The following is an 89,985-nucleotide window of genomic DNA, read 5'->3' on the forward strand; positions in this document are numbered from 1 at the left end:
CCTCACGGATAGACAGGCCTCCGTCGGCCACAGCTCCGCAAGCTTCGCCAGCAGCCAAAACAACGGGGGGAGAGGGGACGCTGGCCGGTCACCACAGGCCGCCCCACCCACCAACCCTTTCGGCAAAAAAGGAGCAACACCATGAACGCAGCACCCACGCTCGAAATGCTCGACCCCGCCACCCTTACAGTCGATATCAACGTCCGTAAGGACGCAGCCCTGACCGCTGACTTCATTGCCAGCATCAAAGAACACGGCGTGATGGAACCGGTCATCGCCCACCGCAAGGACGACGGAACCGTGCACGTCCTGATGGGCCAGCGCCGCACCCGCGCCGCCGTCGAAGCGCAGCAGCCCCTGATCCCGGTAATGATCATCGAGTCCCCCGAGGAAGCAGAACGCATCACCACGCAGGTGGTGGAGAACATCCAGCGCGCCGAACTGACCGAAGCCGACGAAGCCGACGCGTACCACCAGCTGTCCCTGATCGGTGTTTCGGCCGCCGCGATCGCCAAGAAGACCGGACGCACCAAGACCACCGTCGAGTCCGCATTGAAGGCCAAGTCCTCCGGCGCGGGAGCCGCCGCCCTCGGCAAAGGATGGACCATCGAAGAAGCGCTGATCATGGCCGAGTTTGAATCAGATGAAGAGGCCTCGGCCGAGCTCGAGTCGGTCATCATGGACGAACCTGACCAGCTCCTGCACGTCGCTCAGCAGCTGCGGGACCGGCGCGAAAGCGCAGCCGCCCTCGCCGCGCTGATCGCCGAACTCGAAACCCAGGGCAAGCCCATCGTGGAAGACGCCGGACACTACGCCGACGACGACAACCTCTACGTCACCGCCGCGAAGCGCGCGGAGGTGAGCCTGCCACCGAGGACGATGCCAACGCCGTCCTGATCACCACGGACTACCGGGGCCAGCACCGGACCCACTCCGTGATCGCGGGGTGGAAGGAGACAGGTTTTGCGCCGAAGTATGAACGCTACGACGGCGGCCGCCCAGCGCAGAAAGGCCCGATGACCGAGGAGCAAAAGGCCGAGCGCAAAACCCTGATTGAGAACAACAAAGCGATGCTGTCCGCGCAGGTGGTCCGCCGGGAATTCGTGACCGGCCTGCTGGCGAAAAAGCAGGCGCCCAAGGGCTGGCAGTACTTCACCGTCCACGCGATCACCCACCATCCCGAAACGGCCAGCGGCTACGACGGCGAGATGGCCGCCGGGATGGTCGGTGCAAAGGTTGACGAGGACAAGACCTGGGCGTGGAACCCGCTCCGGACCCACGTGGCCAAATCCACGGCCCGGCCCGAGTTTTCCCTGATCGCGCTCATCTGCGCGGGCTACGAAAAGACCATCGCGAAGGACTCGTGGCGTTCCCCCTCACAGACCCACCGGGACTACCTGACCCAACTGGTCCACTGGGGATACAAGCCATCGGTTGTTGAACTGCTGATCATCGACAGCGGAAAGCCAGCAGAGGAAGAACCCGAGACTGCATAAGAACCCCTTGCCGGGCGGAACCCCACCGCCCGGCAAGGCATCCGCCGATCACCACGACAGGGCCGGGAACCTCCCAAAAGTCGGGCGGTCCGCCGCTCAGGGCGAACCACAGCAACTGCTCACCAGCGGCGGACCGCCAATCCGCGCACCCCGCCACATCGTCACCAAAGTGCCGCGCATACCAAGGTGCAAGCTCGCGTGCTGCCGGCACCAGCTCAGCGTCGAAAAAGGATGTCGTTGCTTGGTTACCAGGCATACCTTCATGGGTGGGCTAGAGTGGATTGAAGATTTCCTTTTGCCGAAGGACAAAAAAGGACCGGATTGCTCCGGTCCTTTTTTGTGTCCATCAGCCTTTTTCGGGTGTCAGCTCCGCGGATCTTGTGTCACCCAGGTCATGGGTGTGGGGGTCACTGTTCGGCGAAGGATGCGCCGTTGTCCTGGTCCGACCCTGTGGAGCGCTTTGCCGTCCGCCGGCGCTTTGCAGCCGCCGGTTCGAGGCCAAGTTTTTTGAGTTCCTCGGCGCTCCATCCGTCCCGCGTGGCTTGCACGTAGGCTCGCTTGTCGTCGCGTTCGGCAGCGACGAGCTGATCCCGCAAATCATTGATGCGCTGGCGGCTCTTCACCAGGGCGGTGACGGATTCGATGCGGGAGTCGAGCAGGGCGCGGGCTTGGTTGCGTGTCTGGTCAATGTCGAGGGTAGCCATGGGATCCAGCCTAACGATTACTCTGCGGCTGACCGGCGCCTGACGCGCCCTTCGGAGCACGGCGTTTCACGCGCCGCTTCCGTAACACCGGCCAGAAGGCCGGCGTTACAGGGATCGCTGAACCAGTCCCGCAGATAGTCCTCAGAGTAGCTGACGGTTCGTGCCGTGAACTGGAAGTATTCGGGGCCGATGCCCCGTCGCCGCCACTGTCGCAGTTGCGTCGATGAGACGCCGTATTGCCTGGCCACTTGGTTAGGTGAGATAAGAGCCAAAACTGTACCTTTCGATAACCCTATGCCGCGTTCCTTTCGGCACGCTTGCCGAAACTTGGCCGGTGAAGGAATTGGCCAGTCGGAGCGGCTGGACCGTGGAATACCGGAGCGGAGCGAGGATATGCCGCGAAAGCCAGCTGTGGAGACTTGCCAAGGAAGGACCGGGCAGTAGCCTCACCAGCCGAAACGGAACGACGCAGTCGTTTGAACAAGTCAGACGCGAAGCGTCCTGCAGGGCAGTACCGATCAACCACGCAAAGCGCCGAACCCGGGCGCAGGTGATTTTCCGGAGCAAGCTAGACGGTTATGTGCCATAACACGCGTGTTGATCCACGGACTGCGGTCCTGGATGCGGCACACTCGTGAGTGTGGCCCGGAGACTCCGGGGCGCTGCGCTGGGCATTGGGGGAGGGGCAACGGATGACTGAAGAGCGGAAGTCGCCGCGCCGGTTCTCCCGCCGTCGACGCGCGAACATTGACGGCGAGACCCAGTACGTGCGGGTGTCGATGTCGGAGTTCGAGCGCGCGCAGTTGAAGGTGCTGGAGGAACGGACTGGGCGGAGCCCGTCGGAGATCCTTGTCAGTGCCGCTTTGTACGCGGAAAACTCCGAGTCGCTGGCCGAGCGCCGGGCGATGGCCGTGGAATTCATTGCGGCCCGCCGCTACCTTGCTGCCCTGTCGAACAACGTCAACCAGCTCGCCCGGCACGCAAACGCCACAGACGAATTCCCCGAAGCTGCACGCACTGTCCTGACCCGGGTGCGGGCGGTCGCTGACCGGATCAATACGATGCTGGATTCGATGGTGCGCTGATGATTCCCAACATCACCAAGGGCACCCGCATGCACGGGCTCATCGCCTACCTTGCCGGTCCCGGACGTGCGAACGAACACACCGACCCGCACCTGGTCGCTGGCTCACCGTCGTTCATGGCCTGGCACAACGATGACGAACTGAACGCCGATGCAGCCCAGGCCATTGCCAAGGAACTGGACCGGGCCAGAAGCGTCCTGGGCGTCGAGATTCCCGGCGGTCATGTCTGGCACTGCTCACTGTCATTGCGTGCCGAGGAAGGCGACCTGACCGACGCGCAATGGGCTGACATCGCGCAGGACTTCATGGACGAGATGGGATTCACCGAAGCCAGCGGACACGCCCCGGCACAGTGGGTTGCGATCCGTCACGGTCACAGCAAAGCAGGGAACGACCATATCCACATTGCGGCGTCCATGGTCCGTGAAGACGGGACGAAGTGGAGCAGCTGGCGGGACTTCCCCCGCGCGCAACAAGCCGCCCGTGAGCTCGAGAAAAAGTACGGCCTGGAAGAACTTTCGCCCACGCACTCGACTCGTGGTCTGCGGCCCGGTGAACGCGAAGCATCCGAACGGCGGGGAGCGCCGGAACCGGAACGCCGGTCCCTCGAACGCAAGGTCCGCGCCTGCGCGACTTCGGCCCAGGACGAGGCGGAGTTTGTCCGTCGCCTTCGCCGTACCGGTGCACTGGTCAGGCCGCGGTACGCGTCCGGACGGGATGACGTGGTGGTTGGCTACAGCGTGGCAGAACGGCCCATGAAAGGTGGGCGGCCGGTCTGGTTCGGGGGCGGTCACCTCGCCAAAGATCTCGCCCTGCCAAAGCTCCGTGCCGAGTGGCCGGACAACCCTCAAGGTGCCGCCGATGCGGTCGCCGAGTGGCAGGCAGCTGCACGTGGACGCCGCCCGGTCACGACCGGCCGTGAAGCGAACGAACCGGACCCGAAAATGTGGGAACAGTACAGTGACGAAGTTGCCCGGCTTCGCGAAACCCTGCGCTCCGTCCCGCTGGACGATCATGCGACCTGGGCGCACGTTGCCCGCGAGACAGCCGGTGCCTTCGCAGCCTGGTCAACGGCGACCGAGTCAACGCCCGGCCCGCTCGCAGCAGCAGCAGACGAGCTGTCCAAGACGGCACAATTGCGGCGCTACCCGGTCCGCCCCATCCGCAGCGTGGGCCCGTCCGCCCGCGGAGCCTCCCTCATGCTCACGGCAGCGTCGATGGGCGGCACCGGAACCGCAGCGCAGGCGATCATGCTGCGCCAGCTGCTGAACGTCTCCAAGGCCGTTCACGACATGCACAAGGCATCAAATGATCTGCGCAGAGCACGCCAGATCAGCCACATGGTCAAGCACCAACTAAGCCAAGTTGCTGCCGCGCTGCCCAGCGTCCCGGCAACCACGCCCACGGCGGACACGGAAGCGACCGCCGCGGTACGCGCGAGTGCGGCCGGCCAGGTTTCGGGTCGGTCCGTTGGCTCCGTGCTGCCGCCGCAGTACGTGCAGGCACGCAATCAGGCGGGCACCCAAAGCGGGAGCGCCCGCCCTGACATTGAGAGATAACACCAAGGAGGGAAGCCATGACTGAATCCGACGGAATTGATGAGGCCATTGAGGCCATGTCACGCGTAGGGCTGACCGTCGCAGGACGGCTCGGTGAGCAGCTGGCCAGGGCACGCGAGCAAGAGCTGCGCCGCGCACAGGCGGCCGAGGAACAACAGGCCCGTGAGCTGCAGGCCCGGTTCGACGCGGAGCGGGCAGCAGCCCGTGCCCAGCTCGCACCCGTCATGGACAACCGGTGGTGGGACACGACCACCGGCCGCGACATCGAAAGGGTCCATGAGGCTGCCACCGCGTGGAAAGACCACGACCCGGCAGCACGCGACGCGGCAGAGGTAATTCGCGACCAAGTGCAGCGACGTTACGGCCTGGACGTGGACAACTTGGGCGCCGACGAAACGTCCGTGGCCGCTGCCCTGGCGAAGGCCGAACAGGACCGCGAACAGGCGGAACAGGAACGCCGTGCCGGCCGTGACGAAAACGCCCACGCCGTGCAGCTGCTGGCCGAGGCCGACCGGGAAGATCGAGACCGTGAACAAGACGTCACCGAAGAGAACCAACACCCCGAGGCGCTACGCGAAGAAGCCGGGATTAAGTACGACTCAGCCGAACGTCGCCAGGAATTGGCCGCGAGCTTGGAAGGGGTTGCCGACCGCGAAGCCGTACAGGCACGGCTCAGCGCGGATCAAGACCAAGGCACGCCGCCCAGCGCGGCCGTGACCAAGGGACCAGGGCGCAATCCGAAGGCCCGCAAAACGCGCGCCAACGGCCAAACGAAGCTCCTGCAAAAAGGCATGAGCCGGTAGTTTCCACTGACTATCAGGCGCCGGCCTCGACGGGACCGCCGCGGCCGAGGAACTCGGGTACCAATTCGCCGGCAAAACTAAGGGGGCATCAGCGGCCAACAGGAAGAGGTCCTCGGTTATGAAGCACGGCGGCCGCCGCGCGGTCGGCCCTCCCGCCAGCCGGGCAGAACTCTATCCAGCTGCGACTTCTTCTCCCGTGCGAGCTTGCCGCGCTTGTAATTGATCCGCTGACCGTGCAGCCACACACCGAGTGTGCGCTCCTGTGGGTCGTCGGTTTTTTGGTGCCGGGGCCATTCACCGCCGGCCCTCCGGAGTGCTTTCACTGCCTGCAGACGCTGCTGCCATCGGGCCTCGTCAGCAGCTTCGCCTCTCGAAAGCTTGTCCCAACCGGGAATGGCGCTCAGGCCATCACGGAAAACGGGGGAGAGGGTCCCCTGCGCTGATTCCCGGCGCCGACGGTAAAGCCAGCTGACCAAGGCCTGCTCGTGGGACGACTTCGCATGAGCTGCCGGCAGCCGTCCCTCCGCTTGGTAAAAGGTGACGAGGTCCTGCATTTTTTGCAGGGAAGCGTCGGACGGATCACGCACCGTCAGGGGCAGGGCGGCGGCATGCTCGCCGCGAAGACCAGGATCCCTCTTTGCCGCGATCTGCAGGTGATAGCGGACAGTTGTCACGGCAGCACCGCAGACGTCGGCGATCTTCGACGGCGCGATACCCCGCCGGTACATCTCCACCCACTCCCAGTACGGAGCAGAGCGCCGCGCATGCGGCACCGGTTCCTTCGTCTGAGCCATGGTCACCCCCAATGGTTCTACCTGTCACGGTAGCCTACGGACCAACCGCCCGACGCGGGCTGGAAGCCGGCAAGAGCAGGGGAGAGACCTCTCCAGATGAACCCGCCGGCGAGGGCGGTGGCCCGTGGAGGGAAAGGCCGTTGGACGGTCATTTGCCTTCGGGTCAGTCGGCCGCAGCGGCGGATGTATTTTCCCAGCGCTTCTGGGCCCCTTGCCGGCTGATGCCGAAAGCCCGTCCGATCTTGTCCCATGAGACGCCCGCGGACCTGGCTGCGGCGACGGCGTCGTCGAGTTGGGCTTCGAGGTCCTTGAGGCTGCGGCTCAGGGTGCTGATGGTGTGCAGCGAGATGTCGGGGGCGATATGGCGGTGCCACACATCCAGGAACACTGGCTCCAAATCCTCGCGGTCGTCTATATCAGCGGCGTCGGCGCTGGCGGGCGGTCCGGCGTAGATCCGCCCCGCGGCGGCGTCCTCGTCGGCAGGATCCCAGACCCGTGTCCACAAAGGGTCCAGGATGGCGTGTTTCCCGGATGAATCGCAGCTGCAGGCAACCCGCCAGCCCACAACCTGGGACGGCGGCCGCCACGCCTCCCGGGTCGGGTCTTCCTCATGCCCGACCGGCCGGCCATCCGGCGTCATCAGGCTGATTTCCATCCACCTGCCGCCGGCCCCGTACATGCCGTCGGCGAAGACGCAAATGACGTAGCCTTCGTGGTCGCTGCCTTCGGTAAACCAGCCCATCGCGCTTCCCTTCATCACCCGCCAATTGCTACAGTGACAAGTATGAGTGCTTGCAACTGTAGTTGACAAGCAAAGAAGCTATAGCAACTTTAGTTGACATAATCTCGGTTATCGGCGAACAAGTTTGGGCGGGGGAGCGCCCTCAACAGGCATGTTTTCGTTCCGGAGGCAGGTGGCTTCAGAGCAGATCCAGCTCTTGGGTGAGCCCAAATTCGACCGCAGGGCTAAGCCTGGCCGTGAACCTTCCAAAGCTGTGTCTCGTAACGAGAATGCCACAATCGGTGGCATTGTCTTGGAGCAGCTGGATGGCCTGTTCCAGTTGCTGATCTCGTGCTGCGTGGTCGTGCGTTCGATGATGATTGACATGGCCTTCGGCATAGTTGGTCTCCGGTCACCGGCGTTAGAGGGGCACGCGCGGCGTGTTTAGGGGCAACTGGTGGGTCTTCGTGTGATTCGGGCGGTCCTTCACGCGTTACTGGGCCGCGGCTTTGACCCGGGCGAGGATCTGGCGCTCGAGGTCTGCCTGCAGTGGGAGCCGCTGAAGGGTACCGCCCGCCTCGGACAGCGGGACGACGACGATGCCGTCCTGGTCGCCGATAACGATGTCGCCAGGGTTGCAAACGACGTTGCCGCACGCGACGGGTTTGCCCACAGCGCCGGGCCCGTTTTTAGAAGGTCCGGCGGGTACGACTCCACGCGCGAATACCGCGATCCCCATGGCAGTCATCTCTTCGATGTCGCGGACAGCGCCGTCGATGATGACTCCGCGAATCCCTTTGCTTTGGCAGATTTCGGCGAGGATACCGCCAAAGACGGAGCGGTTGGTAACGCTGTTGGCGGAAACAACGAGCACATCGCCCGGCTTCGCCTCATCCAGGCCGCGGTGAATGCCCAGATTGTCACCTTCCCACACCTGGATAGGCAGCACGGCGCCGGCGAGGCGTATCCCGGGAGTCAGGCAACGTATCTCTGCGGACATCATGTCCATGCGGTTACGAACATCGCCAATCAGGGCAGGCGGGAATTCGGCCAGGGCGCGGACAATCTCATCTGAGGGTCTGGGCCAGTTCGGGAGGACCGTGATGTTTTCGGTGGGGGCATTAATGTACATGGGGAGTCCTTGCAGATATTGGGGCGCGCCTTCGTCGATCGAGGCCTGGGGAGTCTGACGGTGGCAGTACCGGTTCGGCTGAATGAGAATCAAGTCGCGGATAAGTTCCCCGATGACACTGCCACCAACCGTGTGAAGACCCCGATTATATAAGAGGGCACTGTTAGATAAGGGGACCGCGGTTTGGTGTTTTAGCAAGCATGGTCGGTGAAAAGTGGGGCCTATAACCGCAGCAGCTGTATCCCGTCAGCTCTGCCCCGATTTCCGGCAGGACGTTCCGTGAATACGCAGCTGGCCCGTACCCTGCGCTGAGGGGTACGGGCCGGCCGGGGTGGTCTAACCTTCGGCTCGGCTTTTAGTCCGTGCCGCTGTTGCTTGTTCTGGCGGGAGAGTTGGCTCGTTTTTTGGGAACGATGTTCAGATCGACCCAGACTTCGTGCTTCATCGATCTCTCGTACATGGTGCGGTGCTGGGGTCCGTTTGGCGCCAGCCACAGGATGGTGGAGTCAGGTGTCGCGTCATCAATTATCCCGCTGGTCAACGTTTCGCCGAGCCGGCGTATTTCAACAGGTAGCCCGATAAGGCGGCTCCAGTCGAGGTACTTGTCCATCTTGTGCTTTCTCGTTTCAGACCCCGGACGCGGGGGTCAGAGTTGGATGCCGGTGTATTTGGTTTCTTGGTAGGCTTCGAGGCCTTCTGTGCCGCCTTCGCGGCCGAGGCCTGATTGTTTGGTGCCGCCGAAGGGTGCTGCGGGGTTGGAGACGAGGCCGCGGTTGATGCCGGTCATACCTGCGTCGATGGCGTTGGCGACGCGCAGGGCGCGTGCGAGGTCTTGGGTGAAGACGTAGGAGGCCAGACCGTAGGGGGTGCCGTTGGCCTCGCGGATGGCTTCTTCTTCGGTGTCAAAGGTGTAGATGGGTGCGACGGGTCCGAAGATTTCTTCTTCGCGGATGGTGGCGTCTGCGGGGATGTTGGTCAGGACGGTGGGCTGGTAGTAGTAGCCGGGACCGTCGATGATTTGGCCGCCGGTGAGGCAGGTCGCGCCCTTGGCTACGGCGTCGGTGACGAGGTCGTGGACGGTCGCGCGCTGCTTGTCATCGATCATTGGCCCGAGGTCGGTGCCGGGTTCGTGGCCGGGTCCGACGGTGATTGCGGCGAGGCGTTCGGTGAACCGTTTGGTGAACTCGGCCGCGATGCCTGACTGGACGTAGATCCGGTTCGCTGCGACGCAGGACTGTCCGCCGTTGCGGAGTTTGGCGAGGTAGGCGCCTTCGAGGGCGGTGTCGAGGTCGGCGTCGTTGAAAACGATCAGGGGCGCGTTGCCGCCGAGTTCCATGGAGGTGTTCATGACGTTCTGCGCGGCCTGGGCCAGCAGAACCCTGCCGACCGGGGTGGAGCCGGTGAAGGAGATCTTCCGGACGCGTTCGTCGTTCATGATCGCCCCGATCAGGTCCCGGGATTTGCCGGTAACGACGACGTTGACGACGCCGGCGGGGACGCCTGCTTCCTGCAGGACCTGGGCGAGCAGGAGGGAGGTGAGTGGGGTCTGTCCGGCGGGCTTGAGCACGGTGGTGCAGCCGGCGGCTAGGGCGGGGGCGACTTTGCGGGCTCCCATCGCGAGGGGGAAGTTCCACGGGGTGATCAGCAGGGAAGGGCCGACGGGGCGTTTGGAGACGGCGATGTGGTAGTTCGAGCCGGGCTCGATTCCGAACTGGCCTTCGGTGTGGAGGCGTCCGGCGGATTCGGCGAACCAGCGGAAGAACCCGGCACCGTAGTCGACTTCGGTTTGGGCTTCGGCCCAGGGCTTGCCCATTTCGTCCACGATCAGGCGGGCAAACTCGTCGCGGCGGTCGATGATGCCCTGGTAGGTGCGGCCCAGGATGTCGGCGCGTTCCCGCGCGGGGGTTGCTGCCCAGGCGTCCTGGACGGCGCAGGCTGCGTCCAGGGCGGCCAGGCCGTCTTCGACGGTGGCGTCGGAGACGTGGGCGAATGCTTCTCCGGTGGCGGGGTTGATGACCGGCAGTGTTGCGCCGTTTTGTGCTGGTATCCATTCCCCGCCGATGAACAGCTGGGTTTCGTTGAAGTCCAGGGTGGTTCCAGTACTCATGGGTGTTGCTCCTGTTACATACTTTGGGGAATAGCCTGCGGGCCCGGTGCCATTCCGGGCCCGCAGGGGCTTGTGGGGTTAGGCCTGCGGGCCGGTGCCAGTTTTGACGGGCCCGCAGGGGTTGTGGGGGTTAGGCGCTCAGGCGTGGGGTGAGCCAGCGGCGGAACCGGTCGCCGTGGACCACGGGATCGATCAGCAGCAGCTTGGTGCCGGGTTCGTTGCCCGGCTCGGTGCGGGCGTGGATGAACCAGGGCCCGTCCTCGGTCAGGGTCTGCTTCAGTGCCACCGCGAGTTCTTCGGTGTTGTTGGCGCGCAGGACCTTCAGGTCCACCGATTCTGCGAACCGGCCCAGATCAATGGTGACTGCCTGGGTGGGGATCGAGGCGGTGGAGGCGTAGACACCGTTGTCCAGCAGGACGACGACGAGGTTCTCGGGGGCCAGGTAGCCGGCAGTGATCGCAGCGCCGGGGTTCATTAGCAGCGACCCGTCGCCTTCGATGACGACGGCGCGGGAAACGTTCGTGTCCTTGATGGCCTGGGCCAGGCCCGTGCCGACCGAGATGGCCAGACCCATCGCGTCCAGCAGGTACAGGTTGTTTTCCCTGTCCTCGATGGAAGCGAGCTCGCGGCTGGTTGCCGCGCAGGTGGCAACGACCGGCAGGTCAGGGGTTGCGTCAACTATGGCCTGAAGGGCTTCGATGCGTTTCATGCTTTGGCCTTTGCGTCTTTGTGGTCGTAGAACTCCATCAGGACAACGACCGGGCGGAATGTCATTTTTGCGTGGTTGCCGGCTTCTTTCACGGTGGCGCCCCAGTCTTCTGCCGGGTTTCTGCGGTCCACCCGGAACACCGGGATGTTCGATGAGCGCAGCAGTTCCGGGACGGGCTCGGAGATGCTGTGGATCATCGAGTTGTACTCGCCAAGCCCACCGCGGGTGTTCGCCACGATCAGCAGCGGCAGGTGGTACGACACGGCCATCGTGGTCAAAGCGGTCAGGGCGTTGCCGAAACCGTTGTCCTGCATGATGATCACGCCGAACTTGTCCGCGAACGGGTACGCACTTACCAGGCCAACCGCTTCTTCTTCACGGGACACTGCGTAGACCAGGGGAAGATCACCCTTTTCCTGGGCCTCGAGGGCGCCGTTAATGATCGGGGCGATACTGGCGCTGGGAACGTACGCGACACCGTCGGGAGCAAGCCCGACCAGCGCGTCCACCACCTCCCGGTGACGGTCCTGAGTAATAGTCGTGCTCATAAGATGACTCCTTTGTAATCGATACCCCGGACAGGGGGTGGCAGTGTTGCTGCAGAGTGGATGCGGGACGCTTAGGCGTCCGCGGCCTGGGTGATACGGATGTTGTCGGCGTTGACCGGGTACTGCGGCCGTACGCCATCGAGCACTGTGCGGACCTCTGCCCAGGACATGGAGCCCATGGCGCGCAGGGAATCCTCGGTCTGGCCCGCGATGTGCGGGGTGACGACCAGTCCGGCGGTGCTGCCCAGGGGAAGAGTGTTGTGCTGCAGCGGGTTTTTCATGTCCACGGATTCGGCTTCGAGGACATCAAGGGCTGCACCGGCGATGGCACCTGATTCAAGGCCCTCGACCAGGGCTTCTTCGTCGATGAGGCCACCGCGGGAGGTGTTGATGATGAAGGCGTTTTTCTTCATGCGGGCGATCTCGTGCCGGCTGATCATGTGGTGTGTGGATGGCAGCAACGGTGCATGGACGGTGATGACGTCTGATTCCCGCAGGAGGGTTTCCAGTTCAACCAGGGCGGCGCCGGTTTTGGCCACGTCATGGCTGTGTGCAATCGGGTCCGAGACGATAATGTTCATGCCGAATCCCTGCCCGATTGCGGCCACACGGCGGCCGATGGCACCGAATCCTACGATCCCGAGAGTGCGGCCGGACAGTTCGAAGCCAACCAGACCGGCCTTGCCATCGGACCATACCTTGGAGCGGACCAGCTCCACCGCGGGTCCGGTCTTCCGGGCCGCCGACAGCAGCAGGGCGAACACGTACTCTGCCACAGCATTGCTGTTCGCATTCGGGGTGACGGTGACCCATACGCCGTTATCTGAAGCGGCGGCCAGGTCGACGTTGTCCGTTCCGACGCCGTGGCGGGCGATAATTTTCAGCTTCGGGGAGGCTTCGATCATTTCGCGGGTGAAGGTCTCGGTGCGGAGAATGATGCCGTCCACCGAGTCCGCAATGGCCAGGTAATCGACCTTTTCTGGGCCGAAACCCAGGTGGACAACATCCGCTGCGGCCTGGACGTCAGCCAGGACATCCGCGTGGATGGGATCGGAGATGTAGATAGACGTCACTGTGAATCCTTGGGGGTTGAAGTAGTGCGGTGGCCTCACCTGACGGCAGGAACCAGCGGTGTCCACATCATCTGCGACGTGGGACCATTTTCCGTACGAAGTGCCCGACGGCTAAGTGAAGAGGCCTTTCTGACACTGTGTTCTTAGATAACCACAGCTTATCTGACAACGCAATGTTAGAAAAGAGTTGACTTTGTGACATGACTCCGATCACACTGTTGTGAGTCTTATCTCTTACACCAGTCTCATTTAGTCGAAGGCGACAGGAGAAACAACCATGAGTATTGCCGCGGAAACCGTCAGCGCTGCGGATCAGCGCAAGGGGGCGAAGAAGGCCACCGGTGTGGCCGTGTTCGGCACCTTTATCGAGTACTACGACTTCAGCGTCTACGGCTACGTTGCCGCCACGCTGGCCGTCGTGTTCTTCCCCTCGGATAATCCGACGCTGGGGCTTTTGAACACCCTGCTGGTCTTCGGCTCAGCCTTCATCGTCCGCCCGATCGGCGCCTACTTCTTTGGCCGGCTCGGCGACACGCACGGACGCCGCACCAGCCTGATCGCGAGCATCACCACCATGGGCCTGGCAGCGGGCCTGATGGGAATGCTCCCGGGCTACAACGTCATCGGCATCTGGGCCCCCATCCTTCTGGTGCTGCTGCGCATGCTCCAGGGCTTCTCCACCGGTGGTGAGATCGGCGGAGCCACCGCCTATATCCGCGAATGGGCAGCGCCCAACCGCCGGTCGCTGTTCATCTCGTTCGTGCCCAGCTTCGCCCAGGTTGGCAAGGCCCTCGCCGCGGCCATGGCAGCACTTGCTGCCATGATCGCCCCCGCAGAAGCGATGGTCGAGTGGGGCTGGCGCATTCCCTTCCTGCTCGCCATCCCCCTGGCAGCTTTGTGCCTGATCCTTCGCCTCAAGGTTGAGGACAGCCCCGAGTTCAAGGCCCTGGAAAAGCGGGACGCGACCGCCCATGGCCCGTTCAAGGAAGTCATCACCAAATACCCCAAGGCGCTCGGCAAGGTCATCTCCATCTCCCTGGTCCAGAATCTGGGTACCTACATCGGCACCGTGTTCGTTGCCGTCTACTTCAGCGAGGTGCTCGGCTTCAGCAAGAGCGAATCCTCCACCATCGTGCTGATCGCCGTCCTGTTCGCCGCCGTGCTCATCCCGTTCGCCGGCCAGTTCGGCAGCCGCATCGGCAGCAAGAAGCTCCTGCTCATCTCCTACACCGCCTACATCGTGCTGACGATCCCGTCCTTCATCATGATGAACCAGGGCTCATTCATCCTCGCCCTGCTCGGTCTTGGCCTGGGCATCATCCCCTACGCCCTGAACCAGGCCGGAACCTACGGTTCCATGTCCGAGTTCTTCCCCACCCGGGTCCGGCACACCGGCGTCGCCTTCGGCCACAGCACCGGCGCGGTCATCGGCGGCGGCGCAGGCCCCTACCTGTCCACATGGCTGATCGACACCACCGGAAACACGTTCATGCCAGGCTTCATCCTGATTGCCGCCGGCATCTACGGCCTCCTGGTCATCGGCCTGACCGTCAAACCGTCCAACGACCTCAGCAGCCACCTGTACCGGTAACCCCGAACCCCAGGCTTAACCTTGCTTCCCGTGCGGCTGCCCAGGCACCGCACGGGAAGCACAGCCAGTTAAACAGCACGGGAATGAACATCACCGGCTCACTGGCATATCGTCTAAAGAGAGCAACGTCGTCCTGCGGCACCAACCGATGAAGAGGCAAAAGCATGAAAACACTAGCTGCACCCCGACAGCGGGCGGTACGCCAGGACTCCATCCGCAACCAGCAGGAACTCATTGCCGCTGTCGGCGAGCTCCTCCGCGAGGACCCCGAATCCGCCACCATGCCCGCCGTCGCAGAGCGCGCAGGACTCTCCCTCGCCACCGCCTACCGGTACTTCCCCACCCTCGACGAGCTCCACCGAAAATTCATGCTCAGCGTCATCGACGAACTGCACGACTCGACCAAGAACCTGAAAAGCAACGGCATGGAGCTTTTCAAGGACACCATGGCCCAGTGGCTCAAAGTCGTGGACACCTACGGCCCCGCCATGGTCCTGGTCCGCTCCCGCGAAGGCTTCCTCACCCGGCTCCAGGCAGGAGAACCGCACGTCCGCGCCCTGGAGAGAGTCTGGGGACCACCGATCCGGCAGCTGATGGACGAGGCAGGCGTCGACTGGACACAGTTCCCCTACGCCATCGCTCTCTTCAACGCCATGTTCAACTCCCGCGAAATCATTGACCTGAAGACCGTCACCGGACTCTCTGACGAAAAGCTCGTCAACCGTTGCAGCAAGCTGTACTGGGCAGCAATCCAGGGATTGCGCGACAGCGACGACTAACACCGCCGCCTCGGCGGACTGACATTGAGGACAACGATTTGGATGGAGTCTTAAAGGGCTTCTTTGTCGTGGGCGCCGTCATGCTCGTCGGCTACATCCTAGGCAAAACCAACGCCCTGGGCCCGCACGGCACCAAAGTGCTCTCCACGCTGACGTTCCTCGTGGGACTGCCCAGCCTGATGTTCTCCATGATCGCCACCCGGCACATCTCCGACGTCCTCAGCGCCACCGGCCTGATTTCCGTGGTGACAGCGGCAGGGATGATGATCGTCTTCGCCATCATCGGCGCAGCCGCCCGATGGGGGGTACGGAAAACGACCATCGGTGTGCTGGCCACAGGCATCGTGAACTCCACCAACCTCGGCGTTCCGTTGTCCCAGTACGTGCTCGGAAGTGCCACCTACGTCACACCCATCATGCTGTTCCAGCTCGCCATCGTCACCCCAATCGCCCTCACCATCCTGGACCTCAGCAACCCCGACGGCGAGAAACCGTCCGTCGGGCGCATCCTCGCCACCCCCTTCCGCAACCCCGTCACGGTAGCGGCCATCCTGGGGATCGTGGTCAGCGCCGTCGGGTTCCCGGTCCCGGAACTGGTGCTGGACCCCCTGAAGCTCATCGCCCAAGTCACCGTCCCGCTCATGCTCATCATCTTCGGCATGTCCCTGCACGGGCTCTCACCCCGCGGCACCAGCGGAGACGGCGCACCCACCTCGGTGGCTGTCATCCTCAAGTCCGCCATCCAGCCCGCGCTGGCCTGGGTGCTGGCCAAGTACGTCTTCCACCTGGATGACTTCAGCACCTTCGTGGTCACCGCCTGCGCCATCCTCCCCACAGGCCAGAACGTGGTCCTCTACGCCGTCCGCTACCGCGTGGGGCAAAGCATCGCCCAAACAACGGCGGTGATCACCTCGGCGCTGGCCGTGCCCCTGCTGCTCGGGGCGGCCTGGCTGCTCGGCTGAGTAGGTGTAACGCAGGCGGCTCCAAGCTGGAGAGCGACGGGCGACTACGGCAGCTCTCTGTATCAGGTTGAAGCACACCCAAACCTGACGTCAAAACCTCCTGACAAGGAAGGACTTGGCTTGTGAGCGGAGCTCCCACCTGTTCTCCGACGCGCTAACCAGTCACAACCTTCAGACATGGTTGCGAAAGGACGTCCTCGTGTCTTCGACGTCGAGGAAGCCGTTGAGGCGGCGATGAACCTCTTTTGGGAGCGCGGTTACGAGGGGGCTTCGCTCGCTGAGCTCAAAGATGTAGCAGTGGATGCGCAAACGGATCCAAACCGGCCCCGTGGCTGCATGTTGGCGCTTAACGGCTCGATCGGTGGAACAGGCCTACCAGAAGCGGCAAAAGAATTTATCGTCAGCCGACGCGCCGCAGACAGGGCCCGCGTCCGTGGCTGCGTGGAGCGAGCGGTGGCCAGCGCTGTCTTGAAGCCCGACACTGACGTGGAGGCGTTTACCGCAGCCCTGCACGGATTCGTCCTTGGAATCGCACCCCAGGCCCGTGATGGTTTGGACGCAGCCCAACTGCACCGGTCCGCCGAAGTCCTGCTCATGGCATGGGACGCAGCAGCAACACAGAAGTAGACACCACGGCTGACAGCTTTTCGTGGGACTGAGCCCCGTAAACGTGAAGACGACTGATCCGTGGACGCAACTTCAGCCTGCCGATTGGGAAGCCCCTAAATACCGTGTCACGGTTTTCGGGACGGGCCGGACAGAAGCAAAACGGAAAAGTTACTGACAGACCACCGCCCCAGCACTAAATGAACACTGCATGGAACACCCCTTTTTGGTGCCACATACAGTGGGCAACGCCGCCCTGCACGGCTTCTTCGCCCGCGGCGACCTGCAGCTGGTGAGAAGGGAGACGAGCTTCCATTCGGGGAGTGAGAAGAGGAGCAAAACGGTGAAGCCTCTCACCAAAAGGCGTCAGAACGCGGACGAAGACAAGCGCTCCACCTTTCCCAGCCCTCGATCACCGCAGCCTTTCCAGTCCGAAAGCGTTGTGGTTGTCCTTGGCGTGATGTATCCAAGTCTCCTCCCACAGCATGGCGAGGCTAGCGCCCAGCGTGACCCAGTGTCTCTACTTCCTGGCGCGGTCACGGGCAGGCAAAGCGTAGATGTTGTCTTTTATGACCCGCTGTCTTCCGGTGGGTGTGACGAGCTTCCCCAGGGCGCGAAGCGTCGAAGGAGCTCTACAGTTGATGGCCACGTAGATCGTGTGGAGGCCCGGAAGGCTCTTGCCCGTAATTTGGCTTTGCTTTCGTTAGGAAAACGGAGGTAGTCACCACTTCTCGACGTCATCAGTTTCGGATACCAGAACTCGCTGTGAATCACCCGTCCCTGCCGCAGGAATCAAGAAAGACTTCATGATGCCAACGTCTTTCGAAATTTTTGACTGGAAAGGGATTGGACCCGGAGATGAGATTGAGGTGCTCGATGACGGGCTAGTCATTGCACGTGGAGTAATTGAAGACCTGGCCTCGGACCAAAGCATGGTCCTGCTCAAGCTCTCCTACGGGAGAGGTAGACGAACATACCGCCGCGAGGACGGCTGGCAGGTCCGGACTTTCGCCGAGAATCATGAAGGCCAACCGTGACGACCGACAGTTTTTACCTGCAGTTTCAGGGCGAAACGGCCAATCACGGTGAGGCACACCGAAAACCTGGCTTAGAAACCTTCCTGAGAAGTAAGGACTTGGCTTATGAGCGGAGCTCCCACCTGTTCTCCGGCGCCCCTATCAGTCACAACCCATGACTTGGCCAGCCATGCCTCCCGAACGGCAAGAATCTAGCGATTGCGAGTGAGAAGTGTTTGGCGTCTTCCTCAGAGTCGCGGGACCGCCAGGCTGTTATGTAGGGCTGTCAGGCGTTGACGGTCTGACCGGTCCTGTAGTCGGCGGCTGCATACACGCCAAGGATCCGCGCTTCGGTGGTGAAGAAGCCCAGTTCCTCGAGGGCCAGTTTGAGTGGCAGGTCCTCGGGGTGGCCTTCGACGTCGGCCATGAACATGGTGGCGGTGAACTCGTTGCCTACCAAGTAGCTTTCCAGCCGGGTCATGTTGACGCCGTTCGTAGCGAAGCCGCCGAGGGCCTTGTATAGGGCCGAGGAGACGTTGCGCACCCGGAAGACAAAGCTGGTGACTGCAGGTCCGGGAAGTTCGTCCCGGGCCGGCAATTCCGTTTCGCGTGCCAGGACGACGAAACGGGTGGTGTTGGAAGGGTCGTCCTCAACCCGGGAGGCAAGCACTTCCAGGCCATAGATCTGCGCGGCCAGCGGTGGCGCCAGGGACAGCTTGCGGGGATCATTCCACTCCGCCACTTCCCGCGCCGATCCCGCGGTATCGCCGGCGATGACCGGCTTGAGCCCGTGCTCGCGGATCAGCTTGCGGCACTGGCCCAGGGCGTGGATGTGGCTGTGGACCTCGGTGGCACCTTCAATGGTGCTGCCCGGGATGCCCAGCAGGTCGAAGTGGATGGGCAGGAAGAACTCTCCCACGATCTGCAGGTTGGACTGGGGCAGGAGGATATGGATGTCCGCCACCCGGCCGGCAATGGAGTTTTCAATCGGGATCATGGCCAACTCCGCTTCGCCGCTGGACACGAGTTCAAACGCGTCCTCGAAGCTCGCGCAGGGCACGCTTTCCAGGTCCGGGAACATCTGTTTGCACGCGATATTGGAGTTGGCGCCGGGCTCACCCTGGTACGCAATCTTCTGGGCCATGATCCGTATGGTTTCACGCCCGGCGCCCGCCCGCCCAACTGGGTAGCGACAAGTATCGTTATGGGCGGCCAAACCGACACCTAGCGCTACTTAGTTGGGGTGGAACGCAGTGGAACCTGCGGTGCGGGTGGCGCTGCCCCGGCTTCAGCTGGGAATCCATGGCCCAGCCAGCTGTCCCGCGGAAGATTCCTCACGTAACTCAGTTGTCACGTAACTCAGTTGTCTCGTAACCCTTGGGATACGAGGCGTTTCACCTGAGTGACTACAGTTCCCGTGGCGAAGTCCGATTCCGAACCCATGCCCATTTCCCAGCTTGTTGTGAATTGGGGAGCGTCAAGGCAAGGGGCATGTGCAGTTAGTGCACACCCCAACCTGACAACGCCTGTGGGTAAATCTTGACTTCCTTGTAGGAAAAGCCTAGAACTCAACCTCACAGACGGAGGATTGGAGGCAAGGGTGAGCGGACAGCGGATTGGGTACGTTCGGGTTAGCACCCTGGACCAGAACGAGAAACGCCAGCTCGAAGGCCAGATTCTTGACCGGGTCTTTACGGATACGGCCTCCGGTAGGGACACTGCCAGGCCCCAGCTTGCCGAACTGCTGCGCTTCGCCCGCGACGGGGACACCGTGGTGGTGCACAGCATGGACCGGCTTGCCCGGAACCTTGATGACCTGCGTGCTCTGGTCCAGGGCCTCACACGCAGAGGTGTGCGCGTCGAGTTCGTGAAAGAGAGCCTGGTCTTCACCGGCGAGGACTCCCCCATCGCCAACCTCATGCTGTCCGTCATGGGTGCATTCGCCGAATTCGAACGCTCCCTGATCAGAGAGCGGCAGCGGGAAGGCATCGCCCTGGCGCAGCAGCGCGGTGTGTACAAGGGGCGGAAGAAGACTCTCAGCCCGGAACGGGCGGCGGAGCTGGTCCAACGCGCCGGCAGCGGGGTTCCGAAAGCCGCCCTCGCCCGCGATTACGGGATCAGCCGGGAGACGGTCTACCAGTACCTGCGTCACGCCAGGCTGGAGTAATTCCCCCATGCCCCGCAGATTCGGCACCAAAGGGGTCTGCGCCAGCTTTACAGAATATCAATTATCGGCGTTTGATTTTGGCCAGGGGAGACCCTAAAGAAAGGCGCTATTGCAATTCAGTTGCAGGCGGGCGGGGCGTCGCGACGACCTCTTCGATCCATTCCTTGGCCTTGTCATCCAGCGGCGAGGCGGCGTTACCCGACACGGCGGCGCGACCTGCCTTGACCTTCTGGACCACCAGGCCGCCAAGGACCTGCCAAGACGGCGAAGGCGAGCAAGGGTAGCAGCGCGGATTTCGATTTTTTAGCCATTTCCGAATCCTACTCGGGCCTCAGGCCCGCGGCTTCTACCCGGCTGAGGAATCCGCGGACCAACCTCTACGGAACGGCTCCCACTCGACCTCGGAGGCGGCCCGCTCGGACCGTCCTGGCGCGTCCGCAGGAAGCCCCTGGGGCGCGACTTAGCCACGTAATCAGAACTATCGGCCCTTTAAAACGGGCAGGGGGAGTTACCTGAAAAGGGCTGTTTTCTGCTGTCCGCTGCCATCCGACGTGACGCAGAGTCACTAAGATCGGACGCCTTCTCGTCTGCCCCCGGCAGCCTTCGGCTGCCGGGGGCAAAAACCCTCACATTCCGCGGCCACGCCAGCCCGGTACAAGCTTGTCCAGCCTCGTAACGCGGTTAGGATGCAAGGAGCCCGTTTTGAGGGCGTACCGCTGGCGGGAGATCCATCGACCAAGGAAGTACTCCTCCGGGGAACTGGACACTCCCATGACCGGAAGCTTTCCATAAGTCTCCAGGTGCTCCAGGACCTGACCGAGACGATTGCTCCACCGTTCATGGTCCGAAGAAGAGGGTTCGTGGCCGCCGGAAAGGAAGCGACCGTTCCAACCCGGCAAGTTACGGTCCAGCTTTTGTGCTCTATCCGCCAGGAGCAAACCACTTCGCAGGCTTGCCCTCTGATGCTGGAGCCAATGGTGCAAAGCCCGTTCCCTGGGGTCTTCCGCGCGCTGGGAAGGAATCCGCTTCCACTCCCTGATGAACCGCACATACTCTTCAAGCTGTTCATCCCACTGCCGGCGGCGACTACGGGGCCGGCCTCCCCCGGACATCCCTGGGTCTTGAGTTTCGTCCAGCAGTTCACTCATCCCCTCATACTCGCACCTGCAGAAGATCATGGCAGCGAAGCGGTACATCCGCCGGTCCCGTACTGGGATCGTGACCCGGTGCGTGGGACGACCGCGATCCCCCGACCCAGTTCTGCCCAGAGGCAGCCTGCGGGACAGTCAGGACAGCCTCAGGGCCGGGCGTGGGGCGAATGCCTCAACATGAGGTTCGTTACCCCAGTCAGTGCAGCTGGACCACTATCTGGAGGTACTCAAGACCAAACCCGGGGCGCTGCCCGGGTCGACCGCCCTGGCCAGGCGCGTGAAACCGGTGGCCTTCACCAGCGCGCACGAGGCCTTTTGGGCTTCTTCCCGTTGGGTCAACGGAGATTCGGACGCCAGCTAAGGCCGAGGTGTCTGCCATCACGGCATGCATGACCGCGGGTCGCGGACGCTGTGTGGTTGCCATCACATTCGTCCACGGTTTAGCCTGAACCCGGAAGCAGCCGATGCCGCTGAGCATGATGCAAAGGATGCGGTTGTAGCTTCCAGAACCAGGAGCAGTCAATGTCGACCATCTCTCACGCCCGGCGTCCGGGGCGCTCCAGCGAACCTGACGCACAGCCGCTCTGGTGCCTGGAATGCGGCACGGACCGCCACCTCATCATCGACTGCATTGACCAGTTGAGCCCCGCCCGGGCGGACGTGGTCAAAGCCTCCTACACCTGCAATGGCTGCGGCTTCTTTTACACCCACCCAACGACGGTGTCGAAGGTAGCTGCCGTCCTGAACCGGCCCGGTCCCGCCCCCGTGTTAGGGGTTCTGCAGTTCGGTGATACTTACATCCACTGCGGTGAACCCATGCACAACTCGGACTCCAAAGAACGGAGCATTCACGGTTCCGTCAGCACGGAACAACGAGGTGAGCCGATCCTGGACATCTATCTCCGAACGCGCGTTCTGCACTGCGGATGCGGGTTCCAAATGGAAATCCCACACTAAGACCGATCAAAGAAAGCCCGCCCTAATGCTTGTCGGCTGCTGCTGCTTTGCGACTGATAGGACCGTCCGCATATCCTCCCGGCCAACCTTCTGGCCGGATGCACTTGGGACGTGTTGATCCGGCGGGATCGTTTGGAGCATCAGAGGACGCTCGGTGAAGTCCTCAGGGTTCTGGACGCGCTGGGAATGCTGCCCGCGGCACGAGTTTTAGTCTTCAAAATGAGTGCCTATTTTGCCATGCCCTGAGACGTTGGAGATGATCTCCTGGGCGAGGGTGTGAAGTTTCTGGTTCCGGGTACTGGAGACCCGGCGGAGGAGCTGGAAAGCCTCGTTTTGGGGACACCGGTTCTGGGCCATGATCATTCCGCAGGCAAGGTCAATCGCAGTCCTGGATTCCATGGCGGCTTTGAGGTCTTCGGCGAGCAGTTCAGCGGACGCGATCCGGAGCTCAAGCCGCAGGGCTTGGCTGGCGATGCCCGCAAAAACCTTTGCATCTTCTATGACTTCGGCGCTGAAGACATCGGTTATCGGGGCGAAGAAGTTCAGCACCGCCTCGGCCTCGGAACCGAGTTCCAGTGGCACGGCAAGTACGCTGTGGCAACCAAAACCCGCCAGGGCCTCGCAGTAGTGCCGCCAGCAAGGATCAGTGGAAACATCACGGATAAGGACTGGCGCGCCGGTACGCAGGGCGTCCCAGCGGGGCCAATCCCCCTGGCTTTGCCCGATGCCATCGAGCAGGATCGCATCGTCACTGCTGCCGGCGATCGTGGCGCTCCGCTTGTGCCGGTGCAGCGTGACAGCGCACTCGATCCGATTTTTGGTCGCCTTGGTCATTGTTGCTGCCGCGAAGGCTGTCATGCCATCCAGGAAGCCTCTGATGTCTTCTGTGCTCGTCACCAGATTATGCAGCAGCTCAACGGCGTGGGCGTGATCTTCGGCGGTCATGGCCCAAATCTAGAAGCAGCACGATGAATGCACAACATGTGGGACTACCCCATCACTTACCCGTTTAGGCCCCGCCAGCACTTGCGCCTTGGCCAAACATTCCCATAGCTGTGGACAGTTCACCATTACCTCTAACTTCCGTGAGACCGGTGCGGAGCAGGGCCGTGCGACCCCGGGTGGCCCAAAGGTCCTCATGCGGGGGCAGGCTTCTCTCGGGGGTTGTGACGGGGTGTCCTAGCTGTCATCGTGGATAGTGTCTCGAGTAGAGGGGCGCAATAAGGCGATGGGCCACCGACAGTGGTGAGGGCGCCGCATGAGGAATCCACAACAAGTAGCGCAGATGATGCTCCTGCAGGACTGCGGCTGGCTTGATGACTTATGGCTTCGGTACTGGGCCAACGGAGGAAGCGCGGGCATCTTCGAGTTCGACGCTTTCCTGCACGGACTCCGGGAACCCGACGTGTTCGAAGTGCAGATCCTCGCCTGGGCGATCGAAGACCTGTCCTGCCGCCTCCTTAATTCCACCGGCTCCGGCCAGTTGCTGAGCGGAGAATTGGGGTAGCTACAGTGCGAACTGAGGAGGCTACTGTTTGCAGTAGCTGCGTTTTGGGCGGTTGGCCGACGCGGCGTTGTGAACAGGGGGATCTGGAGTGATTCCCATCAGCGTCATGTGGCCCTCACTGTGCTCGCCTGCCCCATAGCAGTTCTTTCCCTAGTGTCTGGGTAAGGAATGGACAGGAACACACGTACCGCTCAGTGCGGCAGGCAGGAGATTCTTGTGGATCGGGAACTAATACACTCCAACACGGAGGTGTTGATAGACGTGCTCCTGGACAGCCCTGACATGACAGTGTTCCTGCAGCGGCTGGTAGAAATTTCAGGTCGTGAGCTCGGCCAGGGTCTTGGGGCGGCACATTGCAGTGTGACCGTATGGAGGGACCGCCGGCCGGTCACGGTCTGCAGCAGCGATCCCGAAACGGCGGCCATGGATGAGGTGCAGTACGCATCGAATCAGGGCCCGTGCCTGCAAACCGCCAGGACAGGACAGATAAGTGAGGTCATTGACCTGCGTACTGAAACACGATGGCCGCGATACACCAGAGCGATGGCCGGGAGCCCGATGCGGTCGATTCTGGCCGTTCCCATCGCCCTGAAGACAGCAGGTGCGGCAGCGCTGAACACGTACAGCCCTCAGCCCGGACCTGTCCCTGAAGATGTGAAGAAGACCCTGCTGGACTTCACGACCGTGGCGGCACGGGCAGTGACGTTGGGCATTAGGCTGCAAACGCAGGCAGAGAAGTCGACGGACCTGGCGGCCGCGCTGGAATCACGGACCGCCATCGATCTCGCGGCCGGCGTCATCATGGCCCAGACCGGCTGCGACCAAAAGCAGGCCGTAAACATCCTGATGAAAGCCTCAAACAACCGCAACGAAAAGCTGCGCGACGTCGCACTCACTGTCCTGGCCCGCTTTAACGGCAGTACTACCCCCTCAACGCACTTTGATGCCCTGTAGCTCCTCGAAGCGGAAGCACCACGTGAATTCAACTTATTCAGCAGCAGCTCAGCTCCTGAGCACGAGAAGGTGAGAAAGCCATGGACAATCCCCTAGCAAGCGAGTTGGCCGCGCTGACCGGACAAATGACGGGTGGTTTCCTCACCGAGGAGAACGCGTCCAAAGCCGTGCAATCCCTGGCATACGTACTCAAAGACTCTGTGCCGGGTTCCGCGGGAGCCGGTGCCTCCGTCATTAACGCCCGGGGACGCAGGGAAAGCGCCGGGGCAACCGACCCTGTGGTGCTTAGGGCGGACAAACTGCAGTACGAACTAGGCCAGGGACCATGCCTGAGCGCGTGGGCAGAACAGTGCACCATCATCATCCAGGACACTGAGCAGGAGACGCGCTGGCCGAAATGGACGGCGGCGGTTGCCGATCTTCCCCTTCGTTCCGTTCTGAGCGCCCCGGTGACCACCGAAGGAAGACGCATCGGAGCGCTCAAGGTCTACTCGCCAGAGCCCATGGCGTTCGACGACCATTCGGTTTTCCTGATTGAGCGGCTCGCCATTCCAGCCGCCGTCATGCTCGGCAACGCCCGGGACAGAGAAGCAACACAACGGCTCAGCTCGAAACTGGTAGAGGCATTGGCAGACCGAGACATGATTTCCAGAGCCGAAGGAATGCTTATCGAACGAATGAACATCACATCGCGCGAAGCCTTCTCCGTCATGCTGTCCGCATCCCGGGGAGAGGGCAAACCGCTCCATCACGTAGCGCGGGAAATCGTTCACGGTATGACCGACCAGTAGGAGACGCTGTGGACGTGTTCGATGAGTCACGCATTCAGGCAGAAGCAACCCGGGAAGCAATGGACCAGGCCGGGCTTCGACTCAGTGAGGTCTGGATGCGCTACTTTAGCTTCACCGGTGTCGCGGGCGAATACGAAGTAGACGCCTACCTCAATGGATCCTTCGAACTCCCGGCCCACGAACGGGACCTTATCGCTCATGCCGTCAATGAGTTGATTAATGAACTCCCTCCTCCACGGGCAGCCCCCTACAGCAACAACGAAACCACCCCTTGGCAACACCTGTACCCATCGGAGAAAGGCAACGCCCCGCAAGACCGAAAGTGAAATCAGCACATCTCGTGGAGCTCACTTCCAGCGACCTGTTGGCCTGGGCCTGGCAATGGCCGAACACGACTCGCTATCGAGTGAGGCAACCACCCGGGACGAGGAATAGACACTGCCCATAAGAACCGGCTCTGGCGTGAACTGATGCTGTCGATCCGGCCACACACAATCAGCATGAACTCGCCCCGGAACTACCGGCAACGTGCCGTGCACGAAACAATGAGGCACAAACCCGCCTGCCCCCCAGCTGCAGAAGCAACACATGAGTTGCACGATGGTCCCCGGATCAGGCTGACGCCTACGCCTGCACCTAGACAGCAACGGAGAACAGGGCGAGGCCAAGAAAGGCCGCCCTGCCGGGGCCAAAAAGGATTGACATAGTCAGCCCTCAACCCGGAACGGGCGGCGGAGCTGGTTCAGCGCGCCGGCAGCGGTGTTCCGAAAGTCGTCCTCGCTTGTGATTACGGGATCGGCAGGGAGACGGTCTATCACTACCTGTGCCACGCCAGGCTGGAGTGAACTCCCCCGAATGCAGCGCGCACGCCAAAGCAACTAGCTTTACAGAATCACAATTATCGGCGTTTGAAGTAGCTATTTGGGGATGGCGGTCAGCAGGTTCAGGTTGGTTACTGCCGGAGGCGGAAGACATCCGCATGGATGCCGTGTTGTTCGGTCTTGCGTTTGTCGTCGGGAGAGTCGTACACCACCAGGGCCGATTCGCCGTCCTCGAGCATGGTGATCCCTTCGGCCCGATCGTTGCCCTGTCCAAACGGCACGTTGAGATCGCATCTCAAGTCGTCCTTGTGCAGGACGGCCTCGGCCTCCGACGTCAGCGCGTTTAGCCAGCGGAACACGGCCGTGCGGCCGTCGAGTTCCATAGTCGGTCCCGCCAGGACGAGCAGGTCATCTCCGTGACGGCACAGATCCCGCACCCCCAAACCACGCAGGTCGAGAAAGTGCTTGCGGTAGCGGCGCCCCTCGGGGCCGATCGGCTGCGGCTCGATGCCTGGCCCGTCGCCGGCTTCGAGTTCGAGAACCACCGCCCATCCGCGCAGTACGGGTCCGCGCAGGCCGATGAACACCCGGTGACCCCTCACGGCGATGCCCTCGCAGTCGAACCCGTTGTCCTTGCCCGGGATCGGATGGGACCGTATGAAGTCTCCAAGGTGAGGGTCATCGGACAGTAGATCCAGCAGACCCCCGCCGTTGCTCCCATCAGGGCCGAACACAGGGCGGTGGTGCTGCTCACCGTTGAGGCCGCCCCCTGGGCTAAGGAGTGTTGTGGTCGAGAGCCGGGCCAATGCGCATCGTCGCTGGCTGATCTTGACTGTTGCCAGGGCTTTGCGGGCCTTGTCAGGGTTGTGCTTGTCCTTGACTCGTTTGCGGGCCGCGCTGTGGGACCCGAGTATCCACAGCGTGTCATCTTCGACGTCGAGGCCTTCGATATCGATTTCCCCTTCGCCCGGCAGGTCGAGGAAACCGGTGAGATCGAAACTGCGATGAGCGCCGGCCTGGTTGCCGTCAATGGTGAGTCGTTCCAGACTGGTCGTTTCGTCGTTGGCGGCCCAGAGGTGATCGCCCTGCCGCACGATGGCGGACAGTCCATCGCGGAGGTCCTCGTCCGGATCGAGGGTGCTGCGCTGATCGAGAACGAGCGTAATCTTGCCCGATGGTTTGTCTGCCTGGGGCCATGCGGTCATCGTGGATCACCCCAGCGTCCGCCCTGCTGCCAGTTCATCCGGAACCGTCCTGCTGGCGTCCTCGTCGGTGGCCGTTGGTTCGACATCTCAGCTCCAATACTTAGCGGGCGTGTTCTGGCTCTGCTCGTGAATGATTTTCTTAAGGTAATCGCTCATCCGGGCTTCGTAGAGGTGCCGGACCTCCGCTCCCCAGCTGCTCCACCGTGTCATATCGTAAATTAAGCACGGAGGTAAAAAGTAGCTGCGAGAACTCCCATTCCATGACGAAGCCAGCGTTTTCTCAGGTCAGACAACCTTTGCGACGGTGGCTGCATTCGGACGCAAGAACCTGAATTTGCCCTTATATAGCTTGCCGCTGTAGCTTTCCTGCATCTAATGCACGTTTCCATGGTTTACGGGTTGCAGTGACTGGTGCCGTTTCGGGTTTCGTCCCGCGGCGCACTTGGCAACAGTGCAGAATAGGTACACCCCAACCTGACACCGGGCCCTTGTTAGGCCCAGAAATAAGGGACTTCCATCCCGAGTCTGCCCGGGTCCCGCCACCGCCCACAGCCGGGGACAATTCTCATGGGTTATCCACCGCTACTGCTGCTCCGGGAGCTAATCCAGGGGCTCCCAATATCCAGCCGTGGATAACCCGAATTGACCCCAACTATGGACGGAACAGCGTCAACCAGCACAGCTTGTCCGAGCCTTGCGAGGCTGACGGAATATCCATTGTCGGCGTTGCCGTATGCGGGATCACCTCAAAGGAACAGCATCAAAAATTTCGGGTCAGCTAACCGCCTCAATGACGCAGCGACAGGCTTCCCGGAGCTCGGGCCAGTAGCTTGTGCTGAGTTGGCTATACGTGGGTGGCGGTGGTGATGCGGGCGGCGATGGCGTCCGCGAATTCGCTGGTGCCGGAGGTGCCGCCCATGTCCTTGGTCGTGGTGCCGTCCAGGACGGTGGCTTCGATGGCTTTTTCGACGAGTTCGGCGGCCTGAAGGACCTTTGCGTCGCCGAATTTGGCGCCGAGCCAGCGCAGGAGCATTGCGGAGGATAGGATCATCGCGGTGGGGTTGGCGATGTTCTTCCCGGCGATGTCCGGGGCGGACCCGTGGGAGGCCTGGGCCATGGCGTGGGTGTTGGAGGAGTTGATCGACGGGGCGATGCCCAGGGATCCGGCGACTTCACCGGCGAGGTCCGAGAGGATGTCCCCGAACATGTTCTCGGTGACGATGACGTCGAATATGTTCGCGCGGCGGACCAGGTGCACGGTCATCGCGTCGATGTGGAAGTCGTTCACGGACACGTCCGGGTACTGGAAGGCTACTTCCTTGCAGACATCGCGGAACAGGCCTGTGGTCATCTTCAGGACGTTGGCTTTGTGCACGATGGTCAGCTGCTTGGTCCGGGACTGGGCGAGCTGGAACGCTGAATGGGCGATGCGTTCGGTCGCGGCGCGGGTGATGATGCCGTGCATGATGGCCACGTCGGGGGTGGGCATGAATTCGCCGGTACCGGCGAAGGTGTTCCGGTCAGCGTAGAAGCCTTCGGTGTTTTCACGCACGATGACCAGATCGGTGCCCTCGACGATGGCGTTCCCGCCCGGGAACGCCTTGGAGGGGCGGATGTTCGCGAACAGGCCGAAGTGCTTGCGGATCGTGCCGGAGGGGTTCAACGCGGACTTGTGCGGTTCCGGGTAGGACGCGGAATCGTGCGGGCCCAGGAGCCAGCCGTCCACGGTGTTCAGCGCTTCGAGGGTTTCTTCCGAGACGGGCATGCCGTGTGTGTCGATCGCGGTCCGGCCCAACGGGAGCTGGGTCCAGGCAATGGCGAGAGCGCCCGCGGCGGCCATCGCGGCATCCAAAATCTGCACCGATGCGGGCACGATCTCCGGGCCAATGCCATCACCGTTCAGGACAGCCAGCTGATACTTCTTGGATTCAGGCAAGGTGCTTCCTTTTCTTCATGTTCGTGTACCGGCGTGAACCTAAGCGGTGACCGGCAGGAGTGATGCTGCAAGGCGGGCATCGACGGTTCCAAGGAACTCTTCTGTTGACAGGAACGGCTGTTCCGGCCCAATCAAGAGCGCCAGGTCTTTGGTCATTGCCCCGGATTCAACAGTCTTGATAACAACAGCTTCCAGGGTTTCGGCGAAGCGGATCACGTCCGGCGTCTGGTCCAGCTTGCCGCGGTGCCGGAGCGCGCCGGTCCACGCAAAGATGCAGGCGATAGGGTTGGTGGAGGTGGGTTTGCCCTGCTGGTGCTGACGGTAGTGCCGCGTGACCGTGCCATGGGCGGCCTCGGCTACTACGGTGCTGCCGTCGGGTGTCATGAGCACTGACGTCATTAGGCCGAGGGAACCGAACCCCTGGGCGACGATGTCTGACTGGACGTCGCCGTCGTAGTTCTTGCAGGCCCAAATGTAGCCACCTTCCCATCTCAGGGCTGAGGCAACCATGTCATCAATCAGACGGTGCTCGTAACCCAGCCCGGCGGCGTCGAACCGGTCCTTGAACTCGGCATCGAAAACCTCCTGGAACAGGTCCTTGAACTGCCCGTCGTAGGCCTTGAGGATGGTGTTCTTCGTGGACAGGTAGACGGGGTAGTTCCGCTGCAGCCCGTAGGAGAAGGACGCGCGGGCGAAGTCGCGGATGGAGTCGTTGAAGTTATACATGCCCATTGCCACGCCGCCTCCCTCCGGATAGGTGACCACTTCCTGCCGGATCTCCTCCCCGCCGTCGGCGGGGGTAAACGTCATTGTGAGCGTCCCCGGTCCGGGGACCTTGAAGTTGGTGGCCCGGTATTGGTCGCCAAAGGCGTGCCGGCCGATGATGATGGGTTTGTTCCAGCCGGCAACCAGCCGGGGGATGTTGGAGATGATGATCGGTTCGCGGAACAGGACGCCGCCCAGGACGTTGCGGACTGTTCCGTTGGGCGATGGCAACATCTTTTTCAGCCCGAATTCCCGCACCCGGCCTTCGTCGGGGGTGATGGTGGCGCACTTGACGCCGACCTTGTGCTCACGGATAGCATGCGCGGCATCCATGGTCACCTGGTCATCGGTCGCGTCCCGGTTCTCCAAGGACAGGTCAAAACTTTCCAGCTTGATGTTCAAGTAAGGGGTGATTAGGCAGTCCTTGATGAACTGCCACAGGATGTGGGTCATTTCGTCGCCGTCGAGCTCCACCACGGAACCCACGACATCAATTTTCTCGAACGTACTCATAATTTCCTTGCTGGTGTGGGGCTTGCGGGAGTCTAAACTTTTGGCCTGTTGCCCGCGCGCTTGTGCCTGAAGACCAGGACGTCGTCGTCCGGCAGGAACATTGCCCGGCCTTTGCCGTCGTCCTGGATCAGCCAGAAGACGCTGCCGTCCAAAGCGAGCATGTCGACTCGGCCCGTGGTCAGGGTCTTGCCGTTCCGGTGCACGAGCTCAAGATCGTCCTGGCGGGCGAGCTTTGTCCAGTTCAGTACCGGTTCCAGCTGGGCATGCCGGGGCGTCCCCGACCGGAAACTGGCCGTGTAATGGTTAGGCCTAGCCATGGCAGGCTCCTTGTTCTCGTGGCGCGCTGGGTGCAGCATCAGCTTTTTGCCTGGTTCAGGGTCCTGCGGAGGATCATGGGGATCACGCCGCCCACGGCGAGGAGCTCGCATTCAAGTCCGGTTTCCACGGCAGCTGCGGCGGTGAACGGCTCTTCCGTTCCGTCCGTACGGAGGATCGCCGCTGTGATCTCGGCGCGGGGGTGGATGCGCTCTTCGGCGGCGTCGAACCTGATCCGGTCTCCGGGTTCAAGGCTGAGGAGTTTGTCCCTCATATCCGCTGGCATCACGAGCGGGAGGATGCCCATGCCGATGAGGTTGGAGCGGTGAATCCGTTCGAAGCTGGCCGCGATAACTGCCCGTACACCGAGGAGCCTCTGGGCTTTGGCAGCCCAGTCACGGGAGGACCCCATGCCGTACCGCTCCCCTGCCACCATGACCACGGATTCGCCCTCTTCGTGGTACCGCTGGGCGGCGTCCCAAATGGGCATTGTTTCACCTGACGGTGAGTGAATGGTCTGCGCGACAGGCGCACCAGGGTGGAGGAGGTTTTTGACCGATTTGGCGTGGAAGGCGCCGCGGACCATGACCTCCCAGTTGCCGCGGCGCGACGCAAAGACGTTCAGGTCAGCCCTGTCCTCTCCCCTGTCCACCAGGAAGTCCGCCACATCGCTGTTCGGCGGGATGGCGCTGGCCGGGGAGATGTGGTCCGTGGTGATGTCATCGCCGAGGACCAGGAGCGGATGGGCTGTGAAGCCGCCCAGGAGGCTGCCCTCTGTCATCGCCGCGAACGGCGGCCTGCGCAGGATGGTCGACGCCGGATCCCAGGGGTACTGCGCACCGTCGGGGGCCTCGACCCGGCGCCACTGCGGATCCCGGCTGGCGATCATGAAGTCGCGACGGAAGTCAGCGGGGTCGTTGGCTTTCAGTACCAGCGCGTCAATCTCTTCGCGGGTGGGCCACAGGTCCTCGAGGTAGACGGGTGTGCCGTCCTCCAGGTGCTGCAGGGGCTCGGTGCTGAGGTCCCGTTTGGCGTCGCCGGCCAGGGCGAAGGCCACGACGAGGGGCGGGGACATGATGAAGCTGAGTTCGACGTCGGGGTGCACCCGGCCGGGGAAGTTCCGGTTGCCGGAGAGGATGGCGACAGGTTCGCTCCCGCCGTCGTTCTGCGCCGTGGCAACCACCGGCGTCAGGGGTCCGGGGTTGCCAATGCAGGTCGTGCAGCCGAAACCGACAATGTCGAAGCCGACGGAGGCGAGGTCGTCCGTCAGGTCGGCGCGCTTGAGGTAGCTGGCAGCGGCGGGTGAACCGGGTGCGAGGGAGGTCTTGACCCAGTCGGGGACTTTCAGGCCGAACTTCTTAGCGTTCCGGGCCAGAAGTCCGGCGGCGATCAGCAGGCGCGGGTCCGACGTGTTGGTGCAGCTGGTGATCGCGGCCAGGGCAACGGGGAACTCCGGCAGCGGCCCGCTTCCGGGGAATCTGGGTCCGGCCTCCTGTTCCAGGGCGTTACGGAGACCGCCGTAGGGCAGAAGGTCCTGGGGACGGCGGGGGCCGGCGGCGTGCATGGCAATGGTGGACAGGTCCACGTCGATCACCCGCGTGTAGACGGGGCTTGCTTCCGGGTCGAACCAGATTCCTGCCTGCCGGGCGTAGGCCTCGACGAGGCGCGTCTGCTCCGCCGTGCGGCCGGTGCCCGCGAGGTAGTCCAGCGCCATCGTGTCGATCGGGAAGTACCCGGTGGTGGCACCGTACTCGGGTGCCATATTTGCGACGACGGCCCGCTCCCCCACCGTCAGCGTTGAGACGCCAGGGCCGAAGAACTCAACAAACTCACCCGTGACGCCCACTTCGCGGAGGCGGTGCGTGATCGTCAGGGCCAGGTCAGTGGCGAGGGTGCCGGTTCGGAGCTCACCGGTGAGCCTGACCCCCACGACGTCCGGGATCCGCAAGGTGGCGGGCATGCCGAACATGACCGTCTGGGCTTCCAGGCCGCCCACTCCCCAGCCGAGAACTCCGAGTCCGTTGATCATGGGCGTGTGGCTGTCGGTGCCCACCATCATGTCCGGCACGGCCCACCGGTTACCGTCCTTGTCGATAGTGGTCACCACGGTGGCGAGCTGTTCGAGGTTGATGGTGTGCATGATGCCCGTGCCGGGCGGGTTGATGTGAACATCGTGCATGGCTTTCGAGGCCCATTTCAGGAACTGGTAGCGTTCCCGGTTCCGGCGGATCTCGTGCTTGATGTTCCGTGCGGGCGCATCCGGGCGCCCGTATTCCTCCACGGCCAGCGAGTGGTCAATCGAGACGTCCACCCGCAGCAGCGGGTTCAGTTCCATCGGGTCCGCGCCGCATTCGGCCAGGGTGTCACGCATCGCGGCGATGTCCACCAGGGCTGGGGTGCTGGTGGTGTCGTGCATGAGCACCCTGGTGGGCAGGAACTCAATTTCGGCGGTGCTGGTCCCGGTGTCCAGCCAGCGGCGCAAGGCGTCCATGGCGAGCTCCCGTTCGTGCCCGGTCATGTTCCGCTGGACGTTCTCGGCCAACAGCCTCAGGACGATGGGCAGGCGCGCATAGTCCGGCCCGAAAGCACCCTCAATGTCAACCGCGCGGAGCACCTCGCCGTTGACTTCGAGGTGGGTTACGGAGGGATTGAAACCTGCGGTGGCAATACTCATGAGGGACACTTTCTGGAACAGGATCTGGCCTGGCTAATTTAGAGGCTGTGACCTCTGCGTTCAGTGCTGATGACGTGGAATTTTTGGGCCGGCGGGGAAGTTGCACAGGGCCAGCTTCCCCGCCGGGAACTGCCTAGTGTGTGACGGCCATCAGTTCGGCGACGTCTTTGGAGACGACGTCCGCGCGGGGGTAGAGGCGCACGGCCTCCGCCGGGACCACGAGCCGGACCGCTCCGGTAAGACCGCCGGTGGTGCTGTCGACCAGGAGGGTTTTGCTGCCGTATTTGAGGTCGTATTCATAGCGTGAGCCCACGTAGGAGGTCGTCATGATGTCGGCATTGAGGACGATGGCATCGGCGGGCACCTCGGCGCCCCGGTTGGTGAGGAAGACCTTCTCCGGCCGGAAGGCCACGGTGACGAGGTCCCCGGTGGCTGCGTCGTCGCTGACGGCGACGTTGATGGTCTCGCCGCTCTCTTCGAGACGGACAGTGGCGGCTCCGCCGAGGGCTGATACCACGGTGCCGTCGATGAAGTTGGAGCGGCCGATGAAGGCGGCGACTTCCGCGGTGGCGGGGCGTTCGTAGATCTCGTGGGGCGGGGCGACCTGGAGCATGTGCCCGTTGGACATGACCGCAATGCGGTCGCTCATGGCCAGCGCTTCTTCCTGGTCGTGGGTGACGTACACGGTGGTGATGCCGAGTTCTGACTGGAGGCGCTTGAGCCAGACGCGGGCCTGTTCGCGGAGTTTGGCGTCAAGGTTGGACAGCGGTTCGTCCAGGAGGAGGACCTTGGGTGAGTACACCAGGGCACGGGCCAGGGCGACGCGCTGTTGCTGGCCGCCGGAGAGTTGGTGCGGGTAGCGGTGGGCAAGGTGGGCCAGGCCCACCTTGTCCAGGGCGTCGTGGATGAGGGTTTTTTGCTCGGCCTTGGACACCTTGCGGATGTTCAGTGGCATGGCCAGGTTCTCCGCCAGGGTCATGTGCGGCCAGAGCGCGTAGGACTGGAACACCATGCCCAGGTTGCGCTCTTCGGGCGGCACGAACTTGTTGGAGGAGTCATCGACCAGAACGGTGTCTCCCACCGCGATGGAGCCTGAGGTGGGTTGTTCCAGGCCGGCGAGGCAGGACAAGGTGGTGGACTTACCGCAACCGGAAGGGCCCAGCAGGGTGAAGAACTCCCCGTCCTTGATGGTGAAACTCACCTCGTGGAGGACGGTGAGTCCTCCGAAGTCTTTACGGAGGTTTTTGACGGCGACATCAGGCATCTTTCTTACCTTTCGTGAGCAGGCCGGCGATGCCGACGAAGACTGCGGTGATAACGATCTGGATGGTGGCCAGGGCGGCCACCGATCCGGTGTTGCCCTGGACCCAGAGCTCGAGCATGGTGGTGCCAATGACTGCCGTGTCGGCGGAGCCGAGGAAGATCGCCGGGGAATATTCCTTCATCATCACCACGAAGGTCAGGACCATGGCCGCCACGAAAGCGGGGGTGAGGAGCTTGACGAGGATCCGGAGGAACATCTTCAACCAGTCCGCTCCGTTGACGCGGGCGGCGTTGTCCAGTTCCTCACCGATCTGCATGACAGCGGGTGAGATGGAGCCGAAGGCGCTGGGCAGGGCGCGGAGTCCGAAGCCGATGATGATGGCCCAGATGGTGCCTTGGAGCAGGGAGCCCATGTTGAACGGGAGGAATGCGAAGGCCCAGAAAAGGCCGATGCCGATGATCAGGCCGGGCATGGCCTGAGGGGCCAGGGCCAGGTATTCGATGACCTTGCGGTACCGAAAGGTGGAGCGCTTGGAGACGACGACGGCGACGACGGCCAGGACGCTGACCAGGACCGCTCCGACGCCGGCGACGATGAGGCTGTTGCGGATCGAGCCGACGTAGGCCGGGAATTCGAAGATGCGCTGGTAGTTGCCCATGGTCAGGGAGAGCAGCGGGTTCTGCAGCGGGGTGAAGATCTTGGTGAAGGACCGCATGACCAGGCCCAGGATCGGGATCAGCGCGCCGATAACGACGTAGATGGTGATGAACGCGACGGCGAGCCATTTGATCCAGCCGAGGTCCAGCAGGCGGGGCCGGGTGGCCTTGCCGCGGACGGATACGAAGCGCCTAGCGTCCTTGAGCAGCTTGGCCTGGACGGCGACGAGCAGGACTGTCACCAGCAGGATAATCACCGATGCCGCGCCGAGGATGCCGTAGTCCGGGTCCACGGACTGGAGTCCGTTCTTGTATAGGAACGTGGCAAAGACGGTGATGTCTACTGGCTGGCCATAGAGCAGTGGAATGGAGAGGGTTTCGATGGACATGCTGAAGACCAGCACGGAGCTGTACACGATGGGTGGGCGGAGCATTGGGATGATCACGGACCACAGAATCCGGAAAGGTCCGGCGCCGACGGTTTGGGCGGCGCCTTCGAGGGAAGCATCGGAATTGCGCAGGGCGTTGGCACAGAAGAGGTAGGCGATCGGGGCAAGTGCTACTGCCTCTGTCAGTGCCATGCCCGGCAGGGTGTAGAGGTCCCAGGGGAGGAACCCCAGGACGCGGCGGACTTCCACGCTGGCGAAGCCGGCCGGGCCGTACATGGTGATCCAGCCAAAGCCCAGGATCAGGGATGAGATGAAGAATGGCCACTGCATGGCTGCTCCGAAGAACTTCCGGCCAGGGATGTTGGTGCGGATGACCACGATGGCCATGGGCACGGCGATCAGGAGGGTCATGACCGTTGTCATGACGGCGAACAGGATGGTGTTCAGGGCTACGGATCCAAAGTTGGCCTCGGTGAAGAGCCGGGTGAAGTTTTCTGTGGTGAACAGACCGCCCTCCTCGTAAAGAGGGCGGTCCAGCACCGACTGGTAGAGCGTGGGGACCACAGGTGCAAGGACCAGGAGCGCCAAGATGATGATGGTTGCCCAGAAAAGCAGCTGGCTGCGGTCGGCGCCGAGGATCCTGCGGTATTTCGGAGCCGGATATTCCGGCCGAGGCACAGTAGCCTGCGCCGCTGGTCTGGTTTCGGGGATTGTTGTCATGGGGTGGGTTCCGGTCCTTGCTGGTCAGTCACGGGTACTTATTTTTTGAGGCTGTTCCAGCGCTCGGTGAAGGCTGCGGTTTCGGCGTCGGAGACCTTCTCGTAGGGGACGGAGATAATGTTTTCCTCGCCCACTTCCTTGATGATGTCGGCGTACGTGTAGGTGAATTCGACAGGCTTCACCCCGTCGCGGAACGAGGAGAGTCCGCCTTCCTGGACGGCCTGCTGGCCTTCAGCCGAAAGGGTGAAGTCCATGAAGAGCTTTGCGGTGGCCGGGTGCGGCGCCTTGGCCGCGATACCAAGGCCGCGGGGCAGAACCACCGTGCCGTCCTTGGGCAAAACAATCTCGAACAGTCCACCGGAATCCTTCACTACCGGGAAGGCAGGAGCGGCGCTGACCAAGGCGCCGGCGACGTATTCGCCAGCCAGGATCTTGTCAGTGGCCGAAGAGCTCTCCGGTCGTGAAAGGGGAAGGATAGTGGCCAGGGAGTCCCATGTCTCCGGCTTGTTCTTTGTCAGGGCGTGAAAGATCGTGAAGCCAAAAGCGCCCTTGATGTCGCGGATGCCGATCTTGTCCTGGAACTGGGCCGGGTTTGCCTTGGCCTGTTCCGCGAGTGAGTCAAGACCGGTGGGCGCCTCGGTCATCAGGGCCGTGTTGTAGGCGACCGTCATCGCGTCTGCGGACATGGCGGTGACGCCGGGCAGCAGGTTCGCGAATTCCGGGACCTCTGCCAGCTCAGGGGATGTGTACTGGGTCAGGACGTCTCCGCGTCCAGCGAAGTCTGCCCAGGCGCCGGCGGCGTTGGTGACCAGGATGTCTGCCGGTGAGTTTCCGGTCGCGTTTTCGCTCAACACACGCTGGAAGACCTCGTCAGAGCCAAGGTTGTTGGCCGAAATGTCCTTGATGAACGGGTACTTCTTTTTGAAGTCGCGGAACACGGGCGCCCAGTTTTCCTGGTCGGTGTTCGAGTAGACGGTCAGCTGGCCGCCTTCCTTCTCTGCCGCAGCCACGAGTTCCTTGTAGTCCGCCGGGTAGTACTCGGGGTACTGGCCGGCTGCAATCGAATTTTCCGGAGCGGGGGTGCCTGCAGGCGCGGAACCTCCGCAGGCACCGAGGGTTAGGGCGAGGGCTGAGGCGACGCCGACGGCGGCGTACCTGGCGAACATCCGGGATTTGGGCTGGGAGCTGGAGCGGGGTGTAGACACCGTCATGGTTGTCTCTCCTTTGAGCAATGCAACGGAATGGTGCGGCATAACCACTGCTGTGATCCGCCTCACCTACTATAGCTTATAACCTATAGGCTGTTGTCAAGCGCGGCGTAGAAGGAGGAGCTGTCCAGGGGCGTTGCAACTCGGCACCTTACGGACGGTGACAGAATTAGGCAGAAGTTATAGGCCGTAACGTGGACGGTGGTTTCGGCACGATAACCGGGGATGACCCCACAGCACGAAGGAGCAACAGGTGGCACAGGCTTCCCCCATACTCACCAAGAACGCTTATGCGTACGAGGAATTGCGCCGGCGCATCCTGACCGGGGACATCGAGCAGGGCTCAGTGCTGAGCCAGGCGAGGCTGGCACAGGAAATTGGCGTCAGCACCACACCGCTGCGCGAGGCACTGCGACGCCTTGCAGCCGAGGGCATGGTGGAACTCAAGTCCCACAGTGACGCTCGGGTAGCTTCCCTCACCCCGGAAGAAGCCAAGAATCTCTACGTCATCCGCGAAAACCTGGACCCATTGGCAGCGGGCCTCGCAGCGGAAAGCCGAACATCGGCAGACGTCGCTGACATCGAGCAGGCGCTCAAGCAATTGACACCCTTGCACGACGCCGCCGACCTCGCGGCAATGACAGCCCACCGCGAATTTCACCGCGCCATCTACACGGCCTCCCACAACCCCCTCCTCATCGGCATCCTCGAAGGCCTCTGGGACAAGGCTGACCGCTACAGGCAGATAGGACTGCAGGGCCAAAAGGACTCAGAAAAAGACCGCCTCCGCGTCCAGGAAGAACACACCCAGATTGCCGACGCAGTCATAAGCGGTGACCCGATTCGAGCCCGGGAAATCATGCACCGGCACGTCGTGGGCAGCCTCGGACGCCGTGCAATTGCGGTGCTAACCAAAGACTAAGGCGCAGCGACGGGACTGGTAGTTCATTTAGACCACACCCAAAGCTGACACACGGCTCCTTGCCTGGTCCTTGAATAACCGGAATTGATCTATCTAAACGGAAAGTCCCGTTCGTCCGCCCACAGCCGGGGACAATTCTCAGAGGTTATCCACCCGCTGCTGCTGCCAGGTAGCACCCCCTAGGCTCCCCGATTCTCAGCCGTGGATAACCCGAATTGGCCCCAGTCGAAGACGGATCAGAGTCGCCGGAGCGAGCTTCTTGGAGCGCAGTCAGGTTGGCGAAATGTCCATTATCGGCTTTTGAACCACGGGGGTAGAAGTGGCTGCGCAAATTCCCGGGTATTGTTGATTGCCACCATAGGTGGCGAATTGCCAGACGATCTGGCGAATTCAGCAAGCTTTTGGCAGGCCGCCTGGCACGTCGGACCTGGCGCCACTTGGCCGCGGGGCGCAGAACACTCCCAACCGCCGCTGGAATCGAACTTTTGCCACTTCCCGTGACAAACGCGAGCCGCTCGCGGTCTGCTCAGACAGGCGCGTTCTCGCGGTCAGCGCTGCTCGTCGGCTCGCAAATGGGGTTGTCAGTCTCACCAACTAGGCTGGCAAGCCACAGGCATGAAGGAATTGTGCGTTTCCACAGGTCAGACCAGCTTCGTGCCGACGTCTACATCTACTCAGGCCCTTGCGGTTGGGCTCCTATTTGGCCACTCCAACTTCTGGGGAGCAGTTCAGTTCGGTACGGAGCCTTTCCTGTTTCCCGTGCTGGCGTTCTCAGTCCCTGCCCTGCAGGACGCCTCGCAGGTTGTGATTTGCCACTTACGTACGCGGGGATCCCAAACACGTCAAACCTGCGTTCGCTCTTCTGGAGTTCATTTTTCGATTCATTTTCAGTATGGATCTATGCTACTTACGACTTGGATCTGTATAGACCTGCATTCTAAGGTGAAGTTGTGAAGTGCCACACTTCCTGAAGCGGGGCCCCTCGTGCGAGTCGTTCAGGAACAACCGGATCCACTGCCGGGCGGTCCCGTGCATGAAATGGATCTGAGGGAGGTCGCAACGCACACTGACTTTTGCAGTACTCCAGCTTGGTAGCAGACGCTGAGCACAAATGGGGGAATGGTCTGCGCAACCAAACTTTGGAGGAACCAATGATGTCTTCTTCTTCTCGGCGTAGATCTTTGATCAGAAAGAGAACCGCTTTGCCTGCGGCAGCAGTGGGCGGAGTACTTTTGCTCAGTGCCTGCACGGTAGCCGGATCGGGGGAAGCGGCTAACGGCAGCGCGGGGACAGAAGGCGCTTTGCATATCGTCCTGGCCGAGGAACCACCCACCTTGGAAGCCTGTGACGCTAACCTCACCGCAGTCGGCGTAGTAGTACGTTCGAACATCACTGAGCCTTTGGTAGAACGCAATCCGACCACGGGTGATCTGGAGCCTCTGCTGGCCACGGGTTGGGAGGCAACAGGAGAGAAGGAATGGACTTTCACTCTGCGCCCTGACGTAACCTTCCACGACGGGGCCTCCTTCGATGCGGAGGCAGCCGCCTTTTCGATTGATCGCGCCGTGAATTCCGATCTGGCGTGCAATGTGGAAGGGTACGTGTTCGGCGATGATGACCTTGGCCTCGAAGTTGTTGACGAGACAACGCTGAAGGTGACTACTGCTCAGCCGGATCCGATTCTGCCGTTACGGCTTTCCTTCCTGGAGATGGTTTCTCCTTCAACCGACGCTGCAGACAAGGTCCGTGAACCAGCTGGCACCGGGCCCTACCGCATCGATAAGTGGGACGTTGGCAGTAAGCTCACGCTCCAAAGCTACGAGGGATACTGGGGCGAACGCCCCGCCTACCAAAAGGCCGAGTACCAGTGGCGGTCCGTGGGTACCGTTCGCGCTGCTATGGTAACCAGCGGAGAGGCCGACCTGGCCATGGGCTTAGGTCCGGAGGATGGCGCAGGCGAACTCGGCGTGGCGTATCCGAATAACGAGACCGTGGCACTGCGCTTCAGCGGCGACATTGCCCCGCTGAACGACATCCGGGTGCGTCGAGCAATTAATTACGCAATCGACAAGGAAGGAATAGTCGCCGGTCTGTACCAAAATTCGGACGTTGCCGCCGCTCAACTTGTCCCGGAAGGAATTGTAGGTCACAACCCGGAGTTGAAGCCCTGGGAGTTCGACCTGGACAAGGCGAAGGAACTCGTGGCTGAGGCGAAAGCCGATGGGGTGCCGGTCGACGAGAAAATTACCATTATCGTCAAAGGCGGCCAGTTCCCGAAGATCGACGAACTGGCCCAGGTCCTTCAGGAGCAGATCAGCCAGGCCGGATTGAATCCGGTCCTCAAAATGGTGGATGACAAACAAAAGGTTCAGTACCAGACCCAGCCGTTCGTAAAAAACGAAGGCGCCATTGCGGTGCTGGTCCAGCACGGGAATCAGGCCGGCGATGCCGCTTTCACCGTGGGTCAGTACATGGGCAGTAAAGGTGCACAGAGCACCTTCGGCACACAGAAGCTGGATGCCTTGATCGAGCGGGCATCACAGGAGTCCGGCGAAGAACGGCAGCGAGCCTACGAAGACGTCTTCAAGTACCAAAATGAGGAAGTCGTTCAGTTTGCGCACATTTCGCACCGATCAGGGGTCCTAGGCAAGTCTTCAAAAGTGGACTACGAACCGAACTCAGCATCCGGTGACGAACTGCGCCTCGCGGAAATCAAACCTGCCGGCTGAGCCGGAATCACGACGATCTGACGGTGTGATTGCTACTGACGTCGTTGGCTGAGGCATTTCGTTGTGGCTGGCTTGGGGTAAAAGTCCGTGGCCGTGGCCCAGCCCGTGGCATCTTGCGTCGGTCGGTGCGATAAGCCCATCAAGGGTATGCAGTTCCCGTTCATGCTTACTCTCCTGCGGTGCGGCTCAGGTTTACGTGAGCCGCACCGGCTCGGGTGCCGGCAGGGGGTCCGGCCCCGTGAGGGGCATGTATCGCCGGACTGCCGGCGTTCGGTCAGAGGTTCAATGTTCAGCCCCCGGGAGACTCCTCTGGAGCACAAGCCAGATTCACCGGGGGTTCTGGCCGCTCGGGCGCCGACACCATCGAAAAGGGTGGCGTCTGCTACAAGAGATAAGTTCAAGTTCCTCAGCGGGGCCGTGCAGGAAGGCCGACGCTACAAGCCTCGCCTCCGGTGCAGATAAACGGCGGAACAAGGCAGCATTCGTCCCAGAGGTGCTTGGTCTTGGTCAGGGTTGGGGCCCGTGTTCAACCAGGCATGCTTTCCTGCCACACAGGCTCGATCAGCTGAAGGAGTTTCAGTACTGCAGGATTGGAAGTCTCCTCGTTCCACGCCAGATCCAGCTCCACGCGGTTCAATTCCCGCATGCCATGCCGCCCGTCAATTTCGTAGAATTCCACTCCTGGAGGCGCGAAAGCCATCGCGGAGGCAGGCACCAAGGCCACGCCGAGGCCCGCCTGGACAAACGCGAGAAGAGCCGGGACCTGGCTGGCATATTGGGTGATATTGGCGTGGGCTCCGGCGCTGGCGAACAGCCGCAGTACGAGGTCGTGGAAGTAGCGCGCTTCCTGGGTGGAATACATCAGCAAGGGCCTCCTGTCCAAGGATCCCAGCGGCAGCGGTTGGCCCGCAGGTACTCCTGTAGTGCCAAGCAGTGAGCTTCCCTCGGGCAGCGCCACCACCATCCGGTCCTTCATAAGTGGTCTGGATACCACGCCCGGCCGGCCCACGATGGGACGCAGCAGGCCAATGTCTACCGTCCCTTTGAGAAGCCCGTCCATTTGATCAGTTGAGACGAGTTCACGAAGGACAAAGGAGACTCCCGGCATCCCCTCCGCTGCCCGCCGCAACATCACAGGCAAGGCACTTTGCCCGGCAATAGCTGTATAACCGACAGTGATCACACCAGCCTGTCCGGAGGAAACCCGGCGCACATCAAGATCAGTCTTGATGCACATATCCAGGATTTGCCGGGCCCGCGGCAGCAACGTCGCCCCGGCGGCAGTAAGTTCCACCTTGCGGCTGGTCCGACTGAACAGTGAAGTATTCAGCTTCTTCTCAAGCATCTGTATCTGTCGGCTCAAAGGAGGCTGCGTCATGTTGAGGCGTTCCGCTGCGGCACCAAAGTGCAGTTCCTCGGCGACGGCCACAAATGCTTCTAGCTGCGGCAACGAAAACATCCATACCCTTACTGAATGGTTGAGTGCCCAAATTAGCTTGGACTTGAATAAATAGTTTCCCATAGGGTCGGTGATCGGGAGCACACTTAGCATCCCCGACCGTGAGGAGTACCTGCAGTGAACGCATACAATCCCTCTAACCACCTCAACCAAGCCAGGATCACGGCCGTCCTGATCACGCCCGTGGCTTTCAAGGATCCACCGCTTCTGAACACTGTGGGCATCCACGAGCCGTTCGCCTTGAGGGCCATTGTGGAGGTACAGACTGACGCGGGAGTTTCCGGTTTCGGTGAGACCTACGGGGATGCGCGCCATATTGGCCGGCTGCAGCTGGCGGCCGCCGCCCTGCCGGGGACGGACATCTTCAATATTAACCAGCTGAGAAAACGGATCGCGCAGTCATTGCAGCAGGATAATAGCCAGGGCGGCCACGGCATGAGCGGGATGGTCACCGGCTCAAGCACAGCAGACCGCGTCCTGTCAGCATTTGACGTTGCTGCCCTTGACGTTCAAGGCAAGCTCGTTGGCCGGCCGGTCAGCGACCTCCTTGGCGGGGCAGTCCGTGAGGCCGTGCAGTTCAGCGGTTATTTGTTCTACAAGTGGGCGGGCCACCCCGGTCAGGAGGACGACGTCTGGGGTGAAGCCCTGGATCCTGCGGGAATTGTTCGGCAGGCCCGGACCATGGTAGACCGCTACGGATGCGCCGCACTCAAGCTGAAAGCCGGCGTCTTTCCCCCGGAAGAGGAAATTGCAGCCATCCAGGCCCTGCGGAACGAGTTCCCCGACATGCCGCTGCGTATTGACCCCAATGCCGCCTGGACCGTGGAGACTTCCATCCGGGTGGGCAAGGAACTGAATGGCGTTCTGGAGTATCTCGAAGACCCGACTCCGGGCATTGAGGGCATGGCTGCTGTGCGTCGCGCGGTGGAGATGCCTCTGGCAACCAACATGTGCGTGGTGAGTTTCGCCGACGTCGCTCCTGCGCTGGCGACAGGAGCGGTGGATGTCATCCTCTCGGATCACCATTTCTGGGGCGGCCTGCGTCGAAGCCAGCTTCTGGCCGGCATCACCGAGACGTTCGGCCTGGGCCTTTCGATGCACTCAAATTCGCATCTGGGCATTAGCCTTGCCGCCATGGTCCACCTCGCGTCGGCCACCCCCAACCTCGACTACGCGTGCGACACCCACTGGCCCTGGAAGGACCCTGCCGAGGACGTCATCAAGGGCGGCGTGCTGGCGTTCAAGGACGGGGCCGTCCAGGTCCCCACCTCGCCCGGCCTCGGTGTCGAGATAGACCGCGATGCCCTGGAACGGCTGCACCGGCAGTACCTCGAGTGCGGCATTCGCAGCCGGGACGACACCGGCTACATGCAGCGCCTCCACCCCGGCTACGAGCTCCAGAGTCCCCGCTGGTGAGCGCGCACGGCCCTGCGGGTCCGGAAGCCCTGCGGATCGTCGTCACTGATCCCATCATCAGTAGGTTTGAGGACAGGTTGAAGTACGACGGCGGCGCGCACCACTGGGACATGGCGGCGGCCTGGTCCCCTGAACGGCGACGCCGCGCATTGGCGGGTGCCGACGTCGTCGTCTGCTCTTCCCTCACGGCCGCGGAAGCGGAGGCTGCCGGCAACCTTCGCCTCGTCCACGTGACCGGCGCCGGCTACGACAAGATCGCCCTCCCGCACCTGCCGCCCGCAGCCGCGGTGGCCAACACGTTCCACCACGCACGGCCCATCGCCGAACACGTCCTGATGCTCACCCTGATGCTGACCCGCAACGTCGCCAGGGCGGACCGGGAGGTACGCAGCGGGCAGTGGCGGACCATTGCCACAGCTCCGGACGTCCCCTTCCACCCCGTCCTCGCCGACCTCACCTTGGGGCTGGTAGGCCTCGGCTCCATCGGCGCGGAGGTGGCCCGGATGGCCGCCCTGATGGGAATGAAAGTCCGGGCCGTCCGGCGCAACCCGGCCGCAGCCCTTCCCGAGGGGTTACAGCTGGACTGGGTGGGCGGGAACCTAGAGCTGCACACGCTCCTGGCCGGTTCCGACGTTGTGGTGGTCACCGTGCCGCTGGACGAGGACACCACGGGAATGATCGGGGAAGCCGAGCTGGCTGCCATGAGAACCTCGGCCGTGCTGATCAATGTGGCACGCGGGCCAGTGGTGGACCAGGCCGCCCTGTATACGGCCTTGAAGGACCGGCAGATCGCGGGGGCGGGCATCGACGTCTGGTGGGGAGTACCTGCCGACGGCGTGATCCCCCCGGCGGAGCTGCCGTTCACCTCGTTGGAGAACACCGTGCTGACGCCCCACCACTCCGGCCACGCCCGGATCACCTTTGAGCGCCGTGCAGGCGACATCGCCGCCAACATCGAGCGCCTGGCCCGCGGCCTGGAGCTCAGCAACGTGGTCCGGCGGCCGGCTGCTTAGGCTGCCAGAAGCAACTGCAGAATCAGCAGGACGCTGCCCAGCGCGGAAGCGCCGAGGGCCAGCACCCTGAGTCGCCGCGGGTTGAGGAAGCGGTTGACGTAGCGCGAGGCAGCGTAGCCGGCAACAACGGCCGGAACCATCCACAGCGCCAGGACCAGCATGTGCGGGGTGACGGCACCGGCCAGCCACAACATTGTCATAGAGATAATTGAGCCCACCATAAAGAAGGCGCTCATGGTGCCCCGTAGGCGTGGCCCCTCATGCCCCTGCCAGACGAGTGCCATGGGCGGGCCGCCGATGGACGTTGCCGTTCCCATGATTCCGGAGGCGGCGCCCGCGGCGATCAAATTCACGCGCCGGGGCCGGGGCGCCCAGCCCCTGCCGGCCAGGACCAGGCCCGTGAGCACCACGGCCACCACCACCCAGGCCAGGCCTTCCTTTGAAGACACCGCCACCAGCCAGGCCCCCAGGACACTGCCGGGGAGCCTGCCTGCCAGCGCCCAGCCCGTCCCGCGCAGGTCCAGGCTCTGCCGCTCCGTCACGGTGACCATCACCGTGACCAGCAGGGCCAGGAGAATCAGCGTGGCAGGCAACAGTGCCGGGTCGATAATTGCGATCACCGGCGCTGCCAGCATTCCCATGCCGAAGCCGCTGGATGCCTGCAGGCAGGCGGCCAGGAAGATGATCCCTGCTATGACGGCATACTCTTCGCCGGTCACAAGGCGCTGGCAGCAGCGCCGGTCAGGCCCTTAAGGGAGTCAAGCGGGAAGTGGCATTCCGCGCTGTGCCGCCGGCCGTCAGGGGCGGTGATGACCTGAGGTTCCGGCGAGACTTTGGCACAGATGTCCTGTGCCTGCCAGCAGCGGGTGCGGAAGCGGCAGCCCGACGGCGGATCCAGCGGTGAGGGCAGCTCGCCCTTGAGGACGATCCGGTCGCGTTTCGCCCCGCTCACGTCCAGCTTGGGGGACGCCGACATCAGGGCGGCGGTGTAAGGGTGGCGGGGATGGTCGAAGACCTCCTCGGTTTGCCCCGTTTCGATGATCCTGCCCAGGTACATCACTGCCACCCGGTCCGCTACGTGCCGGACCACCGTCAGGTCGTGCGAGATGAAGATGTAGGAGACACCGAGTTCACGCTGCAGCTCGTTGAGCAGGTTCAGGACCTGCGCCTGGACCGAGAGATCCAGGGCGGATACGGGTTCGTCGAGGATGATGACGTCCGGGTTCAGGGCCAGGGCGCGGGCAATTCCGATCCTCTGGCGTTGGCCGCCGGAGAATTCCTGCGGCGATTTGCGGGCATCGGACGGGCGCAGGCCCACCATGTGCAGGAGCTCCCGGACCCGGGCGTCGCGTTCGCGGGACGTAGGGTACAGGCTCCGGTGCGTGGCCCAGGGCTCGGCGATGATGTCGCCGGCGCTCATCCGCGCATTCAGGGAGGCGAACGGGTCCTGGAAGACCATCTGCACCCGCCGCCGCCAGCCCAGAAGCTCCTTGCCGCGCAGCCCGAAGGGGTTGGTCCCCTCAAAGCTGACTGTTCCCTCATCCGGGGTTTCCAGCATCATCAGCGTGCGGGCCAGGGTGGACTTGCCGCACCCGGACTCGCCCACCAGCCCCAGGGTTTCGCCCCGGCCCACGGTCAGGCTGATCCCGTCCAGGGCTTTCAGTTTGGTGTTGCCGCTGGCGCTTTTGGCCACGTGGAATGTTTTGGTCAGACCCTCAATGGTCAATAGCGGCTCAGCCATTGCTAATCTCCTCGCTGAAGTGGCAGGCTGCGGCGCGGACTGGCCGTCCCTCCGCGCTAATGGGCGTAATCGCCCGGCTGTCCTGTGCCGGAGTAAGTCCGGCGCCGTCGGCAGCGCCCGCTCCAGAGACGGGCGGCGTCACGGGGCGGAGTGCCGGGCGCTCAGCCCGGCAGATGGCCTGCACCATGGGGCACCGCGACTGGTAAACGCAGCCGGGTGGGATGTCGTGGAGCTCCGGCGGGCTGCCGGGAATGGAGTTCAGCTCCGCGCCGCGTTCCAGGTGGACGGGTACGGATTCGAGCAGCCCCTTTGTATAGGGATGCCGGGGGTCGGCAAACACTTCGGCCACCGGTCCGCTCTCCACCACGTTGCCGGCGTACATCACAGCGACGGAATCAGCTTCCTCCGCCACCACCGCGAGGTCATGGGTGATGAGGATGACCGCCATCTGGCCCTCCTCGCGGAGCGTGCGCAGCAGCTGCATGATCTGTGCCTGGACGGTGACGTCCAGTGCAGTGGTGGGTTCATCAGCGATCAGCAGGCTCGGGTTGAGGGCCACGGCCATGGCGATGAGGATCCGCTGGCGCATGCCGCCGGAGAACTGGTGGGGGTAGGAGTTGACCCGGGACTCGGGCTCCGGAATGCCCACCCGCTTCATCAGGTCGATCGCCTCGAGCCGTGCCTGCTTGGCATTCAGCCCGCGGTGGATGCGGAAGGCCTCGCCGAGTTGCGTTCCGACTGTATATACAGGGTTCAACGCCGTGAGGGCATCCTGGAAGACGATGCCCAGTTCCGGCCCGGCGAACTTGAGCCGTTCCTTGGGGGTCAGTGCCGCAAGGTCGGTGCCGTTGAGGACGATTTGTCCGTCGGCGAGGTCGCAGACCGGGTCCATGATCCCGGCCAGGGCTTTGGCGGTCATGGATTTGCCGCAGCCCGATTCACCGAGCAACGCCAGTGTTTCGCCGGCCCGGGCCTCGAATGCCACGCTGTTAACGGCACGGATGGTGCCGCGGTGGGTGCGGATGTCCACGGCGAGATCTTGTACCTGCAGGACGACGTCGTGGGCTTTGGCCTGGGCGGCCGATGTTCCGGCGTGGGCTGCTGCTGTGGCGGGAGCTTGTTCGGCAGCTGTTTTCACGGCTTTGCCTCCTTGACTGGGATGCGGGCGATCAGCCGCTTACGGGGAAGTGCAAGGCGCCAACGCTGTGCCGGATCGGTGGCAATGCGCAGCCAGGCGGCAAGGACGTTGGCAGCGATAGTAGTGATCACAATGGCGACGCCCGGGAAGATGGACAGCCACCACGCGGTCTGCAGGTACTGGCGGCCCTGCGAAACCATCAGACCCCAGCTGACGTCCGGCGGCTGGATGCCAATGCCCAGGAAGCTCAAGGACGATTCGGCGAGCATCACGGCGCAGAACTCCAGGGTTGCCAGGGTCAGCAGCGTCGGCAGCACCACAGGGATGACATGCCGCACGATGATGGCATTGGGCTTCGCACCGAAGGTGCGGGCCGCGTCGACAAATGTCCTGCTTTGCAGCTCCGCCGATTCGGCCCGTGCGGTTCGCAGATAGATGGGAATACGCGTAAGGGCCAGAATCAGGACGATGTTCGCGGCGCTCGGGCTGAATATGTATAGGACCACGACGGCGAGCAGCAAGGACGGAAAACTCAGGATGACGTCTGCAATGCGCATGGAGACGTTCTCCCGCCATCCACGGTGATACCCGGCCCAGACGCCCCACAGGGAGCCGATCAGCAGGGCAATGGCCACAGCAGGCAGTGCCACAGACAGGGTCGTCCGGCTCGCTACGACCAGCCGGGCGAGCATGCTGCGGCCCAGGGAATCGCTGCCCAGGAAGTACTCCCAGCCATGCGCAAATGTGAACGGAGCCTTGTTGGCGAACAAAAGATTCTGTTTCGTGGCCAGTTCACCCATGAGGGGGGGGCCGATGAGGGCTGTCAGGCCCACGAAGATCAGGACCAAAGCAGACACGGTGGCAAAGGGGTCCTTGAGCAGGAGGCGGAACAAGCCCGGCTTTCCACCCTTGGTGTCCTCAGTGTTTTTGGTGGGCGGCTGCGCGGCGGCCGATGGCTGCGGTGCCGCACCATCTGTTAGTGAGCTCGTCATGGTTACTCCTAGGCCTTGACCGTCACGGGACGGACGCGTGCGTCCAGCAGCGCGTAGCCCATGTCAATGAGGATGTTCAGGGCAAAGATGGCGACGGCGGTGAGCAGCACCGCTGCCTGCAGGACGGCGAAGTCCCGCTGCAGGATGGAGTCGATCATGAGCTTGCCGATGCCCGGCCAACCGAAGATCGTTTCCACCACCACCGCGCCGTTCACCAGGCCCACGGTCAGGTCCCCTGCGACGGTAAGCGCCGGAGCGGCGGCGTTGCGCAGTGCGTGGTGGGTGACCACCCGCAGCTCGCCGGCACCGCGGCTCCGGGCCAGCTTGATGTATGGCTCGGAGAGCGCGGACACCATGGAGCCGCGGACGATCTGCACCAGAACGCCGAACGGCCGCAGGAGCAGGGTGGCGATGGGCAGCACCCAGGCGCTGGCTCCCGACACACCGGATGTCGGCAGCCAGCCCAGGGTGATGGCGAAAATCCAGATGCCCACGATGGCCAGCCAGAAGTCGGGGATGGAAGCGGCAGCCATGGAGATGAAACTTGAGATGCGGTCCGCGATGCCGTTCGGTTTCAATGCCGCCCAGCAGCCCACCACCAGGGCGAGCACCACGGCCAGCACCATGGTGGTGGCCGCAAGCTGCAGCGTTGCGGGGAAGGCCCGCAGTGCCATGGCGGCGGCGTCCTGCCCCGTGCGGAGCGATTGCCCGAAGTCCAGCCGCAGCACGCCGCCGAAGTAGTCCGCCATCTGGACCAGCAGGGGTTGGTCCAGGCCGTTGCGGGCCGTGAAATCATCCCGCATCTGCTGGGTTGCGTTCAGCGGCAGGTACAGGCTGGCCGGGTTTCCGGTCATCCTGGCCAGTGCGAACACCCCCACGATCACCACCACCAGCGGCAACGCGCTGGAAACGATGCGCTTTCTCAAGTAAATCAGCATGACTGTCCTTCTCTCCCCGAGGTCATTGCTAGCTCGCCGGAGTCATTTCCGAAACACGCAGCTCATCACCGCTGGACGAGTTGGGCGTGTAATTCACCGACTTGGCAACGCCGAGGATGCCCGTCTGGTGCGAGATGTGGGCAAACTGGACAATCTTGTCGTTCTGGTACGCAAAGATGTCCTCGAATGCCTTCTTGCGCTCATCGCCCGAAGCTGCGTCCGCCTTCTTGATCATGGCGTCAAACTCAGGGGTACTGAAGTAGCTCTGCGCTCCCGTGGACAGCATGTACTGGTCCACGGTGAACGCCGCGTCGCCGGCCTGGTTGCCGTGCTGAATCATCAGGGCGACATCTCCTTCATCCTCCGGGAACGGCCGGACCTGATAGGTCAACTGCTGGCTGGTTTCGAGCATCTTGAGCTTCACATTCAAACCGGCCTGGGTCAGCTGTTCCTGCAGCACCTGGGCCAGCTCGGTGATCTTCGGGAACTGGGCGTTGCGCACTACCAGGGAGATTTGCTTCGACGTATCTACACCGTCGGCCTTCGCTTCGGCCACCAGGGACTTGGCCTTGTCCAAGTCAAAGGGCCAGCCCTTCAACTCGGAGTTGTGCCCAACAATCCCTTCGGGAACCAGTTGCGCTGCCACCTGGTGCTTTCCCTGGTAGAGCGAGCTGACGATACCTTCCTTGTCGATGGCGAAGTTGACTGCCTGGCGGACCCGGATGTCATTGAAGGGTGCTTCGTTCGCGTCCATCCGCAGGGCCACGGTTTCGTTGTTCGGGTAGTCCACGCCGAGGTCCCCGATGTTGTCGTCCGGGCTCAGTCCCATGGCCACGTCCGCTTCGCCGCTGGTGACCATCGCGGCACGCACGGAGCTTTCGGAGCGCCACTGGTACTCGGCCTTGGCGTACGCCGGCTTGTCACCCCAGTAACCGTCCCAACTGGACAGGGTGATCTTCTGGCCGGCATCCCAGGTATCGATTTTGTACGGGCCGGTGCCGATGGGTTCCCGGACCTTTTCCGTGCTGCTCGTCGACGTCGGGACCACTTCAAGGAAGGAAAGCCGCAGCGGCAGGATGGGGTCCGGTTCGGGCGTGGTGACAGTAAGGGTGGTTGCGTTGACGGCCTTCACGGCGAGGTCAACATCACCGAAGACGTAGCCCTCCACGTTGCAGCCCAGCTTTGAGTTGACGGCCCGTTCGATCGTGAAGGCTGCTGCCTCGGCATTGAAGGGAGTGCCGTCCTGGAAGTTCACGCCTTCGCGCAGCTTGAGCGTCCATTCCGTGTCGCTGGTGGCCTTCCACTCCGTAGCGAGCTTGGGCTCCAGTTCACCGCTTTGCGGGTTGCGTTCGATCAGCGGCTCGGTCACGTTCGAACGGACCACAACACCGGTGGAGGTCAGGTTCGATTCACACGCCTCCAGCGTGGGTGGTTCCTGGCTAAGGACCACGCGGACCGTATCGGTGGCGGCGGCAGCACCGCCATCGTCCGTGTTGGCAACGGTGCACCCACTCAGGCCCAGCACCGCAACGGATGCCAGGGCTGGCCATTTGAGGACAGCGGCTGAGAAGGGCAGTTTTGAAGAATACATCTTTGGGTTCCTCCGAATTCGATGCTTGCGGCATCAGGTGCTCATGCACGGAACAACATTGAGTGCTTTTTGCGCCCCGCTGGACTCAAGCTAGACGACGTGTGAGTCGGGCCACAAGGATGTTGCGGCCCGTCAGCACGACGGGAAGCGGCCCGAAGGCCGCCCGAGCGGGTGTGAAGGCTGGCGCGTATCTCTGAAATCCGCGTATTTCCGCCGGATTTCCTAACCAATACACTTCGGGCATGGATCGATGCCATTTACGTGTTGGACCAGCATGGGTGTGAAACCTAGTGTGCAGATATGAAGAACAACGCTGTCCTCCAGGTAGGGCCTCTTATGCCGATAGTCCAAGACTCGATTCTGAGCGACTACGGGGCAGTAAGGCTGCCTGATTCCGTCCGCGAGCGGGAGAACTTCCTGCGGCTTAACGGGGAGTCCTTTGAAATTGCCGTGACCTCGGGGAAGGTGGGAGTGGGCCCGGAGCTGATGCGCGCTCTTCCCAATCTTCGGGCAGTAATTAACTTCGGGGTTGGTTATGACACTACAGATATGGCCCAGGCAGCCGATCGGGGTATTGCTGTCAGCAACACCCCCGATGTCCTCAATGACTGCGTGGCCGATACCGCTATCGCCTTGTACCTGGACGTGCTGCGTAGGATCAGCGCTTCGGACCGCTTCGTGCGCCGCGGCGACTGGCTCAGCAAGGGCAACTTTCCCCTGGCCACCAAGGCCAGCGGCAAACGGGTTGGAATCCTCGGTCTAGGCAGGATCGGCCGGGTGATCGCCCGAAGGCTGGAAGGATTCGACTGTGACATCAGCTACCACAGCCGTAACCCTGTGGAAGGGGTCAGCTACCGTTACGAGGCATCCCCGCGTGAACTTGCGGCGGACTGCGACGTGCTCATTGTTGCGGCGGCGGGTGGCCCCGACTCGGCCAAGCTCGTAGATGTAGAGGTCCTCAATGCATTAGGCCCGGAAGGCTACCTGATCAATATTGCCCGTGGCTCGGTAGTGGACGAGGAGGCCCTGGTGGCGGCTCTCCTGGCAGGACGGCTGGCAGGCGCCGGTTTAGACGTCTTCGCGGATGAGCCGAAGGTTCCGGAAGACCTTCTGGCCTTGGACAACGTGGTCCTCCTTCCGCACTTGGGCAGCGGAACTCATGAAACACGGACGGCTATGGCCGAATTGACCCTCGCCAACCTGCGGTCCTTCATCACCACCGGCTCAATGCTGACAGCGGTGCAGCTGTGAGCGTCGCAGTGGGATACGTTTCCAGCCAGGAAGGCCGGGCCGCCCTTAGCGCTGCCATCCGGGAAGCAGCGCTGCGAAAGACAGATTTGCAGATAATGGGTCCCCTCGCGAGTGAGGGGGCTGCAGAGGCAGAATCGGATATCCGTGCTGCCATCACCGCGGCGGGAGCTGCAGGAGTACCCGCCTCGCTTCGTCCCAATGATGGCACGGACGCAGCGGACCTGATGATCGATGCCTCCTACGAGGAGGAAGTTGAACTGATCGTCATTGGAGTGCGGCGGCGGTCTCCGGTTGGAAAGCTTTTCCTCGGCAGCACCGCCCAACGTGTCATCCTCGAAGCCGGATGTCCGGTCACCGCAGTAAAGGCCGACCTCCTCCCCCGCCCCTGAACAATGCTTCACCTGTTCCTGGAGTCATAAACACAGGGCAGCCAGGCTTTCGGACAGGAATAACACTGCCCGCCCGATCTAAAGACAACCAACATCACGCCGACAGCGGCATTACCCAGAGGACATAACCGTGGCAAAGTATTCACCCCAGGAACTGGCGGACACTCTGAAGGAAGGCCTGCTGTCCTTCCCTGTGACCTCGTTCGACGCAGAGCTGCAGTTCGATGAGGAGAATTACCGGAAGCACCTGGCTTGGCAGGCGAGCTTCCCGGTGGCGGGCCTGTTTGCTGCCGGCGGCACCGGTGAGGGCTTTTCCCTTTCGGCGGTGGAGTCCGAGCGCGTGGTCCGCACCGCTGTGGAGGAAGTGGGCGGCCAGGTTCCTGTCCTCGCCTCTGCCGGCGGTTCCACGGTCCAGGCCATCGAGAACGCCAAGGCTGCTGAGGCTGCTGGCGCCGAAGGCATCCTCCTGCTGCCCCCGTACCTGACCGAAGCTGACCAGGCCGGCCTGACCGAGCACGTCAGCGCTGTCTGCAACGCAACGTCCCTGGGCGTTATCATCTACAACCGGGCCAACGCCATCTACAAGGACACCACGGTGGCCACCTTGGCGGACCGCCACGAAAACCTCATCGGCTTCAAGGACGGCGTGGGCGACCTCGAGCACGACGCCCGTGTCTACGCCAAGCTCGGGGACCGGCTCTTCTACTTGGGCGGCCTGCCCACCGCGGAGACCTTCGCGTTGCCGCTGCTGCAGCTGGGCATGAGCACCTACTCCAGCGCCATGTATAACTTCGTCCCCCAGTTCGCCCTGGACTTCTACCAGGACGTGTGCAACAACGACCGCGTGGCTGTGAACAAGAAGCTCAACGACTTCGTGATCCCGTACCTGGACATCCGCGACCGGGTAAAGGGCTACGCTGTCTCCATCGTCAAGGGCGGCCTGGACGCCATCGGCCGCTCCGCCGGGCCGGTCCGTCCCCCGCTGCAGAACCTCGCCGGGCAGGACCTTGCCGACCTCAAAGCCCTGATCGCCCGCGTTTCCTGACCGTTTCCTGATCCACCGTTTCCCAGGAGGAACCATCGTGACCCTCACCGGACACTCCCTGATCGCCGGACAAACCGTCGTTGGCGAAGGAAAAACAGCCTTCGGCTTCAACCCCGCCACCAACGAGCAGCTCGACCCCGCCTACTCGCTGATCAGTGACGGGCAGCTCAAACAGGCCACCGCCGCCGCCAAGGAAGCTTATTCCTCCTTCAGCACCCTGGACCCCGAAACCCACGCAGGTTTCCTTGAGGCCATCGCGGACAACATCGAGGCCATCGGTGACGAACTGATCATCCGCGCCAGCCAGGAAACCGGCCTTCCGGCGGCCCGGCTCCAGGGCGAACGGGCCCGGACCACCGGCCAGCTGCGTCTCTTCGCAACGGTTGTCCGTCAGGGCGACTTCCGCGGCGTGCGCATCGACCCCGCCATCCCGGACCGCGCTCCCCTTCCCCGGGCGGACATCCGGCAGCGCCAGATCCCGCTCGGCCCCGTCGCTGTGTTCGGTGCCAGCAACTTCCCGTTTGCCTTCTCGACGGCGGGCGGGGACACCGCGTCAGCCCTCGCCGCCGGCTGCCCGGTGGTCTTCAAAGCACACAATGCCCACCCCGGGACCGGCGAACTTGTCGGCCAGGCAGTGGCCAAGGCCGTCAAGGACTTCGGCCTGCACCCCGGCGTGTTCTCCCTGGTCTACGGGCCCGGTGCCAGCATCGGCCAGGCCCTGGTTGCCGACCCCAGCATCAAGGCGGTCGGTTTCACTGGTTCCCAGGCCGCAGGGATCGCCCTGATGAAGACCGCGGCAGCCAGGCGCGAACCCATCCCGGTCTACGCCGAGATGTCCTCGCTGAACCCGGTCTTCGTGTTCGAAGGCGCCCTCAAGGGCGACATCGACACTCTCGCCCAGCAGTACGTAACCGCTGTCACCGGCAGCTCCGGCCAGCTATGTACCTCGCCCGGCCTGCTCTTCGCCCCCGCAGGCGAACTCGGCGACAAACTCGCCGCCGCCGTCGGCCGCGCTGTTTCCGCAAGCGCCGGGCAGACCATGCTCACCGAAGGCATCGCCAAGTCCTGGACCAGGGGAGCGGAAAACCTGGGCAATGCCGACGGCGTCCAGGTCATCGGCCAAGGCACTCCGGGCTCCACCGAGAACGCCCCCGCCCCCACCATCTTTGGTACCGGCGTTACGGAATTCACCAGCAACCACGTCCTGCACGAGGAAATTTTCGGTGCCGCGTCACTGATGATCCGCTACTCCTCCGTGGAGGACCTGCTCCAGGCCGCCGCCCGGATCGAAGGCCAGCTGACCGCTTCGCTGCAGCTCACCGAAGAGGACTACCCGACGGCGGCACGCCTCCTTCCTGTCCTTGAGCAGAAGGTGGGCCGCATTATCGTGAACGGCTGGCCCACGGGCGTTGAAGTAGGCCACGCCATGGTCCACGGCGGGCCCTTCCCCGCCACTTCCGACTCCCGCACCACTTCTGTCGGAACCCTCGCGATCAACCGTTTCCTGCGCCCCGTCGCCTACCAGAACCTCCCCCAGGAACTGCTTCCGGAGGCGCTGCAGGATGCCAACCCCTGGCACCTCAACCGACGGATCGACGGCGAAGTAGTAGCTGCTGCAGAGAAGGCCGAGGTCAGCGCATGAGCAACCAGCCCATTATTTCCCGCGTAGAAGTAGTTCCGGTTGCCGGTCATGACAGCATGCTGATGAACCTCAGCGGTGCGCACGGGCCCTTCTTCACCCGCAACATCGTCATCATTACCGACTCCGACGGCCGCACCGGCCTGGGCGAAGTTCCCGGCGGCGAGAAGATCCGCACCACCATCGAAGAAGCCGGCGCGCTGATCAACGGCAAGCCCGTGGCCCGCTATCGCTCGCTCCTGCGTGAGGTTGCTGCCGAGTTTGCCGACCGCGACGCCGGCGGCCGTGGCCTGCAGACCTTCGACCTGCGCACCACCGTCCACGCCGTCACCGCCGTCGAATCAGCCCTGCTGGACCTGCACGGCAAGTTCCTCGGTGTCCCCGTGGCCGAACTGCTCGGCGACGGGCAGCAGCGCACCTCCGTGCCCATGCTGGGCTACCTCTTCTTCATCGGCGACCACGCCCGCACCGACCTGCCCTACCTCGTGGAGGACGCGCCGGCTGACCGCTGGGAAAAGCTTCGCCGCCAGGAGGCAATGACGCCGGACGCCGTCGTCGCACTGGCCGAAGCTGCCCAGGAACGCTACGGCTTCAGGGATTTCAAGCTCAAGGGCGGCGTGCTGTCCGGCGACGACGAGGTGGACGTTGTCACGGCGCTGGCCAAGCGCTTCCCCGACGCCAGGGTGACACTGGACCCCAACGGCGGCTGGGTCCTGGACGAGGCCATCCGCCTGGGCAAGCGGATGCAGGGCGTCGTGGCGTACGCCGAGGACCCCTGCGGCGCGGAAGGGCGCTTCTCCGGCCGCGAGGTCATGGCGGAATTCCGCCGCGCCACCGGCCTGAAGACGGCCACCAACATGATCGCCACCGATTGGCGGGAAATGTCGCACGCCATCCGCAGCAACGCCGTGGACATCCCGCTGGCCGATCCGCACTTCTGGACCATGCACGGCTCGGTCCGGGTGGCGCAGATGTGCCACGAGTTCGGACTCACCTGGGGATCGCACTCGAACAACCACTTCGACATCTCGCTAGCCATGTTCACACACACGGGTGCTGCGGCGCCCGGAGAGATCACCGCCCTTGACACGCACTGGATCTGGCAGGACGGCCAAGGCCTCACCAAGGAGCCGCTGCAGATCAAGGACGGCGCCATCGAGGTTCCGGACGCCCCCGGCCTCGGTATCGAACTGGACCCCGAAGCCCTGGACAAGGCCCACCAACTGTACCTGCAGCACGGCCTCGACGCCCGTGACGACAGCATCGGCATGCAGTACTACATCGACGGCTGGTCCTTCGACCCCAAACAACCCTGCCTCGTCCGCTAAACAGACAGGCAATCACTCAACTTCCGCACGGTCGGCCCTCCTCTCGCAACAGGAGACGGCCGTGCGGAATTCCAACATTCAAAGATAGAGCTCGTGCTGCACCACGTGTTTCGGGACCTAGCCGCCATGATCACCCAGACGTATGCGATCAAGAAAAGACCTACGTGGAATTCATGCTCCGCGAAATGGGATACCCCGGGCGTCCCCGTTCCCACCAAAGCCGGAGGACTTGCCCGACTCAACGCAGCGATCAGCAAAGCCGGTGAGGAAGTCGCCTTCGGAAGAACAAGCGCCAGCAACGCCGCACAAAACGTCATAACCGAGGCAGGATCAATCCTGTCCCGAGAAGTCACCTAGGAACACACCACAACAGAGGAAACCATGGCTAACCAATAGCTTGAGCCGACTCTAAGGCAGGAGTCCGAAAACCCACATCGGACTCCGGCCTGGATGGTTTCACCACCCCTTGGGCAGAGCCACCAAATGGGGGCGGACCGAGCAACAATCAAGCCGGGACTTACCGTGGCCGCGGACAGCTGCGATGTAAAAGGAACCCCTTGTCCGCCCGTCTTTGAGAGAGATTCGTAATGCTTCAATTCACAACGCAGACACATCCAACATTCCGCGTTGACGTTGTCGTCAACGATCCCCAAGATCTGAATCGGCTCTTGAACCAAGCAGTACAGCGCACAATCCCAACAGCGTTAGAACGCGGTCAGGGAATTCTCGTTACCCAGATTTTCCCCAACAAATACACGGTTGAAGTTGATGGAGCGGTCCCCTGCGGGGTGACGTACGAAAAACGAGCCTGCCCCTAAGGCCACTTGGTGGTTTGGAGAATCAGAAACTCGGGTTCCCTCCTGATGCGTCCACCAGGACCGCCCCTCAACCATGGCAACATCCTCATGCTCGAAGGCCTCTGCGGGAATCTTGGCGCGGGGCCACTAACAAGACTGGGCGCTTGAAGGATCCCGATCGCACATCTAGTCGAGGTCCTGCTCCAAGCTCGGTTGTCAATTCGGGCACACCCCAACCTGACGTCAGGCAGCAAGGAGAAGAGCGTCAGGTTAGGGTCCTGAAGTAAGTTCCTGCATGGGTCCCCTCCGCAGTCTTAGATCCAAATCTGACAACAGCCACAAATAGAAACTTGTTGAAGTGTCAGTTTCAGAGGTGCTCTTAATGTCACCTGGGAGTCAGCAGGAGTGACTCCAGCGCTCTAAGTGAGAGCTTACGGTTGGCGCCCCTTTTGCCAATGCAGTCCGGTAATCGAGAGCCTTATCGCGTTGCAGTCTCCCAAGTACAACCACTGAATGCACTCCTATTCGCTGTGCAGTCGACTCAATCCACCCCCTACGAACGGCCGTCGGCGGGACTGGGAGGCCCCCCGGTATCTGCCATTCACCTGCCTTTTCGTCGGCAGCTAGCTCGGCCGGCTCAGTCGAAGAGTCTTCATCAATCACGAGACGCTCGGGCGTCACATGTCCCAGGAGGACATGCGCCACTTCGTGGAGAAGCGTGAATAGAACTACATCTAGTCGCTTACCTCTTCCCGACAATGCAATTACTGGCTTCTCAGCGTTTTCGTCCAAAAGGAAGGACGCGCCGTTCAGCTTGCTCCCAGGGAACGCTTCGACATAGACAAGACGCACTCCTACAGCAGCAAATTCAGCAGGGAGCTTCGAAAAGTTTTCCGGATTTGCGACCAAGCGCGAGAGGCGCTCCGCTAGTTCCGTGAGCCCCACTGGGTCGTAGCTACTAACCTGAAGATCCTGCGCACGCTTGCGGGCGCACGCGAGCCATGCTTTTTGGGTTGGTGTTGGTTCTTCATCCTGATTGGAGCGTCGGGCTGCGGCCAGAAACCGCGGTGTGTCTTCAATGTGTTCGATTTGGAACAGCTTGATCAGCTCGTCTTTTTGCTCTGTCAATGACTGGCCGGTCAGGATTCCTCTTTTGAGAAGTAGCGATACTGGAGCCAATTCGTTCATCCTGGCCCGCAGCTTGACCTCGTCTAAGTCCTTGCGGGTTGCCTCATTCCGGGACTGGCTCCAGAGGAGATACGAATTCTGCAGGTTCAGCCAGTACTCCGGACCAGTACCAAGAGCTGCGCCGATCTGAGCTGCAGATTCACGAGTTATTTCCTTTTTCCCGGCGATTATTTCCGAAACGAACTGCGCCGGGCGCCCAAGGATCTGTGCAAAGTCGCTTTGGGACCAATGACGTGCTTCAAGCTCCTCGGTTAGAAAATCCCCGGGAGGGAAAGCTTCAGCGAGCTCGGGGGCCATGGAAATCAGTCCTTCAGTGGTAGTCAACGGCTTCAATGACGATGGCTATGCGCCCGCCATCCTGAGTTTGGAACCGCAGAATAAGCCTGTATTGGGTATCGATCCGGATCGACCACGTCCCAGCACGGTTACCTCTTAGCTTCTCAAGGTGGAGGGACTTCAGCGCTCTCAGATCCTGATCTGTGACCGCCGCGTGCAGCTGCTGGATTCGTCGTCGGTATGCCCGGGTGACGTTTGGAGCCCAACGTGATGTGCGATGGTCTGGCTCGTAGGCGAGTTTCCGGAGATCCTCATCCTCGTAGTCCACCTGCATTCTGTAAGCCGTCCTTCACCCCTGATGTGAACAACACGCTACAGGAAATGCTCAACTTCGTATGAAAACTATACCGCAGAACTCGCAACTTGTCTTCACCCTTGCACCGAAAGACCGAGACGATTAGAGTGGAAGCGTCGGCAGGTCCGATACAAAAAAGGGCGGACCCGTTCCAGCGGGCCCGCCCAGCAACTCGAGGTCAGGACCGCAAGTTCCATGGTTAGTGGTACTAGCGATTCTAACGGAGCCACAGGCGCCCGCGAATGGGCGCCCTCCCCCTCGGATAAGTGTTCTGAGGAGGACACCATGGCACGATCAGTTAGCCGCAGCGCGCGAACCGGACGTTTTGTAACCAAAGCGACTGCCGCCAGATCTCCACGGACGACAATCACTGAACGGGTTGGTGCCGGGACCGGAAATAGCCGAAGTGTTAATCGTTCGGCATCAACGGGACGGTTCGTCACTGATGCGACAGTTCGGCGTAACCCCGGCGGGACCATAACCCAGCAGGTCTGATCTCCCTCAGCAAGGAGATCAGGGTAACGCGGGAACACGTAGAGGCAGTCAAATAACTAGGAGTAATCCATGGCGGTAAGAATTACCCACGTGCGGGTTGAAGGATTCCCAGAGGATCATCAACACATTACGAGCTACAAGTGGGTCAATGAAGCAGATAACGGCAGCGGAACCAGCACGAAGCCGGCAATGGTCGAATTTATCGATGTAAAGAAGGGCCGGGCGTACGTAGGATCTGGCTCCTCAAGAGTGGAGGTCGGCGTAGTTCGGCCCCAATCTGCAGCTCCGTATCTTCGGACCTACGCTGATCAGCAATGGACTAACAACCTTCTGTCGTTGCCCAGATTCTAAGGTTCATTGCCAGCGCCAAGACCCCTGGGAAACTCCTTGGGGGTCTTGGCGTTGGAGTGACACTGAGTTCGCTGTCCACAGCCGGGGACAATCCTGATGGGTTATCCACCGCTACTGCTGCTGAGGGAGCTTTCCCGATGGCTCCCGATTCCAGCCGTGGATAACCCGGATTGACCCCAACTATGGACAGCCCGCGTGGTCACCGTGAGCGGTGGCTGAAAAACCCGGTTTAGAACAGCCCCGAGGGCGGTTCCTCACAGGGCAGGGGTACGAGTTTGGAGCGGTGGCCGTCGTCCGGGCTGCAGCCCCTGAACGGCCCATCAGTTGAGAGCAGGACCGACATGTGGTGGTCTGCGTGGTCGCGCCACCAGACGCTCATTCCTGTGGTGCCGTCCAGGCGCAGGAACTCCCATGCCCGCCAGAGCGCTTCTAGGCGGCTGATCGCTTCTGCGTGCTTCCACCACTGGGGGCACCAGGTCACCCCGCCCTGGACGTTGAGCTGCCGGCGGTAGCTGGTGGCCAGCTTGCCGCTGACGAATTCAGCCACGTTCGGATAGAACAGCTCAGGGGCGTCCGGTTCCTCCTCGGCCGGTTCCATGGGGGCAGTGGTGTCATCGAGCTCGTCGTCCCACTCCCCCAGGCCCTCACTCATTGGAGGCACCCGCAGCGATCCACCGGTTCCCGGCCGCGGCCGCCGGCTTGTTCGCCGGGTCGTGTGCGGCGATGGAGGCCCGTACCGCATCAGCCTGCGGACCGCTCATCCAGGGCACCGTTTCCAGCAGCGCGGCTGGGGCGCCGGAGGCGAACATGACGGCCCGGCCGCGAGGGAACGCGGCCAGGTCCGAAACGTCCAGGGTGCGTTCTTTGCGGTCGTCGTCGTGGCTGTAGGAGGTGCCTTGTTTGGAGCGGCTTCTGGTCATGTTGGAGTACCGGTATTCGCCCACGAGCTGAGCGAGTTCGTTCAGGAACTCGGCCTCGGCGACACCGCCGCCGTAGACCTTGATGTTGGAGGCGGACCAGAGCTTGCGCATGCCCTCGCGGCCCCACACTTCGACGCCCTGGGACCAGGACTGGAGGATAGTCATCAGGACGATGCCCCGGGAGCCGTAGTGGCTGTAGAGGTTTGGCAGCTCGCGCCAGCGGCAGACGTTGGCTGCTTCGTCCAGAACACCGACCATGGGCGTGGCCAGTCGGCCGCCGGGTGAATGGACGGCGAGTTCTTCGGCGGCCTCGACCGTGGCCACGGTCAGCGCCGTCACCAGCGGGCCGGCGGTGCCTTTGCCTTCCTTGGACAGGCTGTACAGGGTGCCTTTGGAGCGGACGAATTCAGCCGGGTCGAACTGGGGCCTGTCGTCCTTCTTCCCTTGGGGCGTTACCCAGCGTGCGACTTGGCGGTTGGTGAGGCAGGAGGCCATTTGCAGGGCTGTGCCGTACACGCCGCCGCGTTGCTTCTCGGGGGCGTTGATCACGCCTCCGACAGCGTTGGAGGTCTGGGTGAAGCCGTGGGCTTTGAGGATGTCCACTGCTTCATCGTCCGCGGGCCGGGTCAGCCAGGTGTGCACCTGGGTGATCGGGCGGTCGTCTAGGGCTGCGGCGAGCAGGAGCCCGGCGAGGAGATCCTGGCCGGCGGGGTCGAAGTAGGCGTCCGTTTTGGCGTCCGGGCCGCGGGAACCGGCGGCGAAGTGGTCGGCCAGGCGTGCTGCCTTCACCTCGTCGGTGACGTAGGACAGGGGGTTCCACCACCACGTGGGTTCCTCGAGGGCGACGGACTGCGGGTCGAACACCCACACGGGTCCTTCGGCGGCGCGGACGTCGCGGGTTCCGTCCACGATGTCCCGCTTGTTCGAGGTCACCAGCGCGGCGCCGGGGGCGGCGAGGATCGCCGGGATCGCCCGGGAGGTGGTCTTGCCCGTTCTGGGTCCCCAGATGTCGATGTGCATGTCTTCCCAGGAGCCGTAGACCATCTGCCCGCCGAGGACGGTCTTGCCGACCGGGACGCCAGGTGAGCCCTTTACTCCGAGGCGTTCGGCGGTGGCCGTGGCACCGCGCAGGCTCAGGGCTCGCAGGTCGCGGCCTTTGGCCATGTGCTGGGCCGCGGCGTCCACACGGGAACGCTTGGACCGCCGGCGCAGCACCCCACGGACCACCAGAACGGCCACAAGGACGATGAGGACGCCGAAGCCGGCCAGTACCCAGGTGGCGGCCGCCGGCCACGTGACCTTCTGCGAGATCAGGCCGAAGACCAATTCAAACGGGTTCGCCGGCAGCTCCTGGCCATCCTTGGACAGGATCGAGCCTAGGTGCACGGCGCCGGCCACCGAGCCGACACCGAGCACCACGACGGTGATGAAGACCCACAGCAGGATGGTTTCGCCATCCATCGCCGAACGCTTGCCGCTGCTTGGTGCACCCATCAGTTGTCCCCTTCGCCGGTCCGGCTGATCGTCCAGCGCTTGTTTGTATCGTGGAGCGATTTTTCGACGCTGGTTAGCTTGAGTGCGACCGGGATACCGGGGCGGCCGCCGACTTTGAAGAGGAACTTGCCCAGGCCCGGGCGGACCCGTTTGCGGGAGCCGCCGACGTCGGTCCATGACCCAGGGTCAGCCCAGGAGATGAGGCGGGCTTGTTCGGCCCGGGAGAGGGGGACGGCTTTGTTGAGTTTTTCCATTTCGGCTCCGGGGAGCGCGCCGCAGACGACCATGCCGGAGCGTTCGACGAAACCGCGCGCTTTCATCCGCTCGGACTCCGTCGGCAGGGCTTCGAGGTCGCTCATGGTGTGCGTGATCATGGCCTGCCCGACGCCCTCCGTGCGGTTGAGCCGGGTGAGTGAGTCGACCCGGTCGACCATGCCTTCACCGGAGCGAAGGGCCCGCCAGAGTTCGTCCATGACGACGAAGTAGTTCCGGCGGGGCTCCAGGCCGGCGTCGGCCAGGGTGTGGGCGACCTGGACGGTGGCGAACCCGGTTGACCAGCAGGCCAGCAGGCAGGCCGCTTGAATGTCGCGCTGGGTGTCGGAGATTCCGGAGAGGTCGAAGACCACGGGTTTGGTCAGGTCCATTGGCTGATCGGTGGGCTGGGAGAACATGTCGGAGAACCGGCCCGAGCCGTTCAGGGAGTACAGCGACTGGCGGAGCTGGTCGGTCGCGTCGAGGTAGCGGCTCATGTCGCCGCGGTCCAGGGCGATGGCCCGAAGTTCGTCGGGGGCGTCTTTGATGACCTCGATCAGGTCCCCGATCAGGGGGACACGGTCCAGGCGCTCGTCCAGGATGTGCAGGGCCCGGTCGATCAGGGATTCCTCGTGGGCGCTGGGCTTGGCGTTCCGCACGATGGTGATCAGCGCCGTGATCATGTTCAGGCGCCGGTTGTGCGAGTCGGCCATCAGCTGTTCGGCCAGCTTCTCCGCCTTCACAGCGGCAGCCAGCAGCGGCGCGGCCGCGGCCTGGTCGCCCTCTGGATTGTTCAGGGTCCGGTTCGCTTGTGCCCGGTGTTCCTCGGCTGAGGCGAGCAACCTCACGGCGGCTCCTGTGGCTTCACCGGGGTCCAGGACGTTCAAGTGGCCGCGCCCGGGTCCCAGACTGATGACCTGCCCGCCGAGGGCTTCGATCAGGTCAACGTAGTCCGGCTTCAGGTCACCGAGGATCAAAGGGTTGATGCTCCGGCCTGCCAGGCCCAGGACGATGTGCCTGACCAGGGTGGACTTGCCATAGTGCGGCAGGCCGAGGACGAACATGGAGGGATTGTTGATCATGCCGTGCATGAACCAGCTGATGGGATCGGCCCCGAAGGGCGCTCCGGTGTCGGTGTGCACGCCGATCGGGACTCCCAGGATCGGGGTGCCGGACCCGCCCACGAATGGCCAGAGACCGCAGACCTGGACGGAGGTTCCGCGCCATTCGTCGGCTGCCGTGACGTAGACGGCTTCGCCCTGTCCGCGGCCGCGCCAGCCCCGCAGGCCCGGGCGGCGGGCGACCGCGGCTGCGAGCTTCGTGGCTGGGGCCGGTGTGCGCTGGTGCTTGGTCTTGCTGCCGAACATCACATGGCCTCGCGGATCTCTTCGGGAACCTTCAAGTGCTTGGGCAGGACCAGCCCCAGTGGCAGGGACGCGGCAAAGGCAGAATCCTGTGAGCCGTACGCGCGCCGCAACAGCAGACGTGCCGACGGGCCGAGGTTGCCCTCCACCACGGCCACGGCGTCCTCAAGGTCACGGGCGGACAGCACCGTGGCCGTGACCACCATGCCGAAGTTGACCAGCCCGGCCCCCTTGGCTTCCTCGGCTGCGGTGGCCTGCGCAGCACGCGCATCGACCAGGGCGCGGGCGGTGGGCCGGTTGGTCGAGGAGGCCCGGGTCAGGGCGCTGGTCTGGTCCGACTCCACGATGGCGGCCGCGCGGCCGGCTTCGATCGGACGGTACAGCAAGGTGACGCGCTTGCGGTCAATCTCCCCGTGCGGTGCGACGAGGCGGCCCAGTGCTGATGCCAGGATGTGTCCGCGCGGGGCGCCCGTCATTGTCCATGACACCGAGTGCCCGGAGTCGTGGCGGTAGCCGTCCCAGTTGGATTGGTGGGCGGACGGTCCGACATCGCCCCAGTCCAGGTCAACGGGTGTGCCCTGGTAGTGGGCTTCGTCGATGAGCCGGGCCGCTGCAGGGTCGTAAGCGACCCGAACAACCTCACACAGTTCCTGGGCGTTCAACGGGGAGCAGGCCCCGGCGCCCGTGGATTCGAGACGCTCGGTCAGGCTGGGAAGCCGTGAGGCGAGATCCCTTGCGATCTCTTCCGCGGTGCGTCGCTTGCCGCCGGCCCGGGCAGCGGCGCTGAACGTCAGCGCGACCCAGGCGCGGATCGTGGCCGATCCCTGCGGGTAGGTGTTCAAGGCCTCGCGGAGCATGGCCTTGGCAATGTCAGGGGCGTCGTCGTGGATGTTCGATTCAACTTCCCGGCGCAGCCGTGCCCCGGAATCGGGTGCGGTTTCGACCGTGACGGATGCAGCCACGACGGCAGGTTCATTCGACAACGAGGCCAGCCAGCCGCCCCAGTTAGCCACCCAGGCATCAATCTGTTCAGGATCGACCAGGGACGCACCGTCGGGCTGGGTGCCGAAGACAACGGTGTAATGCGCGGTGGCGGGAAGGTGAATCAGCGCGAAGGGGCGGCCATAGGAGTCGGTGAATTCGTAAAGCTTGGAACCGGCAGAGATCCCAGGCAGTTGGAACTCGCCCCAAGGCGTCAGCCCCAACGGACCGGAGCGGTAGATGTTGGCCTTCTTGCGTCGCGCGGAGCGGAACGCCAGCCGGGCGAAGACCCGCTCCCCTACAGACTTGTTGTGCTTGTCGGTCACCGAGACGACGGCCAGCGCCACGCCAAGAATGAACAGAGCAATGAGCCCGGCGAACCAGCCGCCGACAAAGAGACAGATCACCGTGATGATGAGGCCAACAAACAAACCGGCTGTTGCCAGCCCACCAAGGGTGCCGATGCCCGCCTTACGCGGACGCCGCCAGTTGCCGTAGGTCGGCTCCCTGTATGTGTTCTCGATAGCGGCCATCTCAGGCACCCCCCGTAGATTCTTCACTCATGTCTTTGATGGCGCCCGAAGCGGCCTGGCCTGCTTCGACGCCCTTCTGTGCTGCCAGTACGGCGACACCGCCCGCGCCCGCGGCTATAGCGCCGCCGCTGGCGGACGCTCCGCTGGCCGCAGCCCCACTGCCTGCACCGGAGGATGCTGCCGGGCCAGTTCCTGGTTGCGCACCCGTGGCTCCCGAACCCCGGCTGCCGTTCGTTCCTGCTGTTCCCTGGCTTCCAGTTCCCGAAGGGCCCTCCGATCCGGGGTTCTGGCTTGATGTGCTGTTGGTCGTCGTGGAGCTGGTGGATGGGCCGCCGCCTCGTCCGGCGCTGCCCATGCTGATAGCACCGGAAGCCAGTGTGCCGACCGTCCCTGCTGCCAGAGCGCCACCACCACCAGCGACAGCACCAACCATCGGGGTGACGAACCGCATGAGGGCCGGCATGGCGAACAAGGCAATAATCATCAGAGCCAGCCCTGTGACCGTTGACAGGAGCGCGGACCCGAAGTCCTTACCGTCACCAACGTTCCCGAAGATCTTGCTGCCACTCAGTTGGAAGGCCGTTGCGTAGACGATGGCGGCCGCAGGCTTGTAGAGAATAAAGGCGATCAGCCACGCCGTGCACTTCTGGAACCAACCCTTGCCGGCCTCGGTGTTAGTGAAAGCTGCAGCCGTAGGGAAGATCCCCGTAAGGATGACGAGCAGCCCACCACGGATGATCATGAGCACGATCTGCATTACGGAGGCCAGAATCGCGATCAGCCCCAAAAGGATGATCATGATCGACCCGATCGGGCTGGTGGCCGAAAGCGCCAACAGGGCCGTGATGTTCTCGTTGAACGAGGTCCCGTTCGTGGAATTAGTGATGATCCAGGCAGAAAACTGATCCGCCGCGACCGTCAGTAACCCCACTGCCGCCACACCGGTGCCGGAGACGACGATCAGGGTCGCCAAAGAACGCACCAGATCCCGCAAAGGCGCACCCCTGCGCTCAATCGTCATCTTGGCTGCCCCCACGAGCACGGACAGCACAGCCAGGGAAGCCGTCCAGAAGTAGAGACTGCCCTGCAGAAACAACACCGGGTCACTCGCAGTGGAGCCTCCCGGGGCCGCGGTCAGAGCGGGAGTTCCCACGTTCACCCAAAAAGTCCCGAGCGTTTGTACTGTTTGTCCAACGGCATCGGCAATAGCTTTCGCCATGTTCTTGACGGCATCATTGGCGACATCTTCGATGGCCGCCCCTGCCTGGCAAAAGGGATTTATTGCATTCAACCCAGAGCAGTCAGCCATTAGACACCGGACCACTCAACGTAACCACTGAGGTCACTCAGCTGTCGCGCCCCTGTGTCCCCTGTGGCCGGTACAACGAACTTCCAGTCGCCCTCGTACCACTGGAGCGGAACCGGGATGGAGACAAAGGTTCCGTTTGCACCCTTGAATGCAAGATCAATAACGGCTCGGTCAGCCTCGTAAGAACGGAATGTGAAGCCAGTCAATTGGGCGGTCACGGAGTTTGGGGCGGCTGTTGGGGATGACTTCAGCACCGCATCTCGCTCCGGGCTTGGTACAGCTAACTGCTGATAAACGAGGTTCGCTTTTCCAGCTGAGGACAACGCAGTCATGTTTGCCGCTGCATACAACGCACCGGTCGGCGAGTGTGCGAAACAGGAGCGGAGGCCGTTGGTGTCGGTCTTGCCGGGGCCGAACTGCGTGGGTGATGTTGGTGCGGCGATTTTGCCGACCAATTCCCATTTGGTGTCGGTGGGCGTGGTGGCAGGTTTGGCCTGGTCGCCGGAGGGCAGGCCGCATACGCTTGCGGCGGCAGTTGCGCTGGGTTGTGCGCTGGCCGTAGTGGATCCGGAATTGCTTGGTTCGGCTGTCGGGGTGCCTCCCCCTTTGGGGAGCAAGGCCAGGATGATCCCGAGCGCAACAATGATCGCCACGACAACGGCCGAGATGATGAACTTAGGTTTGGTCAGTGGATTCTGGTCTTCGTTCACTGTCAGTTCAGTCATGGCTCGGCTCCTTAGACCAGGGCGCCTACGACGCCGCCGGCGGAGGCTGCCAGGATGCAGCCGCCGAGGACCCATGCCAGACGGCCGGCATGCTCGCCGCCCTCTCCGCGTCGGTTGTTGATCATCATCGTTCCGGCTGTGATCAGGATGCCGGCCACGGCCAGGCCGAAGACGATCCAGGCAATCCACTTGAGGATGGTCAGCAGGCCTTCCGACCCCGGAGGGGCCTCGCCCATGCCTGGATTCGGGATCTCGGTGATAGCGAAGCTTGACCATTCCATGGCCTTGGAGAACAGCATGAGTTTCTTCTTTCTACTTGGCCGTGAGTCCGGCTGTGGCAGTTACTGCGATCTGGACCTGTTCAAGGGTGCTGCGGGCTTCTTTGGGAAGTTGTTCGGTGGCGACGTCGTGGCCGTAGCGCCATGCGTCCACCCAGGGGAAATGCCACATGTGGGGCACTCCCCCACCGACGACGCGAGCGAAGTCGCGGATCTCTTTGGGGAGCCGTCCGGGAGCGTCAGACATGACCACCAGGCCGGCGACGTGGATCCCGGGAAGAGAGCCGGAAGCCCATTCAGTGGCAGCCAGCCGTGCTGCGCGAAGACCCGGAATATTGGACCGGGCAACCAGGACCACCGCAGATCCAGCTGCCGCCAAGGGCCAGTGATGCTCAGCGGCTTTGGTTGTCTTGTCCAGGCGTGCAAGTGACGTTTCGCCCGCGCCGCCGTGGACGCCGAGCCACCAAAAGCTCGGTTCCCTCCCCGCAACGTTCCTTCGGGGAAGCCGGTCCGCGTGGTCCGGTTGCGGAACGCTCAGTTGCGGCCTGGTCGCCCCCGTAGGGATGAAAGGCGGATCTTCCGGGATAGCTGGAACGGGTTCATCGATAGTTTCTGCGCCGAGCGTCACCCAGCGATTCTTTGAGACCGGCATTTCACATCCCCTACTAATGTCCGCAAAGATCGTATCGGTACCATCCGACACGAAAGGCCAAAAGTGACCCCCAACAACAGCTTTAGTACCTTTCAGTCACTTCCAGTACACCACAGTACCAATTTGTGGTCTACGATGGCTCTATGCGGTGGGACGGACTGAGCGTGGACCCCAAGTACCTGGAAGCACTCTTCGCCAAGTACCCGGAGCGTCTTTCGCCTCAGGACCTCGAAGAGATCTTCGGGTTGTCCCGGAACACCGTCTACCGCTGGCTCCAAACCGGAGTGATTCCTGCTTACCAAGTCGAGAAGACATGGTTAATCGCCAGAGATCAAGTCAAGGACTGGGTCTGGGAGAACCGGAACACGCTCAGGAAGGGCCAGACACCAGAAGTGAACGACGAGGACCAGCCCTAGGGCGCAGCAGCCGACGAGCAGATGTGAGGGGGACACATGCAATCACGAACGAGCGCGCCCGCGCTGGTCGCCGGCGCCGTCCTTGCACCCGTCGGCTTGGTGCTGTCCATCATCCTGTTCGGCGGGGGCTCCCAGGCCGCGGCCGATGTCTGCTCACCAACCGGGTCCAGCGTCAGCGTTGACGCAAGCCAGCTGCCCAAAGTCGCTGTTGCCGGTTACGAGGGCGAGCAACTGAAGAACGCGGCTCTGGTCATCAATGCAGGCAAAGCCCTGGGTCTGCCTGCCCGGGGGCAGACGATCGGTGTCATGACGGCCATGGGCGAATCCGGGCTGCGTGTCCTGGACTACGGCGACGGCCCGGGCCCTGACTCCCGGGGACTGTTCCAGCAGCGCGACAACGGTGCGTGGGGGTCCTATGGGGACCGCATGAACCCAACGACTTCAGCGACGAGCTTCTTTACCGCCCTGCAGAAGGTCAGCGGGTGGGAACAGCTCGAGCCCACCACGGCTGCGCACCGGGTCCAGCGCAACGCCGACCCGTTCCACTACCAGTCCTACTGGGCGGCCGCCGTCGAGGTCGTTGCCGCTCTGGGCGACGTTCAGATCACCGATGCCGGCGGGACAAGCTCCTGCGGGATCCCTGGCCAATCCGGTAAAGACGATGATCTGCCGTGGCGTACGGCCAAGATCTATGAGCCATCCCCGCTGGGCATGTTCAACCGCGAATGCGTTGACTTCGCCCTCTGGCGTGTCAACCAGCAACTGGGCAGCACCACGGCCCCGTACAAGGTCCTGAACGGCACCTTCCGGCCTGACGGTGCCGTGCTCGGCTCTGCCCTTACTTGGAAAGACGGCTGGGACGCCAAGGGCTGGCCCACCGGTGGAACGCCACGTGTCGGTGCTGTCGTCTGGTACTCCCCTGGCACCGGGGGCGCCGACGGCACCTACGGCCACGTCGCCGTCGTCAAAGCCGTTAATGGTGACGGCAGCTTCCTGGAAGAGGGCTACAACGGCAACCCCGTCCCGAACGACCACACCTACTACACCCGCACCGTAGAGAACAGCACTCCCAGCGCCTTTCTCTACCTGCCCGGCAGCGACTACCCGGAGGAACCATGAAACGCGCCCTGACAGCCCTCGCGGCCCTGCTCGTGTGCACGGCCTGCGCGCCGGTATCCAGCTCTACGTCCGCGGAACCATCGCCGAGTGCTTCCGCCGCCAGCTCAGCCACGCTCAGCGCGGGCGGTAAGCCCCAAGCTCCCGGCGGCACAGCGCCAGCCACGCTTGGCATCGCCTGGGACGAGGCAAGCAAAACAGCCGCGCTGGAAACCGCAACCAAAGCCATGACGCTTTACGCCCGTCCCACGGTCCCGGACAAACAATGGATCCAGGAGCTCGGGCAGCTGCTGACCGCCCAAGCAACCGCTGATTACCAATACGTTGACCCGGCCAACATGCCGGTCACCAGGATCACTGGAACGGGCCAGCTCAGGATCGATGAGAACAACGGTTTCGGCTGCCATGTCGTGTTTCCCACCGATGCCGGCGACTACGACGTGCAGCTGCTCCGCAGCGCGGCCGACAAGCCCTGGCAGGTCAACCGTTTCACGCCCCCGAACGGCACGAAGTAAGGACAGATGATGGAAACTCAAGCGCTCGACTTCCCCAAGATCAACGCCGTTCTGCGGACCAACGGAACCGGCGAAGTCACCATCAACGGGACCTCCCACGCGATCGAGGCCGCCGACGAAGCCGCCGTCCTCACCGACGCCCTGCGTATCATCACCGAAACCGCTGCTCAGCTCGGCCGGCCCGTCCGCGTCAGCACCACTGACCCGGACGGGCAGGGTTTCATCATCGTCTCCCCCGAGGGCGTCGTCAGCGAGGCCGCTCCGGTCAAGCCCACCCCGAAGCGGGAGCAGGACCGTCTGCCCGTTACGGCAGCCCCTTCGCCCGAAACAGCCAAGGCCACGACCACGGCCGCGCCTGCACCTACGCCTGTTTCGGTCCCTGCTTCCTCTCCGTCCAAGGAGGCGTCGGCACAAGCTGCCGGCGCTGCGCCGGTGACCTTCAGCGCAGCCGTTGCGTCCGCGCCCGCCGAGGGGCCCGCACCGGCTGCTGTGGCAGCCGGTGGGGAGCCTGCCGCCCGGCGCAGCCTCAAAGACACTTCGTTCCTCATTAGCGCGCCTGTGCTCCAGCCGGCCACGCGCGGCTGGCGGGGCGTTCTCAGCCGCTTGGGTTTCCGGATGGACCCCTCACCCGAAGAGCTGGCCGAACGGGAAGATATCCGCATCGTGAGTCAGCACTGGCCCGGCCCCCGCACCGTCGCGGTCGTCAACCGCAAGGGCGGAGCGAACAAGACCCCCACCGTCGTCATGCTCAGCGCGATCCTGGCCCGCTACAGCGGCGCAGCGACCGTCGCCTGGGACAACAACGAATCACAGGGCACGCTCGGCTGGCGCACCGAAAAAGGCGGCCACAACAACAGCGTCCTGGATCTCATCGACTCATCCCAGGCGCTGCTCTCCCCCAGCGCCCAGGCAGCCGAAATCGCCCAGTTCGTCCACCACCAGACCTCGGACAAGTTCGACGTCCTGCGCTCGGACGAGAACGAGGAGGGCGACCACGAAGTGACCGCAGAGGAGGTGGACATCGCCCACCAGGTACTCACCCGCTACTACCGTCTGATCGTCATGGACTCCGGAAACACGGCCCGGGCCGCAAATTGGCGGAGAATGATCCACCACACCAATCAGCTCGTGGTCCCCGTGACAGCCATCGAAGACCGCGCCGAGGCCGCACGCCTGACTCTCCAAACCCTCGAATCCCGTGGCGGCCACGACGCCGAACTGGCCCGCAACGCCGTCGTCATCGTGTCCGAATCCACCGACGCCAAGCGCAGCATGAGCGGCGACGCCCTCAAACGCGCCAAGGACGAGGCCAGGCGGATCGCTGACGGCTTCGCCCCCCATGTACGAGCCGTGGTCCGAATCCCCTACGACCCCGCACTGGTCAACGGCCCCATCCGCTACGACGCCCTCCAGCCCGCCACCCAGCGCGCGTGGCTTGCCGCGGCTGCCGCCGTCGCAAAAGGTTTCTAAGAGCGATGAAACCGACACGCCGTACTTTATGTCCAGTCCCCAGCGTTTCAGAAACTAACGTGAGGGGCATGGCAATTCAGAAACGCGCACGCGGAGGACGCCCTTCTAAAGGGGACCGTCATGTTCTGACTACCCGGCTCCCCGTTGCAGACGCAGAAAAGTTGTTCGCTGTAGCAGATCACCAAGGGCAGTCGGCCAGTGAGTTCATCGCACATGCCGTTGCTGAAAAGCTCGCCGCCATCGACATGACATTCGTTGCCGGCCAGGGGGAACTGCCTATCGGCCGTATCGCCTCTTAAAAGAGGAAGGCCCGCACTAGGCGGGCCTTCTCGAAGCATTAAGTCCAGATCCAGTTCTTGGCGGGACACGATCTGAACTTTTACAACACCCACGCTGTGGGTGCCATTTGTGTTACCTCGAAAGGAACTACTGCACACCATGGTACCGGAACCGGTATCGGCGTCAACGCATGCCCTTATGGGTGTCGCGCCGTACGTGAAGCCAGAAGATGCATGGAGCCTTGCTCCGATGATTGCTGGCGCCCCTTCTTACCGATTTGGTCGTTGGATTGGCTCGCGGTTTCAGTACCCCCGGCCGAGCAACGCACCGAAAATCACTCGGGTACTGCCGGAACGTCCTGCGGCGGTAATGGTGCATGGCCCGGATGGCAGTGTTGCCACGCTGTGCCTGGACTTTGACACGTCCAAGGCCCTCAAAGGTGTGGTTGACGCGGACGCTGCCCGGGTGGGGCGGTTGTTGGCGGCGTGCGGGATGGTTTTTGTTGAGGACTTTTCCCCTAGTGGCGGCCGCCACCTGTACATCCCGCTGCGGGACCGTATCGGAGCAGCTGAAGCCAGGGAACTGGTCGAAGCACTCGCACTGACGGCGAGGAGTCTAGACCCGAGTCCGCACCAAAACATCACGGATGGCTGTATCCGCGTCCCTGGATCGGTGCACAAGGCTGGCGGGCACCAAACCCTAATCACTCCACTCTCCCAGGCCTACGACATCCTGCGGCGACGCAACCCAGCCTCTGCGCTGATGGAGCTTCGGTCTGCGCTGGCTCCGGAGCTAACCCGGAAGCGCGCACTCAAAGCCCGTGCAGCCAGGACTGTTGCCGGGCAGCGAACCGGGATTCTGCCGGCACTACCGCTAAACGCTGGTAGTGAAGCGCCGCTGCGCAAGGTCGCCCGAACCGGCCTGTACGACACGGCCAGGTACAAGGGCCCATCCGAGGCTCGCATGGCTGTCCTGAACCACTTCAGCGCCTGTGGCTGGTCCCTGCAAGACGTCGAGAACGAACTTACCGGCCAGTTCCCGGGGCTGGCCGCCCTATACGGAACCCCCCAACGCCAGGCGCGACTCCTGCCCTACGAGTGGACCAAAGCCCAGTCCCTCACTTCCAACCAAACCCTTCAGAAACGACTCCCCCGTAAACACAGGAAAAAGAGTGCCCCTATTAACAACACAAGCCCAACTTTAACCACCGGGGGGGCAGGGAAACTTAGCAGCGCCGGTGTGCGGCAGCTCGTAAACGACCTGGAAAATGTCCTTTACGCAGTCCTCGATCACAGACTGCAAGCCAGAGGCCGGCAAGGCCTAAGCCTCCGCCTGCTCATTCGTGGGCTACTGGGCTATATGAGAGCCAAGGAAACTGATGTTCTTGACGTTGGATGTCGAACTCTTGCTGTGGCGATGGGAAAACACCACGTCACCATTGCGCGGCTTCTCCCCGTCCTGGTTGCTGCCTCCGATGGAATCCTGACTAAAGTCATGGACGCACGTCACAAAGCCGCCGACGTGTATCTCATCCAGCTCCCCGAGCAGTACCAACAACTAGCCCGCGAACTAGCTTGGCGAAAAGGAAAAATTCATGCCATTCGGCCTGTTTTTCGGGCACTCGGGGATGCTACAGCGCTGGTGTACGAAGCCATCGAACGCGGCCGCCACTCCCCCAAAACTGCGGATCTCGTGCGGGCTACCGGTGTCAGCCGGAATGCATGCTCGGCCGCGTTGGCCGAGATGGAAGCCTTGGGTATGGTCCAGCGCCAGGGACACGCGTGGAAGACCACCACAGTCAACTTACGCATGCTCGCGGCACGACTCGGTGTGATGGATGACTACCTTGATCAGATCAGCCGTAACCGGAATGAACGCGCTGCTTGGCACGCCTACCTAGACCGGTTTCGTACCCCCAAGGTCGAAGAGACTGAGTTGTTTGATCTAGAACGGGACGAGTACTGGATACCACCCGACGATGCGGCAATTTGGCATGTAGCTTGAGGCGGGAATGACAGGAAAGAGTTAGGGGTGCATCACGGTGAAGGCCTGCAAGCAAGTCGAGGAGGATCTTCACGATCTCGAGCGTGAATCTCATTGGCTGGCACCCCCCCATTGTTTCTGCCTTATGGAAAGCGGCCTAAGACTCTCTTAGTTCTTGCCGCCTGTCGTGAACCCGCGGTCGGACAAAGGAGCATGCGGAGAGAATCAATCTTGACGTATTTATTATTGTGGCGTTCTACTGCTGCTGGTGGGGCGGCTCTTCTGTGGAACTCTGTGCACCCTCAGACTTTGCGCCTGGAAGTGTCTTCGGTTAGAAGGGCTGGTAACTCCAGCGTGTCCCCGGCTCAAACGAGTCGGCCCCAATGTTGGCGTTATGAAGACGTCATCATCACGCAATAGCCCTTGAGTCTTGTGCCCCACAGTACGGGCGTGTGCCCTCAGCCCTCGTGGATTAGCGACATATGAAATAAATCCAGACGTATTTATCGGGTTCTCATGCGGTGGGCCGCTAAAGGCGCCCATGCAGTACCGGTGAAAGTTCTTGAGGGCACTCCCCGGGCCTTTCTCTGGCGAGCTGCTGGTGCCCATGTGACGCCAGGGATAGTTCTCCGTCGCCTCCCGGAGCCAGGCGTTGGATCTTGGGAAACGCCCCTCTTCCTCTATAGCTTCGCTTTTATGCAGCGACGCGCCGAGATAAATACGTCATGACGTAAAGATAGACAGATAGATTGATAGCCGGATGTCCAGTTTGAGCTTGGGGCGGACGTGTACCGCCGCCTCGGCAGTAATAAATACGTCATGACATAAAGATAGATTGATTGACGGATGGATAGATTGGCAGACAGCCAGATTTATTAATTGCAATTGAGGTGACACGTGAAAGTAACTGCGATAGGGAACCGAAAGGGCGGAGTCGGTAAGACCTCTGTGACATTGGGTCTTGCCACCGGTTTGAAGTTGATTGGCAAAAAAGTGCTCGTGATCGACCTGGATCCTCAGGCAAACGTCACCGAAGCACTTGAAGGTTCCGGTGAGTTCGACGTTTTCGACGTGTTGTATGGGGGAGATGCCGGCACTTTGGGTCAGGCCATCACCGAGACCTCTTGGCCTGGCATTGATCTCATCCCGAGCTCCGAATCGCTTGCGCGGCTGGAATCGGAAAGCATCATGACACCAGAGTTGCGGTTGAAGACCGCCGCCTGGGGCGCTGAGGAATTGATGGCATACGATCACATTCTTCTGGATCTTCCTCCCGCGTTGGGTCGTCTTACGCTCAATGGCCTTATTTGGGCTGATCGAGTCCTTGCCATAACGGAGCCTGCGGCCTTCTCGGTGAAAGGCGTCACCGAATTCCTGGAGACAGTGAAGAAAGTGCAGTCGTTACCGCACCTGAATCCGGCACTTGAGTTCCTAGGAATCATCATCAACAAGACCAGTTCGCCCCTGACAGGGGAGCATGCCTTCCAAATCGGCGAATTGGAGGCTGCCTATGGGCAAGACGTAAGGAGTCCTCACCTTCCGCTCAGGACGGCCATGCAGGACTCTGTCAGTTCGAGAGCCCCTCTTACAAAGCTCAACAGCAGGGGAGCTGTAATCATGACCGAAAAGTTCATCGAGCATGCTCGCTTTATCGATGGAGTCAACTGATGCCAGTAGAGAGAAAATCAGCGATCCGCAAGGCACCCGCCGCGGACGTAGTCGATGTTCTGACCTCCCGAAGCGACAGTAGGCAAGAGCTGTCTACGGAACCTTCGCGTGCACAGTCACCTGACCCGCTAGAGGTTGCTCCTCGAGTATCGACAAAAAGGCGGCCGGGACCGGGCCGCCCTCGAAGCAAACGTCGGATGGAACCCTTCTCCTCAAAGATCGAAATCGAACTCAGAGACGCGATGGATGACTATGTGGCTGAGCACGGACTTTCGATCATCGACTTCCTGGATGAGGCAGTCAGGGACCGCCTCAAAAAATAATTACGTCTTGACGTAATTATCCGCCATCAACTGCCGTGTCCGAGGGTAGTCAATAACGACCGTTTCTGACTTACCTTCGGCATTGCTCCAGAAAGAGTCGAAAAAGTACTCATATTGTTGGTCAAAACTGGTTTCCGAAACAGAAGCTGGTCAAAACCTTGGATGGAGGCTTTTTGACGTGTCTGGCAACGTAATTGGGTACGCGAGGGTAAGCACCCGCGGGCAGTCGCTGGATTCCCAGGTGGATGCGCTCGTAGCTGCGGGGGCCGTGCGGGTTTTTCAGGAGTACGCGTCCGGCGCCACCCAAGCCAGGACGCGTTGGAAGGAGTGCTTGGATTACCTGCAGCCTGGGAATGTCCTGACCGTTTCTGATCTAACCAGGTTGGGCCGCAGTACCGCCGATTTGGCCGACATTGTGACCGTACTTGGAAAGCGGGGGATAGGGTTCCGTTCCCTCGCCGAACCATGGCTCGACACGACCAGCGCCCATGGAAAGCTCATCTTCGATATGTTCGCATCCTTGGCCGAGTATGAACGGTCTCGGTTATCTGAACGGACAAAGGCCGGCCTGGCAGCGGCGAAAGCCCGCGGCCGGCTTGGGGGCCGCCCGCGAACCATGACTCAATCAAAGACAGAGGCCGCCCGGCAGCTGCGTAGCCAAGGAAAGACTCTCAAGGAGACGGCACAGATACTCAGCGTCAGTGTTTCTTCACTGACCCGTGCTCTTAGCCGCGATGACGTGCCGGAAGTCGACGTGCCGGAAGTCGCAAATGCGGCGGCTGCGTAGCGCTCTTCTAGTTTGGGGATAGCTTCTGAGACACCCGGATTACGGCCGCCCGCCGACGGCTAGGCATCCCTCTCAGGCAGAATGGGCCTCATGTGCGGCCGATATGTGATGTCCAAAGCCACCGGAGACCTTCTGAGCCACTTTGAAGCCAAGGAGGTCGAGGGGAGCCCACCACCGCCGAGTTGGAACGTGGCCCCCACCCAGAGTGTCCCGATCGTTGCTGAACGTCTGGATGAGGGGACGATCGACCGGCATCTACTCATTGCACGTTGGGGGCTGGTCCCCTCCTGGGCAAAGGACATGAAGATTGGCTCCAAGCTTATTAACGCCCGCAGCGAGTCCATCCTGGAGAAGCCATCCTTCCGCAAGGCCGCTGTGAAGCGTCGTGCAATTGTCCCGGCTGAGGGCTATTACGAGTGGCAGAGGACCGAGGACGGGAAAAAGATCCCTAACTATCTGTACTCCGAGAAGGACCCCTTGCTGGGCTTCGCCGGCCTGTACGAGTGGTGGGCTGACCCGTCGCTGCCAGAGGATGACCCGGAAAGGTGGCTGCTCAGCTGCACAGTGCTCACCACGACGACGCAGGACGCGCTGGGGCACGTCCACGACCGCTCACCGGTCATCATCCCGCGGGACCGCTTCGCGGAATGGCTGGACCCTGACCTGACCGACAAGAACGACATCCAGCACTTGCTGGACTCCCTGCCGGAACCCACCCTGACACCTCGAATTGTCAGTCCCCGAGTCAACAGCGTGCGCAACAACGGCCCGGAACTGATTGAGCCCGCCGAGCGGGCATCCAAATAGGCCCGTGCCGCGGATACTCACCTCCCGACGCCCGGCCGCCGGCGGGGAAGCGTCCCAATAGGAGGTCCCGCCTCTAGGGAAATGGAACACCTGCGGTATGAGCGAAAAAAGCCCGCCGGTGGGGGACCGGCGGGCTTTCCATTGAGACACTACGGCGATCCGTTTCGAACATCGAGTGGAAAATCCTAGTAGGACCGCCTTTAGGTCTTGTTCTTCAAGGAGTACCTCTCTAATTGTCAGAGGTGTCTGGTTTGCTTACCCGGGCATAGGCCTTGTTTTCTATTTTGTGGGGGGAAAAGAGATGCCACTTGCCGCTTACCTAGCCGGCGAACGCATTGAAGCGCCATTTATGGGCGATTCAGACTGGGAAGACGTGCGGCAGCGCTGCAAAGCAGGGGAACCTCTGACCATGTCGTGCGGTCAGCCTGGCAAACCGCGGATCTCCAAGAACGGATTGAAGCACTTTTACCATCACGGCTTAGCGGACTGTGCCTTACATCCTGGTGGGGAATCTGCGGATCACTTGGAGATGAAGTCTGTCGTCGCGGCGGCAGCACGCGAGGCAGGCTGGGAGGCAGTGATCGAGCAGGCTGCCCCTGACCGGTCCTGGATTGCTGACGTGATGGTGACCAGGGGAACTGAAAAATGGGCTCTCGAAATTCAATTCTCGCGCCAGGATGCCGACGAGTTTCGGAGGCGGCAGGAACGCTACGAAGCTGAGGGCATACGCTGCTTTTGGCTAGCTGCAGAAGTGAATCGTGAAGCTGCTGCCGTTGTGCCATCGGCAATGATCGGTGGGGAATCAGGAGCAAGGACCATCAGCCTGCCAGGCCCATTCGGGAGTCCTGTCACCGCCGGTCCTGCTGACGCTGTCCTTAACCTGCTGAACCACGGAATTGAGCAGCACATTGAACCGGTCGTTCGGGCGTACTCGTTGGAAACGGCAATGGTCAAATGCTGGCGAGAGAGCTGTAAACGCTGGATCACGGCCTGGCGGCTGGAAAACCTTCAGGTAGAGACAAGGTGTGGGTACACCGGCAGTCTGGTCGCAGTTCACCACTTTGACTCCAGGGACTTCCTAGTAGACAGGATTGAGCGGGTTATCGCAGCCAGGGTCATGCCCATCTTGAAACAGGCAGATTTGCCGGCACCCATGTTCTTGGCTACCAGATTCAGTAAAACCGCGGATCGCTCATACCTGGGATACTGTTGCCCCTTCTGCAATAGCCTCCAGGGCGATACTCCGCTCAACCACGCTAGCGTCAATTGGCGCAGTTACGTCGTGGAGGGATGGTTACCGTTGCCCATTAGTAAGGGCGTATTGGCCCGCGAGCACCTTTGCGTGGACGTAGGGCGAGGGCGTTGCAATCAAGAGCCTGTGACGCCGCAGGGGCCCGCTTTTCCGGACGGTAATGCTCACTGGGTCAGGGCGGTGACCGAGCTATTGGGCAACGAGCTCCCCTCTCTACCGAGACGGGGAGAACGAAAGGCTCACATCAAACCCTAGGACTAGTCGGTCGCTTCCCACTTCCCAAGGAAGTGGGACACCCGTGATTTGCGTGCCGCGGAATCGATAGCTCCTGCCCTTGGCCTTACTGTCGTACCCGCCTGACAAGATGGCTGGGTGCTTCGGAAACTCGCCAATGACATGGCCCTCACAGTCTCATTCAATATGCAGCTCGCGAAACTCCGGCTCAACGGCTACGGCCGGCAGCGGTTCCGGGCAGGATTCGACTCCGGATACCGCGTCGGTCACGATCATGGTGTTCGAGGCTTGACGAAGCCTGCAAGGCCGGGCCTCCCCGATCATTCGCAGGTAGAAGTCGACGGCATTGAAGTGGACCACCTAATGGCGCCCCTGCTTCGTGCGTTGTGGGATTTAGGTCTAGAGACGCAGTTCTCATGCCAAGGAGATCCTGAGCACTACACAGCCCACGAACCTTTGCTCAACTTCAACCGCGCTCAAATCGTGTTTGCCGATTTTGACCAAGCATGCAAATTTGTGCGAAAAACTATGGAGCTTCTAGACGGTGCCGCCTACAGCGAGGGCGGAATAGACATCACCACGATGGATCCAATGGACGGTACCTCTTTTCGGGCAAGCGTATGGTTTCCGCCGCAGCTTCTGGCGACCATTACGCGGCTCTGGGTGGAATTTGAAACCACAGTTCCACCGGCCGCAGGGCAACCCGGATAGTTAGTACCGACTCGCGCCCACCAGAGAGTGGCGCCCCGACGGCGAAAGACACTCTCAGGGTATGGTGCTGTGGTTCGCCGCGATGCTTAGCAAAGCTGCATGACCCTGAACCTGTAGGAGGACTTTCCATGCCCGAAGCTCCACTTGACGCTGCGGGCGCTGACGACGCCAATGACGCCGACAAGCAGGTTGTCGAGAATGAGCGCGCGGAGCTGCGCAAGTTCGTCGCGGGGTTGAGCCCGGACGATATCAAGTCGGGTCGATGGTTCACCGAGCTCCTCGCCCAGGCCCTGAGCTCTTACACCAATAAGGTCAACTGGCAGTACTTCCAGGAACTGTATGAGGGCGTACCCCCTGACGCCATCGTCGATCAGCGGATTAAATTGGCGGCTCGGTACGCCGCCATCGAAGGTGGCCTTTCTGCCGGCGCCTACACAGTGGCCATCATTGCCACTTTGGGAAGCCTCGGTGGCGCGGCGACGGCGACCGTCCCGGCCGCTTTAGCGACCTTCATGGTCGATGTCGCTTACATCTCTCGGCTCCAAATCCGCTTGGCGTACGACATCGCGGTACTTTATCGGGTTCCACTCGATTTATCTGCCCCAGAGGACATGTGGAAGCTCATCCGCGTGGCCTTCACCATCAAGGGTGGGGAAGTGGTACGTGAGGGTGCCGCTAAAGTGGTCCCGGCTCTGATGAGGCCGGTGATCAAGCGTTTCTATTCCGGGGCGGTCCTGAACGCGGCGAAAGGGCTGCCTTTCGTTGGAAAGTACCTCCTGCAGCGGAACGTCATAAAGATCGGAATTCCAGGAGTCGGCGTGCCGCTTGCGGTGGCGCTCAACCATTACACGACACTAATTGCTGGTCAGCACGCTCAATCTATCTTTAGAAATGAGGCGCGGGTGATTGAAGTCGCCACGACATTGAGCGAGAGGAGTCAGCACCCGCGCCTGATGTTATGGGTAGCCTGGCTCGTAATCAGGGCCGACCACAAGATATCCGACGATGAGGCGCTGTTGATGCGTCATCTGGTGAAGCTAGTCCGGGATCGACACGAGGTGGTCGATGAACGTCTCGCTCGCCTCATCGATATCGACCCTGACGAAGTTTGGCGACGTCTGGAAACCGAGCCAGGGGAGATGGATGACATCCTCGACGCGGCCAACCAGGTAGCCGCAGTGGATGGGCCCCTCAGCGCAAAGGAGAAAGCAATAATCTCCGAGCTTCGCGGTCGATTGGAATAGCGAGGAGTCCTCTCGTATGAAGAGGAGCAGGAAGATCCGCGGTGAGGTGACTTGGCCAGGTCTTTGTTTCGCTTTGTAATGAGTATCTGATGAAGAGCGGAACCGGGAATTAGGCTGCCGAACTATGCGCATCGTTGGCGGCGGTTAGGTCGGCAGCCGCGCGGTTAGGCTAGTCGAACTTCAAGGTCGCCATAATTCCCGCGGCCGATTCCCGCTCGTGCATCGGACCAGGCAGGCGAAAGATTCGTGCACCCCACGATGTGCGCCGCTCCTGGAATCCAGGCGGTGTCAGGCCGTGCATGAGCTCCCTAACAGGTGGCGCATAAATTCCGATGACCAAGGGCACGTTTCTTGCTGCAAGTTTTTCTTCCAAAATTGCTCGCCCGTATGCTCTCTCAGCTGCCGGGACGGACTTGGCGTCCGGTGTCGGTCGCCGTACAAGGTCTGCCAAACCAACGCCGGCTTCGAGAGCCGCTCGTTCAAAGAATCGCTCGTCCTGGCGGAGTGTCATGAGCCCGGCCCTGACAAGCTTCATGACCTGCCCGCGCGCCCCACGCCCCTGAAAGTAGTGGCCAGCGTTAACGCTCATTTGCGAAGGGTTGATTCCGACTATCACCGCCCGTACGTCCTCAGGCCAAACTTCGGCCAAAGTGAGAACTTCCTTGTCCATCCACTCGACTCGTTCCTGATAGCCGATGAGGTCAGAGGGTACGGCTGTCACCTATCAGAAATCGGGAGGAGGACTTCAAACGGATATCCAGAATATTGAGGACCTAACGTTCCCACCACGGGTCGCACCACCTCAGCTTCCCGCCATGCTGCGTAGCTGAGGCCATGAACCGTTGGTGTGTCGAATATCTGACTCTGAGACCAGGAGATAGGCCCACCGCTGGTCAGAAAATTCTGGGGAGGTGTTCACATAGTTTGCCCAACGACGTGCTGCTTCTCGTTTGGCTTGGACTGTCACATTAGTAAGGTCACGGTCGGCCTTGACTTCGACAAGCCAATGGCGTCCGTCGGTGCCGATGACGATGAAGTCCGGGTTGTATTTTTGTCCGGATGAGGACCATGTAAGCGGAAGTTCATCTCTTTGCAACCGTATCCACCAGGCAACCCCGGAGTCGTCGTCGACCACATTGGCGAAGTCACGTTCTGTCGATGAGTCAAACCATTCCAGGGGCATTATCGAGCGGTTCCAGCCGGCGTATGCAGTGTCCCTGTCGAAGGGACCCGAACGATCCTCCGATTCCTTCGACCGGGTGTTACGGCGCGAAGGTGTGAACTTCTTACCTGTGGCCGTTTCTTCAAGAACAGCCTGTGATGAGCGCAGTCTTTGCTCTTGCCCGACTAACTGAATAAGCAAAGCAGCCGCTCTGTCTAAATAGGCAGATAGTAGGGCCTCAGCCTCGCCGTTCACACCGTCCATAAACGCATCGATGATGGGGTTTACGGCCAGAACTTCTGTTGGTCTGTCAGACCTGCGGGCACTAACAGCCGGCGCGTTAAGTATGGCCTCCGACAGTTGGGCGCGGATCTCTTTCAGGCTGTAGAGGGTGGCTGACTCTGCTCTAACGCGATCTTCAGCCGTGGTCCTAATCAGAATGGTTCGTTCTATCCCGTCTGCCCCAACCTGCCTCTTAGCGGAGATTGCAGTTCGTTGGAGTTCCCCTTGTGGGTCCACGCGTAGTCGCCTGCCCAGTTCCCTAAAAGGGGATACATCAGTAATGTCCCGCAGCGAGAATGAAGTCTGTATCTGGGTTGGCCGCAGTACGGGGAAAATCAAGGATGGAGTGTCCTTACGAGCCTGCACCAGAGGCGCTTCCAGCAGCGTGGACGTCTGCTGACCGTCCGCAACGCGTCGTTCAACGGAGCCCAACCGCACGCTTCCCTGTTGCTCCCGATTGTCCACTAACTCTGTCGCTGGCGTGGGGTTTTCGTGCAGCTCAGCAACCTCCGTCTGCAAGAACCCCGGACCTACTTCTTCTTCCTCACGAATCGCAACAAGATCCCCGGCCGAGTTACGCTGCACTACGGATCGTGTCCGGTAGGAAATTAGCTCTTCATTAAGCACATTGGCGCGCTCAAGGAGTTGCCGGAAGCGGTCATGGGCGAGCACTTCGAGGGTATCCAGCATCTGAATGCCTGTGTAACGCCCAAAAGGAAGGCGCAGACCTCGCCCCAGCACCTGCTCAGTCAGGACATCAGAAAGCGATGGCTGCGTGGAGAGAAGGACGTAGACGTTCTTAACATCCCACCCTTCCTTAAGCATCTTCACTGACACAACAATGCGAATTTTTGAATCGGGTTGCTCTACTGTGGACAGACGCTCCCACATTGCAGGTTCGTCTTTTTCAGTGACCGAGGAGTCGACTTGGATGACGCTTTCTGCATAAGCTCCGCCTTTAAAATCTTCTCCCCGCAGTATGCCTGTGATCTCGTCGGCCTCAGCGGTATCCCGTGCGAGGACCAACATAACAGGGTTCACTGCCTTGGCTTCAGGGTTTTCCCGGCAGTAGGCCGTGGCCACCTCACGCTTGTATTCCAGCAGGGTGGCACCGTCGGTGAGCCTGGTTAGCAAATCATGCCGGTCATCTCGCCGGCCCACAATCACAGGTGTCTTGACATACTTACCCGCGATGGCGGCAGCCAAGGGGTAACGGAAAATGATTTGTTCGGGCGGGGTGAGCTTATGCGGCGTCGCGGTAAGGCCGATCAAAGCTTTCGGGTTCAGCCCCCGAACGGCAGCTGAAAACTTCGGGCCGTAGTAAAGATGGTGCTCATCCGCCAGGACGACCAGATCATCTCGGCTTTGGAGGATCTCGTAAAGCTCGCCACCGAGCCCTTCCATATAAAGGTGCGCCCGGCGACTTGTTTCACTGGCTTCCGGCCGGAGTAAGATCTGGACGGTCAGGACGAAAATCTTGACCACATCAGGATTAGTTATGGCCTGTGCCATGGCAGGAGTATCGAAGTTCTCCGCCGTCACTAATACGGTTTTCACTCCCATGGCATCTGTGAGGGATTTTGAAGAACCCGGAGTGAAGTTCGCGACGGTCTTTTCCCGAATTGTGGATCCGGGAACGACGACGACAAAGTTAGACCAGCCTTTGGCTTGCGCCAGGTAATCAATGGCCGAAGCCATAACGAACGTCTTTCCCACACCAGTGGCGGACGCTACGACCCCTTCGTAGGGTGCGGGAAGCTGGCGGTCGTCAAAGTGTTCGGATATGCCAGCCACTATGGTTTCCAGCGCTTGCTCATTGGGGGTGCGCAGATTCATCTGCGCACCAATCTGGGCAAGCAGTTCCTGGTCGATATCAAGACCGGTCGTCATACGTCGGCTCCTTGTGCCTGAAGGGAGGGACTTGCCCAGTTCAATCCGGTACTGCGCCGCTTCGTCCTTCTATACGACGAAACGATCGATTGGGGGATCTTCTTGAGCGTTGAACCGCGCCGCAACTCGGCAAGCCGATTTGCGGATTCAGGATCTATACCCGTTCCGAACGCAACCAGGAGGTCCCCTTCGTCCAGCCAATCCAGAAGGAAATCAACCACAGGGTCGTTGACCAGACCGTCGATTACTGCAAGGCGCTGCTTACCCTTTCTTCCACAGAAAGGTGACTCCTTCAGGTAAGCGAATCCATACTGCCCCGCCACTGCTTCACCTAGCGCGTCTCCCGCAGCCCAGTGAGCCAAGAGAACTTGGCGATCTTCAACCTCAAACATGGATGGGCCCACGTCCAAAACGCGGAAACCACCGCCCCCCGACCAATTTTTGGTGGCGACATTTCTGGTCTTTCCTGCCTTCCGCAACGCCGAAAAGACCGTCTTCAATATTTCCCGGTCAGTTAACTGTGTCAACTCGTCAGAGGGCAAGGCATGACGCTTTGGGTTGGCAACGAACGTCCCGTATTTCTTGACCGACTGCAGTAAAGCTAGATCATCAAATGTGCCATGCTCCAGGAGTTTATCCAGCACGCCAAGTGCGGCCTTGGCAGATGCGGCAGTGACATCGTCTGGGAGATCGCCGAGCGATTCGACGGCGGTGGTTTCCGTAATTCCCCCGGGATCGGTCCCTTCGATGACTTTAGCCAATCGTGGCATGGTGTACGTCTCGATCGTGCTGTGCTGCCATTCCACGGTGGCCCATCGTCGCCCCATCTTGTGGGCCGCCGCTGCTGTGGTTCCAGACCCTGCGAAGCAGTCCAGAACGAGATCACCCGGCTCCGTTGAAAGCTCGATGATCTTCCGCATCAGCTGCTCAGGCTTCGGGGTGTCGAACAGGTCCGGGGTCAGTACACCAGGGAACAGGTTCTTTAGGTGATTCTTGGCTCCCCGGCTACTTCCAGTCTCGCCAACATTGAACCAGATATCGCTTGGCGGAAGTCCGTCTTGTTCCCAGAGGAAACTGATTCTCTTGATCGCAGTTTCGTTCTCGTTAAAGAACAGCTCCCCTGAGGCCAGCTTGGCCTCCAACGTCTCGCGTTCCCAGCGCCACCCGTTCTTTGGATGTTTGATGACGTTGCCCGACGGGGACACGACGTCATACATCAAATTGGGCCTCAGCTTGGGATTCTGGACGTCCCTCCCGTCGTACCAAGGCCCCCTCGGATTATTGTCTGGGTTGGAGTAGTGTCCCGACTTGGCAGGATCCGGGAGGTGCTTCGGCCGCCACTTCGGCATCTTTGAATAGATCATGATGCTGTTGTGATCCTTAGCGAATCCCTTAGCGTTATTACTGCTGCTGTCGGTTGAACGCCAGGCGATCTCAGCAACAAAATTCTTGGGTCCGAACACCTCGTCCAGCACCAATCGCGCCCGGTGGCTTTCGACATCATCAAGATGCAACCAAATGCTTCCATCATCGGCAAGCAGAGTCTCGATTTGCTCCAACCGGTCCCTCATCATGGTGAGCCAGACGGAATGCTCTAGAGCGTCGTCGTAGTGAACGAAGGCCTGACCGCGATTGAACGGGGGGTCGATGTAGACCAGTTTCACTTTCCCAACATAATGTTGCGCAAACTCAGGCAATTGGGTGAGCGAGGTCAACGCATGGAGGGCATCGCCCCGGATGAGCAGGTTGTCCTTGGCCCGATGGGCAGAATTGTGGGTCTCTCCCACTGTTGTCACATCGTGAAGAAGTCTTACTTCACTGGTTCTGTAGTCGCCGGGGACAGTCCATTCATAGGACCCGTCCTCATGCGAAAGCAATTTTTGGTTTTTATTGGTCCAAGTCAGCTCAAGACGCCCCGAGGGACGAAACTCAGGGACAGTGGTCATGAGCGGAGGCCCTTCTTCTTCTTTCAAGTTAATCAGTGACTGACAATACCGGACTAACTTCCGCGCAATGTCAGGAACCGGTGGCTATGTCCACCATCGTCCGTTTGGCGCTCCCAACAGTGCGAGCCGCCACGCTACAGCTGCCGGCCTGCCTGGCTTAGGCGGCCGCGGAGCCGGCGTCGGTGATGCCGCTCAGTAACCATTGCTCTGACAGCGGATCGCGGCGCAGCTCGAAGGTGCGCAGCGCCGAGGTAGAGGTAAGACGGACCTGGAGTCTCCAGTGTTCGATGTCCACGACATTCCCAATGCCTACCGGCACAGTTCGCTGTGTTTCCCACCAGGAGTCTCTGGTGAACCAGTGCAGTGGCTCCGCCGCGACGGCCCACACCCGCCCGTCGTAGCGGACGGCCAGGGGAGTGCCGGCCGCGGTGAATCGGACGTCGACGGGGGCGTCGAGGGTTGTTTCACTTGCTGTTGCTGTCACGGCTGGTCCGCTCTCCCAAATTCCTGTTCATCATTTCTTCCCGGCGGGTGACCGCCGAACTCCACACCCAGGTCCGGTACGCGACCGGTCCGTCCTTCCAGGTAACTTCGGCCGCTTTCGCTGTCCACGCGAACACTTCCCCGTCCACGAGCTCCGCGCAGTTCGGGAACCGGATCCACGCCTTCACCGGGATCCCGGGGTACCCGTTCTTGACCGGGAAGTGCTCGAAGTCGAGCTCTTCCACGGTCAGCCCGATGGGGCCGGCCCGGCGCGCGTACTGCGCCTGCAGCGCGGAAGCTTGCTCCGGTCTCATAACACAACCTTAGAACATATATTCGAATAGACACGCCAACAAAAAGCAACCCGTCTGAGCTGCACGTTTCAGTGTGGGGGAGGGGTACGACAAAGGCGGCCGCGCTCAGTGCCGGAGCGGGTTATGCCCATTGTGGGCAGGTGGAGACCGGAGGATGAATCTCAAAGCTGTCCACACTGGGCATAACCCGCCGCAGCGCCGTCATCAGCGGTGCCTGTTATTCAGTTCAGGAGGAACCCTGACCTCTGCAGGGTCCAGCTCCGGCCTGACTCGCTTCCAAGTGACGGGGTGCCGAAAGGACGTGCCGGACCAGGCGACGTCGGCCGAGACCTCGACCACGACTGGGTCGACCAGTGTCAGCCGCACGGGGCCTTTGTCCTTGCTGAATCTGTTCAGGGAGGACTCGCTGATCTCTTCGGGCCACGGATGCCCGGGCCCGGCCGGGTGGAGGTACCGGCCCAATTCACGCCCGACCTTCGTGGACAGGACGGACGAGCGGCCGACAATCTTCAGTTCACCGCCGATGGGCAGGCCGGCGATGATGGCCTGTGGTTGGGCCACGGACCCGATCACGGCCGCGCACACCACGTCCCAAAGATGCTTGTGCTTGAGCTTCGACCAGATCCTGGCGGCCTCGTAGGGGTGTGCGCCGCCCTTGAATACGAGACCTTCGATTCCTGCCGCGGGCAGATCCCGGAGCCAGGTCTTCGCCAGATCCATGTCCCTGGCGATGGGGGAGAGGTGCAATGGTGCGGCCCAGTCCCGGGCGAGCTCCTCGAGCAGCTGCCGGCGCCCGGTGAAGGGCACACCCCGGGTGTCCTGCCCGGCGACGGCCAGTACATCGAAGGCCACGAACGAAGCGGGCAGCTCTTTAGCCAGGGCCGGAAGCGCCGCCCTGGAGGTGACCATGCGCTGCTGCAGCGCATCGAAATCCAGCCGGTCCCGGTTCCAAATGACGGCTTCACCATCCAGGACCACCCCGGGAGGCACCTGCTCTGCGAGAGCGGCAGCTGCGTCCGGCAGGATTCGGGTAAGTTCCTTGCCCTGTCTGGACCACAGCGTCACCTTGCCGCCGTCATTAAAGGCGGTAGTGCGGAAACCATCCCATTTGGGTTCCGCCCATAGGCCGCCGGGCAGTGCGTTGGGCCCGGGGAAGGCCTTGACGAGTTTCGCCAGGGCAACCGCGACCGGTGGGTGCAGTGCCGGCGGAAGGGACTCGGCCATGGGCCCAGCCTAAAGGAGAAACCAGCACAAACGTCCGTGCTGGCTTTTACTTGGCCGTAGGACCTTCCGTAGCAGCGTCCGCGGCGTCGACGCGGCGGAGTAATGCCGCCACGCTCCGCACAGCTGCTGGATCTTCCTGCCAGGGCTTCCCGCCCCGTGCGCAGGCATGAAACCCGGTGGCAGCTGACTCTTTCGCCGCCTCGGCGAGTTCGGCCCACGCCGCTTTCAGATCTGCCACCTGCTCAGGAGTCAACGGCTCCTGTTCCTTCGGCCCAATGGCCGCTGCGAAGGCGGGGCGACCAGCATCCGTTGACGGCTTGCGCCGACGGGCGAACCAGCTCCACAGACCCATCGGCATTCCCTTCGTATCAACACTCCAATGACCGTCCAGGACAAAGCAGAGGGCCGCAACCGGTGGGAATGGGCCCTCTGCCCTGGGTGTAAACATCCTGCTGCTTACGCCTTCGAGCATGCCACACCGGTAAGTGATGGTGCATGCTCGCAGGACTCGCACCCGTTTGGGCGTCCGCTGGCGCGGCCGGTTGTGGGGTCCAGTGCTGGCTCCGCAGGGCTCCGCCGTCCCTGGCCCTGTGTTGTCTGCGACGCCTTTTTAGCTGCTGTCCTGACGGATTGTACGTGT

General features: G+C 62.0%; 84 protein-coding genes and 3 pseudogenes. 41 read left to right on the forward strand and 46 right to left on the reverse strand.

The window, feature by feature from the left end; all coding sequences use genetic code 11:
• Positions 1-141: 141 nt before the first annotated feature.
• Positions 142-1,496, forward strand: a pseudogene (locus J7E82_RS18725) (ParB/RepB/Spo0J family partition protein).
• 407 nt (positions 1,497-1,903) lie between these two features.
• Here J7E82_RS18725 and J7E82_RS18730 read toward each other — a convergent pair.
• The gene (locus tag J7E82_RS18730) at positions 1,904-2,200 is read right to left on the reverse strand and encodes a hypothetical protein (RefSeq protein WP_214865394.1); all 297 of its coding nucleotides are present in this window, start codon (positions 2,198-2,200) and stop codon (positions 1,904-1,906) included.
• Positions 2,201-2,217: 17 nt separating this feature from the next.
• Entirely contained in the window at positions 2,218-2,448 is a 231-nt protein-coding gene (locus J7E82_RS18735; RefSeq protein WP_214865396.1) for a hypothetical protein, read from the reverse strand.
• Positions 2,449-2,892: 444 nt separating this feature from the next.
• On the opposite strand from J7E82_RS18735, the gene mobC reads away from it, so the two are divergent.
• Genes mobC through J7E82_RS18750 form a run of 3 tightly spaced genes read left to right on the forward strand, consistent with a single transcriptional unit; the run spans position 2,893 to position 5,647 of the window.
• The gene (gene mobC / locus J7E82_RS18740; RefSeq protein WP_214865399.1) at positions 2,893-3,285 is read left to right on the forward strand and encodes a plasmid mobilization relaxosome protein MobC; all 393 of its coding nucleotides are present in this window, start codon (positions 2,893-2,895) and stop codon (positions 3,283-3,285) included.
• Positions 3,285-4,844 carry a relaxase/mobilization nuclease domain-containing protein gene (locus tag J7E82_RS18745; RefSeq protein ID WP_214865400.1) on the forward strand — a complete coding sequence of 520 codons (1,560 nt, stop codon included), beginning with the start codon at positions 3,285-3,287 and terminating at the stop codon, positions 4,842-4,844. The genes mobC and J7E82_RS18745 overlap by 1 nt, the downstream gene beginning before the upstream one ends.
• A gap of 17 nt (positions 4,845-4,861) precedes the next feature.
• On the forward strand, positions 4,862-5,647 hold the full coding sequence (locus J7E82_RS18750; protein ID WP_214865402.1) for a hypothetical protein: 786 nt from the start codon (positions 4,862-4,864) through the stop codon (positions 5,645-5,647).
• A gap of 116 nt (positions 5,648-5,763) precedes the next feature.
• Here the strand turns inward: J7E82_RS18750 and J7E82_RS18755 are convergent, their stop codons facing one another.
• The 8 genes from J7E82_RS18755 to J7E82_RS18790 form a co-directional block, all read right to left on the reverse strand.
• Positions 5,764-6,441 carry a helicase associated domain-containing protein gene (locus J7E82_RS18755; RefSeq protein ID WP_214865404.1) on the reverse strand — a complete coding sequence of 226 codons (678 nt, stop codon included), beginning with the start codon at positions 6,439-6,441 and terminating at the stop codon, positions 5,764-5,766.
• Positions 6,442-6,604: 163 nt separating this feature from the next.
• A complete protein-coding gene (locus tag J7E82_RS18760) occupies positions 6,605-7,198 on the reverse strand; it encodes a hypothetical protein (RefSeq protein ID WP_251042127.1) in 594 nt (197 codons plus the stop codon).
• A 457-nt stretch (positions 7,199-7,655) separates the two neighbouring features.
• Complete coding sequence (locus tag J7E82_RS18765; RefSeq protein ID WP_214865406.1) at positions 7,656-8,294, reverse strand: RraA family protein; 639 nt, start codon at positions 8,292-8,294, stop codon at positions 7,656-7,658.
• A gap of 355 nt (positions 8,295-8,649) precedes the next feature.
• Entirely contained in the window at positions 8,650-8,904 is a 255-nt protein-coding gene (locus J7E82_RS18770) for a hypothetical protein (RefSeq protein ID WP_214865408.1), read from the reverse strand.
• Positions 8,905-8,940: 36 nt separating this feature from the next.
• Positions 8,941-10,401, reverse strand: a complete 1,461-nt coding sequence (locus tag J7E82_RS18775; RefSeq protein WP_214865410.1) for an NAD-dependent succinate-semialdehyde dehydrogenase — start codon at positions 10,399-10,401, stop codon at positions 8,941-8,943.
• 130 nt (positions 10,402-10,531) lie between these two features.
• Entirely contained in the window at positions 10,532-11,110 is a 579-nt protein-coding gene (locus J7E82_RS18780; RefSeq protein ID WP_214865412.1) for a thiamine pyrophosphate-dependent enzyme, read from the reverse strand.
• Positions 11,107-11,658 (reverse strand): thiamine pyrophosphate-binding protein, encoded by a 552-nt coding sequence (locus J7E82_RS18785; protein ID WP_251042123.1) that lies wholly within the window; start codon positions 11,656-11,658, stop codon positions 11,107-11,109. Before J7E82_RS18785 ends, J7E82_RS18780 begins: the two co-directional genes overlap by 4 nt.
• Before the next feature lie 71 nt (positions 11,659-11,729).
• Entirely contained in the window at positions 11,730-12,731 is a 1,002-nt protein-coding gene (locus J7E82_RS18790) for a hydroxyacid dehydrogenase (protein ID WP_214865414.1), read from the reverse strand.
• Between the two features lie 277 nt (positions 12,732-13,008).
• Between J7E82_RS18790 and J7E82_RS18795 the strand changes: the two genes are divergently transcribed.
• From J7E82_RS18795 to J7E82_RS18815, 5 genes are all read left to right on the forward strand, one after another.
• A complete protein-coding gene (locus tag J7E82_RS18795; RefSeq protein ID WP_214865416.1) occupies positions 13,009-14,322 on the forward strand; it encodes an MFS transporter in 1,314 nt (437 codons plus the stop codon).
• Positions 14,323-14,486: 164 nt separating this feature from the next.
• A complete protein-coding gene (locus J7E82_RS18800) occupies positions 14,487-15,101 on the forward strand; it encodes a TetR/AcrR family transcriptional regulator (RefSeq protein ID WP_251042124.1) in 615 nt (204 codons plus the stop codon).
• 38 nt (positions 15,102-15,139) lie between these two features.
• On the forward strand, positions 15,140-16,063 hold the full coding sequence (locus J7E82_RS18805; protein WP_214865418.1) for an AEC family transporter: 924 nt from the start codon (positions 15,140-15,142) through the stop codon (positions 16,061-16,063).
• 177 nt (positions 16,064-16,240) lie between these two features.
• Positions 16,241-16,690 carry a TetR family transcriptional regulator C-terminal domain-containing protein gene (locus J7E82_RS18810; RefSeq protein WP_214865420.1) on the forward strand — a complete coding sequence of 150 codons (450 nt, stop codon included), beginning with the start codon at positions 16,241-16,243 and terminating at the stop codon, positions 16,688-16,690.
• 785 nt (positions 16,691-17,475) lie between these two features.
• A complete protein-coding gene (locus J7E82_RS18815; RefSeq protein ID WP_214865422.1) occupies positions 17,476-17,706 on the forward strand; it encodes a hypothetical protein in 231 nt (76 codons plus the stop codon).
• Between the two features lie 265 nt (positions 17,707-17,971).
• Here J7E82_RS18815 and J7E82_RS18820 read toward each other — a convergent pair whose 3' ends face one another.
• Positions 17,972-18,829, reverse strand: a complete 858-nt coding sequence (locus tag J7E82_RS18820) for a prephenate dehydratase (RefSeq protein WP_214865424.1) — start codon at positions 18,827-18,829, stop codon at positions 17,972-17,974.
• A 456-nt stretch (positions 18,830-19,285) separates the two neighbouring features.
• On the opposite strand from J7E82_RS18820, the gene J7E82_RS18825 reads away from it, so the two are divergent.
• Entirely contained in the window at positions 19,286-19,852 is a 567-nt protein-coding gene (locus J7E82_RS18825) for a recombinase family protein (RefSeq protein WP_214865426.1), read from the forward strand.
• A gap of 106 nt (positions 19,853-19,958) precedes the next feature.
• Here the strand turns inward: J7E82_RS18825 and J7E82_RS21085 are convergent, their stop codons facing one another.
• Both J7E82_RS21085 and J7E82_RS21390 read right to left on the reverse strand, forming a co-directional pair.
• Positions 19,959-20,090, reverse strand: coding sequence for a hypothetical protein (locus J7E82_RS21085; protein WP_285289764.1), 132 nt, complete (start codon positions 20,088-20,090; stop codon positions 19,959-19,961).
• 388 nt (positions 20,091-20,478) lie between these two features.
• Positions 20,479-21,048, reverse strand: a complete 570-nt coding sequence (locus J7E82_RS21390) for a helicase associated domain-containing protein (protein ID WP_374223641.1) — start codon at positions 21,046-21,048, stop codon at positions 20,479-20,481.
• 148 nt (positions 21,049-21,196) lie between these two features.
• Here J7E82_RS21390 and J7E82_RS21395 point away from each other — a divergent pair.
• Together J7E82_RS21395 and J7E82_RS18840 are read left to right on the forward strand one after the other, a co-directional pair.
• Positions 21,197-21,361: pseudogene (locus J7E82_RS21395) on the forward strand (IS21 family transposase); the annotation flags it as partial.
• Between the two features lie 164 nt (positions 21,362-21,525).
• Positions 21,526-21,960 carry a hypothetical protein gene (locus J7E82_RS18840; RefSeq protein WP_214865430.1) on the forward strand — a complete coding sequence of 145 codons (435 nt, stop codon included), beginning with the start codon at positions 21,526-21,528 and terminating at the stop codon, positions 21,958-21,960.
• Positions 21,961-22,167: 207 nt separating this feature from the next.
• On the opposite strand, the gene J7E82_RS18845 is transcribed toward J7E82_RS18840, so the two are convergent.
• Positions 22,168-22,905 carry a GAF and ANTAR domain-containing protein gene (locus J7E82_RS18845; RefSeq protein ID WP_214865432.1) on the reverse strand — a complete coding sequence of 246 codons (738 nt, stop codon included), beginning with the start codon at positions 22,903-22,905 and terminating at the stop codon, positions 22,168-22,170.
• A gap of 313 nt (positions 22,906-23,218) precedes the next feature.
• Between J7E82_RS18845 and J7E82_RS18850 the strand changes: the two genes are divergently transcribed.
• The 5 genes and pseudogenes from J7E82_RS18850 to J7E82_RS20880 form a co-directional block, all read left to right on the forward strand.
• A complete protein-coding gene (locus tag J7E82_RS18850; RefSeq protein WP_214865434.1) occupies positions 23,219-23,467 on the forward strand; it encodes a hypothetical protein in 249 nt (82 codons plus the stop codon).
• 282 nt (positions 23,468-23,749) lie between these two features.
• Positions 23,750-24,421 (forward strand): ANTAR domain-containing protein, encoded by a 672-nt coding sequence (locus J7E82_RS21400; RefSeq protein ID WP_374223642.1) that lies wholly within the window; start codon positions 23,750-23,752, stop codon positions 24,419-24,421.
• A gap of 80 nt (positions 24,422-24,501) precedes the next feature.
• The gene (locus J7E82_RS18860; RefSeq protein ID WP_214865439.1) at positions 24,502-25,212 is read left to right on the forward strand and encodes a GAF and ANTAR domain-containing protein; all 711 of its coding nucleotides are present in this window, start codon (positions 24,502-24,504) and stop codon (positions 25,210-25,212) included.
• Positions 25,213-25,220: 8 nt separating this feature from the next.
• Positions 25,221-25,538 carry a hypothetical protein gene (locus J7E82_RS18865; protein WP_214865441.1) on the forward strand — a complete coding sequence of 106 codons (318 nt, stop codon included), beginning with the start codon at positions 25,221-25,223 and terminating at the stop codon, positions 25,536-25,538.
• 387 nt (positions 25,539-25,925) lie between these two features.
• Positions 25,926-26,057: pseudogene (locus J7E82_RS20880) on the forward strand (recombinase family protein); the annotation flags it as partial.
• A gap of 107 nt (positions 26,058-26,164) precedes the next feature.
• On the opposite strand, the gene J7E82_RS18870 reads toward J7E82_RS20880, so the two are convergent.
• From J7E82_RS18870 to J7E82_RS18905, 8 genes are all read right to left on the reverse strand, one after another.
• Positions 26,165-27,238, reverse strand: a complete 1,074-nt coding sequence (locus tag J7E82_RS18870; protein WP_214865442.1) for a DUF3616 domain-containing protein — start codon at positions 27,236-27,238, stop codon at positions 26,165-26,167.
• Positions 27,239-28,082: 844 nt separating this feature from the next.
• Complete coding sequence (locus tag J7E82_RS18875; RefSeq protein WP_214865444.1) at positions 28,083-29,174, reverse strand: isocitrate/isopropylmalate dehydrogenase family protein; 1,092 nt, start codon at positions 29,172-29,174, stop codon at positions 28,083-28,085.
• 39 nt (positions 29,175-29,213) lie between these two features.
• A complete protein-coding gene (locus tag J7E82_RS18880; protein ID WP_214865446.1) occupies positions 29,214-30,452 on the reverse strand; it encodes an NADP-dependent isocitrate dehydrogenase in 1,239 nt (412 codons plus the stop codon).
• Positions 30,453-30,484: 32 nt separating this feature from the next.
• Positions 30,485-30,769: a hypothetical protein gene (locus J7E82_RS18885; protein WP_214865448.1), complete on the reverse strand. Its 285-nt coding sequence runs from the start codon at positions 30,767-30,769 to the stop codon at positions 30,485-30,487.
• 38 nt (positions 30,770-30,807) lie between these two features.
• On the reverse strand, positions 30,808-33,441 hold the full coding sequence (gene acnA, locus J7E82_RS18890; RefSeq protein ID WP_214865450.1) for an aconitate hydratase AcnA: 2,634 nt from the start codon (positions 33,439-33,441) through the stop codon (positions 30,808-30,810).
• A 133-nt stretch (positions 33,442-33,574) separates the two neighbouring features.
• On the reverse strand, positions 33,575-34,705 hold the full coding sequence (locus tag J7E82_RS18895; RefSeq protein ID WP_214865452.1) for an ABC transporter ATP-binding protein: 1,131 nt from the start codon (positions 34,703-34,705) through the stop codon (positions 33,575-33,577).
• Entirely contained in the window at positions 34,698-36,470 is a 1,773-nt protein-coding gene (locus J7E82_RS18900) for an iron ABC transporter permease (RefSeq protein WP_214865454.1), read from the reverse strand. The genes J7E82_RS18895 and J7E82_RS18900 overlap by 8 nt, the downstream gene beginning before the upstream one ends.
• A 38-nt stretch (positions 36,471-36,508) precedes the next feature.
• On the reverse strand, positions 36,509-37,681 hold the full coding sequence (locus tag J7E82_RS18905; RefSeq protein WP_214865456.1) for an ABC transporter substrate-binding protein: 1,173 nt from the start codon (positions 37,679-37,681) through the stop codon (positions 36,509-36,511).
• Positions 37,682-37,931: 250 nt separating this feature from the next.
• Here J7E82_RS18905 and J7E82_RS18910 point away from each other — a divergent pair, with 250 nt between their 5' ends.
• The gene (locus J7E82_RS18910; protein ID WP_214865458.1) at positions 37,932-38,600 is read left to right on the forward strand and encodes a GntR family transcriptional regulator; all 669 of its coding nucleotides are present in this window, start codon (positions 37,932-37,934) and stop codon (positions 38,598-38,600) included.
• A 1,154-nt stretch (positions 38,601-39,754) separates the two neighbouring features.
• On the forward strand, positions 39,755-41,329 hold the full coding sequence (locus tag J7E82_RS18915) for an ABC transporter substrate-binding protein (protein WP_251042126.1): 1,575 nt from the start codon (positions 39,755-39,757) through the stop codon (positions 41,327-41,329).
• 526 nt (positions 41,330-41,855) lie between these two features.
• Here the strand turns inward: J7E82_RS18915 and J7E82_RS18920 are convergent.
• Positions 41,856-42,788: a LysR family transcriptional regulator gene (locus J7E82_RS18920; RefSeq protein WP_214865462.1), complete on the reverse strand. Its 933-nt coding sequence runs from the start codon at positions 42,786-42,788 to the stop codon at positions 41,856-41,858.
• Positions 42,789-42,905: 117 nt separating this feature from the next.
• Here J7E82_RS18920 and J7E82_RS18925 point away from each other — a divergent pair, with 117 nt between their 5' ends.
• Positions 42,906-44,204 carry a glucarate dehydratase family protein gene (locus J7E82_RS18925; protein ID WP_214865464.1) on the forward strand — a complete coding sequence of 433 codons (1,299 nt, stop codon included), beginning with the start codon at positions 42,906-42,908 and terminating at the stop codon, positions 44,202-44,204.
• The gene (locus J7E82_RS18930) at positions 44,201-45,217 is read left to right on the forward strand and encodes a 2-hydroxyacid dehydrogenase (RefSeq protein WP_308113958.1); all 1,017 of its coding nucleotides are present in this window, start codon (positions 44,201-44,203) and stop codon (positions 45,215-45,217) included. Before J7E82_RS18925 ends, J7E82_RS18930 begins: the two co-directional genes overlap by 4 nt.
• Here J7E82_RS18930 and J7E82_RS18935 read toward each other — a convergent pair.
• The 6 genes from J7E82_RS18935 to J7E82_RS18960 are packed head-to-tail and all read right to left on the reverse strand — an operon-like array spanning position 45,214 to position 51,617.
• Entirely contained in the window at positions 45,214-45,936 is a 723-nt protein-coding gene (locus tag J7E82_RS18935; protein ID WP_214865466.1) for a sulfite exporter TauE/SafE family protein, read from the reverse strand. The genes J7E82_RS18930 and J7E82_RS18935 overlap by 4 nt on opposite strands.
• On the reverse strand, positions 45,933-46,958 hold the full coding sequence (locus J7E82_RS18940) for an ABC transporter ATP-binding protein (protein ID WP_214865468.1): 1,026 nt from the start codon (positions 46,956-46,958) through the stop codon (positions 45,933-45,935). The genes J7E82_RS18935 and J7E82_RS18940 overlap by 4 nt, the downstream gene beginning before the upstream one ends.
• On the reverse strand, positions 46,951-48,096 hold the full coding sequence (locus J7E82_RS18945) for an ABC transporter ATP-binding protein (RefSeq protein WP_214865470.1): 1,146 nt from the start codon (positions 48,094-48,096) through the stop codon (positions 46,951-46,953). Before J7E82_RS18945 ends, J7E82_RS18940 begins: the two co-directional genes overlap by 8 nt.
• Positions 48,093-49,088, reverse strand: coding sequence for an ABC transporter permease (locus tag J7E82_RS18950; RefSeq protein WP_214865472.1), 996 nt, complete (start codon positions 49,086-49,088; stop codon positions 48,093-48,095). Before J7E82_RS18950 ends, J7E82_RS18945 begins: the two co-directional genes overlap by 4 nt.
• An 8-nt stretch (positions 49,089-49,096) precedes the next feature.
• Positions 49,097-50,026, reverse strand: coding sequence for an ABC transporter permease (locus J7E82_RS18955; RefSeq protein ID WP_214865474.1), 930 nt, complete (start codon positions 50,024-50,026; stop codon positions 49,097-49,099).
• Between the two features lie 28 nt (positions 50,027-50,054).
• The gene (locus tag J7E82_RS18960) at positions 50,055-51,617 is read right to left on the reverse strand and encodes an ABC transporter substrate-binding protein (RefSeq protein ID WP_214865476.1); all 1,563 of its coding nucleotides are present in this window, start codon (positions 51,615-51,617) and stop codon (positions 50,055-50,057) included.
• Positions 51,618-51,917: 300 nt separating this feature from the next.
• On the opposite strand from J7E82_RS18960, the gene J7E82_RS18965 reads away from it, so the two are divergent.
• The 6 genes from J7E82_RS18965 to J7E82_RS18990 all read left to right on the forward strand — a co-directional run bounded on the left by J7E82_RS18965 (position 51,918) and on the right by J7E82_RS18990 (position 57,626).
• Positions 51,918-52,868 (forward strand): 2-hydroxyacid dehydrogenase, encoded by a 951-nt coding sequence (locus tag J7E82_RS18965; RefSeq protein WP_214865478.1) that lies wholly within the window; start codon positions 51,918-51,920, stop codon positions 52,866-52,868.
• Positions 52,865-53,257, forward strand: a complete 393-nt coding sequence (locus J7E82_RS18970) for a universal stress protein (protein ID WP_214865481.1) — start codon at positions 52,865-52,867, stop codon at positions 53,255-53,257. Before J7E82_RS18965 ends, J7E82_RS18970 begins: the two co-directional genes overlap by 4 nt.
• A gap of 130 nt (positions 53,258-53,387) precedes the next feature.
• Positions 53,388-54,302, forward strand: coding sequence for a 5-dehydro-4-deoxyglucarate dehydratase (gene kdgD / locus J7E82_RS18975; protein ID WP_214865483.1), 915 nt, complete (start codon positions 53,388-53,390; stop codon positions 54,300-54,302).
• A gap of 37 nt (positions 54,303-54,339) precedes the next feature.
• Entirely contained in the window at positions 54,340-55,944 is a 1,605-nt protein-coding gene (locus tag J7E82_RS18980) for an aldehyde dehydrogenase (NADP(+)) (RefSeq protein WP_214865485.1), read from the forward strand.
• On the forward strand, positions 55,941-57,269 hold the full coding sequence (locus J7E82_RS18985; RefSeq protein ID WP_214865487.1) for an enolase C-terminal domain-like protein: 1,329 nt from the start codon (positions 55,941-55,943) through the stop codon (positions 57,267-57,269). The genes J7E82_RS18980 and J7E82_RS18985 overlap by 4 nt, the downstream gene beginning before the upstream one ends.
• A gap of 93 nt (positions 57,270-57,362) precedes the next feature.
• Complete coding sequence (locus J7E82_RS18990) at positions 57,363-57,626, forward strand: hypothetical protein (RefSeq protein WP_214865489.1); 264 nt, start codon at positions 57,363-57,365, stop codon at positions 57,624-57,626.
• Between the two features lie 836 nt (positions 57,627-58,462).
• On the opposite strand, the gene J7E82_RS18995 is transcribed toward J7E82_RS18990, so the two are convergent.
• Positions 58,463-59,551, reverse strand: coding sequence for a HigA family addiction module antitoxin (locus J7E82_RS18995; RefSeq protein ID WP_214865491.1), 1,089 nt, complete (start codon positions 59,549-59,551; stop codon positions 58,463-58,465).
• Positions 59,552-59,564: 13 nt separating this feature from the next.
• Positions 59,565-59,864, reverse strand: coding sequence for a type II toxin-antitoxin system RelE/ParE family toxin (locus tag J7E82_RS19000; RefSeq protein WP_214865493.1), 300 nt, complete (start codon positions 59,862-59,864; stop codon positions 59,565-59,567).
• Between the two features lie 585 nt (positions 59,865-60,449).
• Between J7E82_RS19000 and J7E82_RS19005 the strand changes: the two genes are divergently transcribed.
• A complete protein-coding gene (locus J7E82_RS19005; protein WP_015062092.1) occupies positions 60,450-60,731 on the forward strand; it encodes a DUF3892 domain-containing protein in 282 nt (93 codons plus the stop codon).
• Between the two features lie 229 nt (positions 60,732-60,960).
• Here the strand turns inward: J7E82_RS19005 and J7E82_RS19010 are convergent, their stop codons facing one another.
• The 8 genes from J7E82_RS19010 to J7E82_RS19045 are packed head-to-tail and all read right to left on the reverse strand — an operon-like array spanning position 60,961 to position 69,239.
• The gene (locus J7E82_RS19010) at positions 60,961-61,383 is read right to left on the reverse strand and encodes a DUF4913 domain-containing protein (protein WP_214865495.1); all 423 of its coding nucleotides are present in this window, start codon (positions 61,381-61,383) and stop codon (positions 60,961-60,963) included.
• Positions 61,376-63,145, reverse strand: coding sequence for a type IV secretory system conjugative DNA transfer family protein (locus J7E82_RS19015; RefSeq protein ID WP_214865497.1), 1,770 nt, complete (start codon positions 63,143-63,145; stop codon positions 61,376-61,378). Before J7E82_RS19015 ends, J7E82_RS19010 begins: the two co-directional genes overlap by 8 nt.
• Positions 63,145-64,764 carry an ATP/GTP-binding protein gene (locus tag J7E82_RS19020; RefSeq protein WP_214865499.1) on the reverse strand — a complete coding sequence of 540 codons (1,620 nt, stop codon included), beginning with the start codon at positions 64,762-64,764 and terminating at the stop codon, positions 63,145-63,147. Before J7E82_RS19020 ends, J7E82_RS19015 begins: the two co-directional genes overlap by 1 nt.
• Positions 64,764-66,275 (reverse strand): SCO6880 family protein, encoded by a 1,512-nt coding sequence (locus J7E82_RS19025; protein ID WP_214865554.1) that lies wholly within the window; start codon positions 66,273-66,275, stop codon positions 64,764-64,766. Before J7E82_RS19025 ends, J7E82_RS19020 begins: the two co-directional genes overlap by 1 nt.
• Position 66,276: 1 nt before the next feature.
• Positions 66,277-67,584, reverse strand: a complete 1,308-nt coding sequence (locus J7E82_RS19030) for a hypothetical protein (protein ID WP_214865501.1) — start codon at positions 67,582-67,584, stop codon at positions 66,277-66,279.
• Positions 67,584-68,309, reverse strand: a complete 726-nt coding sequence (locus J7E82_RS19035; protein ID WP_214865503.1) for a hypothetical protein — start codon at positions 68,307-68,309, stop codon at positions 67,584-67,586. The genes J7E82_RS19030 and J7E82_RS19035 overlap by 1 nt, the downstream gene beginning before the upstream one ends.
• Before the next feature lie 11 nt (positions 68,310-68,320).
• Entirely contained in the window at positions 68,321-68,608 is a 288-nt protein-coding gene (locus J7E82_RS19040) for a hypothetical protein (protein ID WP_214865505.1), read from the reverse strand.
• Positions 68,609-68,621: 13 nt separating this feature from the next.
• Complete coding sequence (locus J7E82_RS19045; protein ID WP_214865507.1) at positions 68,622-69,239, reverse strand: DUF6668 family protein; 618 nt, start codon at positions 69,237-69,239, stop codon at positions 68,622-68,624.
• A gap of 143 nt (positions 69,240-69,382) precedes the next feature.
• Between J7E82_RS19045 and J7E82_RS19050 the strand changes: the two genes are divergently transcribed.
• From J7E82_RS19050 to J7E82_RS19110, 13 genes are all read left to right on the forward strand, one after another.
• Complete coding sequence (locus tag J7E82_RS19050) at positions 69,383-69,655, forward strand: helix-turn-helix domain-containing protein (protein ID WP_214865509.1); 273 nt, start codon at positions 69,383-69,385, stop codon at positions 69,653-69,655.
• 36 nt (positions 69,656-69,691) lie between these two features.
• On the forward strand, positions 69,692-70,774 hold the full coding sequence (locus J7E82_RS19055; RefSeq protein WP_214865511.1) for a CHAP domain-containing protein: 1,083 nt from the start codon (positions 69,692-69,694) through the stop codon (positions 70,772-70,774).
• Positions 70,771-71,286: a hypothetical protein gene (locus J7E82_RS19060; RefSeq protein ID WP_214865513.1), complete on the forward strand. Its 516-nt coding sequence runs from the start codon at positions 70,771-70,773 to the stop codon at positions 71,284-71,286. Before J7E82_RS19055 ends, J7E82_RS19060 begins: the two co-directional genes overlap by 4 nt.
• A 6-nt stretch (positions 71,287-71,292) precedes the next feature.
• A complete protein-coding gene (locus J7E82_RS19065; protein WP_214865515.1) occupies positions 71,293-72,756 on the forward strand; it encodes a chromosome partitioning protein ParA in 1,464 nt (487 codons plus the stop codon).
• 68 nt (positions 72,757-72,824) lie between these two features.
• Positions 72,825-73,055 (forward strand): hypothetical protein, encoded by a 231-nt coding sequence (locus tag J7E82_RS19070; RefSeq protein ID WP_015062388.1) that lies wholly within the window; start codon positions 72,825-72,827, stop codon positions 73,053-73,055.
• A 139-nt stretch (positions 73,056-73,194) separates the two neighbouring features.
• Positions 73,195-75,039 (forward strand): hypothetical protein, encoded by a 1,845-nt coding sequence (locus J7E82_RS19075; protein ID WP_214865517.1) that lies wholly within the window; start codon positions 73,195-73,197, stop codon positions 75,037-75,039.
• 876 nt (positions 75,040-75,915) lie between these two features.
• A complete protein-coding gene (locus J7E82_RS19080; RefSeq protein ID WP_131685045.1) occupies positions 75,916-76,686 on the forward strand; it encodes a ParA family protein in 771 nt (256 codons plus the stop codon).
• A 197-nt stretch (positions 76,687-76,883) separates the two neighbouring features.
• Entirely contained in the window at positions 76,884-77,009 is a 126-nt protein-coding gene (locus J7E82_RS21090; protein ID WP_285289765.1) for a hypothetical protein, read from the forward strand.
• A gap of 178 nt (positions 77,010-77,187) precedes the next feature.
• Positions 77,188-77,796, forward strand: coding sequence for a recombinase family protein (locus tag J7E82_RS19090; RefSeq protein ID WP_214865521.1), 609 nt, complete (start codon positions 77,188-77,190; stop codon positions 77,794-77,796).
• Between the two features lie 90 nt (positions 77,797-77,886).
• Entirely contained in the window at positions 77,887-78,603 is a 717-nt protein-coding gene (locus J7E82_RS19095; protein ID WP_214865523.1) for an SOS response-associated peptidase, read from the forward strand.
• A 409-nt stretch (positions 78,604-79,012) separates the two neighbouring features.
• On the forward strand, positions 79,013-80,110 hold the full coding sequence (locus J7E82_RS21405) for a competence protein CoiA (protein ID WP_374223643.1): 1,098 nt from the start codon (positions 79,013-79,015) through the stop codon (positions 80,108-80,110).
• A gap of 141 nt (positions 80,111-80,251) precedes the next feature.
• The gene (locus J7E82_RS19105) at positions 80,252-80,800 is read left to right on the forward strand and encodes a hypothetical protein (RefSeq protein WP_214865528.1); all 549 of its coding nucleotides are present in this window, start codon (positions 80,252-80,254) and stop codon (positions 80,798-80,800) included.
• A gap of 128 nt (positions 80,801-80,928) precedes the next feature.
• Positions 80,929-82,044 carry a hypothetical protein gene (locus tag J7E82_RS19110; RefSeq protein ID WP_214865530.1) on the forward strand — a complete coding sequence of 372 codons (1,116 nt, stop codon included), beginning with the start codon at positions 80,929-80,931 and terminating at the stop codon, positions 82,042-82,044.
• A 169-nt stretch (positions 82,045-82,213) separates the two neighbouring features.
• Here the strand turns inward: J7E82_RS19110 and J7E82_RS21410 are convergent, their stop codons facing one another.
• From J7E82_RS21410 to J7E82_RS19145, 7 genes are all read right to left on the reverse strand, one after another.
• On the reverse strand, positions 82,214-82,714 hold the full coding sequence (locus tag J7E82_RS21410; RefSeq protein WP_214865532.1) for a uracil-DNA glycosylase family protein: 501 nt from the start codon (positions 82,712-82,714) through the stop codon (positions 82,214-82,216).
• Between the two features lie 132 nt (positions 82,715-82,846).
• The gene (locus J7E82_RS19120; RefSeq protein ID WP_214865534.1) at positions 82,847-85,378 is read right to left on the reverse strand and encodes a DEAD/DEAH box helicase family protein; all 2,532 of its coding nucleotides are present in this window, start codon (positions 85,376-85,378) and stop codon (positions 82,847-82,849) included.
• Entirely contained in the window at positions 85,375-87,324 is a 1,950-nt protein-coding gene (locus tag J7E82_RS19125; RefSeq protein WP_214865536.1) for a site-specific DNA-methyltransferase, read from the reverse strand. The genes J7E82_RS19120 and J7E82_RS19125 overlap by 4 nt, the downstream gene beginning before the upstream one ends.
• Before the next feature lie 157 nt (positions 87,325-87,481).
• The gene (locus J7E82_RS19130; protein ID WP_214865538.1) at positions 87,482-87,808 is read right to left on the reverse strand and encodes a hypothetical protein; all 327 of its coding nucleotides are present in this window, start codon (positions 87,806-87,808) and stop codon (positions 87,482-87,484) included.
• A complete protein-coding gene (locus J7E82_RS19135; protein ID WP_214865540.1) occupies positions 87,789-88,121 on the reverse strand; it encodes a hypothetical protein in 333 nt (110 codons plus the stop codon). Before J7E82_RS19135 ends, J7E82_RS19130 begins: the two co-directional genes overlap by 20 nt.
• A gap of 204 nt (positions 88,122-88,325) precedes the next feature.
• Positions 88,326-89,345: an ATP-dependent DNA ligase gene (locus tag J7E82_RS19140; RefSeq protein WP_214865543.1), complete on the reverse strand. Its 1,020-nt coding sequence runs from the start codon at positions 89,343-89,345 to the stop codon at positions 88,326-88,328.
• A gap of 46 nt (positions 89,346-89,391) precedes the next feature.
• A complete protein-coding gene (locus J7E82_RS19145) occupies positions 89,392-89,697 on the reverse strand; it encodes a hypothetical protein (protein ID WP_214865545.1) in 306 nt (101 codons plus the stop codon).
• Between the last annotated feature and the right edge of the window lie 288 nt (positions 89,698-89,985).

This window comes from Arthrobacter sp. ISL-30 (genome assembly GCF_018613855.1).
Classification (GTDB): domain Bacteria; phylum Actinomycetota; class Actinomycetes; order Actinomycetales; family Micrococcaceae; genus Arthrobacter.

Bases quoted from the DNA above. Each gene is read 5' to 3' on its own strand.
- J7E82_RS21405 (WP_374223643.1), top strand. From the start codon at position 79,013: ATGTCGTGCGGTCAGCCTGGCAAACCGCGGATCTCCAAGAACGGATTG.
- J7E82_RS18840 (WP_214865430.1), top strand. From the start codon at position 21,526: ATGTCGACCATCTCTCACGCCCGGCGTCCGGGGCGCTCCAGCGAACCT.
- J7E82_RS18750 (WP_214865402.1), top strand. From the start codon at position 4,862: ATGACTGAATCCGACGGAATTGATGAGGCCATTGAGGCCATGTCACGC.
- J7E82_RS19135 (WP_214865540.1), bottom strand. From the start codon at position 88,121: ATGAGACCGGAGCAAGCTTCCGCGCTGCAGGCGCAGTACGCGCGCCGG.
- J7E82_RS18885 (WP_214865448.1), bottom strand. From the start codon at position 30,769: ATGGCTAGGCCTAACCATTACACGGCCAGTTTCCGGTCGGGGACGCCC.
- J7E82_RS18965 (WP_214865478.1), top strand. From the start codon at position 51,918: ATGAAGAACAACGCTGTCCTCCAGGTAGGGCCTCTTATGCCGATAGTC.
- J7E82_RS18820 (WP_214865424.1), bottom strand. From the start codon at position 18,829: ATGGCCCAGAAGATTGCGTACCAGGGTGAGCCCGGCGCCAACTCCAAT.
- J7E82_RS21400 (WP_374223642.1), top strand. From the start codon at position 23,750: ATGACAGTGTTCCTGCAGCGGCTGGTAGAAATTTCAGGTCGTGAGCTC.
- J7E82_RS18810 (WP_214865420.1), top strand. From the start codon at position 16,241: ATGGTTGCGAAAGGACGTCCTCGTGTCTTCGACGTCGAGGAAGCCGTT.
- J7E82_RS18915 (WP_251042126.1), top strand. From the start codon at position 39,755: ATGTCTTCTTCTTCTCGGCGTAGATCTTTGATCAGAAAGAGAACCGCT.
- J7E82_RS18900 (WP_214865454.1), bottom strand. From the start codon at position 36,470: ATGACAACAATCCCCGAAACCAGACCAGCGGCGCAGGCTACTGTGCCT.
- J7E82_RS21090 (WP_285289765.1), top strand. From the start codon at position 76,884: ATGGAACCCTTCTCCTCAAAGATCGAAATCGAACTCAGAGACGCGATG.
- J7E82_RS18860 (WP_214865439.1), top strand. From the start codon at position 24,502: ATGGACAATCCCCTAGCAAGCGAGTTGGCCGCGCTGACCGGACAAATG.
- J7E82_RS18795 (WP_214865416.1), top strand. From the start codon at position 13,009: ATGAGTATTGCCGCGGAAACCGTCAGCGCTGCGGATCAGCGCAAGGGG.
- J7E82_RS21410 (WP_214865532.1), bottom strand. From the start codon at position 82,714: ATGGACAAGGAAGTTCTCACTTTGGCCGAAGTTTGGCCTGAGGACGTA.
- J7E82_RS19055 (WP_214865511.1), top strand. From the start codon at position 69,692: ATGCAATCACGAACGAGCGCGCCCGCGCTGGTCGCCGGCGCCGTCCTT.
- J7E82_RS18815 (WP_214865422.1), top strand. From the start codon at position 17,476: ATGATGCCAACGTCTTTCGAAATTTTTGACTGGAAAGGGATTGGACCC.
- J7E82_RS19095 (WP_214865523.1), top strand. From the start codon at position 77,887: ATGTGCGGCCGATATGTGATGTCCAAAGCCACCGGAGACCTTCTGAGC.
- J7E82_RS19005 (WP_015062092.1), top strand. From the start codon at position 60,450: ATGGCGGTAAGAATTACCCACGTGCGGGTTGAAGGATTCCCAGAGGAT.
- J7E82_RS19020 (WP_214865499.1), bottom strand. From the start codon at position 64,764: ATGTTCGGCAGCAAGACCAAGCACCAGCGCACACCGGCCCCAGCCACG.
- J7E82_RS18845 (WP_214865432.1), bottom strand. From the start codon at position 22,905: ATGACCGCCGAAGATCACGCCCACGCCGTTGAGCTGCTGCATAATCTG.
- J7E82_RS19060 (WP_214865513.1), top strand. From the start codon at position 70,771: ATGAAACGCGCCCTGACAGCCCTCGCGGCCCTGCTCGTGTGCACGGCC.
- J7E82_RS18950 (WP_214865472.1), bottom strand. From the start codon at position 49,088: ATGACGAGCTCACTAACAGATGGTGCGGCACCGCAGCCATCGGCCGCC.
- J7E82_RS18920 (WP_214865462.1), bottom strand. From the start codon at position 42,788: ATGTTTTCGTTGCCGCAGCTAGAAGCATTTGTGGCCGTCGCCGAGGAA.
- J7E82_RS18995 (WP_214865491.1), bottom strand. From the start codon at position 59,551: ATGGCCCCCGAGCTCGCTGAAGCTTTCCCTCCCGGGGATTTTCTAACC.
- J7E82_RS18850 (WP_214865434.1), top strand. From the start codon at position 23,219: ATGAGGAATCCACAACAAGTAGCGCAGATGATGCTCCTGCAGGACTGC.
- J7E82_RS19070 (WP_015062388.1), top strand. From the start codon at position 72,825: ATGGCAATTCAGAAACGCGCACGCGGAGGACGCCCTTCTAAAGGGGAC.
- J7E82_RS18730 (WP_214865394.1), bottom strand. From the start codon at position 2,200: ATGGCTACCCTCGACATTGACCAGACACGCAACCAAGCCCGCGCCCTG.
- J7E82_RS19145 (WP_214865545.1), bottom strand. From the start codon at position 89,697: ATGGGTCTGTGGAGCTGGTTCGCCCGTCGGCGCAAGCCGTCAACGGAT.
- J7E82_RS18780 (WP_214865412.1), bottom strand. From the start codon at position 11,110: ATGAAACGCATCGAAGCCCTTCAGGCCATAGTTGACGCAACCCCTGAC.
- J7E82_RS19010 (WP_214865495.1), bottom strand. From the start codon at position 61,383: ATGAGTGAGGGCCTGGGGGAGTGGGACGACGAGCTCGATGACACCACT.
- J7E82_RS19065 (WP_214865515.1), top strand. From the start codon at position 71,293: ATGATGGAAACTCAAGCGCTCGACTTCCCCAAGATCAACGCCGTTCTG.
- J7E82_RS18745 (WP_214865400.1), top strand. From the start codon at position 3,285: ATGATTCCCAACATCACCAAGGGCACCCGCATGCACGGGCTCATCGCC.
- J7E82_RS19000 (WP_214865493.1), bottom strand. From the start codon at position 59,864: ATGCAGGTGGACTACGAGGATGAGGATCTCCGGAAACTCGCCTACGAG.
- J7E82_RS19110 (WP_214865530.1), top strand. From the start codon at position 80,929: ATGCCCGAAGCTCCACTTGACGCTGCGGGCGCTGACGACGCCAATGAC.
- J7E82_RS18770 (WP_214865408.1), bottom strand. From the start codon at position 8,904: ATGGACAAGTACCTCGACTGGAGCCGCCTTATCGGGCTACCTGTTGAA.
- J7E82_RS18940 (WP_214865468.1), bottom strand. From the start codon at position 46,958: ATGGCTGAGCCGCTATTGACCATTGAGGGTCTGACCAAAACATTCCAC.
- J7E82_RS19105 (WP_214865528.1), top strand. From the start codon at position 80,252: ATGGCCCTCACAGTCTCATTCAATATGCAGCTCGCGAAACTCCGGCTC.
- J7E82_RS18765 (WP_214865406.1), bottom strand. From the start codon at position 8,294: ATGTACATTAATGCCCCCACCGAAAACATCACGGTCCTCCCGAACTGG.
- mobC (WP_214865399.1), top strand. From the start codon at position 2,893: ATGACTGAAGAGCGGAAGTCGCCGCGCCGGTTCTCCCGCCGTCGACGC.
- J7E82_RS19120 (WP_214865534.1), bottom strand. From the start codon at position 85,378: ATGACGACCGGTCTTGATATCGACCAGGAACTGCTTGCCCAGATTGGT.
- J7E82_RS18905 (WP_214865456.1), bottom strand. From the start codon at position 37,681: ATGACGGTGTCTACACCCCGCTCCAGCTCCCAGCCCAAATCCCGGATG.
- J7E82_RS18960 (WP_214865476.1), bottom strand. From the start codon at position 51,617: ATGTATTCTTCAAAACTGCCCTTCTCAGCCGCTGTCCTCAAATGGCCA.
- J7E82_RS19075 (WP_214865517.1), top strand. From the start codon at position 73,195: ATGGTACCGGAACCGGTATCGGCGTCAACGCATGCCCTTATGGGTGTC.
- acnA (WP_214865450.1), bottom strand. From the start codon at position 33,441: ATGAGTATTGCCACCGCAGGTTTCAATCCCTCCGTAACCCACCTCGAA.
- J7E82_RS18985 (WP_214865487.1), top strand. From the start codon at position 55,941: ATGAGCAACCAGCCCATTATTTCCCGCGTAGAAGTAGTTCCGGTTGCC.
- J7E82_RS19035 (WP_214865503.1), bottom strand. From the start codon at position 68,309: ATGACTGAACTGACAGTGAACGAAGACCAGAATCCACTGACCAAACCT.
- J7E82_RS19025 (WP_214865554.1), bottom strand. From the start codon at position 66,275: ATGGCCGCTATCGAGAACACATACAGGGAGCCGACCTACGGCAACTGG.
- J7E82_RS19125 (WP_214865536.1), bottom strand. From the start codon at position 87,324: ATGACCACTGTCCCTGAGTTTCGTCCCTCGGGGCGTCTTGAGCTGACT.
- J7E82_RS19140 (WP_214865543.1), bottom strand. From the start codon at position 89,345: ATGGCCGAGTCCCTTCCGCCGGCACTGCACCCACCGGTCGCGGTTGCC.
- J7E82_RS18785 (WP_251042123.1), bottom strand. From the start codon at position 11,658: ATGAGCACGACTATTACTCAGGACCGTCACCGGGAGGTGGTGGACGCG.
- J7E82_RS21390 (WP_374223641.1), bottom strand. From the start codon at position 21,048: ATGTACCGCTTCGCTGCCATGATCTTCTGCAGGTGCGAGTATGAGGGG.
- J7E82_RS19045 (WP_214865507.1), bottom strand. From the start codon at position 69,239: ATGCCGGTCTCAAAGAATCGCTGGGTGACGCTCGGCGCAGAAACTATC.
- J7E82_RS18880 (WP_214865446.1), bottom strand. From the start codon at position 30,452: ATGAGTACGTTCGAGAAAATTGATGTCGTGGGTTCCGTGGTGGAGCTC.
- J7E82_RS18760 (WP_251042127.1), bottom strand. From the start codon at position 7,198: ATGAAGGGAAGCGCGATGGGCTGGTTTACCGAAGGCAGCGACCACGAA.
- J7E82_RS19015 (WP_214865497.1), bottom strand. From the start codon at position 63,145: ATGGGTGCACCAAGCAGCGGCAAGCGTTCGGCGATGGATGGCGAAACC.
- J7E82_RS18800 (WP_251042124.1), top strand. From the start codon at position 14,487: ATGAAAACACTAGCTGCACCCCGACAGCGGGCGGTACGCCAGGACTCC.
- J7E82_RS18775 (WP_214865410.1), bottom strand. From the start codon at position 10,401: ATGAGTACTGGAACCACCCTGGACTTCAACGAAACCCAGCTGTTCATC.
- J7E82_RS19030 (WP_214865501.1), bottom strand. From the start codon at position 67,584: ATGGCTGACTGCTCTGGGTTGAATGCAATAAATCCCTTTTGCCAGGCA.
- J7E82_RS18870 (WP_214865442.1), bottom strand. From the start codon at position 27,238: ATGACCGCATGGCCCCAGGCAGACAAACCATCGGGCAAGATTACGCTC.
- J7E82_RS18895 (WP_214865452.1), bottom strand. From the start codon at position 34,705: ATGCCTGATGTCGCCGTCAAAAACCTCCGTAAAGACTTCGGAGGACTC.
- J7E82_RS18955 (WP_214865474.1), bottom strand. From the start codon at position 50,026: ATGCTGATTTACTTGAGAAAGCGCATCGTTTCCAGCGCGTTGCCGCTG.
- J7E82_RS18755 (WP_214865404.1), bottom strand. From the start codon at position 6,441: ATGGCTCAGACGAAGGAACCGGTGCCGCATGCGCGGCGCTCTGCTCCG.
- J7E82_RS19050 (WP_214865509.1), top strand. From the start codon at position 69,383: ATGCGGTGGGACGGACTGAGCGTGGACCCCAAGTACCTGGAAGCACTC.
- J7E82_RS19040 (WP_214865505.1), bottom strand. From the start codon at position 68,608: ATGCTGTTCTCCAAGGCCATGGAATGGTCAAGCTTCGCTATCACCGAG.